This window comes from Streptomyces sp. NPDC028298, from assembly GCF_055565895.1.
This window is the reverse complement of the sequence record NZ_JBVHTL010000005.1, coordinates 532192-646142: the sequence shown is the minus strand read 5'-3', so window position 1 is coordinate 646142 and position 113951 is coordinate 532192. Positions and strand designations below refer to the sequence as shown.

General features: G+C 71.9%; 92 protein-coding genes, 1 tRNA gene and 1 pseudogene (1 of these 94 running past the window's edge). 41 read left to right on the top strand and 53 right to left on the bottom strand.

The window, feature by feature from the left end; all coding sequences use genetic code 11:
• Positions 1-205 precede the first annotated feature (205 nt).
• The gene (locus ACZ4TO_RS25525; protein WP_382784178.1) at positions 206-1138 is read right to left on the bottom strand and encodes a Ppx/GppA family phosphatase; all 933 of its coding nucleotides are present in this window, start codon (positions 1136-1138) and stop codon (positions 206-208) included.
• Between the two features lie 125 nt (positions 1139-1263).
• On the opposite strand from ACZ4TO_RS25525, the gene ACZ4TO_RS25520 reads away from it, so the two are divergent.
• The gene (locus tag ACZ4TO_RS25520) at positions 1264-2100 is read left to right on the top strand and encodes a DUF3109 family protein (protein WP_468025297.1); all 837 of its coding nucleotides are present in this window, start codon (positions 1264-1266) and stop codon (positions 2098-2100) included.
• Between the two features lie 33 nt (positions 2101-2133).
• Here ACZ4TO_RS25520 and ACZ4TO_RS25515 read toward each other — a convergent pair whose 3' ends face one another.
• Entirely contained in the window at positions 2134-3933 is a 1800-nt protein-coding gene (locus ACZ4TO_RS25515; RefSeq protein ID WP_468025296.1) for a BACON domain-containing protein, read from the bottom strand.
• Between the two features lie 466 nt (positions 3934-4399).
• On the opposite strand from ACZ4TO_RS25515, the gene radA reads away from it, so the two are divergent.
• Entirely contained in the window at positions 4400-5809 is a 1410-nt protein-coding gene (gene radA / locus ACZ4TO_RS25510) for a DNA repair protein RadA (RefSeq protein WP_382784168.1), read from the top strand.
• Positions 5810-5877: 68 nt separating this feature from the next.
• Positions 5878-7002 (top strand): DNA integrity scanning diadenylate cyclase DisA, encoded by a 1125-nt coding sequence (disA, locus tag ACZ4TO_RS25505; protein WP_103552408.1) that lies wholly within the window; start codon positions 5878-5880, stop codon positions 7000-7002.
• A gap of 197 nt (positions 7003-7199) precedes the next feature.
• Here the strand turns inward: disA and ACZ4TO_RS25500 are convergent, their stop codons facing one another.
• Entirely contained in the window at positions 7200-8039 is an 840-nt protein-coding gene (locus tag ACZ4TO_RS25500) for a hypothetical protein (protein ID WP_468025295.1), read from the bottom strand.
• 192 nt (positions 8040-8231) lie between these two features.
• On the opposite strand from ACZ4TO_RS25500, the gene ACZ4TO_RS25495 reads away from it, so the two are divergent.
• The 5 genes from ACZ4TO_RS25495 to cseC all read left to right on the top strand — a co-directional run bounded on the left by ACZ4TO_RS25495 (position 8232) and on the right by cseC (position 12842).
• Positions 8232-9149 carry an HhH-GPD family protein gene (locus ACZ4TO_RS25495; protein ID WP_382784161.1) on the top strand — a complete coding sequence of 306 codons (918 nt, stop codon included), beginning with the start codon at positions 8232-8234 and terminating at the stop codon, positions 9147-9149.
• A 247-nt stretch (positions 9150-9396) separates the two neighbouring features.
• Entirely contained in the window at positions 9397-9936 is a 540-nt protein-coding gene (locus ACZ4TO_RS25490) for a SigE family RNA polymerase sigma factor (protein WP_355766061.1), read from the top strand.
• Entirely contained in the window at positions 9924-10574 is a 651-nt protein-coding gene (locus ACZ4TO_RS25485; protein ID WP_382784157.1) for a hypothetical protein, read from the top strand. Before ACZ4TO_RS25490 ends, ACZ4TO_RS25485 begins: the two co-directional genes overlap by 13 nt.
• 17 nt (positions 10575-10591) lie before the next feature.
• Positions 10592-11296, top strand: coding sequence for a two-component system response regulator CseB (gene cseB, locus ACZ4TO_RS25480; RefSeq protein WP_382784154.1), 705 nt, complete (start codon positions 10592-10594; stop codon positions 11294-11296).
• A gap of 7 nt (positions 11297-11303) precedes the next feature.
• Positions 11304-12842, top strand: a complete 1539-nt coding sequence (cseC, locus tag ACZ4TO_RS25475; RefSeq protein ID WP_382784151.1) for a two-component system sensor histidine kinase CseC — start codon at positions 11304-11306, stop codon at positions 12840-12842.
• A gap of 167 nt (positions 12843-13009) precedes the next feature.
• Here cseC and ACZ4TO_RS25470 read toward each other — a convergent pair whose 3' ends face one another.
• Positions 13010-14623, bottom strand: a complete 1614-nt coding sequence (locus ACZ4TO_RS25470) for an MDR family MFS transporter (protein ID WP_382784148.1) — start codon at positions 14621-14623, stop codon at positions 13010-13012.
• A gap of 172 nt (positions 14624-14795) precedes the next feature.
• Between ACZ4TO_RS25470 and ACZ4TO_RS25465 the strand changes: the two genes are divergently transcribed.
• Entirely contained in the window at positions 14796-15389 is a 594-nt protein-coding gene (locus ACZ4TO_RS25465; protein WP_382784146.1) for a TetR/AcrR family transcriptional regulator, read from the top strand.
• A 52-nt stretch (positions 15390-15441) separates the two neighbouring features.
• Here the strand turns inward: ACZ4TO_RS25465 and ACZ4TO_RS25460 are convergent, their stop codons facing one another.
• Entirely contained in the window at positions 15442-16128 is a 687-nt protein-coding gene (locus tag ACZ4TO_RS25460; protein ID WP_382784143.1) for a M23 family metallopeptidase, read from the bottom strand.
• 558 nt (positions 16129-16686) lie between these two features.
• Between ACZ4TO_RS25460 and ACZ4TO_RS25455 the strand changes: the two genes are divergently transcribed.
• Positions 16687-19815, top strand: coding sequence for an NACHT domain-containing protein (locus tag ACZ4TO_RS25455; RefSeq protein WP_468025294.1), 3129 nt, complete (start codon positions 16687-16689; stop codon positions 19813-19815).
• A 116-nt stretch (positions 19816-19931) separates the two neighbouring features.
• Here ACZ4TO_RS25455 and ACZ4TO_RS25450 read toward each other — a convergent pair whose 3' ends face one another.
• Complete coding sequence (locus ACZ4TO_RS25450) at positions 19932-22457, bottom strand: ATP-dependent Clp protease ATP-binding subunit (protein WP_103552418.1); 2526 nt, start codon at positions 22455-22457, stop codon at positions 19932-19934.
• Between the two features lie 430 nt (positions 22458-22887).
• Here ACZ4TO_RS25450 and ACZ4TO_RS25445 point away from each other — a divergent pair, with 430 nt between their 5' ends.
• Positions 22888-23481, top strand: coding sequence for an SCO3374 family protein (locus tag ACZ4TO_RS25445; RefSeq protein WP_382784137.1), 594 nt, complete (start codon positions 22888-22890; stop codon positions 23479-23481).
• Here ACZ4TO_RS25445 and ACZ4TO_RS25440 read toward each other — a convergent pair.
• From ACZ4TO_RS25440 to ACZ4TO_RS25395, 10 genes are all read right to left on the bottom strand, one after another.
• Entirely contained in the window at positions 23460-23798 is a 339-nt protein-coding gene (locus ACZ4TO_RS25440; RefSeq protein ID WP_382784134.1) for a histone-like nucleoid-structuring protein Lsr2, read from the bottom strand. The genes ACZ4TO_RS25445 and ACZ4TO_RS25440 overlap by 22 nt on opposite strands.
• A gap of 228 nt (positions 23799-24026) precedes the next feature.
• A complete protein-coding gene (locus ACZ4TO_RS25435; RefSeq protein ID WP_382784131.1) occupies positions 24027-24596 on the bottom strand; it encodes an amino-acid N-acetyltransferase in 570 nt (189 codons plus the stop codon).
• 9 nt (positions 24597-24605) lie between these two features.
• Positions 24606-25058, bottom strand: a complete 453-nt coding sequence (locus ACZ4TO_RS25430; RefSeq protein WP_382784127.1) for a BlaI/MecI/CopY family transcriptional regulator — start codon at positions 25056-25058, stop codon at positions 24606-24608.
• A gap of 155 nt (positions 25059-25213) precedes the next feature.
• Positions 25214-25399: a hypothetical protein gene (locus ACZ4TO_RS25425; protein ID WP_328554209.1), complete on the bottom strand. Its 186-nt coding sequence runs from the start codon at positions 25397-25399 to the stop codon at positions 25214-25216.
• Positions 25400-25457: 58 nt separating this feature from the next.
• The gene (locus tag ACZ4TO_RS25420; protein WP_382784274.1) at positions 25458-26054 is read right to left on the bottom strand and encodes a hypothetical protein; all 597 of its coding nucleotides are present in this window, start codon (positions 26052-26054) and stop codon (positions 25458-25460) included.
• Between the two features lie 229 nt (positions 26055-26283).
• A complete protein-coding gene (locus tag ACZ4TO_RS25415; protein ID WP_339130709.1) occupies positions 26284-27081 on the bottom strand; it encodes a type III pantothenate kinase in 798 nt (265 codons plus the stop codon).
• Between the two features lie 7 nt (positions 27082-27088).
• A complete protein-coding gene (gene nadC, locus ACZ4TO_RS25410; RefSeq protein WP_382784120.1) occupies positions 27089-28066 on the bottom strand; it encodes a carboxylating nicotinate-nucleotide diphosphorylase in 978 nt (325 codons plus the stop codon).
• Between the two features lie 5 nt (positions 28067-28071).
• Positions 28072-29841 carry an L-aspartate oxidase gene (locus ACZ4TO_RS25405; protein WP_382784117.1) on the bottom strand — a complete coding sequence of 590 codons (1770 nt, stop codon included), beginning with the start codon at positions 29839-29841 and terminating at the stop codon, positions 28072-28074.
• Entirely contained in the window at positions 29838-30830 is a 993-nt protein-coding gene (gene panC, locus ACZ4TO_RS25400) for a pantoate--beta-alanine ligase (protein WP_382784115.1), read from the bottom strand. Before panC ends, ACZ4TO_RS25405 begins: the two co-directional genes overlap by 4 nt.
• Positions 30827-31765: a Rossmann-like and DUF2520 domain-containing protein gene (locus tag ACZ4TO_RS25395; protein ID WP_382784112.1), complete on the bottom strand. Its 939-nt coding sequence runs from the start codon at positions 31763-31765 to the stop codon at positions 30827-30829. Before ACZ4TO_RS25395 ends, panC begins: the two co-directional genes overlap by 4 nt.
• 306 nt (positions 31766-32071) lie before the next feature.
• On the opposite strand from ACZ4TO_RS25395, the gene ACZ4TO_RS25390 reads away from it, so the two are divergent.
• A complete protein-coding gene (locus ACZ4TO_RS25390; protein WP_468025293.1) occupies positions 32072-33217 on the top strand; it encodes a threonine aldolase family protein in 1146 nt (381 codons plus the stop codon).
• A gap of 134 nt (positions 33218-33351) precedes the next feature.
• On the opposite strand, the gene ACZ4TO_RS25385 is transcribed toward ACZ4TO_RS25390, so the two are convergent.
• A complete protein-coding gene (locus tag ACZ4TO_RS25385) occupies positions 33352-33570 on the bottom strand; it encodes a hypothetical protein (RefSeq protein ID WP_382784107.1) in 219 nt (72 codons plus the stop codon).
• 158 nt (positions 33571-33728) lie between these two features.
• Between ACZ4TO_RS25385 and ACZ4TO_RS25380 the strand changes: the two genes are divergently transcribed.
• Positions 33729-34838: a DUF5937 family protein gene (locus tag ACZ4TO_RS25380; RefSeq protein WP_467849520.1), complete on the top strand. Its 1110-nt coding sequence runs from the start codon at positions 33729-33731 to the stop codon at positions 34836-34838.
• A 253-nt stretch (positions 34839-35091) separates the two neighbouring features.
• Here the strand turns inward: ACZ4TO_RS25380 and ACZ4TO_RS25375 are convergent, their stop codons facing one another.
• The 3 genes from ACZ4TO_RS25375 to ACZ4TO_RS25365 all read right to left on the bottom strand — a co-directional run bounded on the left by ACZ4TO_RS25375 (position 35092) and on the right by ACZ4TO_RS25365 (position 37732).
• Positions 35092-35724: an AAA family ATPase gene (locus ACZ4TO_RS25375; protein ID WP_382784099.1), complete on the bottom strand. Its 633-nt coding sequence runs from the start codon at positions 35722-35724 to the stop codon at positions 35092-35094.
• 80 nt (positions 35725-35804) lie between these two features.
• On the bottom strand, positions 35805-36476 hold the full coding sequence (locus ACZ4TO_RS25370; protein WP_361684771.1) for a response regulator transcription factor: 672 nt from the start codon (positions 36474-36476) through the stop codon (positions 35805-35807).
• Positions 36477-36529: 53 nt separating this feature from the next.
• A complete protein-coding gene (locus tag ACZ4TO_RS25365) occupies positions 36530-37732 on the bottom strand; it encodes a sensor histidine kinase (protein ID WP_382784095.1) in 1203 nt (400 codons plus the stop codon).
• A gap of 151 nt (positions 37733-37883) precedes the next feature.
• Between ACZ4TO_RS25365 and ACZ4TO_RS25360 the strand changes: the two genes are divergently transcribed.
• Positions 37884-39038, top strand: a complete 1155-nt coding sequence (locus tag ACZ4TO_RS25360) for an SAM-dependent methyltransferase (RefSeq protein WP_468025292.1) — start codon at positions 37884-37886, stop codon at positions 39036-39038.
• Here the strand turns inward: ACZ4TO_RS25360 and ACZ4TO_RS25355 are convergent.
• Entirely contained in the window at positions 39003-40154 is a 1152-nt protein-coding gene (locus tag ACZ4TO_RS25355) for an NADH-quinone oxidoreductase subunit D (protein ID WP_468025291.1), read from the bottom strand. The two genes, ACZ4TO_RS25360 and ACZ4TO_RS25355, sit on opposite strands and share 36 nt — an antisense overlap.
• Before the next feature lie 31 nt (positions 40155-40185).
• On the opposite strand from ACZ4TO_RS25355, the gene ACZ4TO_RS25350 reads away from it, so the two are divergent.
• Entirely contained in the window at positions 40186-40689 is a 504-nt protein-coding gene (locus tag ACZ4TO_RS25350; RefSeq protein WP_468025290.1) for a PH domain-containing protein, read from the top strand.
• On the top strand, positions 40686-42077 hold the full coding sequence (locus tag ACZ4TO_RS25345; RefSeq protein ID WP_385043408.1) for a PH domain-containing protein: 1392 nt from the start codon (positions 40686-40688) through the stop codon (positions 42075-42077). The genes ACZ4TO_RS25350 and ACZ4TO_RS25345 overlap by 4 nt, the downstream gene beginning before the upstream one ends.
• Before the next feature lie 112 nt (positions 42078-42189).
• On the opposite strand, the gene ACZ4TO_RS25340 is transcribed toward ACZ4TO_RS25345, so the two are convergent.
• The gene (locus tag ACZ4TO_RS25340; RefSeq protein ID WP_468025289.1) at positions 42190-44034 is read right to left on the bottom strand and encodes a DNA polymerase III subunit gamma/tau domain-containing protein; all 1845 of its coding nucleotides are present in this window, start codon (positions 44032-44034) and stop codon (positions 42190-42192) included.
• A gap of 360 nt (positions 44035-44394) precedes the next feature.
• Entirely contained in the window at positions 44395-45525 is a 1131-nt protein-coding gene (locus tag ACZ4TO_RS25335; RefSeq protein WP_382784079.1) for an alpha/beta hydrolase, read from the bottom strand.
• Between the two features lie 199 nt (positions 45526-45724).
• On the opposite strand from ACZ4TO_RS25335, the gene ACZ4TO_RS25330 reads away from it, so the two are divergent.
• The 6 genes from ACZ4TO_RS25330 (at position 45725) to ACZ4TO_RS25305 (ending at position 50815) form a co-directional block, all read left to right on the top strand.
• On the top strand, positions 45725-47554 hold the full coding sequence (locus tag ACZ4TO_RS25330) for a phosphatidylglycerol lysyltransferase domain-containing protein (RefSeq protein ID WP_468025288.1): 1830 nt from the start codon (positions 45725-45727) through the stop codon (positions 47552-47554).
• Between the two features lie 81 nt (positions 47555-47635).
• Positions 47636-48547, top strand: a complete 912-nt coding sequence (folP, locus tag ACZ4TO_RS25325; protein WP_382784074.1) for a dihydropteroate synthase — start codon at positions 47636-47638, stop codon at positions 48545-48547.
• Positions 48544-49038 carry a nuclear transport factor 2 family protein gene (locus ACZ4TO_RS25320; protein ID WP_468025287.1) on the top strand — a complete coding sequence of 165 codons (495 nt, stop codon included), beginning with the start codon at positions 48544-48546 and terminating at the stop codon, positions 49036-49038. Before folP ends, ACZ4TO_RS25320 begins: the two co-directional genes overlap by 4 nt.
• A gap of 247 nt (positions 49039-49285) precedes the next feature.
• A complete protein-coding gene (gene folB / locus ACZ4TO_RS25315) occupies positions 49286-49645 on the top strand; it encodes a dihydroneopterin aldolase (RefSeq protein ID WP_382784069.1) in 360 nt (119 codons plus the stop codon).
• The gene (gene folK, locus ACZ4TO_RS25310; RefSeq protein ID WP_361684793.1) at positions 49642-50253 is read left to right on the top strand and encodes a 2-amino-4-hydroxy-6-hydroxymethyldihydropteridine diphosphokinase; all 612 of its coding nucleotides are present in this window, start codon (positions 49642-49644) and stop codon (positions 50251-50253) included. The genes folB and folK overlap by 4 nt, the downstream gene beginning before the upstream one ends.
• 73 nt (positions 50254-50326) lie before the next feature.
• Positions 50327-50815 (top strand): DUF3180 domain-containing protein, encoded by a 489-nt coding sequence (locus ACZ4TO_RS25305; RefSeq protein ID WP_103552701.1) that lies wholly within the window; start codon positions 50327-50329, stop codon positions 50813-50815.
• 96 nt (positions 50816-50911) lie between these two features.
• Here ACZ4TO_RS25305 and folE read toward each other — a convergent pair whose 3' ends face one another.
• From folE to dacB, 6 genes are all read right to left on the bottom strand, one after another.
• Complete coding sequence (gene folE / locus ACZ4TO_RS25300; RefSeq protein WP_382784064.1) at positions 50912-51517, bottom strand: GTP cyclohydrolase I FolE; 606 nt, start codon at positions 51515-51517, stop codon at positions 50912-50914.
• A gap of 145 nt (positions 51518-51662) precedes the next feature.
• Positions 51663-53690 (bottom strand): ATP-dependent zinc metalloprotease FtsH, encoded by a 2028-nt coding sequence (ftsH, locus tag ACZ4TO_RS25295; RefSeq protein ID WP_382784271.1) that lies wholly within the window; start codon positions 53688-53690, stop codon positions 51663-51665.
• Between the two features lie 199 nt (positions 53691-53889).
• Positions 53890-54450 (bottom strand): hypoxanthine phosphoribosyltransferase, encoded by a 561-nt coding sequence (hpt, locus tag ACZ4TO_RS25290; RefSeq protein WP_037625953.1) that lies wholly within the window; start codon positions 54448-54450, stop codon positions 53890-53892.
• Between the two features lie 165 nt (positions 54451-54615).
• Entirely contained in the window at positions 54616-55779 is a 1164-nt protein-coding gene (tilS, locus tag ACZ4TO_RS25285) for a tRNA lysidine(34) synthetase TilS (protein ID WP_382784060.1), read from the bottom strand.
• A gap of 193 nt (positions 55780-55972) precedes the next feature.
• A complete protein-coding gene (locus ACZ4TO_RS25280) occupies positions 55973-57121 on the bottom strand; it encodes a zinc-dependent metalloprotease (RefSeq protein ID WP_355766535.1) in 1149 nt (382 codons plus the stop codon).
• A 317-nt stretch (positions 57122-57438) separates the two neighbouring features.
• Positions 57439-58932: a D-alanyl-D-alanine carboxypeptidase/D-alanyl-D-alanine endopeptidase gene (dacB, locus tag ACZ4TO_RS25275; protein WP_468025286.1), complete on the bottom strand. Its 1494-nt coding sequence runs from the start codon at positions 58930-58932 to the stop codon at positions 57439-57441.
• 142 nt (positions 58933-59074) lie between these two features.
• On the opposite strand from dacB, the gene ACZ4TO_RS25270 reads away from it, so the two are divergent.
• Both ACZ4TO_RS25270 and ACZ4TO_RS25265 read left to right on the top strand, forming a co-directional pair.
• The gene (locus ACZ4TO_RS25270; RefSeq protein ID WP_037625961.1) at positions 59075-59566 is read left to right on the top strand and encodes an inorganic diphosphatase; all 492 of its coding nucleotides are present in this window, start codon (positions 59075-59077) and stop codon (positions 59564-59566) included.
• A gap of 175 nt (positions 59567-59741) precedes the next feature.
• Entirely contained in the window at positions 59742-61400 is a 1659-nt protein-coding gene (locus ACZ4TO_RS25265; RefSeq protein ID WP_382784053.1) for a threonine/serine exporter family protein, read from the top strand.
• A 62-nt stretch (positions 61401-61462) separates the two neighbouring features.
• On the opposite strand, the gene ACZ4TO_RS25260 is transcribed toward ACZ4TO_RS25265, so the two are convergent.
• Entirely contained in the window at positions 61463-62731 is a 1269-nt protein-coding gene (locus ACZ4TO_RS25260) for a DedA family protein (protein ID WP_468025285.1), read from the bottom strand.
• A 140-nt stretch (positions 62732-62871) separates the two neighbouring features.
• Between ACZ4TO_RS25260 and ACZ4TO_RS25255 the strand changes: the two genes are divergently transcribed.
• Complete coding sequence (locus ACZ4TO_RS25255) at positions 62872-63237, top strand: YbjQ family protein (protein ID WP_385043422.1); 366 nt, start codon at positions 62872-62874, stop codon at positions 63235-63237.
• Positions 63238-63381: 144 nt separating this feature from the next.
• On the opposite strand, the gene ACZ4TO_RS25250 is transcribed toward ACZ4TO_RS25255, so the two are convergent.
• Positions 63382-64149 carry a MerR family transcriptional regulator gene (locus tag ACZ4TO_RS25250; RefSeq protein ID WP_468025284.1) on the bottom strand — a complete coding sequence of 256 codons (768 nt, stop codon included), beginning with the start codon at positions 64147-64149 and terminating at the stop codon, positions 63382-63384.
• 136 nt (positions 64150-64285) lie between these two features.
• Between ACZ4TO_RS25250 and ACZ4TO_RS25245 the strand changes: the two genes are divergently transcribed.
• Positions 64286-65572, top strand: coding sequence for an ion channel protein (locus tag ACZ4TO_RS25245; RefSeq protein WP_468025283.1), 1287 nt, complete (start codon positions 64286-64288; stop codon positions 65570-65572).
• A gap of 67 nt (positions 65573-65639) precedes the next feature.
• A complete protein-coding gene (locus ACZ4TO_RS25240) occupies positions 65640-67046 on the top strand; it encodes a glutamate decarboxylase (RefSeq protein ID WP_468025282.1) in 1407 nt (468 codons plus the stop codon).
• Positions 67047-67147: 101 nt separating this feature from the next.
• On the opposite strand, the gene ACZ4TO_RS25235 is transcribed toward ACZ4TO_RS25240, so the two are convergent.
• The 6 genes from ACZ4TO_RS25235 to ACZ4TO_RS25210 form a co-directional block, all read right to left on the bottom strand.
• Positions 67148-67876 (bottom strand): ABC transporter permease, encoded by a 729-nt coding sequence (locus ACZ4TO_RS25235; protein ID WP_468025281.1) that lies wholly within the window; start codon positions 67874-67876, stop codon positions 67148-67150.
• Between the two features lie 113 nt (positions 67877-67989).
• Positions 67990-68943 carry an ATP-binding cassette domain-containing protein gene (locus tag ACZ4TO_RS25230; RefSeq protein WP_468025280.1) on the bottom strand — a complete coding sequence of 318 codons (954 nt, stop codon included), beginning with the start codon at positions 68941-68943 and terminating at the stop codon, positions 67990-67992.
• A 160-nt stretch (positions 68944-69103) separates the two neighbouring features.
• Entirely contained in the window at positions 69104-69745 is a 642-nt protein-coding gene (locus tag ACZ4TO_RS25225; RefSeq protein WP_468025279.1) for a PadR family transcriptional regulator, read from the bottom strand.
• 25 nt (positions 69746-69770) lie between these two features.
• On the bottom strand, positions 69771-70319 hold the full coding sequence (locus tag ACZ4TO_RS25220) for a DinB family protein (protein WP_468025278.1): 549 nt from the start codon (positions 70317-70319) through the stop codon (positions 69771-69773).
• A gap of 114 nt (positions 70320-70433) precedes the next feature.
• Positions 70434-71894, bottom strand: coding sequence for an aldehyde dehydrogenase family protein (locus tag ACZ4TO_RS25215; protein WP_468025277.1), 1461 nt, complete (start codon positions 71892-71894; stop codon positions 70434-70436).
• 144 nt (positions 71895-72038) lie between these two features.
• A complete protein-coding gene (locus tag ACZ4TO_RS25210; protein WP_468025319.1) occupies positions 72039-72863 on the bottom strand; it encodes a helix-turn-helix domain-containing protein in 825 nt (274 codons plus the stop codon).
• 338 nt (positions 72864-73201) lie between these two features.
• Here ACZ4TO_RS25210 and ACZ4TO_RS25205 point away from each other — a divergent pair, with 338 nt between their 5' ends.
• Positions 73202-73723 carry an ATP-binding protein gene (locus ACZ4TO_RS25205; RefSeq protein WP_468025276.1) on the top strand — a complete coding sequence of 174 codons (522 nt, stop codon included), beginning with the start codon at positions 73202-73204 and terminating at the stop codon, positions 73721-73723.
• A gap of 138 nt (positions 73724-73861) precedes the next feature.
• Here the strand turns inward: ACZ4TO_RS25205 and ACZ4TO_RS25200 are convergent, their stop codons facing one another.
• The 4 genes and pseudogenes from ACZ4TO_RS25200 to ACZ4TO_RS25185 form a co-directional block, all read right to left on the bottom strand.
• Positions 73862-74146, bottom strand: coding sequence for a DUF397 domain-containing protein (locus ACZ4TO_RS25200; RefSeq protein WP_037625978.1), 285 nt, complete (start codon positions 74144-74146; stop codon positions 73862-73864).
• 205 nt (positions 74147-74351) lie between these two features.
• Positions 74352-74906, bottom strand: coding sequence for an SRPBCC family protein (locus tag ACZ4TO_RS25195; protein WP_468025275.1), 555 nt, complete (start codon positions 74904-74906; stop codon positions 74352-74354).
• Positions 74903-75226 (bottom strand): annotated as a pseudogene (locus ACZ4TO_RS25190) (metalloregulator ArsR/SmtB family transcription factor); the annotation flags it as partial. The pseudogene ACZ4TO_RS25190 and the gene ACZ4TO_RS25195, both read right to left, overlap by 4 nt.
• A gap of 286 nt (positions 75227-75512) precedes the next feature.
• A complete protein-coding gene (locus ACZ4TO_RS25185) occupies positions 75513-75899 on the bottom strand; it encodes a VOC family protein (protein WP_468025274.1) in 387 nt (128 codons plus the stop codon).
• A gap of 146 nt (positions 75900-76045) precedes the next feature.
• Here ACZ4TO_RS25185 and ACZ4TO_RS25180 point away from each other — a divergent pair, with 146 nt between their 5' ends.
• Positions 76046-76552, top strand: coding sequence for a hypothetical protein (locus ACZ4TO_RS25180; protein ID WP_468025273.1), 507 nt, complete (start codon positions 76046-76048; stop codon positions 76550-76552).
• A gap of 217 nt (positions 76553-76769) precedes the next feature.
• Positions 76770-77327, top strand: coding sequence for a DUF4232 domain-containing protein (locus ACZ4TO_RS25175; RefSeq protein ID WP_468025272.1), 558 nt, complete (start codon positions 76770-76772; stop codon positions 77325-77327).
• Between the two features lie 168 nt (positions 77328-77495).
• Here the strand turns inward: ACZ4TO_RS25175 and ACZ4TO_RS25170 are convergent, their stop codons facing one another.
• Positions 77496-78629, bottom strand: coding sequence for a DUF2786 domain-containing protein (locus ACZ4TO_RS25170; RefSeq protein ID WP_468025271.1), 1134 nt, complete (start codon positions 78627-78629; stop codon positions 77496-77498).
• A gap of 188 nt (positions 78630-78817) precedes the next feature.
• Here ACZ4TO_RS25170 and ACZ4TO_RS25165 point away from each other — a divergent pair, with 188 nt between their 5' ends.
• Positions 78818-79591 carry a Clp protease N-terminal domain-containing protein gene (locus ACZ4TO_RS25165; protein ID WP_468025270.1) on the top strand — a complete coding sequence of 258 codons (774 nt, stop codon included), beginning with the start codon at positions 78818-78820 and terminating at the stop codon, positions 79589-79591.
• A 165-nt stretch (positions 79592-79756) separates the two neighbouring features.
• On the top strand, positions 79757-81448 hold the full coding sequence (locus ACZ4TO_RS25160) for a bifunctional 3'-5' exonuclease/DNA polymerase (RefSeq protein WP_468025269.1): 1692 nt from the start codon (positions 79757-79759) through the stop codon (positions 81446-81448).
• 61 nt (positions 81449-81509) lie between these two features.
• Here the strand turns inward: ACZ4TO_RS25160 and ACZ4TO_RS25155 are convergent, their stop codons facing one another.
• The 3 genes from ACZ4TO_RS25155 to ACZ4TO_RS25145 form a co-directional block, all read right to left on the bottom strand.
• Positions 81510-85499: an AfsR/SARP family transcriptional regulator gene (locus tag ACZ4TO_RS25155; protein ID WP_468025268.1), complete on the bottom strand. Its 3990-nt coding sequence runs from the start codon at positions 85497-85499 to the stop codon at positions 81510-81512.
• A gap of 650 nt (positions 85500-86149) precedes the next feature.
• Positions 86150-87007: a glycosyltransferase family 2 protein gene (locus ACZ4TO_RS25150; RefSeq protein WP_468025318.1), complete on the bottom strand. Its 858-nt coding sequence runs from the start codon at positions 87005-87007 to the stop codon at positions 86150-86152.
• Positions 87008-87177: 170 nt separating this feature from the next.
• Complete coding sequence (locus tag ACZ4TO_RS25145) at positions 87178-87603, bottom strand: DUF3052 domain-containing protein (RefSeq protein WP_382783996.1); 426 nt, start codon at positions 87601-87603, stop codon at positions 87178-87180.
• A gap of 324 nt (positions 87604-87927) precedes the next feature.
• Here ACZ4TO_RS25145 and ACZ4TO_RS25140 point away from each other — a divergent pair, with 324 nt between their 5' ends.
• Entirely contained in the window at positions 87928-89493 is a 1566-nt protein-coding gene (locus ACZ4TO_RS25140) for an APC family permease (protein ID WP_382783994.1), read from the top strand.
• A gap of 194 nt (positions 89494-89687) precedes the next feature.
• Here ACZ4TO_RS25140 and ACZ4TO_RS25135 read toward each other — a convergent pair whose 3' ends face one another.
• Both ACZ4TO_RS25135 and ACZ4TO_RS25130 read right to left on the bottom strand, forming a co-directional pair.
• Positions 89688-91301: an MFS transporter gene (locus ACZ4TO_RS25135; RefSeq protein WP_382783991.1), complete on the bottom strand. Its 1614-nt coding sequence runs from the start codon at positions 91299-91301 to the stop codon at positions 89688-89690.
• Between the two features lie 386 nt (positions 91302-91687).
• On the bottom strand, positions 91688-92179 hold the full coding sequence (locus ACZ4TO_RS25130) for a MarR family winged helix-turn-helix transcriptional regulator (RefSeq protein WP_382783989.1): 492 nt from the start codon (positions 92177-92179) through the stop codon (positions 91688-91690).
• An 837-nt stretch (positions 92180-93016) separates the two neighbouring features.
• Here ACZ4TO_RS25130 and ACZ4TO_RS25125 point away from each other — a divergent pair.
• From ACZ4TO_RS25125 to ACZ4TO_RS25090, 8 genes are all read left to right on the top strand, one after another.
• Complete coding sequence (locus ACZ4TO_RS25125; RefSeq protein ID WP_468025267.1) at positions 93017-94825, top strand: acyl-CoA dehydrogenase; 1809 nt, start codon at positions 93017-93019, stop codon at positions 94823-94825.
• Positions 94826-94868: 43 nt separating this feature from the next.
• The gene (locus ACZ4TO_RS25120) at positions 94869-95162 is read left to right on the top strand and encodes an acyl carrier protein (RefSeq protein WP_382783982.1); all 294 of its coding nucleotides are present in this window, start codon (positions 94869-94871) and stop codon (positions 95160-95162) included.
• Positions 95159-99295 carry a non-ribosomal peptide synthetase gene (locus ACZ4TO_RS25115; RefSeq protein ID WP_468025266.1) on the top strand — a complete coding sequence of 1379 codons (4137 nt, stop codon included), beginning with the start codon at positions 95159-95161 and terminating at the stop codon, positions 99293-99295. Before ACZ4TO_RS25120 ends, ACZ4TO_RS25115 begins: the two co-directional genes overlap by 4 nt.
• Entirely contained in the window at positions 99282-99746 is a 465-nt protein-coding gene (locus ACZ4TO_RS25110; protein WP_382783977.1) for an SRPBCC family protein, read from the top strand. The genes ACZ4TO_RS25115 and ACZ4TO_RS25110 overlap by 14 nt, the downstream gene beginning before the upstream one ends.
• The gene (locus ACZ4TO_RS25105) at positions 99743-101050 is read left to right on the top strand and encodes a beta-ketoacyl-[acyl-carrier-protein] synthase family protein (RefSeq protein ID WP_468025265.1); all 1308 of its coding nucleotides are present in this window, start codon (positions 99743-99745) and stop codon (positions 101048-101050) included. The genes ACZ4TO_RS25110 and ACZ4TO_RS25105 overlap by 4 nt, the downstream gene beginning before the upstream one ends.
• Positions 101047-102288: a beta-ketoacyl-[acyl-carrier-protein] synthase family protein gene (locus ACZ4TO_RS25100; protein WP_468025264.1), complete on the top strand. Its 1242-nt coding sequence runs from the start codon at positions 101047-101049 to the stop codon at positions 102286-102288. The genes ACZ4TO_RS25105 and ACZ4TO_RS25100 overlap by 4 nt, the downstream gene beginning before the upstream one ends.
• Positions 102289-102332: 44 nt before the next feature.
• A complete protein-coding gene (locus ACZ4TO_RS25095) occupies positions 102333-102935 on the top strand; it encodes an NADPH-dependent F420 reductase (protein WP_468025263.1) in 603 nt (200 codons plus the stop codon).
• 234 nt (positions 102936-103169) lie between these two features.
• The gene (locus ACZ4TO_RS25090) at positions 103170-103649 is read left to right on the top strand and encodes a hypothetical protein (RefSeq protein ID WP_468025262.1); all 480 of its coding nucleotides are present in this window, start codon (positions 103170-103172) and stop codon (positions 103647-103649) included.
• 127 nt (positions 103650-103776) lie between these two features.
• On the opposite strand, the gene ACZ4TO_RS25085 is transcribed toward ACZ4TO_RS25090, so the two are convergent.
• From ACZ4TO_RS25085 to topA, 6 genes are all read right to left on the bottom strand, one after another.
• Positions 103777-105144, bottom strand: coding sequence for a hypothetical protein (locus ACZ4TO_RS25085; protein ID WP_468025261.1), 1368 nt, complete (start codon positions 105142-105144; stop codon positions 103777-103779).
• Between the two features lie 264 nt (positions 105145-105408).
• A tRNA-Thr gene (locus tag ACZ4TO_RS25080) sits at positions 105409-105482 on the bottom strand.
• Positions 105483-105590: 108 nt separating this feature from the next.
• Positions 105591-107174 carry an alpha/beta hydrolase gene (locus ACZ4TO_RS25075; RefSeq protein WP_468025260.1) on the bottom strand — a complete coding sequence of 528 codons (1584 nt, stop codon included), beginning with the start codon at positions 107172-107174 and terminating at the stop codon, positions 105591-105593.
• A 227-nt stretch (positions 107175-107401) separates the two neighbouring features.
• Entirely contained in the window at positions 107402-108607 is a 1206-nt protein-coding gene (locus tag ACZ4TO_RS25070) for a DNA polymerase III subunit delta' (RefSeq protein WP_385043469.1), read from the bottom strand.
• Positions 108608-108925: 318 nt separating this feature from the next.
• Entirely contained in the window at positions 108926-112285 is a 3360-nt protein-coding gene (gene tmk / locus ACZ4TO_RS25065; protein ID WP_468025259.1) for a dTMP kinase, read from the bottom strand.
• A gap of 131 nt (positions 112286-112416) precedes the next feature.
• Positions 112417-113951, bottom strand: the 3' portion of a protein-coding gene (gene topA, locus ACZ4TO_RS25060) for a type I DNA topoisomerase (protein ID WP_468025258.1). 1282 nt of this gene lie beyond the right edge of the window; only the last 1535 of its 2817 coding nucleotides appear in the window; its start codon lies beyond the right edge, outside the window; its stop codon occupies positions 112417-112419.

Sequence of the window (113951 nt, the reverse complement as noted above, 5' to 3'; positions counted from 1 at the left end):
GTGGGCGGGCTTCCCTTGCTGGGGGCTGGGCGCGCCGTTCCCCGCGCCCCTTGCGGGGCCGTCTGCCCCTGGGGCGTTCCCAGGGGCCCTGCGGGTCGGGGCCCGTCGCCGTAGGGGCCGGGGTCTCGGCGGGCTTCCCTTGCTGGGGGCTGGGCGCGCCGTTCCCCGCGCCCCCTTCGGGGGTGCCTCCCCCGCCCCTCCCCCTCTACTCCGATGCCATCTGGTCCAGGCGGCGCAGGATGACGCCCTCTCTCAGGGCCCAGGGGCAGATTTCCAGGGTTTCCACGCCGAAGAGGTCCATGGCGGCCTCGGCGACCAGGGCGCCGGCGAGGAGCTGGCCGGAGCGGCCCGGGGAGACGCCCGGCAGTTCGGCGCGTTCGTCGGCCGTCATGGAGGCGAGGCGCGGGACCCAGTCCTCCAGCGAGCGGCGCTTGAGCTCGCGCTGGACATACAGGCCCTCGGTGGAGCGGGCGGCACCAGCCATCCGGGCGAGCTGCTTGAACGTCTTGGAGGTGGCGACCACGTGGTCCGGGGCGCCGAAGCGGCTGAACTCCCCGACCGTCCGCGCGATCTGGGCCCGCACATGCCGGCGCAGCGCCCGCACGGCCGCCGGGTCCGCGGGGTCGGTGGGCAGCCAGCCCGCGGTGAGCCGGCCGGCGCCGAGCGGCAGCGACACGGCCGCGTCCGGTTCCTCGTCCATGCCGTACGCGATCTCCAGCGAGCCGCCCCCGATGTCGAGGACGAGCAGCTTGCCGGCGGACCAGCCGAACCAGCGCCGGGCCGCCAGGAAGGTGAGCCGTGCCTCCTCGGCGCCGGTGAGGACCTGGAGGTCGACGTCGGTCTCGGCCTTGACCCGGGCGAGAACCTCGTCGGCGTTGCCGGCCTCGCGCACGGCGGACGTGGCGAACGGGAGCAGGGCCTCGACACCCTTGTCCTCGGCGGCCTCCAGGGCGTCCTGGACGGTCTCGATCAGCTTGTCGACGCCTTCGGGGTCGATCGCGCCGTTCTCGTCGAGCAGTTGGGCGAGCCGCAAATCGGCCTTGTGCGAGTGCGCGGGAAGCGGCCGGGCGCCGGGGTGGGCGTCCACCACCAGCAGATGCACCGTGTTCGAACCCACGTCGAGGACACCGAGTCTCATGTACGGAACGCTACTGCCAGCACCGCCGTTCACGTGGGGCGGGGCGAAAGCCCACGTCGAACGGTGACCTGCGGACGGGCACGGGAGCGTCCCCGGAGCGGTCCGAAGCGACTTACCCTGGACGCGTGTCAAAGACGAAAAAGGCGAAGTCAGACAAATCGGCCGCAAGCTCCGCGCAGGTGAAGGCCGCCAAGTCCAGGAAGCCCGAGAAGAGCGACGAGAAGGGGCTGGACTTCGCTCGCGCGTGGGTGGAGTTCCCCGATCCCGCCGACGACGAGCAGGTCTTCCGGTGCGATCTGACCTGGCTGACCTCCCGGTGGAACTGCATCTTCGGGAGCGGCTGCCAGGGCATCCAGGCGGGCCGTGCCGACGACGGCTGCTGCACGCTGGGCGCGCACTTCTCCGACGAGGACGACGAGAAGCGGGTGGCCGAGCACGTGGCCCGGCTCACGCCGGAGATCTGGCAGCACCACGACGTGGGCACGGAGACGGGCTGGGTGTCCAAGGACGAGGACGGCGAACGTCAGACCCGCCCGTACGAGGGCTCCTGCATCTTCCAGAACCGTCCCGGCTTCTCCGGTGGCGCGGGCTGCTCGCTGCACATCCTGGCCGTCAAGGAGGGACGCGAGCCCCTGGAGACCAAGCCGGACGTCTGCTGGCAGCTCCCGGTACGGCGCACGTACGAGTGGATCGACCGGCCCGACGACACCCGGGTGCTCCAGGTCTCCATCGGCGAGTACGACCGCCGCGGCTGGGGACCGGGCGGCCACGACCTGCACTGGTGGTGCACGTCGGCGACCTCGGCACACGGCGCCGGCGACCCGGTGTACGTCTCGTACCGTCCGGAGCTGGTCGAGCTGATGGGACAGGCGGGATACGACCGCCTGGCGCAGCTCTGCGAGGAGCGGCTGGCCTCGCAGCTCCCGCTGCTGGCCCCGCACCCCGCGGATCCGGTGGACTGAGCGGCCCGGCGCCACGCCCCGTGGGCGCGGGCGCTACTGCGTGCCCGTTCCCGGGTCGCCGCCGTCGCCCGGCGGCGGCGAGGAGGTTCCCGGGTCCGGGGAGGACGTGTCGGTGGCGGTGTCCGTCGGTGTCGGGTCGGTCGGAGTCGGTGACGGGTCCTGGCTGGGGGTGGCGGCGGGCGTGGAACCCGGCCCCGAGGGGGTCGGGGTGCTCGCCGCGGGGTCCGGTTTCCCGCCGGGATGGGACGCGCCCGCCTTGCCGTACCCGGTGATCGTGACCACCGCGCCCGCCGGGGCGATCGCCACCCGCGCGGTCCAGTGGCCCGCCGGTTCGCGGAGGTGGTCGACGTACACCTTGACCGTCAGCGACTCGCCCGGATCGAGGGTTCCCGAGGACTGGCTGAGGTAGAGCCAGGCCGCGCCGGTGCGCGCGGACCAGCGGACCGGCGAGCTGCCGGACGCGGTCAGCTTGACCAGGGTCGTGTCGCCGCTGGTCGCGGCCGCCACCGCCAGATGTCCCGGGGTCGTCCCGCGGGCGCTGACGACCTCGACGGACACGTCCGAGGACCCGCCGCCCGCGGCGGAGCGGGCGCCGGGTCCCGCGCTCGCGTTCCCGGCGTTCTCGTAGCCGCCGGACCGACCGCCGTCCATGCCCTCGGAGTCCTGGGCCTCGCTCGTGCTGGCCGGGCGGCCGTCCACGCCCTCGCCTGCCAGGGGCGCGCCGCGGTAGGCGGCCCAGAGGGCGAGAACGGGTGCGGCGACCACGGTGGCGACGATCGTCGTCGTGACCGCCCGCGCGCGCAGACGGTCTCTTCGGGCGGCGTGGTCCTTGGGGTCCATCGGAAAGCCGCGCCGGTCGAAGCGCGGCGCGCTGCTCCGCGCGCGGGGGGCGTGCGCCATCGCGGTGCACAGGGCCGCCTGCGGGGCCTGGAGCACGGGAAGCGCCGCGGGCGTGACGCTGGTGCCGGGCCAGGCGCCGGGGACCGCGCGTTCGGCGGTGCGGCGGCAGCGCGGGCAGTCGTCGACGTGCCGGACCAGTTCGCCGCGCAGGGTGGTGCTCAGCACGAGCCTGCTGTCGCCGGTGAGCCGGGCGACGCTGGGGCAGGCACCGGTCTCCACGACGGCGAGGGCCGCCCGGGTGCGTTCGACCTCGCAGGCCGCGGAGGCCAGCAGTTCGCGCGCCACGGTGAGGTCCATGCCGAGGACGGCGGCGACCTCGTGGGCGGCGAGCTGGTGGCGCACCGCGAGTTCGAGCGCCTCGCGCTGCTCCGGGGTGGTCCCGGCGGCCTCCGGCCAGGCCAGCAGGGACAGTTCGCGGCGGCGGTGGTCCTGGACCTCCTCGGGCACGGGAGCGGCGCTCAGCACCTCGGCCGCGCGCCGGTCGGCGGCGGCCTTGTGCGCCGCGTCCGGGGCGGCCCCTTCACGGGCCCCGCCCACCGCTCCTTGAGGGGTGCTCCGGCGGGGTGTGTGCCGCCCGGAGGCGTGTGCCGCCTGGCGCTTGCGCCGGGCTTCCGTGAGTTTGCGCAGACAGGACCAGCGGGCGAGCGCGTAGAGCCAGGCCCTGCGGTCGCCCGCGGCCTCGGGGCCGCGAGGGCCGCGCCGTTCGGCGAGCGCGAGGGCGTCCCCCAGGGCGGCGGTGGCCGCGTCGTGGTCGCACAGCACGGACAGGCAGTAGGTGAACAGGCCGTCCAGATAGGGCTCGTACCGCGCGGGGGGACGCTGGACCAGGGTGCGGGGGGTCGCGCCCCGGGGCACGGCCGTCCGCTTGCGCGCGGCTCCGTGCGCCCGGTGTGCGCCGGTGGTGTGCGTGGAGGTCTCCGGACTGCTGCTCATCACCCGTGCGACCGTAGGTGCCCGGGGCCGGGCCCTTCCTCCCCCTTGAGCACATTTAATCCGTACGGGTGAAACGATCCCTCATAAGGGGACAGGAACCCCCGACCCCTGGCCTGGGCCGTCACCGGCGGCGATGGCAGTCCATGGCAGATCGGACGGCGCGGGGCCCGGGCGAGGACCGGTCGCGCGGGGGTGGGACGGGGGCACGGGGGCTCGCGGCACGGGTCGCGCGAGCGGGCACCGGACGGGGCCGGAGGCGGGGGCGCGGCCGTGGCGGAGACCGGGGCAGGGCCAGGGCAGGGCAAGGGCGGGGCAGGGACAGAGGCCGGGAACAGGGGCCTGGGCCGGAAACGGCGGCAGGGGCCGGGACCGGGCGCAGGGGCAGGGCTGGGCCCCGGAACCGGGGGCCCGGTGGGTTCGTACCGGCGCGTGCCGGGTTGTCAGTGGCTACGGCTACGGTTCGGTCATGGCTGCCCGTACGAAAACCGCGAAGGACCGACCGTCCTACCGCTGCACCGAGTGCGGCTGGCAGACGGCCAAATGGCTCGGCCGTTGCGCCGAATGCCAGGCATGGGGGACGGTCGAGGAGTACGGCGCGCCCGCCGTCCGGACGACGGCACCCGGCCGCGTCACCACCTCCGCGGTGCCGATCGGGCAGGTCGACGGCCGTCAGGCCACCGCCCGCAGCACCGGCGTGCCCGAGCTGGACCGCGTCCTGGGCGGGGGTCTGGTGCCCGGAGCCGTCGTCCTCGTCGCGGGCGAGCCCGGCGTCGGCAAGTCGACGCTGCTGCTGGACGTGGCCGCGAAGTCGGCGAGTGACGAACACCGCACCCTGTACGTGACGGGCGAGGAGTCGGCGAGCCAGGTGCGGCTGCGCGCGGACCGCATCAAGGCGATCGACGACCACCTCTATCTCGCCGCGGAGACCGATCTGTCGGCCGTCCTCGGACACTTGGACGCGGTGAAGCCGTCGCTGCTCGTCCTGGACTCCGTGCAGACCGTCGCCTCCCCCGAGATCGACGGCGCGCCCGGCGGCATGGCCCAGGTCCGCGAGGTGGCGGGCGCGCTCATCCGCGCCTCCAAGGAGCGCGGCATGTCCACCCTGCTCGTGGGCCACGTCACCAAGGACGGCGCGATCGCCGGTCCGCGGCTGCTGGAACACCTCGTGGACGTCGTCCTGTCCTTCGAGGGCGACCGGCACGCCCGCCTCAGGCTCGTCCGAGGGGTCAAGAACCGCTACGGGACGACGGACGAGGTCGGCTGTTTCGAGCTGCACGACGAAGGCATCACGGGGCTCGCCGACCCGTCGGGGCTCTTCCTGACACGCCGCGCCGAGCCCGTCCCGGGCACCTGTCTGACCGTCACCCTCGAAGGCCGCCGTCCGCTGGTCGCCGAGGTCCAGGCGCTCACGGTGGACTCCCAGATCCCCTCCCCGCGCCGGACGACCTCGGGTCTGGAGACCTCCCGCGTCTCGATGATGCTCGCCGTCCTGGAGCAGCGGGGCCGGATCAGCGCCCTGGGCAAGCGGGACATCTACTCGGCGACGGTCGGCGGGGTGAAGCTCACCGAGCCCGCCGCGGACCTCGCCGTCGCGCTGGCGCTGGCGTCCGCCGCGAGTGACGTGCCTCTCCCCAAGAACCTCGTGGCGATCGGCGAGGTGGGGCTCGCGGGCGAGGTCAGGCGGGTCACGGGCGTCCAGCGCCGGCTGGCCGAAGCCCACCGTCTGGGCTTCACCCACGCCCTCGTACCGACCGATCCCGGCAAGGTCCCGGCCGGTATGAAGGTCCTGGAAGTGGCCGACATCGGCGCGGCTCTGAGTGTCCTTCCGCGCTCGCGTCGCAGAGAGGCCCCACGGGACGAGGAGCAGCGCCGGTAGACTTTGCCCTGGTCTCGCCCGTCCGTACGAAACGAGGGCGACCGAAAACCTGCGACCGGAGGAGTGCAGTGGCAGCCAACGACCGGGCAGCAGCTCCCGGAAAGTCCGGCGGGAGCTCCGGTGCCGATGGCCTGATGCGCGCCTCACTGAGCGCCGTGGCACCCGGCACGGCACTGCGCGACGGGCTGGAGCGGATCCTCCGGGGCAACACGGGCGGACTCATCGTGCTCGGCTCCGACAAGACCGTCGAAGCGATGTGCACGGGCGGATTCGTCCTGGACGTCGAGTTCACCGCGACCCGGCTGCGCGAGCTGTGCAAGCTCGACGGCGGCATCGTGCTCGACAAGGACATCACCAAAATCCTCCGGGCGGGCGTGCAGCTCGTGCCCGACCCGACGATCCCGACGGAGGAGACGGGCACCCGGCACCGCACCGCGGACCGGGTGAGCAAGCAGGTCGGCTTCCCCGTCGTCTCGGTCTCCCAGTCGATGCGGCTGATCGCCCTGTACGTGGACGGTCACCGCCGCGTGCTGGAGGACTCGGCCGCGATCCTCTCCCGCGCCAACCAGGCCCTGGCCACCCTGGAGCGGTACAAGCTCCGGCTGGACGAGGTCGCGGGGACGCTGTCGGCGCTGGAGATCGAGGACCTCGTCACGGTCCGGGACGTCTCCGCGGTCGCCCAGCGTCTGGAGATGGTGCGCCGCATCGCCACCGAGATCGCCGAGTACGTCGTGGAACTGGGCACGGACGGACGGCTGCTGACCCTCCAGCTCGACGAGCTGATCGCCGGCGTGGAGCCCGACCGCGAGCTGGTCGTCCGGGACTACGTGCCCGAGCCGACCGCCAAGCGTTCCCGCACGGTCGACGAGGCGCTGTCCGAGCTGGACGCGCTCAGTCACGCCGAGCTCCTCGAACTGTCCACGGTGGCGAAGGCGTTGGGTTACACCGGCTCCCCCGAGGCGCTCGACTCCGCGGTCTCCCCGCGCGGTTTCCGTCTCCTCGCCAAGGTGCCGCGGCTGCCCGGCGCGATCATCGACCGGCTCGTGGAGCACTTCGGCGGGCTCCAGAAGCTGCTCGCCGCCAGCGTGGACGACCTCCAGACGGTCGACGGCGTGGGCGAGGCGCGAGCCCGCAGCGTCCGCGAGGGCCTGTCCCGTCTCGCGGAGTCCTCGATCCTGGAGCGGTACGTCTAGATCGACGTCCGGATCCTTCAGCGAGGCTTCCAGGCCCTGGAGCGAGGCTTCCAGGCCCTGGAGCGGTCGTCTCCGGCGGTGTCGTCAGGGGATCCGGGCCCCGGTTCACCGGGGCCCGTTCTCGTCGGGGCCCACGCTCGCCGGGCCCGCTCCCGTCGGGGCCCTCCCGTCAGGGCCCTCCCGTCAGGCGGGAGTGCTCAGTCCTTGGACAGGACGAACGACGTCTGCGCCTTCCCCAGCCCGGGGGCCTTCGCCTCGACCAGGTAGGTGCCCGCGGGGGCCGACCCCGAAGGGGGCGTCGCGCACGCGGGGGCGCCGGGCCTGCGGTCCCACTTCACCGTGTGGACGGCCTGTCCGCCGGCCGGCACGCGCAGGAAGTAGCCGGCGGTGTCCTTGGGGCAGTCGTCCGAGGCCCAGATGTCCTTGTCGCTGCCCGCCTGAGTGATCGTCAGCACCGCGTTCTTCGGGCCGACATCGACCTTGCACTCGCTGCCCGAGCTGTTCCTGGCGACGATCTGGATCTCGGGCTGCTCGCCGGGCGCGTAGGTGTTGCGCACGCTCTTGAGCGTCAACTTGACGTTCGCCGGAGCGCAGTTGGGGACGGTGGAACCGGCCGGGAGCCGGTCGGCCGCCTCGCCGCCGTTCTTGGATCCGTCGTCGGAACCGCCGCCGGCGCTCCCGCCGGATCCGCCCGAGCCGTCGCCCGAACCGTCGCCCGAGCCGTCACCGGACCCGCCGCCGGACGCCCCGCCGCTGTCGCCGCCGCTCGCGCCGCCGTCACCGCCGCCGCTCGACTCGTCGCGGCCGCCCGGGTGTTGGCTGATCGCGGGGCCCGAACCGGAGGGACCCGGCGTGATCGAGGAGGCGGGGTTCTTGCCGTTCGAACCGCCGGCGCCGTTGTGGCCGCCACCGCCTCCGGTGCCGACGACCCAGACGGTGAGGATCGCCAACAGCCCTAGTACGGACAGCAGAACGGCCCTCCGACGCCAGTAGATGGTGGAGGGTAGCGGCCCGACCGGATTGCGCAGAGATCCCACGGCGCAAACTGTACGAGAGATCGGGGGCGCCGCAGGCCCCACCCGCCGCCCCCGCACCAACTTTTCCGGATCATCATCCCGGCGGACATCCGTTCCGGCGCCGCGACGGTGACCGGGTGCGGTGTTTCACCACCGCCCGCCCCCGGCGTCGTCCCCGCATCGTCACCGCCGCATGGCAGGATCGACATCGCCATGACTGCACCCATCAAGCCCACCGGGCCCATCCGCAACGCCCCCGGCGAGGACCTCCACACCCCCGTCATCGCCTGGTTCGACGAGCACGCCCGCGATCTGCCCTGGCGGCATCCCGATGCTGGCGCCTGGGCGGTGATGGTCAGCGAGTTCATGCTCCAGCAGACCCCGGTCAACCGCGTCCTGCCCGTGTACGAGCAGTGGCTGGCGCGCTGGCCCCGCCCCGCCGATCTGGCGAAGGACGCGCCCGGGGAGGCGGTCCGGGCCTGGGGGCGGCTCGGCTACCCGCGCCGCGCCCTGCGGCTGCACGGCGCCGCGGTGGCCATAACGGAACGGCACGGCGGCGACGTACCGACGGATCACGCGCAGTTGCTGGCGCTGCCCGGCATCGGGGAGTACACGGCGGCGGCGGTCGCGTCGTTCGCGTACGGCCAGCGCCATCCCGTCCTGGACACGAACGTCCGCAGGGTCTTCGCCCGGGCCGTCACCGGGGTGCAGTACCCGCCGAACGCCACCACGGCCGCCGAGCGCAGGCTCGCCCGCGCCCTGCTGCCCGAGAGCGAGAGCACCGCGGCGCGCTGGGCCGCCGCCTCGATGGAGCTCGGCGCGCTGGTCTGCACGGCGAAGAACGAGACGTGCCACCGCTGCCCGATCGCCGCGCAGTGCGCCTGGCGGCTGGCCGGCAAGCCCGAGCACGACGGGCCGCCGCGCAAGGGGCAGACGTACGCGGGCACGGACCGCCAGGTGCGCGGCAAGCTGCTGGCCGTCCTGCGGGAGGCGCATGTGCCGGTCCCGCAGACCGCGCTGGACCGGGTGTGGGACGAGCCGGTGCAGCGGGGCCGCGCCCTCGACGGGCTCGTCGCCGACGGACTGGTCGAACCGCTCCCCGGCGGTCTGTATCGGCTGCCCCTCACCTGAGACAGAGCCGATAACCGGACCAACCGGCGCAAAGAGCCCTCCTCCTTTACCCCGTACCTACAGCCGTTACACAACCGACGGACAGCCGAGTGCTGGCCGCAGGCTGTCTCGGACAACCCCGTGACAACGCCTCCGTAGCTTCAGTGCCGTACCGCAGCAGTGCCGCCGGACCAGAGGCGGCGGCGGTGCGCAGGCAACGGAGAACCGGCAGCGGGCAGGTCGGAAACGGGGACGGAGGCGGTTGATCATGGCGCAGGGCGAGGTGCTCGAATTCGAGGAGTACGTCCGAACCCGGCAGGACGCGCTGCTGCGCAGTGCCCGCCGCCTGGTCCCCGACCCGGTCGACGCCCAGGACCTGCTCCAGACGGCGCTCGTGCGGACGTACGGCCGCTGGGAGGGCATCGCGGACAAGCGTCTCGCCGACGCCTACCTGCGCCGCGTGATGATCAACACGCGGACCGAGTGGTGGCGAGCCCGCAAGCTCGAAGAGGTGCCCACGGAGCAACTGCCGGACGCGTCCGTGGAGGACGCCACCGAGCAGCACGCGGACCGCGCGCTGCTGATGGACATCATGAAGGTGCTGGCACCCAAGCAGCGCAGTGTCGTGGTGCTGCGACACTGGGAGCAGATGTCCACGGAGGAGACGGCCGCCGCGCTCGGCATGTCGGCCGGAACGGTCAAGAGCACACTGCACCGGGCGCTGGCCCGGCTCCGCGAGGAGCTGGAGAGCCGCGACCTGGACGCACGCGCGCTCGAACGTGAGGAGCGGGAGCGTTGCGCGGCCTAGGAGCCCGGGCCAGAACGGCCCTGAAGGCGGGGAGTTCGGCGGCGGCCGGGCTCGCCGCCCTCGGCCTTTTCATGACCGCGTGCGCCACGGGCGGCACCGGTGCCCGCGACGAGGGCCCGGCGGGCAGCGACGCGGTGGCCAAGGGCAGCATCAAGCCCGTCGTGTCCGGGACGCCGTCCAAGGCCCCCCAGCGTGTGGACGCGGTCAAGCTCGTCAAGAACGACCCGGTGGTCAGCGCGGCGGTCAAGCGTGATCTGAAGCCGTGCGTCGCCGACGAGTACCCGGTCGACGTGTCGTACGGCGACCTGACCGGCGGGGCCTCGAACGACATCGTGATCAACGTGATGACCTGTGCCGACGCCGTGGGTGTCGGCAGTTACGTCTATCGCGAGGAGAACGGCCGGTACGAGAACGTCTTCAAGGCGGAGGAGCCTCCGGTCTACGCCGAGATCGACCGGGGTGATCTCGTGGTCACCCAGCAGCTCTACGAGAAGGGCGACCCGGTGTCGTACCCGTCGAGCGAAGAAGTGATCACCTACCGCTGGACCTCGACACGCTTCGTCGAGCAGTCCAGGATCCACAACGACTACAGCAACGCGGTGGGCGGCTCCGGTTCGCCCGCCCCGGACGCGAACTGAGAACGCGGAGCAGCCGGATGGCAGAGCAGACCCACGTCCTGTTCGTCGAGGACGACGACGTCATCCGCGAGGCCACACAACTCGCCCTGGAGCGCGACGGCTTCGCGGTCACGGCCATGCCCGACGGGCTCTCGGGCCTGGAGGCGTTCCGCGCCGACCGTCCCGACATCGCCCTGCTGGACGTGATGGTCCCCGGGCTCGACGGTGTGTCGCTGTGCCGTCGTATCCGCGACGAGTCGACCGTGCCGGTCATCATGCTGTCCGCGCGCGCCGACTCGATCGACGTCGTGCTCGGCCTGGAGGCCGGCGCCGACGACTACGTGACCAAGCCCTTCGACGGCGCCGTGCTGGTCGCCCGGATCCGGGCGGTGCTGCGGCGGTTCGGGCACGCGAGCGGCGGCGCGGGCGCGGCGGCCGACGGGGCGCCGGTGGAGGGCGGGGTCCTCGTCTTCGGTGAGCTGGAGGTCGACACCGAGGGCATGGAGGTGACCCGGGGCGGTACGCCGGTGGCGCTGACGCCCACCGAGATGCGGCTGCTCCTGGAGTTCTCGTCCGCGCCGGGGACGGTGCTGAGCCGCGACAAGCTGCTGGAGCGGGTGTGGGACTACGGCTGGGGCGGGGACACCCGGGTGGTCGACGTCCATGTGCAGCGGCTGCGGACGAAGATCGGCCAGGACCGTATCGAGACGGTCCGCGGCTTCGGCTACAAGTTGAAGGCCTGAGCACGGCATGCGGGGGATGTTTCAGCGTTCCGCTCCGGGGCGGCCCTCGGCCGCTGGGCGGGTTCCGGTTCCGGGCGGGCGTACGGAAGCGGGGGGTGGCGTGGGCACGGGTTGGCGCGAGGGAGCGGGTGCCGGCGGGGGCGAGGTCCTCGGCGGGGGCACCGGTGGGCGCCGGGGACGGGGCAGGGCGGGTGGCCGGGGCATCGGCATAGGGATCGACCGGTGCGCGGATTCGGGTACGAGCATCCGTACGGGCATCCGCTGGAAGCTCAGCACGGCGATCGCCCTGGTCGGCGCGCTGGTCGCGGTCGCGCTGAGCCTGGTCGTGCACAACGCGGCCCGCGTCTCGATGCTGGACAACTCGCGCGACCTCGCGGATGAGCGCATCCAGCTCGCCGAGCGCATGTACGGGCCGGGCCGGCCGCCGCCGTTCGGCGCCAAGATAGACGATGCCGCGATTCCGGCGGATCTGCTGGCGAAGGTCTCGGAGGGGCGGCGGGCGACCTACGTCTCGGACAGCTCGAACGGCGTGCCGGACATCTGGGCCGCGGTCCCGCTCAGGAACGGCCAGGTGCTGTCCTGGCACGAGCGCTTCACGGACCGCAACGCGGACGTGATGAAGGACCTCGACCAGGCGCTGATCATCGGCTCGATCGCGGTCGTCCTCGGCGGCAGCGCGCTGGGCGTGCTGATCGGCGGGCAGCTCTCGCGCCGGCTGCGCAAGGCGGCGGCCGCGGCGAACCGGGTCGCCAAGGGTGAGCCGGACGTCCGGGTGCGGGACGCGATCGGCGGTGTCGTGCTCGACGAGACCGATGATCTGGCGCGGGCGGTGGACGCCATGGCCGACGCGCTCCAGCAGCGTCTGGAGGCCGAGCGCCGGGTGACCGCCGACATCGCCCATGAACTGCGCACTCCGGTGACCGGGCTGCTCACGGCGGCCGAGCTGCTGCCGCCCGGGCGGCCCACCGAGCTCGTACGGGACCGCGCGCAGGCCATGCGTACGCTCGTCGAGGACGTCCTGGAGGTCGCCCGGCTCGACGGGGCCTCCGAGCGGGCCGAGCTGCAGGACATCCTGCTCGGCGAGTTCGTGGCCCGGCGGATGGCCGCCAAGGGGGCGGATGTCGAGGTGCGGGTGGTGCACGAGTCGGAGGTCACGACGGACCCGCGCCGGCTGGAGCGCGTCCTGCTCAATCTGCTGGCGAACGCGGCCCGGCACGGCAGGCCGCCGATCGAGGTCACGGTCGAGGGGCGGGTCATCCGCGTCCGCGACCACGGCCCGGGTTTCCCCGAGAAGCTCCTGGCCGAGGGGCCGAGCCGGTTCCGTACCGGCAGTACCGACCGGGCGGGCGACGGCCACGGGCTGGGGCTCACCATCGCCGCGGGCCAGGCCCGGGTGCTCGGTGCGCGGCTGACGTTCCGCAACGTACGGCCCGCCGGGGCTCCGGAGGGTGTGCCCGCGGAGGGTGCCGTCGCGGTGCTGTGGCTGCCGGAGCACGCGCCGACGAGCACCGGGAGCTATCCGGTGCTGCCGATGTCCGGGAAGTAGGCGTCGCGGCCGGACGGCCTGCCGCGGCCTCGGCCTGCCGCGACTCGGCGGACGACCCTCCCCGGACGCCCCTCGCCGGGCACGGGAGAAGGCCCCCGGGGCGGACAGCGCCGGGGGCCTTCGGTGTGAGGAGTTCAGGAGCCGGGAGGGCCGGCCCCGCGTTCAGGTCAGACCGGCTCGGCGAGCTGGACCTGGGGTGCGTCCTCCGGCGTGCCGCCCTCGCCGGGCTTGGGCGCGCCCGCCCCCTTGAGGGCGACCTCCTTGACGAACACCGACGAGACCATCACGATCACGGCGACCGCCGCGCCCAGCAGGAAGGCCGAGTGCGTACCGGCCGACACCGCGTGCTGGTAGGCCTCGCGGACCGGAGCCGGCAGCTTCGCCAGGCTCGCCGCGTCGAGCTGTGCCGACTGCTCGGTGATCTTCGAGCCCAGGGCGCCGGCCTTCGCGGCCATGACGTCCTGCACGCGGTGGTTGAACAGCGCGCCCATGACGGCGACACCGAACGACGAGCCGAGCGTACGGAACAGGGTGGTGGAGGAGGACGCGACGCCCATGTCCTTCATCTCCACGCTGTTCTGCGCGACCAGCATGGTGACCTGCATCAGGCAGCCCATGCCCAGGCCGAGGACGGCCATGTCGACGCCGGACATGAAACGGGTGGTGTCCGTGTCCATCGTCGACAGCAGGTAGAGGCCGATCACCATCAGCACACCGCCGATGACGGGGAAGATCTTGTAGCGGCCGGTGGCGGTGGTGACCCGGCCGGCGACCATCGACGTCACGAGCATCGCGCCGAGCATGGGCAGCAGGAGCAGACCGGAGTTGGTCGCGGACGCGCCCTGCACCGCCTGCTGGTACAGCGGCAGGAACAGCGTGGCGCCGAACATGGCGAAGCCGGTGACGAAACCGATGATCGACATCAGGGTGAAGTTGCGGCTGCGGAAGATGTGCAGCGGCACGATCGGCTCGGCGGCCTTGGTCTGCCAGAAGACGAACCCGACCAGTGCGGCGACGCCGAGGCCGATGAGCTCCATGATCCGCGCGGACGACCAGGCGTACTCCGTGCCGCCCCAGGTGGTGACGAGGACGATGGAGGTGATGCCGATGGTGAGCAGCGCGGCGCCGAGGTAGTCGATGCGCGTCTCGGACCGCTTCTTCGGCAGGTGCAGGACGATGCTGATCGCGGCGAGCGCGACCGCGCCGAGCGGCAGGTTGATGTAGAAGGACCAGCGCCAGCCCCAGTTGTCGGTGATCGTGCCGCCGATCAGCGGACCGCCGATCATCGCCAGCGCCATGATGCCGGCCATCATGCCCTGGTACTTGCCGCGCTCACGGGGCGGGATCAGGTCACCGATGATCGCCATGACACCGACCATGAGACCGCCGGCGCCGAGACCCTGGATGGCCCGGAAGCCGATCAGCTCGCCCATGTTCTGGGCCATGCCGCTCAGCGCGGAGCCGATCAGGAAGATCACGATCGACGTCATGAAGGAGCCCTTGCGGCCGTACATGTCGCCGAGCTTGCCCCAGATCGGGGTGGAGGCCGCGGTGGCGAGGGTGTACGCCGTCACGACCCAGGAGAGGTGTTCGAGTCCGCCGAGCTCGCCCACGATGGTCGGCATGGCCGTGCCGACGATCATGTTGTCGAGCATCGCCAGCATCATGGTGAGCATCAGCGCGAGCAGGACCACGCGCACGCTGCGCTGTTGCTTCTCGCCCTCGGCCGGTTTCCCGGTCTGCTCGTCGGCCGGTTCGGCCGCCTTCGTCATGTCCGCCATCGTTCCCACTCCCCTGAGTACTTCCGCCGTCGGTCCGGCTACTTACTTGCCGACCGGCAAGCTCATCACATCCGGGAAAATAGCCCTCTAACTAGCCGGGCGTCAAGTAAGTTGGACTAGTTTTACCTGCCGGTCGACAGGTAAGTTTCCAAGCAGGGCGAGGGAGACGAGGATGGGCGGCACCATGGACGGCATCAAGCGGCAGCGCCGAGGCGACACCCGGCAGCGCATCCAGGACGTAGCCCTCGAACTCTTCTCCGAGCACGGCTACGAGAAGACCTCGCTGCGCGAGATCGCCGAGCACCTGGACGTCACGAAGGCGGCGCTCTACTACCACTTCAAGACCAAGGAAGAGATCCTGATCAGTATCTTCCAGGATCTGACGCGGCCGCTCGACGAGCTGATCGAATGGGGCAGGCAGCAGCCGCACAGCCTGGAGACCAAGCAGGAGGTGCTGCGCCGCTACAGCGAGGCCCTCGGCGGCGCGTCCCCGCTGTTCCGCTTCATGCAGGAGAACCAGGCGACGGTACGCGAGCTGAGCATCGGCGAGACCTTCAAGGACCGCATGATCAGCATGCTGGAGATCATCAAGGAGCCCGAGGCTCCGCTGACCGACCAGGTCCGCTGCATCAGCGCGCTCTTCACGATGCACGCCGGGATGTTCGTGCTCAAGGAAGTCGAAGGCGACCCCGAGGACAAGCGCAAGGCGGTCCTGGAGGTCGCTATCGATCTGGTGACACAGGCCCACGGGGGCGGGGCCTCCTAGGGCCTGTCGGACAGGCCCTGGCGCCGGGACGACCCGGCGCCCGTCAGGCGGGTCAGACCTTGACGCCCATGGTGTGCAGGAACGCCACGGGGTTGATCGCGGAACCGTAGTTCGGGGTCGTACGGATCTCGAAGTGCAGGTGCGGGCCGCTGGAGTTACCGGTGTTGCCGGACAGGGCTATGTGCTGGCCGGTGGAGACGACCTGGCCGATGCGCACGTCGATGCGCGACAGGTGGGCGTACTGCGAGTACGTGCCGTTGGCGTGCTTGATGACGATGGCGTTGCCGTACGCCGGACCGTCACCGGCGCCGTTGGGGCCCGCCTTGACGACGGTGCCGCCGTGGGCGGCCATGACGTTGGTGCCCTGCGGCACGGCGAAGTCCTGGCCGGAGTGCTTGTGGGCCCACATGCCGCCGGCCTGGTTGAAGCTGGCGGACAGGGAGTACTTCGCGACCGGGTCGACCCAGGAGGCGGCCTTCTTCTTCGCGGCGGCCTTCTTCGCGACGGCGGCCTTGGTGACGGCGGCCTTCTTCGCGGCGGCGGCCTTGGCCTGAGCGGCGGCCTGGGTGTGGACGGCGTTGGCCGCGGTGACGGTGGCGCTGCTGCTGACGCCCGCTTCGGCGGCGGTCGCGACCCCTGCGCCCAGTACGACCGAGGCGCCCAGGCCGACGGCCAGAACAGCCGTCCGAGTGCGAGCCAGGGACATAAGGGACTTGCGGGACGTGACGCGCTTCGACATGAAAACCTCGTGGAGACGGGGACAAGGGACTGAACAACAACTCCGGCGGACTGCTCGCTGCCGTGTTGGCCATTCATTGGTAACCCGCGCCCCCAGCCGCACTCAAACCCCCCATCTACGGTCCGAAGTAGTACTTCATCCCAAAACTTCCCGAACCTTGACACCTCGGACATCCGGCGAGGGATCTTGTCCCTTTGGCCCCGAAAACAGGGTTTAACCCCACTTCAGCCCTGCACATCCCTTGCCAAACCCGCCTGCGGCCCACCCCTCGGGGTGCCCTGCCGACAGTCCCGTCCACCCCGGGCCAAAGGTCCTTTTTGTCCGTTTTCGCATATCCACTATTCAACCTAGTACCGGACAAAACGCCTGTGCGCCATGTCACCGGGGCCCCGCCTCCGGACCCCCCGGAATGTGACGCGGGCTACCCCGCCTGCCCCTGTTTTCAAGGGTCTTGAGCCGTCGCCGGCCCCTCCACGGGCACCCCTCGGCAGTGCTGTGCCGATCGGCCGCCGGACCCTACGGTTGTCCTTCCGGCCCAACGCTCTCGGGGGGAACGTCATGGACCCAGTAACCGTCGGCACGCGCCTGGCCTCGAGCGTGGCCGCGCCGCTGGTCAGGAAGCTCTTCGTGGCCGAGGGGCCGGGAGCGGGGCTCGTGGACAAGCCCGTACGGATCTCGGCGCTGGTCTCCTTCAAGGGCGAGAAGCGGGCCGTCGGGGACAGGGAACTGGCCGCTCTCTCGGCCGCCCTGGTCGCCCGGGCGCTGCGCGGCGGCGAGCGGCCCTTCCCCGCCGACGAGGAACAGGCCGTCGTCCATGCCCTCGGCCGGACGCTGCACGCCCTGGGCGACCTCACCATGACGGACGTCCAGGCGGTGGAACTCGGCCACCGGGCGCTCGCCCTGCGGCTGCGCGCGGCAGCCGGGGACCCCGCACGGGACCTGTCCCTGGACGCGGCCCTGTTCCACGAGGGGCTGCTCGACACCGCCTGCCTCCACATCCTGCACTTCTTCACCCAGCGCTCGACGTTCGTCCCCCGCACGCTCGTGGAGCAGAGCCGCAGACAGCGCGAGCTCATCGCCAAAGTGGACGAACTGATCGCCCGAACCCCCCTCACGGGCGGCACCGACCAGGCCTTCGAGCAGCGCTATCTCGCCCATGTAGCCACCCGGCACGGCCACCTCACCATCTACGGCATCGACCTCGTCGACTCCCCGGAGCGCTGGCCGCTGGACGCCGCCTACCTCAGCCTCCAGGCCCTGCGCCCCCTGGAGGACGAGGAGTCCGCCGCCGCGGAGGGCGTCCACATCGCCGCCGGCGCCTCGCTGCCCGCCGAACAGGCCCTCGCGGAGCAGGACCTCGTCCTCCTGCGCGGTGTGGCCGGCTCCGGCAAGACCACGCTGGTGCAGTGGCTCGCGGTCACCGCGGCGCGCGGGGAGCGGGGCGACCGCATCCCCTTCGTCCTCCCGCTGCGCACCCTCGTCCGGCGTCCCGACGGCCTGCCGGCCCCCGACGCCTTCCTGTCCGCCGTCCGGATCCCCTTCCACGCGACCCAGCCGGACGGCTGGAGCGACAGGGTGCTCCGCCACGGCCGCGCCCTGCTCCTCGTCGACGGGCTCGACGAGATCCCCGAGCGTGACCGCGAACACACCCGCCGCTGGCTGCGCGAGCTCCTCGACGCCTACCCCGGCAACCAGTGGCTCGTGACGTCCCGCCCCTCGGCCGTACGCGAGGACTGGCTCACTCCCGACGGATTCACCGAACTCGTCCTCTCCCCCATGACCGGCGACGACGTGGCCGCCTTCATCCGCCGCTGGCACGCCGCGGCACGCCCGGACGCGCCCGACACGGACCGCCTCGACGGCTACGAGCTCTCCCTCCTCGACGCCGTGCGCACCAAGCCGGACCTCGGCCGCCTCGCCACCAATCCCCTGATGTGCGGTCTGATCTGCGCGCTGCACCGCGACCGGCGGGGCTATCTGCCGCACGGCAGACAGGAGTTGTACGACGCCGCGCTCTCCATGCTGCTCTCGCGCCGTGACGAGGAGCGCGACATGTTCGCCGCCGGAGGCGGTCACGACGGCGTCCATCTCACCGAACTCCCGCAGATCCAGCTTCTGCAGCGGCTCGCCTACTGGCTCATCCGCAACAACCGGTCGGAGATGGACCGGGACCGCGCCGAACGCATCGTCGCCGACGTCCTGCCCTCGCTCCCGGCCGCCGCCGGCCAGGGCGACGCCGCGCGGATCCTGCGCCATCTCGTCGTACGCAGCGGCCTGCTGCGTGAACCCGCCCCGGGGACCGTGGAGTTCGTCCACCGCACCTTCCAGGACTACCTGGGCGCCAAGGCCGCCGTGGAGGACGGGGACTTCGGACTCCTGGTGCGCAACGCCGGGGAGTCCCAGTGGGCCGACGTGGTCCGGATGGCCGTCGCCCACGCCCGGCCCCGGGAGCGGGCCGAACTGCTCGGCTCGATGACCGCCGCCGCGGCGGGGCTCGACGGCGCGGCGGCGACCCGTGTACGGCTGCTGGCCCTCGCCTCGCTGGAGCACGCCACGCAGCTCGCGCCCGAGGTACGGGCCGCCGTGGAGGGCGACGCGGCCACGCTCATCCCGCCGAGGACGGCGGCGGAGGCCCGCGCCCTGGCCGAGGCCGGCCCCCTCGTCCTGGAACTGCTGCCGGGACCGGAGGGACTGACCGACGACGAGGCCCGGGGAGTGGTGATCACCGCCTCCCTGATCGGCACCGACGCGGCCGTACCCGTCCTGGCGCGCTTCCGCTCCCATCCGGCGCTGTCGGTGCGGGCCCAGCTCACCTGGGCATGGCACCGGTTCGACGCCGAGCGGTACGGGGCCGAGGTCATCGCCGCCCTGGACCCGGCGGGCCTGTACTTCACCGCGCACTCGGCCGCCCAGCTCCATGTGCTGCGGGAACTGGGCGGGCGGCCCAGGCTTCAGGTCGTCGGGGACATCGGCTCGGCGGAGCTGCGCTCCTGCCTTCCGCCCGGCCGGGTGACCCATCTGGCGCTGCGGTACAACGACCGTCTGCGGGACCTGGACTTCCTGGCCGCCCAGCCGCTGCTGGAACAGCTCAGCCTCGACCAGTGCACGGAGGTCGACAGCGTCGCGCCCCTGCGGGAGCTGCCGCTGCGGACGCTGTCGATGCTGTCCCACCAGGGACGGACCCCGCCGCCGGACGGTCTGGCCGCGCTGACGTCGCTGCGGGAGCTGAACGTGGGACACCGGCTCGCGGGCCGGTCCCTGAGCGATGCGCTGCCCCTGGACTCGGCGCTGGAGGTCCTCTCCTTCGGACTGGACGTCCTGCGGGAGACCGGGCTGCGGGGGCTCGGCCACTGGCGGTCGCTGCACACGCTGTGGCTGAGCCGGGTGCCCGGAGAGCTCGGTCCGGACGACTGGGCCGAGGCCGCGGCGCTGCCGGGGCTCCGGGAGCTGCGGATCCACCGGGCCGCCCTGGAGTCCCTCGCCTCGGCGCCTCCGCTGCCCTCGGTGGAGCACCTGGAGCTGCGGAAGCCGGCGGGGAACGAGGACCTGTCCGGGCTGAGGGCCCTGCTGCCGAATCTGCGGACGGTCAATTTCGTCCTCAATTCGGACACCGGCACCGTTCCGGGACGGCTGGCGGAGCAGTTGCCGGGCCGGCACACGACGACCACGACCCACAACGTGCTGTGAGGCCTGCCCGCCGCGATCCGTTACTCCTCCCGGACGGGAAGGACGGGAAAGACGGGAAAAGGGGCTGCCCCGGGACCGAAGTCCCGGGGCAGCCCCTTCTCAGGCGGACCCGGAGGTCACGCCTCCTTGCTCAGGTTGGGACCGGCACCGCCGGCGGCCTGCTCGATCGGCGGGACGTCGGGGAGCGCCGACTTCTCCTCACCCCGGAAGGTGAAGGTCTTGGCCTCGCCCTCGCCCTCCGTGTCGACGACCACGATGTGGCCGGGACGCAGCTCGCCGAAGAGGATCTTCTCCGAGAGGACGTCCTCGATCTCGCGCTGGATGGTCCGGCGCAGCGGCCGGGCGCCCAGCACGGGGTCGTAGCCCTTCTTCGCGAGCAGCGACTTGGCGGTCGGGCTGAGCTCGATGCCCATGTCCCGGTCCTTCAGCCGCTCGTCCACCTTGGCGATCATGAGGTCGACGATCTGGATGATGTCTTCCTCGGTGAGCTGGTGGAAGACCACCGTGTCGTCGACACGGTTCAGGAACTCGGGGCGGAAGTGCTGCTTCAGCTCCTCGTTGACCTTGGCCTTCATCCGGTCGTAGTTCGTCTTGACGTCGCCCACGGCCGCGAAGCCGAGGTTGAAGCCCTTGGAGATGTCCCGGGTGCCGAGGTTGGTCGTCATGATGATGACCGTGTTCTTGAAGTCCACGACCCGGCCCTGGGAGTCGGTCAGACGACCGTCCTCCAGGATCTGCAGCAGCGAGTTGAAGATGTCCGGGTGGGCCTTCTCGACCTCGTCGAAGAGGACGACGGAGAACGGCTTGCGGCGGACCTTCTCGGTGAGCTGGCCGCCCTCTTCGTAGCCCACGTAGCCGGGGGGCGAACCGAAGAGACGCGAGACCGTGTGCTTCTCGCTGAACTCCGACATGTCGAGGGAGATCAGCGCGTCCTCGTCGCCGAAGAGGAACTCCGCGAGGGTCTTCGACAGCTCCGTCTTACCGACACCCGAGGGGCCGGCGAAGATGAAGGAACCACCGGGACGCTTCGGGTCCTTCAGACCCGCTCGCGTACGGCGGATCGCCTGCGAGAGCGCCTTGATGGCGTCCTTCTGGCCGATGACCCGCTTGTGGAGCTCGTCCTCCATGCGCAGCAGACGCGAGGACTCCTCCTCGGTCAGCTTGAAGACCGGGATGCCGGTGGCGGTGGCGAGGACCTCGGCGATGAGCTCGCCGTCGACCTCGGCCACGACGTCCATGTCGCCGGCCTTCCACTCCTTCTCGCGCTTGGCCTTCGCCGCCAGCAGCTGCTTCTCCTTGTCGCGGAGGGAGGCCGCCTTCTCGAAGTCCTGGGAGTCGATGGCCGACTCCTTGTCGCGGCGCACGCCCGCGATCTTCTCGTCGAACTCGCGGAGGTCCGGCGGTGCGGTCATCCGGCGGATGCGCATCCGGGAGCCCGCCTCGTCGATCAGGTCGATCGCCTTGTCGGGCAGGAAGCGGTCCGAGATGTACCGGTCGGCGAGCGTCGCCGCCTGCACCAGGGCCTCGTCCGTGATGGACACGCGGTGGTGGGCCTCGTACCGGTCGCGCAGGCCCTTGAGGATCTCGATCGTGTGGGGGAGGGAAGGCTCCGCCACCTGGATCGGCTGGAAGCGGCGCTCGAGGGCCGCGTCCTTCTCGAGGTGCTTGCGGTACTCGTCCAGCGTGGTGGCGCCGATGGTCTGGAGCTCACCGCGGGCCAGCATAGGCTTCAGGATCGAAGCGGCGTCGATGGCGCCCTCGGCGGCACCCGCACCGACCAGCGTGTGCAGCTCGTCGATGAACAGGATGATGTCGCCGCGGGTGCGGATCTCCTTGAGGACCTTCTTCAGGCGCTCCTCGAAGTCACCGCGGTAGCGGGAGCCGGCGACCAGCGCGCCGAGGTCCAGGGTGTAGAGGTGCTTGTCCTTGAGGGTCTCGGGCACCTCGCCCTTGACGATGGCCTGGGCGAGTCCCTCGACGACGGCGGTCTTGCCGACGCCGGGCTCGCCGATGAGCACCGGGTTGTTCTTCGTACGGCGGGACAGCACCTGCATGACCCGCTCGATCTCCTTCTCGCGCCCGATGACCGGGTCGAGCTTGGACTCACGAGCGGCCTGGGTGAGGTTCCGGCCGAACTGGTCGAGGACCAGGGACGTGGAGGGGGTGCCCTCGGCAGGACCGCCGGCGGTGGCGGTCTCCTTGCCCTGGTAACCGGACAGGAGCTGGATCACCTGCTGCCGCACCCGGTTGAGGTCTGCGCCCAGCTTGACCAGGACCTGGGCGGCGACGCCCTCGCCCTCACGGATCAGGCCGAGCAGGATGTGCTCCGTGCCGATGTAGTTGTGGCCCAGCTGAAGGGCCTCGCGGAGCGAGAGCTCCAGGACCTTCTTGGCACGGGGGGTGAAGGGGATGTGCCCGGACGGGGCCTGCTGCCCCTGCCCGATGATCTCCTCCACCTGCTGGCGGACCGCCTCGAGCGAAATCCCGAGGCTCTCCAGGGCCTTAGCGGCGACACCCTCACCCTCGTGGATCAGGCCCAGGAGGATGTGCTCGGTGCCGATGTAGTTGTGGTTGAGCATCCGGGCTTCTTCCTGAGCCAGGACGACAACCCGCCGCGCGCGGTCGGTGAACCTCTCGAACATCGTTAATCGCTCCTCAGAGCGGTCAGGCAGTAAGGGGACGCTCCCCTCCCTGTCCTTCCGCAGCTTAGTCCCGCAAGCGGGGACCGCTCATTCCAACTGCCGACACCGTCCTTGGCCTCCTGACCCCGAACGCCGACATCTGCTCCAACCTGATGGTGCGAGACGATGTTCCCGCAGGCCAGGCAGATACCCTCTCCCGCTGTACGCCGATGGCGAACGTGAGATGCCAAGGCCCTGCGTGTCGCCCCTCCCACTAGGCATGTCTTACCCGCGCGCACTGACAGTCCATGCCGCGCGCACCGGTTCCCTCCGCTACGGGCGAACACCCATGCCCGCCGGAACGCTCCCGCACGCCCCTTTTTCAGGAACTCTGCGCGTTCACGGAAATACCCAGCGTAACTCCGGAGGTCTTCCGGCTGTTGCTTCTTGCATGGTTCCCACCGTCCCTGTCCCCCGTCGGCCGTCCGATCCGGGTGGTCCCGTCGATCCGGTGTGCCAGTGGTACGAGAACGAACTGGGCTGGGCGGCAGTGCCCGGGGCGCCGGTACGGCTGGTCACGGGGCTGCGCTTCGACGTCCTGGAGGTGCCGGCGGAGGCGGGATTCCCGGCGCTGCGGCATCTGGAGCCGGCGTCCCCGGTGGTTCTGCACGGGGAGCGGATGCGGCTGCTGGTGGCCGCGGGGAGCGCGGAGGAGCTGCCGGGGCTGCTCGACTGGCTGGAGTGGGGCGCGCTCGCGCTGGATCTCACGGCGATCGGCGCGGGCGGAAGCGTCGAGGCTCCCCCGCCCACGGCCGGTCCGGAAACGGGGATCGGCCCGCGGGGGGCCGCCCGGTGGCTGCGGCCCCCGGAGCCCGGACGCGCGGTGGAACCGGCGTTGCCGACGCTGTCGGCGCTGGGCGGCGGGGCCGTCGGCGGGGGCGTTGGGGGCGCCCCCGATCTCGTACGACTGGTGCAGACGATGGCGACGCACTGCCACCGCTTGAGGCTGCGGCGAGCGTGCGCTCAGCCGTTGGCCTTCTCGTAGGCCTCGCGAATGGACGCGGGAACACGGCCGCGGTCGTTGACCTCGAGGCCGTTCTCCTTTGCCCAGGCGCGGATCTGCGCGGTGTCCTGGCTGCCGCCGGCGGCAGCGACGCGGGCCTTTCCGCGTCCGCCCGAAGCACGGCCTCCGGTACGACGGCCACCCTTGACGTAGGGGTCGAGAAGGCCACGGAGCTTGTCCGCATTGGCGGTCGTGAGATCGATTTCGTACGTCTTGCCGTCCAGCGCGAACGTCACGGTCTCGTCCGCCTCGCCACCGTCGAGGTCGTCGACAAGAAGGACCTGAACCTTCTGTGCCACCGGATTTCCTTTCATCGATAACTTCAGGGCAAGGAGGGCCTCGCGGCGTCCGCCGTTTCGCCGTCCCTTGTTATATGCAGTACTGCAGTACGTCGGAAAGCAAACCGCTTTTGCTGGAAAAACACAAACCCCTGGCGAAGACTCATGGGACTCCGCCCGCACGGAAACGTGCGCGTTTCGGACATAGGGAACGTGGGCAACGCACTCCGCCGGAATAGCCGGTCGCGATCACAGATGCAGAAGCATCCGGCTGTTGCCCAAGGTGTTCGGTTTCACTCGTTCGAGACCGAGGAACTCCGCGACGCCCTCGTCATAGGAACGAAGGAGCTCGGCGTACACATCGGTGTCGACGGGTGTCTCACCGATCTCCACGAAGCCGTGCTTCGCGAAGAAGCCGACTTCGAAGGTCAGACAGAAAACCCGTCGAACACCGAGCCAGCGGGCGGTCTGGAGCAACTTCTCCAGCAACTGATGACCGACGCCCAGGCCCTTGACCGTGGGGTTCACCGCGAGAGTGCGGACTTCCGCGAGGTCTTCCCACATCACGTGGAGGGCGCCGCAGCCGACCACCTCGGCGTTGTCGTCGCGTTCCGCGACCCAGAACTCCTGGATGTCCTCGTAAAGGGTGACCGTGGGTTTGTCGAGCAGGATACGGCGGCGCACGTTCGCGTCGAGGAGTCGGCGTACGGCCGCGACATCGCCGGTCCTGGCCCGGCGGACGGTGACGGCTTTTGCGCTGGCTTCGGGATGGTCCGCCGGAAGCTCTGCCGGAACCTCCGCGGGATGCTCTGCTGACATGAGCGGACGCTATCGCCCGGAGGCGTCCCCGTCAGCGGCGGGGTTCTCCTCGGAGGGCTCGGGTGCCGGTGGCCTTTCGGCGGCTTCGGGGGCCCGGGGTTCGGGTCCTTGCACCATGCGTACGGCATCACTGAGGGCCACGCGCTGTTCCTCGCTCATCATCCCGAAGAAGGCGACGAGAGCGGCCGCGGGGTTGTCGCTCTGCGACCAGGCGTCGTTCATCAGGGCCGCCGAGTAGGCGGCCCGGGTGGACACCGCCTCATATCGATAGGCCCGGCCTTCCGCCTCGCGGCGCACCCAGCCCTTCTGATGGAGATTGTCCAAAACGGTCATCACCGTGGTGTACGCGATGGACCGTTCCTGTTGAAGGTCTTCCAGGACTTCCCGAACGGTCACCGGGCGGTTCCACTTCCACACCCGCGTCATGACCGCGTCTTCGAGTTCTCCCAATGGGCGAGGCACAGTTCAGAACAATAGTGGGAGAGGGGCAACAAAAAGGGCGTACGACTCGAAGGACGCAGGAAACGTCCGAGTCGTACGCCGGTGACGCCGCGGCCCGCCGGGGTCGGGCCCGCTCCGAGGGGAGCCGGGCCGAGCCGCGCGGGGCCGCCCGGGGCTCAGGCCCCGGCGTCCTTGGGGGCCGAGGCCTGCTGAGCGGCCTCCACGCGCGCGAGGGCGGCGTCGACGACCCCGTCCTCCTTGGCCTTGTTGGCCCCGCCCTGACTCTTCACGATCGTCACGATGAGCCCGATGAAGAACACGGCCATCACTACCGGGGGCACGAGCGCGGAGACGTAGTCCATGCCCCCAGAGTAGCCAGGGGGCGCCGTTCCGGGCTCGGCCGGGGTCCGGTGGCCGCCGCTAGCCCGCCGCGAGCTGCTGCGGCGGGTCGGCCGGAGGGGGGCCGGGCTTGCGGCGGGGCGGGAAGACCTCGCCGGGGGTGGGGATCGGGCGGTCCGGGCGGGGGGAGCGGACCGGCGGCTGGGGCTGCGGTCTCGGCTCGGGCCTCCGGTCGGGCTCCTCGGCGGCGCGGCCGCCGGGAAGGGCCAGCAGACGGGTGCGGGACGGGGGCACCGAGGTGACCGCGCGGCCCGCGAGCCGGGCGCGCACGTCCTGCTCGGCGAGGACCCGGCAGCGCTCCAGGAGAGCCGCCGCGACGGGATTGCCGCGCAGTGCGCGGAGCGCGGCGAGGTCGTCGGGGTTCGGCCGGTATCCGGAGGCGAGGACCTCCTCCAGAAGGGCCAGATAGCCGGCGGCGGTGCCCGGCAGGGCGGCCCGGTAGCGGGCGAGGTCGGCCCGCAGGAAGGCCCGGAGCCTGGCCCCCTCGTGGGCCGCCTCGTCGAGGGACTCGGCGAGGCGGAGGAAGTCCTGGACGTCCTCGGCCGAGACGGGGCTGGGGTGCAGGGCGAGGGCGAGGGCACGACGGAGCACACGCAGCTCCTCCGCACCGAACGCCATGCCGCCGTGGGATCCGTAGGGCGTGGGCATGGGGCGACGATACGTGCTAATCAGACAAAATCCGCATAGCGGAAGAAATGTGGCGCGTCCTGCCTTCGCCGGTTAGCGGGGGTCGGGCCTCGGGCGTCCGGTGTCGGCCCGGGAACGCCCGAAGGGGCCCCGCGAACGCGGAGCCCCTTCGGTACCGACTGCCCGGCCGCCCGGCCGCCCACGGCGAGGCGGGCCGAGGTCACATGCGCGAGACGTTCCGCTCGTACACCAGACGCAGCCCGATCAGCGTCAGCCACGGCTCGTGCTCGTCGATCACCGAGGACTCGCCGAGGACCATCGGAGCCAGTCCGCCGGTCGCGATGACGGTGACGTCCTCGGGATCGTCGGCGAGCTCGCGCGCCATCCGGTTCACGACCCCGTCGACCTGGCCCGCGAACCCGTAGATGATGCCGGACTGCATCGCCTCGACGGTGTTCTTGCCGATCACCGCGCGCGGCCGGGCCACCTCGATCTTGCGGAGCTGCGCGCCCTTGACGCCGAGCGCCTCGACGGAGATCTCGATGCCGGGAGCGATGACGCCGCCGATGTACTCGCCGCGCGCGCTGACCGCGTCGAAGGTGGTCGCCGTACCGAAGTCGACGACGATCGCCGGGCCCCCGTACAGCTCGACGGCCGCCACGGCGTTGATGATCCGGTCGGCGCCGACCTCCTTCGGGTTGTCCGTGAGGATCGGCACGCCCGTCTTGACGCCGGGTTCGACCAGGACGGCGGGGACGTCGCCGTAGTAGCGCCGCGTCACCTCGCGCAGCTCGTGCAGCACGGACGGCACGGTCGCGCAGATCGCGATGCCGTCGATGCCGTCGCCGAGCTCCTCGCCGAGCAGCGGGTGCATGCCCATGAGGCCCTGCAGCAGCACGGCGAGTTCGTCGGCGGTGCGGCGCGAGTCGGTGGAGATGCGCCAGTGCTCGACGATCTCCTCCCCGTCGAAGAGGCCGAGGACCGTGTGGGTGTTGCCCACGTCGATGGTCAGCAGCATGCCGGGGTTACTCCGCCGCTCGCAGGTCGAGGCCGATGTCGAGGATCGGGGAGGAGTGCGTGAGCGCCCCCACCGCCAGGAAGTCGACGCCGGTCTTCGCGTACGCCTCGGCGTTGGCGAGGGTGAGCCGGCCGGACGCCTCCAGCAGGGCGCGGCCGGCGACGAGGGCGACCGCCTCCTCGCACTCGACCGGCGTGAAGTTGTCCAGCAGGATCAGGTCGGCGCCCGCGTCGACGACGTCGCGCAACTGGTGCAGGGTGTCGACCTCGACCTCGACGGGGACCTCCGGGAACATCTCCCGTACGGCCTTGAAGGCCTCGGCCACACCGCCCGCGGCGACCACGTGGTTGTCCTTGACCAGCGCCGCGTCGGACAGCGACATGCGGTGGTTGACGCCACCGCCGCAGCGCACCGCGAACTTCTCCAGGGAACGCAGGCCCGGCGTGGTCTTGCGGGTGTCCCGCACCCGCGTCTCGGTGCCCTCCAGCGCGTCCGCCCACGCGCGCGTGGCGGTCGCGATGCCGGACAGCCGGCACAGGAGGTTGAGGGCGCTGCGCTCGGCCGTCAGCAGGTCGCGGGTGCGCGTGGTGACGCTCAGCAGCTTCTGGCCGGCCTCGACGCTGTCGCCGTCGTCGACGTGCCGCTCGACCTCGAACTCGTCGGTGCAGACCACCGACAGGACGGCCTCGGCGACGCGCAGGCCCGCGACGACGCCCGCGTCCCGGGCCGTGAAGTCGGCGGTGGAGACGGCGTCCTCGGGGATGGTCGCGACGGTCGTCACGTCCACACCGTGGTCGAGGTCCTCCTGGATCGCCACGTTCGCGATGTCCTCGACCTCCAGCGGGTCGAGACCGGCGTCGGCCAGGAGCTGGGCCAGAGCGGGATCGAGGCCGCACTCCATGTACGCCTCGTCCATGTCTGCGCCGCAGCCGCAGCCGTCGCCGCAGCCGCCGCTCTCGGCGAGGGGAAGGTCGTGGGTGCTCACTTCGGTCACTGCTCCTGGGGACGGGACGGGGGCGCCGGGTGGGGCTGCCGGGATGTCGGGGGGAAGTCTGCGGTATCGGTGGTGCGGACGGCGAGGGTCCGGTCGGGATTCAGCCGTACGACGATGTGGCGGCGCCACTGGTCGTCGTCACGGTCGGCGTGGTCCTCCCGCCAGTGGCACCCTCGGGTCTCCTCGCGCAGCAGCGCGGCGGCGACCAGGACGCGGGCCACGCACAGCAGGTTGGTGGCCTCCCAGGTGTCGACGCCCGGCTCGGCGGTCTTGCCGTTCTCGTCCAGGGCGTCCCGCGCGTCGGTGTGCAGCCGCTGGAGCTGCTCGGCGGCGGCCGCGAGGGACTCGGCGGAGCGCAGCACACCGGCGCCGCCCGTCATGATCCGCTGGATCGCGAAGCGGGTCTCGGGGGCGAGCAACGGGTGCGCGGGCGTCTCGGGGTGCGGGACCGGCTGGGGCACGCGCGCGTGCAGACCGTCCTCGGCGTGGCTCGCCGCGATGTCCGCGGCGATCCGCTCGGCGTAGACGAGGCCCTCCAGCAGCGAGTTGGAGGCGAGCCGGTTCGCGCCGTGGACGCCCGTGCAGGCGACCTCGCCGCACGCGTACAGGCCGGGGACGGTGGTGCGGCCCCGGGCGTCGGTGCGGACGCCGCCGGAGGCGTAGTGGGCGGCCGGGGCGACCGGGACGGGCTCGGTCACCGGGTCGATGCCGTGGGCGCGGCAGGCGGCGAGGATCGTGGGGAAGCGGTGCTCCCACATGGCGGCGCCGAAGTGCCGGGCGTCGAGGAACATGTGCTCGGCGTCCTGCTCCAGCATGCGGCGCGTGATGCCCTTGGCGACGATGTCCCGGGGCGCCAGTTCGGCGAGCTCGTGCTGTCCCACCATGAAGCGCACGCCGTCGGCGTCGACCAGGTGCGCGCCCTCGCCGCGTACCGCCTCGGAGACCAGCGGCTGCTGGCCCTCCGCGTCGGCGCCGAGGAAGAGGACGGTCGGGTGGAACTGGACGAATTCGAGGTCGGAGACCTCGGCGCCCGCGCGCAGGGCGAGGGCCACTCCATCGCCCGTGGAGACGGACGGGTTGGTGGTCGCGGAGTACACCTGGCCCATGCCGCCGGTCGCGAGGACCACGGCGGGGGCGTGGACGGCACCCACGCCGTCGTGCTGGCCCTCTCCCATGACGTGCAGGGTCACGCCCGCGGTGCGGCCCTCGGCGTCCGTCAGGAGGTCGAGGACGAGCGCGTTCTCGACCGTGCGCAGACCGCGCGCGCGGACCGCCTCGACGAGGGCCCGGGAGATCTCGGCGCCGGTCGCGTCACCGCCCGCGTGCGCGATGCGGCGGCGGTGGTGGCCGCCCTCGCGGGTGAGTTCGAGGGCGCCCTCGGAGGACTCGTCGAAGTGGGCGCCGGTCGCGATGAGCCGGCGGACCGCGTCGGGACCCTCGGTGACGAGGATGCGCACGGCCTCCTCGTCGCACAGGCCCGCGCCCGCGACCAGGGTGTCGTCCAGGTGCTGCTCGGGGGTGTCGCCCTCGCCGAGAGCGGCGGCGATGCCGCCCTGTGCCCAGCGGGTCGAGCCGTCGTCCAGGCGGGCCTTGGTGACCACGACGGTCCGCAGCCCCGCGGCCTCGCAGCGCAGCGCGGCGGTGAGCCCGGCGACGCCGGAGCCGACGACCACGACGTCCGCGGTCAGGGCCCAGCCCGGGGCGGGCGCGTGCAGGCGTATGCCGGTGCCAGTGGCGGTGTCTGAACCTGTGCCTTTGCCGGTCACGAGGCGGCTCCGAAGGTGAGGGGGATGTTGTCGATCAGGCGGGTCGTCCCGACCCGGGCGGCGACGGCGAGGACCGCCTCGCCGGTGAAGTCGTCCGGGACCTCGGTGAAGTCGTCCGGGTCGACGAGCGCGAGATAGTCCAGGACCAGCGGCGGCCGCAGACGGGCCGCCTCGTCCAGGACGAGGCGGGCGGCCGAGCGGACACCGCCGGGCCAGCCGGGCACGGCCTTGGCGACCGCGTGCGCGTCGGCCGCCGCCCGGGACTCGCCTATGGCGCTGAGGGCCTCGGCGCGCTCGCGCGTGGCGGGCACCTCCAGGGCACGCGCGCGCAGTGCCTCCTGGGCTGCGTGCCGGTCGCGGCCGGCGAACAGGGCCTGCGAGAGGGCGAGCGCGGTGCGCCGCTCCTCGGCCGAGAGGTAGCGGTTGCGGCTGGAGAGGGCGAGCCCGTCCTCCTCGCGCACGGTGGGAACACCGGTGATCTCGACGCCGAAGTTCAGGTCGCGTGCCATGCGCCGGATCAGGGCGAGCTGCTGGGCGTCCTTCTGGCCGAACAGGGCCACGTCGGGCCGGGTCAGGTGCAGCAGTTTGGCGACGACGGTGAGCATGCCGTCGAAGTGGCCGGGCCGTACGGAGCCCTCCAGGCGTTCGCCCATGGGTCCCGCGGAGATCCGGACCTGGGGTTCGCCGCCGGGGTAGACCTCGTCGACGGAGGGGGCGAACACGACGTCCGCGCCCGCCTGTTCGGCGAGCTTCAGGTCGGCGTCGAGGGTGCGCGGGTAGCGGTCGAGGTCCTCGCCCTGCCCGAACTGGAGGGGGTTCACGAAGACGGTGACGACCACCTCGCCCGTCTCCCCCGCGATCTCGCGGGCGGTACGGATCAAGGTGGCGTGGCCCTCGTGGAGGGCGCCCATGGTCATCACGACGGCTCTGCGGCCGGTCCGGGCCCGCGCGGACAGTTCGCCGGCGGTGCGCAGCAGGGCGGTGGTCATCGGGTGTCTCCCTCGGTCCCCTGGGTCGCGTCCGTCCCGGCGGCGAGTACCCCCAGGAGGTCCTCGGCGAGTTCCGGCTTGAGCAGTCCGTGGGCGAGCGCGCGGTCGGCGGTCGCACGGGCCATCGCCAGATAGCCGGCGACGGTCCCCGGGGCGTGCCGGCGCAGTTCGGCGACGTGCGCGGCGACCGTGCCGGCGTCTCCGCGCGCGACGGGGCCGGTCAGGGCGGCGTCGCCCGACCTGAGCGCGTTGTCCAGGGCGGCGCCGAGGAGCGGGCCGAGCATGCGGTCGGGGGCTTCGACGCCCGCGGTGCGCAGGAGTTCCATCGACTCGGCGACCAGGGTCACCAGGTGGTTGGCGCCGAGCGCGAGGGCCGCGTGGTAGAGCGGGCGGGACTCCTCGGCGATCCACTCGGGCTCGCCGCCCATCTCGATCACGAGGGCCTCGGCGGCCAGCCGGAGCTGGTCGGGGGCGGTGACGCCGAAGGAGCATCCGGCGAGCCGCTGGACGTCCACCGCGGTGCCCGTGAACGTCATCGCGGGGTGCAGGGCGAGCGGCAGGGCGCCCGCCCTGAGGGCCGGGTCGAGCACGCGCGCGCCGTACCGTCCGGAGGTGTGCACCAGGAGCTGTCCCGGGCGCACGGCGCCCGTCTCGGCGAGTCCTTCGACGAGGCCGGGGAGCGCGTCGTCGGGGACGGTCAGCAGGACGAGGTCGGCGCGCTGGAGGACCTCGGCCGGGGACACCAGCGGGACGTCCGGCAGGAGCTGTGCAGCCCGCCGCCTGGAGGCGTCGGAGACGCCGGAGACGGCCACCGGGCGGTGTCCGGCGAGCTGGAGCGCGGCGGCGAGCGCGGGTCCGACGCGGCCGGCGCCGACGACGCCGACGGTCAGCCGCGCGGGGCGGTCCTTGGGCTCTGGCTGGGGATACGTACTCACGCGACGGCGGCCTTCCGTTCCAGTCCGCTCGGGGTACCGGACGATTTCTCGTCATGTTAACGCGATTGGTCCGACGGGAGTCCGGCCGTCCACAGGCTGTGGGTTTCCGCGCGCCGCGACACCGGTGCGGACCCTGACCGGGTGAACGGGATTTCCACAGGTCACCGGCGTGCGGAATTCGAGGTGACCGGCCGGGCCCGCGCGGGCCATGATCGTGGGATGAGCGATACGTCGGCACGAGGCGGTACGGACCCCGCGGAGCGGGGCGGGGCGGACCCTGCGGGACAGGGCGGGGAGGGGGCGGGGATGTCTCCCGAGGAGCGGTTCGAGCGGCGCGTGGCGGCCTGGAAGGCGGCCGGGCGGGTGCTCTGGCGGCCGGGCTACCAGTTGTCGCTCCGCGAGCGCCTGGCCTGGCTGAACGAGGGCGCCGGTGAGGTGTGCGACCTCGACGAGCGGGTCGACATGTACGGCGGCGGCCTCGTCGAGACCCTGGAGGAGCGGGTCGCCGAGCTGCTGGGCGCGGAGGCGGCGGTCTTCTTCCCGACCGGGACCATGGCCCAGCAGGTCGTGCTGCGCTGCTGGGCGGGCCGGACCGGGAACCCGACCGTGGCCCTGCACGGGCTCAGCCACCCGGAAGTCCATGAACGGCAGGCCTTCAGCCAGGTCAGCGGCCTGCGCCCGGTCCGTGTGACGAACGAGCCCCGGCTGCCGACCGCCGAGGAGGTTCGGGACTTCCCCGAGCCGTTCGGCGCGCTGCTGCTGGAACTGCCGCTCCGGGACGCCGGTTTCGTCCTGCCCACCTGGGAGGAGCTCACCGAGGTCGTGGAGGCGGCCCGGGAGCGGGACGCGGTGGTGCACATCGACGGGGCCCGGCTGTGGGAGTGCACCCCGCACTTCGGCCGCCCCCTGGCGGACATCGCCGGCCTCGCCGACAGCACGTACGTCTCGTTCTACAAGTCGCTCGGCGGTTTCGGCGGTGCCGCCGTCGCGGGGCCGAGGACGCTCGTGGACGAGGCGAAGACCTGGCGGCACCGGTACGGCGGCATGATCATCCAGCAGTTCCCGACCGTCCTGTCGGCGCTGATCGGCCTGGAGCGGGAGCTGCCCCGGCTGCCCGAGTACGTCGCCCACGCGCGCGTGGTGGCCGGAGCGCTGCGCGAGGGCTTCACGGAGGCGGGGGTCCCCTGGGTCCGTGTCCACCCGGAGGAGCCGCACACCCACCAGTTCCAGATCTGGCTGCCGTACGACCCCGACGTCCTCGGGGACGCGGCGCTGCGGCAGGTCGAGGAGACGAAGACCGGCCTGTTCGCCCAGGGCTGGAACCCGGGCGGCCCGGGACTGGCGTACACCGAGGTCACCGTGGCCGAACCGGCCCTGGAGTGGACGGCGGACGACGTGAAGGCGGCGGTCCGCACGTTCGTGGAGCGGCTGCCGGACCGGAACGGCTCGTAGTCCGGGAGCGGGCGGAGCGGGCGGGGCCTCTCGGGCTTCTCGGGCTCCTCGCGGGCCGGGACCTCTGGCGGTCACGGCTCCGGGGCCGGGAGGCCGGGCGGTCATGGCTCCGGGTGCGGGAGGCCGGGCGGGGCTCAGCGGGCCGGCCGGCCGTGTCCGCCGTGCAGCCAACGGCCCAGGGCTCCGCGCAGCCGCCCACGGGCCGGACGTCCGGCCATGACGGCCCGGAACCGGCGGTTCTCGCGCACCTCCCGCGCGGTCTCCCAGTCGTGGCTGCCGGGCGCCGGAGGCGGGGCGTCCCCGTGCTGTGAGGACCGGTAGCTGTCCAGGATGTACTGCTGGGTGATGCTCATGGCCGACCGCCTCTCGGGAGAGGGATGGGGTCCGAGGGCCCCGTGCTGACTGCCCCGGTCGTCCCAGGTTGCGCCTGATCACAGCGGCTGTCGCCTTGATTGACGGCCGTCGTCAATCGACGGCGGCCGCTGTCGGTGGCGGGGTGCACCATGGGGACATGAGCGTGCGCATCGACGTCGGCGGCCTGCGGCCGGAGCGGGTCGCCGTCGTGCCGTCGCCGCTGGCCGAGCTGGGGATGGCGCTGCACGCGCTGGCGGAGCCCGGGCACCACCCCGGGCTGCAGGGCTGGACGACGGGAGTGACCGCCGGGCTCGACGCCCACCTCGCGGACCGCATGTGCGAGGCGGACTTCCTGTGGCGCACGACGTTCTCGGACCTGTTCCTGCCGTGCGCGGGCGTCCCGGGCGGCGCCTCGGTGCCGGGCGGGACCCTGGCCGAGGACCTGGACCTGCTGGACAAGCTCACCGACGAGCAGTTCGTGGACGCGGCCCTGGAGTTCACCTGCGCGCTGGCGTACGGCACCGAGGGGCCGCACGCCCTCTCCGACCCCGAGGTGCAGCGCCGCGCCGTGGATCTGGCCGCCTCGCGGGGGCCGCAGCAGACCCGGTTCACGGAGCGGCTGCTGATGGACCCGCCGGGTGTGCGGGCCTGGCTGCGGCAGTTCCTGGAGGACTGCGACGAGGCGTTCTTCGCGGAGACCTGGGCCCGGCTGCGCCACCCGCTGGCCGCGGAGGCCCGGCACAAGACGGATCTGCTGCGGCACAAGGGCCTGTCCGAGGCGCTGGCCTCCGTCTCCTCCGCGCTGTCCCTGGACGAGGCGGCGCGGATCATCACCGTGGACAAGCTGACCGAGGGGAGCACCACGGTCACGGCGGACGGCGGTCTGCTGCTGGTCCCCACCAGCCTCGGGCGGCCGCACCTGATGGTGCTGCACCGCTATCAGTGGCAGCCGGTGCTGCACTACCCGGTCAGCTCCCCGGAGCTCGCCGCCCCGCCCTCCGTCGAGCAGCTCACCCTGCGGATGGCCGCCCTGTCGCACCCGGTCCGGATGCGCATCTGCCGGCATCTGGCCCGCAGCGCGTACACCACCGGCGAGCTCGCCCAGGTGCACGGCATGACCGCGCCGGAGATATCCCGGCACCTGAGCGTGCTCAAGAAGGCGGGTCTGATCACCACCCGGCGGCGCGGCCGCTATGTGCTGCACCAGCTCGACGTCGGCGTGGTGGCCCGGCTGGGGAGCGACTTCCTGGAGGGGATCCTGCGCTGAGGCGCGCCGCGGGGGCCGGCTGACACCGGTGCGTGGGTCGGGGCCGTGCCGATGCATCAGCCCGTCGCCGTTGGACGGAGACGTGGCCGTTAGTGGCGACGGGCAAAATCCAGCCCCTCCGGCGTTTGAGGAGCGGGGTCTGGGGCGGAGCCCCGGGTGCGATGGGGGTCCCCCTGGTCGAGCGAAGCCGAGACCTTGGGGGAGGGTAGGGGCGGAGGGGGCGAGAGACGAGGGTGGCGGGGCCCAGGGGCGGTCAGTCGAAGCGGATGTGGCGCACGCTCGTCCGCGCGCGGCGCAGGCGTCCGCGCAGGGCGCCGTCGCGGTTCGGAGCGAGGGTCAGCCCCGCCAGGACCGCGATGCGCTCGGCGGTCCTGGCGACCGACGTCTCGTCGGTCCACAGGTGCTCGGCGAACTCCGGCTCGCGCAGCCGCTCCAGGCAGTGGTCGAGCCGCCCCACCGCCCAGCTCTCGCGCCGCAACGGGGCGTCCTTCCCGGCGACTTGGCCCACGAAGTGCCCGAAGCCGCGTTCGCGCAGCCGCCGCAGGACGGTCTCGCGCTCGGCCAGCAGCGTGAAGTGCCGTACGTCGTGGCCCCGTTCACGCAGCCGCCCGACCGTCTCCGCGAAGTACCCGGGGTCCGTGACCGTCATGGGGGCGATGACCACACCGTCCCGTTGGCCGAGCGCGAGGTCGAGCACCTCGACCACACCCTGCCGCCAGGACACCAAGTCCTGGAAATCTCCCCGGAGTTCGGGCGGGAGCATCCGGTGCAGGCCGAAACCGGCGTGTTCCGGATCGCAGATGACGCTGCCGGGCAGCCGGCGCCGGATCTCGTGTGCGGTCTGTGTCTTGCCGCCCCCGAAGGGCCCGTTGATCCACAGAAGCATGGGCTGACCCTAGTGCGCGCCGGTCACGTCCCGGTCACGTCTCCGTGCCGCGCCCGGCCGGCAGGCCGCGGCTTCGCACGTCAGCCGAGGCCGCCCGCCCGGACGAGGCCCGTCTCGTAGGCGAGGACGACCACCTGGACCCGGTCCCGCAGTCCCAGCTTGGTGAGGATGCGCCCGACGTGGGTCTTCACGGTGGCCTCCGAGAGGACCAGGCGGGCCGCGATCTCCCCGTTGGACAGGCCCTGCGCGACGAGGATCATGACCTCGCGCTCGCGCTCGGTGAGCCGTTCAAGGCCCTTGTGCTGGGGCTCCTTGCCCGCGTTGGGCAGCAGCGGCGCGAACCGGTCGAGCAGCCGCCGGGTGGTGGACGGCGCGACCACGGCGTCGCCGCTGTGCACGGAACGGATGGCGGCGAGCAGCTCACCCGGGGGCACGTCCTTGAGCATGAAGCCGGAGGCGCCCGCCTTCAGTCCGGAGAACGCGTACTCGTCGAGGTCGAAGGTGGTCAGGATCAGGACCTTCGGCGGGTTCGGGTCCGAGCAGATGCGGCGGGTGGTCTCCACGCCGTCGAGCTTCGGCATGCGTACGTCCATGAGGACCACGTCGACCTCGGTGGCGGCCAGCACCTGCAGGGCCTCGACGCCGTCGCCCGCCTCGGCCACGACCTCCATGTCCGGCTGGGCGGCGAGCACCATCCGGAAGCCGGTGCGCAGCAGCACCTGGTCGTCGACGAGCATCACGCGGATCGCCATCGGGGGCCTTTCACTAAGTCGGGGCCGGTCCTCGGACCGGGTGTGTACAGGTGTCAGTGGGCCGCTTTGAGCGGCAGCAGGGCGCTGATGCGGAAGCCCCCGCCGGGGCGCGGCCCCGCGTCCAGGGTGCCGCCGACCATGCCGACGCGCTCCCTCATGCCGATCAGTCCGTGGCCCTGTCCGTCGGCGCCGCCCTCCTCGTACAGCTCGTGGGGCGCTCCCTTGCCGTCGTCCTCGACGAGCAGCCCGAGGCCGTCGTCGAAGTAGACCAGACGCACGCTGGCGCCCGCGTTCGGGCCTCCGTGCTTGCGGGTGTTGGTGAGCGCCTCCTGGACGATGCGGTACGCCGTGAGCTCCACCCCGCTGGGCAGCGGGCGCGGGGTGCCCTCCACCTTGAAGTCGACGGGCAGGCCCGAGGTGCGGCACTGCTCGATGAGGTCGTCGAGCTGCTCGACGTCGGGCTGGGGCACGTACTCGCCGACCTCCTGGTGCTCGCCCGTGCGCAGCACGCCGAGCAGTCGGCGCATCTCGGCGAGGGCCTGCCTGCCGGTCCCCGAGATGGTCTCCAGCGCCTTCCTGGCCTGCTCCGGGGCGGTGTCCATGACGTATGCGGCGCCGTCGGCCTGAACCACCATCACCGAGACGTTGTGCGCGACGACGTCGTGCAGCTCGCGTGCGATCCGGGCGCGTTCGGCGGCGACCGCGACCTTGGCCTGCGCCTCGCGCTCCTTCTCCAGCCGGGCGGCCCGCTCCTCCAGTTGCGCCAGGTAGGCGCGGCGGGTGCGGATCGAGTCGCCGAGCACCCAGGCGAGCGCGAACGGCACGGTCTGGAAGATGGCGATGAAGACGCCGCCCGGCCCGCTGGACTCGGTGGGCCAGCGGAGCTGCGCGAGCGTGCCCGCGCACAGGCCGCCGATCAGCGCGAGCCGGGAGGCCCAGCGGGCTCCGTTGGCGGCGACCGTGTAGATGATCACCAGCATCGCGAAGTCCTCGGGCGCCGAGGGGACGTCCAGGACGAGCTGGGCGAGGCCCGCGGCCACGGCCAGGAGCAGCATCTTCTCGGGCATGCGGCGGCGCAGCGCGACGACCGCGCTCAGCGCGAAGGCGATCGGGAGCGCCACGGCGGTCGACGACGGCCCTTCCGCGGCGCCGTTGACATTGCTGATGCTCACCCAGGAGATCCCGAGCAGGGCGACGGCCCAGAAGGTGTCGACCCATGTCGGGTACCTGCGGAGAAGGTCATAGAGGCGCTGCACGTAACCCAGAGTAGGGAGGCGTTCGGTGTGCCCGGGTCAACCGGAGGACCGATCCGGGACCGCTCCTCGTACTCCCCAAGGTGGATGCCCCCCGCTCCGGGGCACCGGGAAGCGGCCCGGGAGAGCCTGGGGCGTGGCCTAGCCTGGCCCGGTGGACGGTGCGGCTGCGGGTGAGTGGCGTGGGTGGCGCGAGGCGGCGGAGGAGGCCCTGTACGGGCCCCGCGGCTTCTATCGCCGCCCCGAGGGACCCGCGGGGCATTTCCGGACCTCGGTGCACGCCTCCCCGCTGTTCGCGGGCGCCGTGGCGCGGCTGCTGTGCCGCCTCGACGCGGCGCTCGGCCGCCCGGACCCGCTGGCCTTCGTGGACATGGCGGCCGGCCGCGGCGAGCTGGTGAGCGGCGTCCTCGCCGCGCTCCCCGCCGACGTGGCCGGCCGTGTGCGCGCGTACGCCGTCGAGCGGGCGGACCGGCCGGAGGGCCTCGACCGGCGGATCTCGTGGCTCGGCGAGCCGCCGCGGGGCGTCACCGGGCTGCTGTTCGCCAACGAGTGGCTCGACAACGTGCCCGTGGACGTCGCCGAGATCGGCCCGGACGGAGCGGCACGGCGGGTCCTGGTCCGCGCCGACGGGACCGAACGCCTCGGGGAGCCGGTCACCGGGGAGGACGCCCGCTGGCTGCGCACGTGGTGGTGGCCCGTTCCCGACGACGGGCCCGCCTCGGGGGCGGAACCGGCCCCCGAGCGCGTACGGGAAGCGCCGCACCCACCAGGGGCGGGAGCGGCTCCCGGGGCGCCCCTCGCGCCCGCCGAGGGCGCGCGTGCGGAGATCGGGCTCCCCCGGGATCTCGCCTGGGCCTCCGCCGTGGCGGCGCTCGACCGGGGACTCGCCGTCGCCGTCGACTACGCGCACTTCGCGAGCGGACGGCCGCCCTTCGGGACCCTCACCGGCTTCCGGGACGGACGGGAGACGGCACCGGTGCCGGACGGCTCGTGCGACCTCACCGCGCACGTGGCGCTCGATGCGTGCGCGGCGCCCGGGGGCCGCGTGGTGACCCAGCGCGCGGCGCTGCGCGCGCTGGGCGTGAGCGGCGCCCGCCCCCCGCTCGCCCTCGCGTCGACGGACCCCGCCGGCTATGTGCGCGCCCTCGCGGGCGCCGGGCAGGCGGCGGAACTCACCGCGCCGGGCGGGCTGGGCGACTTCGGCTGGCTGCTCCGGCCCGTCGGCTTCCCCGACGGGCTCCGGGACTCCCCCGACGCGGTCCTGCGCGAGGCCCTACTTGTCGATGTCCCCGACCACGAAGAACAGTGACCCGAGGATCGCCACCATGTCGGCGACGAGCGTCCCGGGCAGCAGTTCGGTGAGCGCCTGGATGTTGTTGAAGGACGCGGAGCGCAGCTTCAGCCGGTAGGGGGTCTTCTCGCCCTTGCTGACGAGGTAGTAGCCGTTGATGCCGAGGGGGTTCTCGGTCCAGGCGTAGGTGTGGCCCTCGGGCGCCTTCAGGACCTTCGGCAGGCGCTGGTTGACCGGGCCGGGCGGCAGCTCGGCCAGCCGGTCCAGACAGGCGTCCACGAGGTCCAGGGAGTTGTGCGTCTGTTCCAGGAGGCACTCGAAGCGGGCCAGGCAGTCGCCCTCCTCGCGCGTGACGACCTTCAGGGTGTCCTGGAGCTCCCCGTAGGCGAGGTAGGGCTCGTCGCGGCGCAGGTCGAAGTCGACGCCGGAGGCCCGCGCGATGGGGCCGCTCACCCCGTACGCGTGCACGGCCTCGGGCGCGAGGGCGCCCACCCCGCGGGTCCGACCCCGGAAGATCTCGTTGCCGAGCACCAGGTCGTCGTAGACGCCCATCCGCGTGCGCAGAGCGGCGACGCAGGCACGCGCGCGTGTCGTCCATCCGGCCGGGAGGTCCTCCTTGAGGCCGCCGACGCGGTTGAACATGTAGTGCATGCGCCCGCCGGAGATCTCCTCCATGACGTGCTGGAGCTCCTCGCGCTCCGTGAAGGCGTAGAAGATCGGGGTGATCCCGCCCAGCTCCAGCGGATAGGAGCCGAGGAACATCAGGTGGTTGAGGACCCGGTTGAGCTCCGCGAGCAGCGTGCGCATCCATACCGCGCGCGCGGGGACCTCCATGCCGAGCATCCGCTCCACGGCGAGGACGACGCCCAGCTCGTTCGAGAAGGCCGACAGCCAGTCGTGGCGGTTGGCGAGCATGATGATCTGGCGGTAGTCGCGCGCCTCGAAGAGCTTCTCGGCGCCGCGGTGCATGTAGCCGATGACCGGCTCCGCGTGCTGGATCCGCTCACCGTCGAGTACGAGCCGCAGTCGCAGCACGCCATGGGTCGAGGGGTGCTGGGGGCCGATGTTGAGCACCATGTCGGTGCTCTCGGCAGCGCCGCCGATGCCGACCACGGTCTCCGTCGTGGGAGTCATGGCCACAGTCTCTCGTACGTACGCTTGCCGCATGGAGACGGGGAGCGCGCGGACCGAGGAGAGCGCCCCGGGGGAGCCGGTCTGGACCGGACTGCCTCCGGGGCTGCTGCGGATGCGACGGCTGTTGCTTGTGGTGTGGCTGGGGCTCCTGGCGATCGCCGTCGGACTGCTCCTCGCCCTGTTCGCCGGTCCTGGCTGGGCGGCCTTCGCCCTGCTGCCGCTCGCCCTCGTCGCGTGGGGCTGGCGCATGCTGGGGCGCAACTGGCGCTCCTGGCGGTACGCGGAGCGCGCGGACGACCTGCTGATCAGCCGAGGCGTGCTGTGGCGTGAGGAGACCGTGGTGCCGTACGGGCGCATGCAGCTCGTCGAGGTGACCTCCGGGCCGCTGGAACGTCACTTCGGGCTCGCCAGCGTGCAGCTCCACACGGCCGCCGCGGCCACCGACGCGTGCATCCCGGGGCTGGACCCGGCCGAGGCCGAGCGGCTGCGGGACCGGCTCACCGAACTGGGCGAGGCACGATCGGCGGGCCTGTGAGCACGGCCTCCCCGGACTCCTCGGGGCCCCCGTCGGCCGCCTCCGGAGCACTCCCCGGCACGCCGGGCGCACCGGGCGACGGCGCGTCCGTACCGGAGGCGGAGCCGCTGTCCGAGCGGCGGCTGCACCCCGTGACCCCGTTCCGGCGGGCCTGGGCCCCGGTCGCGGTCCTCGCCGGCTGGGCCGTCCACGACCCGGGCCAGGCGCAGGAGCAGATCTCCCGGCTCACGACGACCGCGCTGCTCCTTGGGCTCGCGGTGGTCGTGCCGGGCGCCGCCCTGTACGGCTTCCTGAGCTGGTGGTTCACCCACTTCGCGGTGACCGGCACCGAACTGCGCATCCGCACCGGCCTGTTGTTCCGCCGCACCGCGCACATCCGGCTCGAACGGCTCCAGGCCGTCGACATCACCCAGCCGCTGCTGGCCCGGGTCGCGGGGGTCGCCAAGCTCAAGCTCGACGTCGTCGGAGCGGACAAGAAGGACGAACTCGCCTATCTGGGCGAGGGTGAGGCGCGGCGGCTGCGTGCCGAACTCCTCGCCCGCGCGGCCGGGTTCGCGCCGGAGTCCGCGCACGAGGTCGGCGAGGCGCCGGTCCGGCGGCTGCTGCACGTACCGCCCGCCGTCCTCGCCGCCTCCCTGCTGCTCACCGGCGCCACCTGGGCCTCCCTGGCCGCCGCGCTCGTCGTGCCGACGCTGCTGTGGCTCGCCACGCACAGCGCCTGGACGGTCCTCGCGACCGGACTGCCCCTGCTCGGCGCGGCGGGAGGCGTCAGCGTGGGACGGTTCGTCGGCGAGTACGACTGGACGGTGGGCGAGTCGCCCGACGGCCTGCGCATCGACCACGGCCTCCTGGACCGTACGCACGAGACCGTGCCGCCCGGACGCGTGCAGACCGTGCGGATCGTCGAACCCCTGCTGTGGCGCGGCCGATGGGTGCGTGTGGAGCTGGACGTGGCCGGGTCGTCGAACACGGTCCTCGTGCCCGTCGCTCCCCGCGAGGTCGCCGAGGCCGTGATCGCCGTCGTGCTGCCCGGAGTGACCGTGCCCGCGGCCCTGGACCGGCCGCCGCGGCGGGCCGGGTGGTGCGTGCCGTTCTGGTGGCGCGGGTACGGACTCGCCGTCACCGGCTCCGTGTTCGCGGCGCGCCGCGGGCTGCTGCGGCGCCGCCTGCACCTGGTCCCGCACGCCAAGGCGCAGAGCGTCCGGCTGACGCAGGGGCCCTGGGAGCGCTTCAAGGGGCTCGCCGACGTCCACATCGACGCCGGCGCCGGCAGGACGGTGACGGCGCGGCTGCGGGACGCCGACGAGGCGCGGGCCCTCCTCCAGGCGCAGGCCGACCGGTCCCGCACGGGACGCCGGGAGGCCCGGCCGGACCGCTGGATGGCCTGAGGCCCGCCGGGCCCAGGGAGCGGAATCGGGTGAGGGCGGTGGCTTCGTGCCACCGCCCTCACCCGCTCGTGCCTGCAATGCCCCGGTCACGCCCGCTCGGCGGCCCCGCCGGTCAGGAGGCCGCGCTCCGCAGCCCCGTCATGTCGATGTGCTCGGTCTCGTCGTGCTCGGTCAGGTCGATGACCTGGCGGTCGGCGCCCTCCGGAGTCTGGCCCGCGGACCGGGTCCCGGCCGCGCCGGCCTCGGCCTCGTGCTCGGCGAGCGCCTCCTGACCGACCACGTCGGCGAGGTCCTCGTTCTGCACGGCCTCCACGGCGGCGGCCTCGGACGCCTCCTTCTGCGTACCGAAGAAGTCGAACCCTCCCTCGACCGAGGGGCGCCGCACCGGCGCGGGCTGCGGGACGACGGCCACCGCGGTCGGCACGGTGAAGTGCCCGGAGCGCTGGGCCGACCTGGCGGGCGGAAGCGCCGCGCGCGCCGGAGGCGCCGTCACGGCCCGGCGGGCCCTGTCGGGCACGGTGGACGACGACTCGGCGTCGGCGGCCGCGCGCTGGTGCTCGCGGGCCGCCTCGGGCTTCCCCTGCGCCCCACCCGCTTCCGCGACGGAGTCCGCGGAGGGACCCGTCCCGGTGGCCGGAGCGCTCTTCGGGGCGGCCTCGCCGTTCGCGGCCGTGTCCCGCTCGGCCACCCGGTCCCTCGTCGCGACGAGGTCCTTCGTGGCGGCCGCGCCCTTCTGCATCGCAGCGCGCTTCGCCGCCGCGTCCCGCTTGACGGCCGCGTCGAGCGCGGAGCCGCCGGGAGCGGGCACGTCGTTCAGGGACCTGGCGGTCGCGGTGCGGGTCTCGGGGACCTCGGCCGAGGCGGTTCCGGGGGCGGCGGCTTCGCGGTCCGCGTCCGGCAGCGCGAGCGCCACGGACGTCGACGCCGTCCCGGTCCCGGTGCCCTCCGGGGCCTCGCCCACTGTCCGGTTCAAGGCCGCTCCGGCCCGCAGGAAGAGCGACGAACCGGCCGGGGAGAAGACCTCGGGAGACTCGTCGGCCCTGGCACCCGCCTCCGCCTTCGCGTCGTCCTCGTCGTCCTCCGTCTCGGAGACCGCGTCGTCGTCGGGCGCGATGAAGGCCTCGATGGCGTCCGACCCGCTCACCGGCGCGTCCGACCCGCTCGCGGCCACTCCGCCCCCGGAACCGTCGGACGGCGCCGGGTCCTCGGACGCCTCGCCCGATGCCGGGCCCTCGGACGCGTCCGGTTCGCCGGAGGCGTCGGGCGCCTCGGCCGTCCCGGTCGTGTCCGGCGCGTCCGCCGTTCCGGAGGAGTCAGCGGTGTCCGCGGTGTCTCCGGAGACCGGAGTGGCGTCCGGCGTGGCGCCCGGGTCCGGCGTGCCGGAGGGGTCCTGGGTCTCGGCGGACTCGATGGTGTCGGCGGCCTCGACGGTGTCGATGGCGTCGACGGCGTCGATCTCGTCCGGAGCCGTCCGCGCGGCAGGCAGGGCACGGGCGGGTACCGAAGCCTCTATGGCGAGCTGCCGGCGACCCTCCAGGGCGGTGGCCCGCTCGGTCTCGGCCGTGGCGTACCGCCGCAGCAGCGCCGCGTGCTCGTTGCGCAGGCCGGCCAGCTCGGTGCGCTTGGCGCGCAGCTTCTGCTCCAGCTTGGCGCGCAGTTCGCGCGACTCCTCGAGGTCCGTCTCCAGTTCGGCGACGCGCTCCTCGTGACGCCACTCGTCGCTCGCCCGCGCGCGCGTGAGGTCGGCGACACGTTTGCCCGCCGCGGTGTCCCATTGGCGCAGGACGACCGCGCTGACGACCGCCGTCGCCGCGGCACCGGCGGCCAGGACACGGAGCGCGAACGCGTCCGTGAACAGCCAGGGGCCTATGGCGCAGACGAGCGACACACCGGCGATCGCCGAAGAAGGCAGCACCCTGTGCAAGGGCGGGGAATGGCGGTGGCGTCCACGTGGCATGGCCAGAAACTTACCGCGCGTAGGCGAATCTTGGTGCCCCGCCCGGTAAAAACCCAGTGTCCCCGCAGGCTTTGTCCTGTACCAGGCACCTACAGGGCACACCGCTTGTCCCACAAAGCCCGTCCCGCCCCCCGATCGCACCGGCTCCGCGATCAATTCCACGGGCTCCGGACAGTTCCCGAATCGTCATCACCGGGAGGCGGCATTCCTCCGGGAACGGCATTTCCGGGTGCCGGACGACCCAATTGGTCCCGGGACGCCCCGGGGCGCGTCCCGGCCGGTCCGGCGGGGCCCGGCTGTCGCTGGGACGTCGTGTCCGGCGGGGCCCGCCGGTCGCTCGGACCTCGTGTCCGGCAGGGCTCAGCGGTCGCTCAGCCGTCCGCTGAGCCACTGGAGAGCACCCGGGATCTCCCTCCGCCAGGTGTTGAAGTTGTGGCCGCCGCTCTCGAGGATGATCGACGAGATCCTGGTGGGGTTCCTGGATTTCACGAGGTCTATGAAGTCGAGCGTCGCCTTGTAGTTGGATTCACCCGCCTTGCTGCTGGTGACGAGGAGCGAGGTGTCCGGGGCGGGCTTGTTCTTCAGGTACCAGCGCAGATCGGCGCTGTCGCGCAGGGCCTTGTCGCCCCGGAAGAGGTCACCCGTGGTCCGGTCGATCGGCGCCTTGTAGTACGGCGAGAGGCCGGCGCCCGCCGCGTACACCCCGGGGTGGTGGACGGCGAGTTTCAGCGCGCAGTACCCGCCCGTGGAGTCGCCGATGATGCCCCAGCTCCGGGGATTTCCGCCCACCCGGTAATGCGCCGACACCGCCTCGGGCAGGTCCTTGGCGAAGAAGGACTCGGTCTGCGGCCCGCCGGGGATGTCCACGCACTCGGTGTCCCGCGGCGGAGCGACGGTCGGCCGCAGCATCACGAGGATCATCGGCTGGGTCCTGCCCTCCTTGACCAAACGATTCGCCGTCTGCGGGAAGTGGAGCGCCTTGATGAGCGCCTTGGCCGTGCCGGGGTACCCGGTCAGCACGGTGACCGCCGGGAACGTACGGGTGCGGTAGCGCGGCTGGAAGTACTCCGGCGGCAGGTACACGTACGCCGGTGTGGCGATCCGGGTCGTACGGCCGACGATGTCGATCTTCTGGATCTGGCCGCCGGTCCGCGGCCGCGCGCCGCCCGAGACGGCCACCTGCTCGGTGTCCACGACCTGGAGGGGGCCGCCGCCCGGCCCGTTGGCACCGTCGTGGTCGACGACCACGCCCTCGCCCCTCTCGCGCCCGAGGAGATCCGCCCAGCTCGCGTAGAACCCGAACGCCTGGTTGACGGACAGTCCGACGGAGGCGAACAGCATCACCTGGGTGGCCAGCAACAGCCCGACACGCCCGCTGACGGACCGCCAGGTACGCCGGGAGAGGCGGGGCCACCACCACACCGTGCCGACGAAAAGCAGTACGGCGAGCACGACCACCAAAGCCAGCATCTTGTTGCTCGTGAGACCCATGGGGTGCACCGCCTGCGCTTTCCGTCCGGGTCCGTCCCGCCCATTGGCGAGGCCTTGCCCTGGACTTTCCTTGCCTTTTGAACCGGCTTTCCGGAAGGGAGTGAACCTGTCTCCCCAAGACACCGTCCTAGAGGGCGCAATGTCGCCGGATGCCGGAATGGCACCGGATTCAAGGTCTCTCGCGGAACCACGGGATGCGATGTCTGTCAGGGTAGATGGGGAATTGTCGGGTGGGGTTCCGGGCCGGAGCGGCCGGACGCGGCGCGTGTTGCGCGGTCCGAGCCCGGAGGCCGTCCCCGCCCTGATCGCCAGGGCCTGCACGCTCGTGGGTCTCCTGGACGTCGCCGCGGGCGTCTTCCCGCGCTTCCGTCACAGCCGTATGCACGCCCTCGCCGAGGTGCTGCCCGGCTCGTTCGGGCCCTTCGCCGCGGCGCTGTCGCTCAGCGCCGGCGTGCTCCTGCTGCTGCTCGCCCACGGGCTGCGGCGCCGCAAGCGCCGGGCGTGGCGCGCCGCGGTGCTGCTGCTGCCCGCGGGCGCCGCCGCGCAGTTCGCGTACCGCCACTCGGTGATCGGCGTCGTCATCTCGGCCGCGCTGCTCCTGCCGCTGCTGCGCCACCGCGACGAGTTCGCCGCGCTGCCCGATCCACGCAGCCGCTGGCGCGCGCTGGCCAACTTCGTTCTCATGGGCGCCGGTTCCCTCGTCCTCGGACTCGTCATCGTCAGCGTCCACGAAGACCGCATGATCGGCGACCCGAGCCTGGCCGACCGCATCAGTCACGTCCTGTACGGCCTGGTCGGCTTCGAGGGCCCCGTCGACTACGCGGGACCCACCTCCTGGACCGTCGCCTTCTCCCTCGGCGCGCTCGGCTGGCTCACCGCCGTCACCACCGTCTACCTCGCCTTCCGCCCCGAACACCCCGCCGCCCGCCTCACGGAGGACGACGAGGCCCGGCTGCGCGCCCTCCTGGAGCGGCACGGCGGCCGCGACTCCCTCGGCCACTTCGCGCTGCGCCGCGACAAGGGGGTCGTCTTCTCGCCCAGCGGCAAGGCGGCGGTCACCTACCGGGTCGTCTCCGGGGTGATGCTCGCCAGCGGCGACCCCATCGGCGACGTGGAGGCCTGGCCCGGCGCGATCGAGCGCTTCATGGACGAGGCGAGGGCGCACTCCTGGACGCCCGCCGTCATGGGCTGCTCCGAGACGGGCGGCGAGGTGTGGACGCGTGAGACCGGCCTCGACGCCCTCGAACTCGGGGACGAGGCGGTGGTGGACGTCGCGGATTTCTCCCTGTCCGGGCGCGCGATGCGCAACGTGCGCCAGATGGTCAAACGCATCGAACGCGCCGGCTACGAGACCCGGGTACGGCGCATCCGTGACCTCGGCGAAGGCGAGCTGGAACGGATACGGCGCGCGGCGGAGGACTGGCGCGGCACCGACACCGAACGCGGCTTCTCCATGGCGCTCGGCCGTATCGGTGACCCGTCCGACGGCGACTGCCTGATCGCCACCGCGCACAAGGCCGACGAGACCCCCGGCCCGTACGGCGACCTGAAGGCCGTCCTGCACTTCGTCCCGTGGGGCGCGGACGGCGTGTCCCTCGACCTCATGCGCCGCGACCGCTCCGCCGACCCCGGCATGAACGAGCTCCTCATCGTGGCGGCGCTCCAGGCCGCGCCCCGGCTCGGCATCGAGCGGATCTCGCTCAACTTCGCGATGTTCCGCTCGGCGCTCGCGCGCGGCGAGAAGATCGGCGCGGGGCCGGTGCTGCGTGCCTGGCGGGGACTGCTCGTGTTCCTGTCGCGCTGGTTCCAGATCGAGTCGCTGTACAAGTTCAACGCCAAGTTCCGTCCGCGCTGGGAGCCGCGCTTCGTGGTCTACGCCTCCTCCCGGGACCTCCCGCGCATCGGCTTCGCCGCCATGCAGGCCGAGGGCTTCGTGAATCTCGCCCTGCCCCGCCTCCTGCGCCGCCGGCCGCCGGCCCCGCGCCCCTGCGCCCACGCGGTGCCGGAACGAGGGGTCAGGGCGGTGTAGCCGTCCGCACCGGGACCGGCGGAGGCGACGGGTCACATCACAGGGCGATGACGCCTCCGCCGGGAGGCCTAGGCTGGACGTATGAGTATTGAGCGCGGGCGCGGCCGAGTCGCGGGACTGCCGACGTGGGACCGCTGCGCGGTCATGGGGGTCGTGAACGTCACCCCCGATTCCTTCTCCGACGGCGGCCGCTGGTTCGACACGACGGCCGCGGTCAAGCACGGCCTCGGCCTGGTCGCCGAGGGCGCCGACCTCGTGGACGTGGGCGGCGAGTCCACCCGCCCCGGAGCCACGCGCGTGGACGAGGCCGAGGAGCTCAAGCGGGTCATCCCCGTCGTGCGCGGCCTCGCCTCCGAGGGCGTCACCGTCTCGGTGGACACGATGCGCGCCTCCGTCGCCGAGCAATCGCTCGCCGCGGGCGCCGCCCTCGTGAACGACGTGAGCGGCGGTCTCGCCGACCCCGCGATGATCCCGGCCGTGGCGGCCGCGGGCGCCCCCTTCGTGGTCATGCACTGGCGCGGCTTCCTGGCCGGCGGGAACGTCCAGGGCACGTACGGGAACGTCGTCACCGAAGTCCTCGACGAACTCCACGCGCGCGTGGAGGCCGTCCTGGCGGGCGGCATCGCCCCCGACCGCGTCGTCGTCGACCCCGGACTCGGCTTCTCCAAGGACCCCGAGCACGACCTGGCCCTCCTGGCCCACCTCGACCGTCTCCGCGCGCTCGGCCACCCCCTGCTGGTCGCCGCCTCCCGCAAGCGTTTCCTCGGCCGTGTCCTGGCCGGCCCCGAGGGCGCCCCGCCGCCCGCGCGCGAGCGCGACGCCGCCACCGCCGCCGTCTCGGCGATAGCCGCCCAGCAGGGCGCGTGGGCGGTCCGTGTGCACGAGGTACGGGCCACCGCCGACGCCGTTCGGGTCGCCCGCGCCGTCGAGGGCGCGCGGACCGGCGCCGGCACGGACACCGCGGACTCTCCGGCCGCAGAGGGAGCCCGGTGAGCACACCCCGTACCGACGTCGAACAGGTCGAACTCGCCAACACGGCGTACTACGAGGCGATGGAACGGGGCGACTTCGAGGAACTGACCTCGCTGTGGCTCGCCCCGCTGGACACCTCCGACGACGACTTCGAGGGCGAGGGCGCGGTCGTGTCCTGCGTCCACCCGGGCTGGCCCGTCCTGAACGGCCGCGGCGAGGTGCTCCGCTCGTACGCGCTGATCATGGCGAACACGGAGTACATCCAGTTCTTCCTCACCGACGTGCGCGTGTCCGTGTCCGGCGACACGGCCCTGGTGACCTGTACCGAGAACATCCTCAGCGGCGGTCCCGCACCCGACGAGGGCGGTGAGCTCGGCCCGCTGGTGGGCCAGCTCGTCGTCGCCACGAACGTGTTCCGCCGCACGGCCGAAGGCTGGAAACTCTGGTCCCACCACGCCTCCCCCGTACTGGCCGAGTCCGGGGAGGAAGAGGACGAGGAATCCGCCGGTTGAGTGGGATGGGGCGCTCCCGGGACGGAGAGGTGATTGGAATCCCCGGTCCGGGGTAGGGGCGGCTACCAACCCGTGAGCCGCCGCGTTCCCCAGGGGAAACGCCCGGTGAAGCCTCGTGGCCTTCACCGGGACGCCCGCCCCGATGGGTGAGCGTTGTCGGTGCCCGCAGGTAGATTCGTTCGAGGCCGGTGTGCCGATCCCACTCGGCGTACGACGGCCCTCACCGACAATTGCAGGAGTGATTCGCGTGGATCGTGTCGCGCTGCGCGGCCTCAAGGCTCGCGGGCACCACGGCGTCTTCGAGAAGGAGCGCGAGGAGGGCCAGACCTTCATCGTGGACCTGACGCTGGGCCTGGACACCCGCCCGGCCGCGGCCGACGACGACCTGGCGAAGACCGTGCACTACGGCGTCGTGGCGGAGGAGGTCGTCGCCGTCGTCGAGGGCGATCCGGTCGACCTCATCGAGACGCTCGCCGAGCGCATCGCCCAGACGTGTCTCAAGCACGAAGGCGTCCAGGAGGTCGAGGTCTGCGTCCACAAACCGGACGCGCCGATCACGGTCCCCTTCGACGACGTGACCGTCACGATCATCCGGAGCCGAGTATGACCACGTCCTTCACCGAGGGTCAGAGCGACCCGACCGTCCAGCCGGTGCCCGCCTCCGTGGTCGAACAGGTCGACGCCGCCGACACCACGCTGAGCAACCCCAAGCGCGCGGTGATCTCCCTCGGCTCGAACCTGGGCAACCGTCTGGAGAACCTCCAGGGCGCCGTCGACGCCCTGGAGGACACCCCCGGCGTCCGGGTCAAGGCCGTCTCCCCGGTCTACGAGACCGAGCCGTGGGGTGTCGAGCCGGGCAGCCAGCCCTCGTACTTCAACGCGGTCGTGGTGCTCAGGACCACCCTCCCGCCGTCCTCGCTCCTGGAGCGGGCGCACGCCGTCGAGGAGGCCTTCCACCGCGTACGGGACGAGCGCTGGGGCCCGCGCACGATCGACGTGGACATCGTCGCGTACGCCGATGTCGTCTCCGACGACCCGGTCCTGACCCTCCCTCACCCCCGCGCGCACGAGCGGGCCTTCGTCCTCGCCCCCTGGCACGACGTGGATCCCGAGGCGCAGCTCCCCGGCCGCGGCGCCGTCGCCGGGCTCCTCGACTCCCTCACCCGCGAGGGCGTCGCCGCCCGCGGCGACCTGGAACTCCGGCTGCCCGAGTAGTCGTTAAGGTCAAGACGACCACTGGCCGGCCCGACACGGGGCCCCGGCCGTACGCGGCTATCGAAGGGGCAACGTGAAAGAGCTGCGGATCAGGACACTGGCTGCCGTTTTCGTGGTGGCCGGAGTGCTGTCCTGGGCGGGCGCCCGCCTGTGGAACGCGGTGGGCACGCTGCCCCGGGTCCCGCTGGCCGCCCCCATCGTCCTCGCCCTGATCGCGATCGTCCTCCTCGCGACGGCCCTGTCGCTGCGCTCCCGGCTCAAGGCCCAGCGCGAGCGCCGCCCCGGCGCCAAGGGCGTCGACCCGCTGATGGCCGCCCGCGCGGTCGTCTTCGGCCAGGCGAGCGCCCTGGTGGCCGCCCTGGTCGCGGGCATGTACGGCGGCACCGGCGTGTTCCTCCTGGAATCCCTGGAGGTCCCCGCCCGCCGCGACCAGGCCATCTACGCCGGCTTCTCCGTCCTCGCCGGAATCGGAGTGATAGCGGCCGCCTTCTTCCTGGAGCGCGTCTGCAAGCTCCCGGAGGACGACGACGAACACCACGGCGGCACCGCCCCGGTGGCGTAGCCGGGCGATGCCGCCCCAGGGTGGCTCCAGCGGGATCCAGCCAGATCCAGCGGGATCTAGCGGGATCTAGCGGGATCTAGCGGGATCTAGCGGGATCTAGCGGGCCATGATGAGGCTCATCGCCTCGTTGCGGGTCGCGGCGTCCCGCAGTTGTCCGCGCACGGCCGACGTGATGGTCTTCGCGCCGGGCTTGCGGATGCCCCGCATGGACATGCACATGTGCTCGCACTCGACGACCACGATCACACCGCGCGGCTCCAGGATCTCCATCAGGGAGTCGGCGATCTGCGTCGTCAGCCGCTCCTGGACCTGGGGGCGCCGGGCGTAGACGTCGACGAGACGGGCCAGCTTCGACAGGCCGGTGATCTTGCCGCTCGTGGACGGGATGTAGCCCACGTGAGCGACCCCCCTGAACGGGACGAGATGGTGTTCACACGTGCTGAACACCTCGATGTCCTTCACCAGGACCATCTCGTCGTGGCCCAGGTCGAACGTCGTCGTCAGCACGTCCTCGGGTCGCTGGACCAGGCCCGCGAATATCTCCTTGTACGCCCGCGCTACCCGCGCCGGCGTCTCCCGCAGGCCCTCGCGGTCCGGGTCCTCGCCGACCGCGATCAGCAGCTCGCGTACGGCGTTCTCCGCGCGCTTCTCGTCGAACTCACCGATCACGCCCTCGCCGTCCAGCGTCACGGGGTCGGTCATCTGGTCCTCGTTCCTGTGGAGCCTGTGCGTGCCTCGACGCGTCCAAAAGGTGCGGGCACACGAAAATGCCGCGCCCCCCAGGCTAGAACCTGGGGGGCGCGGCATCCATTCCGGGCCTGGTGAGGCCGCCCGGAGCCGAGCGGGCTCAGCTCTCCGTGCGGTCCTCCGGGGCCGTCTCCGTGGCCGGGACGGACTCCGTGGCGGTGGCGATGGCCGCCGTCGAACCGTTCGCCCCGTTCGTCAGCGACAGCTCCTTGGGGGAGAGCACCGGCGGGCGGGTGGACGGGGTGCGACGGGAGGAGCCGGTCCACGCGGGGCGGGCCGGGCGCTTCACGATGGGAGCGAAGACCTCGGCGATCTGCTCCTTGCTCAGCGTCTCCTTCTCCAGCAACTGCAGCACGAGCTGGTCGAGCACGTCACGGTTCTCGACCAGGATCTCCCAGGCCTCGTTGTGCGCGTTCTCGATGAGCTTCTTGACCTCTTCGTCGACGAGCGCGGCGACCTCTTCCGAGTAGTCGCGCGGGTGCGACATCTCCCGGCCCAGGAAGGGCTCGGTGTTGTCGCCGCCGAACTTGATCGCGCCGAGGCGCTCGGTCATGCCGTACTGCGTGACCATCGCGCGAGCGGTGGCCGTGGCCTTCTCGATGTCGTTCGCGGCACCGGTGGTCGGGTCGTGGAAGACGAGCTCCTCGGCAGCGCGGCCGCCCAGCATGTACGCGAGCTGGTCCAGCATCTCGTTGCGCGTGGTGGAGTACTTGTCCTCGTCCGGCAGGACCATCGTGTAGCCGAGGGCACGGCCGCGCGACAGGATCGTGATCTTGTGGACCGGGTCGGAGTTCGGGGAAGCCGCCGCGACCAGGGCGTGTCCGCCCTCGTGGTACGCGGTGATCTTCTTCTCCTTGTCCGACATGATCCGGGTCCGCTTCTGCGGGCCCGCGACCACACGGTCGATCGCCTCGTCCAGCATGCCGTTGTCGATGAGCTTCTGGTTGCTGCGCGCGGTGAGCAGCGCAGCTTCGTTCAGCACGTTCGCCAGGTCGGCACCGGTGAAGCCCGGAGTCCGGCGGGCCACCGCGGACAGGTCGACGTTCGGAGCGACCGGCTTGCCCTTCTGGTGGACCTTGAGGATCTCCAGACGGCCCTGCATGTCCGGGCGGTCGACCGCGATCTGGCGGTCGAAGCGGCCGGGGCGCAGGAGGGCCGGGTCGAGGATGTCGGGCCGGTTCGTGGCGGCGATCAGGATGACGCCGCCCTTCACGTCGAAGCCGTCCATCTCGACGAGGAGCTGGTTCAGCGTCTGCTCGCGCTCGTCGTGACCGCCGCCGAGGCCGGCGCCGCGGTGGCGGCCGACCGCGTCGATCTCGTCGACGAAGACGATCGCCGGAGCGTTCGCCTTGGCCTGCTCGAACAGGTCACGGACTCGGGAGGCACCGACACCGACGAACATCTCGACGAAGTCGGAACCCGAGATCGAGTAGAAGGGAACGCCCGCTTCGCCCGCGACGGCGCGTGCGAGGAGGGTCTTGCCCGTACCGGGAGGCCCGTAGAGCAGGACGCCCTTGGGGATCTTCGCGCCGACGGCCTGGAACTTCGCCGGCTCCTGGAGGAACTCCTTGATCTCCTGGAGCTCCTCGACGGCCTCGTCCGAGCCCGCGACGTCCGAGAACGTCGTCTTCGGGGTGTCCTTGGTGATGAGCTTCGCCTTGGACTTCCCGAAGTTCATGACCCGGGAGCCGCCGCCCTGCATCTGGTTCATCAGGAACAGGAAGACGACGACGATGAGGACGAAGGGGAGCAGGGAGAGCAGGATCCCGACGAAGGCGTTCTGCTTGGTCGGCGAGACCGTGTAGCCGTCGGGGATCTGCTTGTTCTGGTACTTGTCCTGCAGGGTGTTGGCCAGGGCCACGCCCTGGTCGCCGATGTAGCTCGCCTGGATCTTCGAGCTGCCGTCAACCTTCTCGCCGTCCTTCAGCGAGACCTTGATGACCTGCTCGTCGCCAGTGGTGATCTTGGCTGACTCGACCTTGTTGTCATTGATCGCCTGGACGACCTGGCCGGTGTCCACCGTCTTGTAGCCGCCGGACGAACCGACGACCTGCATCAACACGACCACGGCAAGGACGGCCAGCACGATCCACATGACCGGCCCACGGAAGTATCGCTTCACGTCCATCCATACGGAGCGGTGCCGCCCCGTCCCTCCTGCCATAGTGAGTTTGATAAAGACTGTTCTTCGGACGGTACCCCAGCATTGTCACCCGAAGCCGCAGGGGACTGCTGGCAATCCTGTCCACGCATGCTCCAACGGCGGGAAACCCGCTGGGGTTCCCGATCGTCCTACCAGGACTGAGCGGCCCTCAGGGAGAGGACGCTCAGCCGCCGTAGACGTGAGGCGCGAGCGTACCGACGAACGGGAGGTTGCGGTACTTCTCGGCATAGTCCAGGCCGTAGCCGATGACGAACTCGTTCGGGATGTCGAAGCCGACCCACTCGACGTCGATCGCGACCTTGGCCGCGTCCGGCTTGCGCAGCAGCGTGCACACCTTGAGCGAGGCGGGCTCGCGCGAGCCGAGGTTGGAGATCAGCCAGGACAGGGTCAGCCCGGAGTCGATGATGTCCTCGACGATCAGGACGTGCTTGCCCTTGATGTCGGTGTCGAGGTCCTTGAGGATCCGCACCACGCCGGAGGACTGGGTGCCGGCGCCGTACGACGACACGGCCATCCAGTCCATGGTGACGGGGGTGGACAGCGCACGCGCGAGGTCCGCCATGACCATCACGGCACCCTTGAGCACTCCGACGATCAGCAGGTCCTTGCCCGCGTACTCCGCGTCGATCTTCGCGGCCAGCTCAGCCAGCTTCGCGTCGATCTCTTCCTTGGTGATGAGCACCGACTTGAGGTCGGTGCCCATGTCTTTCGCGTCCACCCGCATCACTTTCGGTCGTCCGTCCCACTTTTTTGGGCTCGTCACCTACAGGGCGCCATGTAACCGGCGACGGTCCCCTTCGGCACGCCCGCGCGGCCGTTCGGACCGACCGCGCCCCGAGTCGAGGGGTCCCGGGGAGCCGCGTGAGCGGCCCCGGTGCGGGGTCCGGATTCAGCCTTGCCGAATCACCAGTCTGCCACCCTGGCGCTGGGCGACGACTTTGCCCGGGAGATTGATGGCCCCCTGGCCGCGCCATCCGGTGATCAGCCGGTCGATCTCCTCGATGTGCCGGGCGAACAGCGAACCGGCCGGAGCGCCCGCCTCGATGGCCGCGCGGCGCAGGATCCGGCGGCGTACGGCGGGCGGCAGGGCGTAGAGCTTGGCGCACTCCAGGAGGCCTGCCGCGTCCCGTACGGACGCCTCCGCCTGACTGGCCCAGGCGTCGAGCGCGTCGGCGTCGTCCCGGGAGAGCTGGGCCGTACGGGCGAGGGCCTCGACGACTCCTTTGCCGAGCGCCTTCTCGAGGGCGGGCAGACCCTCGTGGCGGAGCCGGGAGCGGGTGTAGGCCGGATCGGCGTTGTGCGGGTCGTCCCAGACGGGCAGCGACTGGACCATGCACGCCTTGCGGGCGGTCTGCCGGTCCAGGTGCAGGAAGGGACGGCGGTAGCGGCCGTCGGCCCCCGAGACCGCGGCCATACCGGAGAGGGAGCGGATGCCGGAGCCGCGGGCGAGGCCGAGCAGGACCGTCTCGGCCTGGTCGTCGCGGGTGTGGCCGAGGAGGATCGCGGTGGCGCCGTGGCGCTCCGCGGCCGAGTCCAGGGCGGCGTAGCGGGCGTCGCGGGCGGCGGCCTCGGGGCCTCCGTCGCGGCCGACGGTGACGGCGATCGACTCGGCCGGGGCGAGCCCGAGCTCGGTGAGCCGCAGCACGACCTCGTCGGCGCGCAGCCCGGAGCCGGGCTGCAGACCGTGGTCGACGGTGATGCCACCGGCGCGGATGCCGAGTTTGGGGGCTTCGAAGGCGAGGGCGGAGGCGAGCGCCATGGAGTCGGCGCCGCCGGAGCAGGCGACGAGCACGAGCGGCGCCGGGGGGACGTCCTCGCCCGGCCGGGGCCGGGAGCTCGTGTGGGCCTGGTCGTGCGCGGCGCGCGCGGGCACGGCGACGCTGCGCCGCGTCCCGGGGGCGGGGACGCGTTCCGCGTCGGGCGCGCAGGGGCGCGCGGCACCGCGCGCGGGCGTGCGCCGGGTGTCGTGGGCGGGCGGTTGCTCGGTCAGGATGTCGTGGAGTACGCGGCGGACCGCCAGGCGTATCGCTGCGACCGCAGGATGGGGACCCATGTCCGGTTCCCTTCATGAAGTTTTCGGGGGGTGAGCCCGGGGATCTGTCACTCAGAGTGTGTAGATGGTGACAGAACCGGGGCGTTCCCCGAGCATTGCACGCCTACCCATGCTCCACGGTCCCTCGGACGGGTGATAGCAGGAGCGTTTGCCTGCCATCGGCCGGATTCGTTTCACGACCGTCCCGTAGGGTTCACGACTCCGCCTTGCGGTGCACCCGCGCGACCCAGTCCGCCGGTTTGGCGATCTCCGCCTTGGTCGGGAGCGTGTTCGGAGAGGTCCACACACGGTTGAAGCCGTCCATGCCGACCTCCTCGACAACGGCCCGTACGAACCGCTCGCCGTCCCGGTACTGCCTGAGCTTGGCGTCCAGGCCCAGCAGTTTGCGCAGGGCCATGTCGAGGCGGGAGGCCCCCTTGGCGCGGCGCTGCTGGAACTTCTCGCGGATCTCGGCGACGGAGGGGACCACGGCGGGCCCGACGCCGTCCATCACGAAGTCGGCGTGTCCTTCCAGGAGGGACATCACGGCGGTGAGCCGGCCGAGGATCTCGCGCTGGGCGGGCGTCTGCACGATTTCCACGAGGGAACGCCCGCCGTCGTCCTCCTCGGTGTCGGGGCGGGAGCCGGAGAGCGACTGGGCGGCCTCCCTGATGCGCTCCAGGACGGTCATGGGGTCGACCTCGGTCTCCGCCAAGAACGACTGGATTTCGCCCTCCAGGTGGTCGCGCAGCCAGGGCACGGCCGAGAACTGGGTGCGGTGCGTCTCCTCGTGGAGGCACACCCACAGGCGGAAGTCGTGGGGCTGGACGTCGAGTTCGCGCTCCACGTGCACGATGTTCGGGGCGACCAGAAGGAGCCGGCCGCCGCCCTTGCCGGAGGCGGAGGGCGCCCCCGCGGGCAGGTCCCGGGTCGCGGGCGCGAACGTCTCGTACTGGCCGAGGACCCTCGACGACAGGAAGGACAGCAGCATGCCCAGTTCGACGCCGGTGACCTTGCCGCCGACGGCGCCGAGGACGGCTCCGCCCGGGCTGCTCCCGCGCCGCTCCTGCATCTTGTCCAGCAGGGGCTTGAGGATCTCCCGGAACCCGGCGACGTTCGCCCGGACCCAGCCGGGGCGGTCGACGACGAGGACGGGGGTGTCGTGAAGGACGTCATCACCCATGCGGGTGAAGCCCCTGACGTGTTCCTCCGAGGCCTTGGCGTGTCGGCGCAGCTCGGCCACGATGGCCCGGGCCTCGTCGCGGCTCACCTCGGGGCCCGGCCGTACGAGCCGGGTCGCGGTCGCCACCGCGAGATTCCAGTCGACCATCCCAGTAGATGCAGCACCACCGATGCTCGTCATGCGTCAACCGTACGTGAGCGGGTCCCGCTGCGGTGAGGGTCCGGCGCCGTCCGCGTCCCGGCCGAGGGGCCGGTGGTGCCTCTGGTTCGCCAGGGGCCGGGAGGGGCCCGATTCCCGGGCCCTGAGGGCGGGAAGGGGCCGCGTCCCGGTCCGGGCCCGCGTCTCGGGCGGGTCGGCCGGGTTCCGCTGCGGCCGGGTTCCGGTGCGGTCGGCCGGATCCCGGTGCGGTCGGATCCCGCTGCGACCGGGTTCCGGTGCGGTCGAGTTCCGGTGCGGTCGGCCGGTCTCGGTGCGGTCGGGTCCCGGTCCGGTCGGCGCTACCGGCAGCCGCACGCCACCAGTGCCGTCGCCGCGTGGTCCAACGCGGCCCGCGCCTCCAGGGTGTTCGGGGGGTTGACGGCGTCGGAGGTCAGGAACGCGAAGGCCAGCAGACGGCCGTCCTTGTCGACGACGGTGCCGGCGAGGGTGTTGACCCCGGTCAGCGTGCCCGTCTTCGCGCGGACGACCCCGGTGGCGGTGGGGGCGTCGGTGTACCGGGTGCTGAGGGTGCCCGTGAAGCCGGCGACGGGCAGGCCGGTGAGGACCGGACGGAGCTCGGGGTGGGCCGGGTCGCCGGCCTTGGCCAGCAGGGCCGCGAGCAGGTCGGCGGAGAGCCGGTCGGCGCGGTTCAGGCCGCTGCCGTCCGCGAACCGCGCCCCGGCCAGCGGGAGTCCGGCCTTCTGGAGCTGGGTGCGGATCGCCTTCGCGTCGCCGTCGAAGCTGGCCTTCTCGCCGGAGGCGAGGGCGACCTGGCGGGCCAGGGCCTCGGCGATGTCGTTGTCACTGTTGGTCAGCATCCGCTCGACCAGGGCGGACAGCGGCGGCGAGGAGACGGAGGCGAGGGCCTGGGAGCGGCTCGTCGCCTTCGAGGGGCCGGGCGCGGTCGCGGTGACACCGTGGTCGTGCAGCAGGTCGGCGAACGTCCGCGCGGCGTCCGCGGCCGGGTCCGGGGCACGCCTGGCCGTCCCGCTGGTCGAGCGGTCGAGGCGGCCCTCGTCGACCATCAGCGGGGTGACCTTCGCGATGTTGTCGTTGACCCCGATGGGGTGAAGGTCGGGGCCCGAGTACAGCGAGGTGTCGTAGGAGAGCGTCACGTGGTCCATGTGACGGGCCTTCAGGGCGGTGGCCGTCTTCTCCGCGAGGGTGCTCAGGTCGGCCCAGCCGTCCGTGGGCTTGCGGGCGGTCAGGGTGGGGTCGCCGCCGCCGACGAGCACGACCTCCTTGGTGTCGGGCTCCAGCACCGCACGCGTCTGGATGCGGTGGTCGGGCCCCAGCGCCGTGAGGGCGGCGACGGCGGTGGCGATCTTCGTGGTGGAGGCCGGCGTCTGGACCTGCTCGGCGCCCTTGCCGTACAGCCGCTCGCCCGTCGCCACGTCGATCACGACGGCGGTGCGTACCGAGCCGAGGACGGGGTTGGACAGCAGCGGGTCGAGGACGCCCGCGAGGGCCTTCCCGGTGGGCGCGGGCCCGGTGCCCGCCCGGCCGCCGAGCCCGGCGAGGACGGAGGCGGCGCTGGGAGCGGGCCGGGGGGACGTCCGGTGCGTACCGGACGTACGTGCGTGATGTGTGCCACCCTCCGGCGCCCGCGATGCGGCCCAGTCCCGCTCGGCCGTACGCTGACCGGTGGAGTCCCAGGGACCGGCCACGGTCACCGCCCCGGCCGCGAGTGCCAGGCCGGCGGTCGCGGCAACGGCTGTGAGCTGCGGTGTCGTCAGTCGCCCGGCACGCGGCCGGACGGCTTGGGTGACCCGCGCCACATGCGGTCTCACCATCCGCGCGACCCGCACCACATGCGGTCTCGCGGCCCGCCAAGCCCTCAGCTCTGGCACGACCACCAGCCCCTTTCGCGATCACCCACCTGCGTGAGGGACACTTAATCACCAGAACTATGTGCTGATCATGGAGGAGCCACCGGTGGAGTTCGACGTCACGATCGAGATTCCGAAGGGTTCACGGAACAAGTACGAGGTGGACCACGAGACCGGTCGGATCCGTCTGGACCGTCGACTCTTCACCTCGACCAGCTACCCGGCCGACTACGGCTTCGTCGAGAACACCCTCGGCGAGGACGGCGACCCGCTGGACGCGCTGGTCATCCTGGACGAGCCGACCTTCCCGGGCTGCCTCATCCAGTGCCGCGCGATCGGCATGTTCCGTATGACGGACGAGGCCGGCGGCGACGACAAGCTGCTGTGCGTCCCCGCGCACGACCCGCGCGTGGAGCACCTGCGCGACATCCACCACGTGTCGGAGTTCGACCGCCTGGAGATCCAGCACTTCTTCGAGGTCTACAAGGACCTGGAGCCCGGCAAGTCCGTCGAGGGCGCCGACTGGGTCGGCCGCGCGGACGCCGAGGCCGAGATCGAGCGGTCCTACAAGCGCTTCAAGGACCAGGGCGGTCACTGACCCCCGAGGGCGGGGTCACCGCCCTTCGCGGGCGGTCTCCGACCTCCGCGCTCTTCCGAACGGGCCGCGTCACCCCCAGGGGTCACGCGGCCCGTTCGTGTGTCCGTACGCATACTGAGGCATACGGAAGGCAAGAAGAACAGCCACACAGACGGGAAAGGCGAGGCTGGAGTTGGTGGCGGACCCGGAAGCGGAAGACCGCAAGCCGCACTCGGACGAGGCGAGGAGTGCTTTCAGCCCGCCCGCGGGTGTGGCGTCGCCGGGACCGGTGGCGGCCGAGGACGAATCCTCGACGACATCGGAGTTCGCGCTCCCCCAGGGCCTCGACGCGCCGCAGTCCGCCGGGCCCGGGCACGAGGGCTCGGCGTTCAGCACACCGCGCACCTACAGCGCCCGGCAGGCACCTCCCGCGTTCACGCCCGCGACCGGGATCCCCATGGTCAGCCTGACCAAGGACGCGCCCTGGCAGGACCGCATGCGCACGATGCTGCGCATGCCGGTGACCGAGCGGCCCGCGCCCGAGCCCGTGCACAAGGAGGACGAGTCGGGGCCCGCCGTCCCGCGCGTCCTCGACCTGACCCTGCGCATCGGCGAGCTGCTCCTGGCGGGCGGCGAGGGCGCCGAGGACGTGGAGACGGCGATGTTCGCCGTGTGCCGCTCCTACGGCCTCGACCGCTGCGAGCCGAACGTCACCTTCACCCTGCTGTCGATCTCGCACCAGCCGTCCCTGGTGGACGACCCGGTGACCGCGTCACGGACCGTACGCCGCCGGGGCACCGACTACACCCGCCTGGCGGCCGTCTACCGGCTCGTCGACGACCTCAGCGACCCGGAGACCGCGATCCCGCTGGAGGAGGCCTACAGGCGCCTCGCGGAGATGCGGCGCAACCGGCACCCCTATCCAGGCTGGGTGCTGACGGCCTCCGGAGGGCTGCTGGCCGGCGCGGCCTCGGTGCTCGTCGGCGGTGACGCGATCGTGTTCGTCGCCGCCGCGCTCGGCGCGATGCTCGGCGACCGGCTGGCCTGGCTGTGCGCGGGACGCGGACTGCCGGAGTTCTACCAGTTCACGGCCGCCGCGATGCCGCCCGCCGCGATAGGGGTGGCGCTCACAGTGGCGCACGTCGACGTGAAGGCGTCCGCCGTCATCACCGGTGGTCTCTTCGCGCTGCTGCCGGGACGGGCGCTCGTCGCCGGGGTGCAGGACGGGCTGACCGGCTTCTACATCACCGCGTCCGCGCGCCTGCTCGAAGTCATGTACTTCTTCGTGGGCATCGTCGTCGGCGTCCTGGTGGTGCTCTATTTCGGCGTGAAGCTGGGCGCGCAGCTCAACCCGGACGCGGCGCTGAACATCTCGGAGCGGCCGCTGCTCCAGATCGCCGCGTCGATGCTGCTGTCGCTCACCTTCGCGATCCTGCTCCAGCAGGAACGTTCCACTGTCCTGGCGGTGACCCTCAACGGGGGCGTGGCCTGGTCGGTGTACGGGGCGATGCACTACGCGGGCGGGATATCGCCGGTGGCCTCCACGGCCGTCGCCGCGGGCCTGGTGGGCCTCTTCGGGCAGTTGCTCTCGCGCTACCGGTTCGCTTCGGCGCTGCCCTACACGACGGCCGCCATCGGGCCGCTGCTGCCCGGTTCGGCGACCTACTTCGGACTGCTGTCGATCGCGCAGAACAACGTCGACAAGGGACTGGTGTCGCTCACCAAGGCCGCGGCCCTCGCCATGGCCATCGCGATCGGCGTGAACCTGGGGTCGGAGATCTCGCGGCTGTTCCTGCGTCTGCCGGGCGGCTCCGCCGGCGGCCGGCGGGCCGCCAAGCGGACACGCGGGTTCTGAGGGCGCGTCCCGGCGGCCCGCGCCGGGCGGAGGCCCGGTCCGGGGAGGACCGGGCGGGTGCCTCAGTTCTGCGCGGGGCCCTGGCCGTAGGGGTACTGGTCGGCGTCGTACGGACGGCGGGGGTGGCCCTGGGGGTGTTGCTGGGGGTTGGCCTGGCCCTGGTCGTAGCCCTGCTGGTAGCCCTGGTCGTACTGCTGCTGGTCGTAGCCGTAGCCCTGGTCCGAGCCGTACGGCTGCTGGGGCTGGGGCTGGTACTGCTGGGGCGGCCGGGGCTGGTGCTGGGACGGCTGCGGGTGCTGGGGCTGCTGGTACTGCTGCTGGGCCGGGTACGGGTCGCCCTGCCGGCCGTAGCCCTGCCCCGGGTTCCCATAGGGGCGGCCCTGGCCCTGGTCGCCGTACGACTGGCCCTGGTTCCCGTACGACGACTGGCCCTGACCCTGGTTCCCGTACGACTGGTCCTGACCCTGATGGCCGTACGACTGGTCCTGGCCCTGGTGGCCGTACGACCGGCCGTGGCCCTCGTCGCCGTAGGGACGGGCCTGGTGGCCGCCGCCGTACGGCGAGTCCTGGCCCTCGTGGACCGGCGGGACGCGCAGCGGCCTGGTCGCGTCGTCCATGACGGGCGCGGCGGGGCGGGTGCGGGCGGCCTCGGAGGGGGCCGGGAAGGGCTCCTGGAAGTCCTGCGGCTCCTCGGCCTGCGGCGGGTTCTTCTTGGCCTGGGAGCGGGCGCGCAGGAACTCGATGATGATCGGGACCACCGAGACGAACACGATCAGGATCAGGATCAGTTCGATGTGCTTGTTGACGAACTCGATCTTGCCGAGCCAGGAACCGAGCAGCGTGACGCCCGCGCCCCACAGGACGCCGCCGATGACGTTGAAGGTGAGGAACGGGCGGTACCGCATGCCGCTGACGCCCGCGATGATCGGCGTGAACGTGCGCACGACGGGCACGAAGCGGGCCAGCACCAGGGACTTGGGACCGTACTTCTCGAAGAACTCGTTGGCCTTGACCACGTTCTCCTGCTTGAACAGGCGGGAGTCCGGGCGGGTGAACAGCGAGGGGCCGACCTTCTTGCCGAAGAGGTAGCCCGCCTGGTCGCCGAGGATCGCGGCGAGACAGATCAGCGGGACCGCCGCCCACAGCGGGAAGTCCATGGCGTCCGTGGCGATCAGCAGACCGCAGGTGAACAGCAGCGAGTCACCCGGCAGGAAGAAGCCGATGAGCAGGCCGGACTCCGCGAACACCACCAGCAGCAGGCCCCAGATGCCGAAATTGTCCAGGAGCGTGTTCGGATCAAGCCAACTGGGACCGAGGGCAAGCGTCATCACGGGTCCGGGCTCCTGAGGGGTGAAGGGAGGTACGGCGGTCCTGTACGGCCGGCCAAAGCTATCAACGCAATGTGTCGACGCCAGGTTCCACCCGTGACTCCAGGATGCACTGTGCGACGACTGGGACAAAGCTGTGGACCATGGGCATCGATGAATACGGCGGCGGCCAGGGTCCCCACGCGGACGTCATGGTCGTGACGACGAACGACGTTCCCGGCCACCGCGTCGAGCAGGTCATCGGCGAGGTCTTCGGACTCACGGTCCGCTCACGGCATCTGGGCAGCCAGATCGGCGCGGGCCTGAAGTCGATGATCGGCGGTGAGCTCAAGGGGCTCACCAAGACGCTGGTGGAGACCCGCAACCAGGCCATGGAACGGCTCGTCGAGCAGGCACGCGCGCGTGGCGCCAACGGCGTGCTCATGTTCCGCTTCGACGTCTCCGAGGCGGCGGACGTGGGCACGGAGGTCTGCGCCTACGGCACGGCCGTGGTCCTGGTGAAGGAGTAGGCGCAGCGCGCGACGCCCGGCATCGGCACGGGCCGCCCACCGGTCAGGGGGCGGCAGGCCCACCCGGTCAGGGGCACGTCTCGGTGAGAGGCACGCGACGCGCGCGCGTAAGGGGCGCCCGCAGTGGCGGACGCCCCTTACCGGTCAGGCCTCCCCGGGGTGCCGGGCCGCGTTCGCCGTGATCGCGTCCCTCAGGTGCTCGGCCAGCCCCGGCCGCATGGAGTCGTAGAACGCCTTGAACCGTTCGTCCGCGACGTGCATCTCGCCGAGACCCCGGTGGATCTCGTACGTGCAGGTGTAGAACCACTTGGTGATGTGCTGCCGGTGTTCCTCGGCCATGTCCATGGCCCGCGTGCCGTCCGGCCGCTCCCCGTCCGCCATCAGGGCGTCGTAGCGCTCACCCCAGGAGGCCACCTCGGCCTGCATGCGCTTCCAGTCGTCCTTGGTGTAGCGGGCGGTGCGGCGCTGCGACTCGGCGTACGTCTCCGTGCCGCCCCAGCGGCGTTCGGCCTCCTCGGCGTGCTCCTCGGGGTCCTTGTCGCCGAAGACCTCGAACTTCTCCTCGGGGGTGAGGTTGATGCCCATCGTGCGTGCCTCCATGGCGTGCTCCACGGCCGCGGCCATCTTCTGCAGCTTCTCGATCCGGGCGGTCAGCAGCTCGTGCTGGCGGCGCAGGTGCGCGCGCGGGTCCGCCTCCGGGTCGTCGAGCAGGGCGGCGACCTCGTCGAGCGGGAAGCCGAGCTCCCGGTAGAACAGGATCTGCTGCAGCCGGTCGAGATCGGCGTCGCTGTAGCGCCGGTGGCCCGCGTGACTGCGTTCCCCCGGCGCGAGCAGACCGATCTCGTCGTAGTGGTGCAGCGTGCGCACCGTGACTCCGGCGAATCCGGCGACCTGGCCCACTGAGTAACCCACTTCCGCTCCTTCCTCGGTACGCCCTTCACGATGGGGCCTGACGTGACGTGAGGTGCAAGCCCGAAGTGCCGGGCCCGGCCGGGTCGGTGGCGACGCTCGGGATGTTATGTCCGATTCGCGCGCTTAGGGTGAGCCCGTGACCCACGAAGCGGCTCCCCCGGGACCGGCCCCCGCCCGGGCGACGCCCGCACGGACGCTGCTGCCGCTGTTCCTTCCGGCCGTGGTCGTCGGCGCGATCTCGAGCCTCCTCTACGTCGGGGTGAGCAAGCTCGCCGACCGGCTCAAGGACGTGCTCTGGACCGACCTGCCGGACGCTCTCGGCATCGGCGGATACTCCTCGCTCTGGATGATCGTCATGCTCACCACCACCGGCATCCTGGTCGGTCTGGTGGTGTGGAAGGCCCCGGGGCACGCGGGCCCCGATCCGGCCACGGTGGGGCTCCAGGCGGAACCGATGGCCCTCTACATCCTTCCCGGGCTGCTGGTGGCGACCATGCTGATGCTGGCGGGCGGTCCGAGCCTCGGTCCCGAGAACCCGATCATCGCCACCAACGTCGCGCTGGCGTTCTGGGCGGGCCGCCGGTTCGCGCCCGCGGCCCCCGGGGAGCTGTGGATGATGCTGGCCGAGGCGGGGACCATCGGCGCCCTGTTCGGCACCCCCGTCGCCGCGGCGCTCGTCATCTCCGAGGCGCTCGCCGGACGGCAGGTCAGGGGCATGCTGTGGGACAACCTCTTCGCGCCGCTGACGGCCGCCTCGGTGGGCTCGATCACGACGGCGCTGCTGGGACACGCGAGTTTCGACCTGGGTCTGCCCCCGCTCGGCAGCCCTGGCTGGGCCGATGTGCTGTCCGCGGTGGTCGTCGCCTCGGCCGCGGCCGTGCTCGGCCTGGCCGGGGTCTACGCCTTCCCCTACGTGCACAAGGCCTTCTCCCTCCTGCGCCATCCCATGGCCGCCCTGCCCGTCGGCGGGCTCGTCCTCGGCCTGCTGGGCTGCCTGGGCGGGCCGCTGACGCTGTTCAAGGGCCTGGACCAGGTCGCCGAGATCGCCCACGACCCGGACGGCTGGTCGGCGGGCCGGTTCGCCCTCATGGCCGTGGTGAAGCTGGCCGCGCTCGTCGTCGCGGCGTCCTGCGGATTCCGTGGCGGCCGGATCTTCCCCGCCGTCTTCATCGGCGCCTCGTTCGGCCTGTGCGCCCACGCGCTGGTGCCGGCGGTCGAGCCGTCGCTGGGACTGGCCGCGGGGGTCCTGGGCACGCTTCTCGCGACCACCCGGCAGGGCTGGGTGAGCCTGTTCACGGCCGCGGTCCTGGTGTCCTCGCCGTCGATCATCGCCCTCCTCTGCATCGCCTCCCTGCCCGCCTGGCTGCTGGTGACCGGGCGGCCGCAGATGCAACTGCGCAAGGACGGAAGCGCGGTCCGGTGAACCGCCGGGGCGCCCTCATCCGATGAACAAATGGGACGCCCGTCCCGCAGACCGTTGGGAGAAGCCCGTGCCGCTCCACCAGGGCCAGCAGAAGCCCGATGCCCACCCCCACTCCGTCAACCCCTTCTACGGCGAGGCCAACCCGGTCAGCGGCATGGTCCAGGCGCCGCCCAAGCACCGCCTCCCGGACGGCCCGCTGCCGCCGACGACCGCGCTCCAGCTCGTCCACGACGAGCTCATGCTGGACGGGAACTCCCGGCTGAACCTCGCCACCTTCGTCACCACCTGGATGGAACCGCAGGCGGGCGTCCTGATGGCGGAGTGCCGGGACAAGAACATGATCGACAAGGACGAGTACCCCCGGACGGCCGAACTGGAGCGGCGCTGTGTGTCGATGCTCGCCGACCTGTGGAACGCGCCGGATCCGTCGGCCACGGTGGGCTGCTCCACGACCGGGTCGAGCGAGGCGTGCATGCTCGCCGGCATGGCGCTGAAGCGGCGCTGGACCCAGCGCAACGCGGACCGCTACCCGGGCGCCCGGCCCAACCTCGTCATGGGCGTGAACGTCCAGGTGTGCTGGGAGAAGTTCTGCAACTTCTGGGAGGTCGAGGCCCGCCAGATCCCCATGGAGGGCGACCGGTTCCACCTCGACCCGGAAGCGGCGGCCGCGCTGTGCGACGAGAACACGATCGGGGTGGTCGGCATCCTCGGCTCCACCTTCGACGGGTCCTACGAACCGATCGAGGAGCTGTGCGCGGCCCTGGACCGGCTCCAGGAGCGCACCGGACTCGACATCCCGGTCCACGTCGACGGCGCGTCCGGCGCGATGATCGCGCCGTTCCTGGACGAGGACCTGGTCTGGGACTTCCGGCTGCCGAGGGTCTCGTCGATCAACACCTCGGGCCACAAGTACGGCCTGGTCTACCCCGGCGTCGGCTGGGCGCTGTGGCGGACGGCGGCCGAGCTGCCGGAGGAACTGGTCTTCCGGGTGAACTACCTGGGCGGTGACATGCCGACCTTCGCGCTCAACTTCTCCCGCCCCGGCGCGCAGGTCGTCGCGCAGTACTACACGTTCCTGCGGCTGGGCCGGGAGGGCTACAGAGCCGTGCAGCAGACGACCCGGGACGTGGCACGCGCCCTCGCCGAACGCGTGGACTGCCTGGGCGACTTCCGGCTCATCACCCGAGGGGACGAACTGCCGGTCTTCGCCTTCACGACGGCGCCCGAGGTCACGGCGTTCGACGTGTTCGACGTGTCCCGCAGAATGCGGGAGACCGGCTGGCTGCTGCCCGCGTACACCTTCCCCGAGAACCGCGAGGACCTGTCCGTGCTGCGCGTGGTGTGCCGCAACGGCTTCTCGTCCGACCTCGCCGACCTCTTCATCGAGGACCTGACCCGGCTGCTCCCCGAACTGCGCCGCCAGCCCCACCCCCTGACCCACGACAAGGAGGCGGCGACGGCCTTCCACCACTGAGGGCCGGCCCGGCCCACCTTCCCCGGCCGCCGGCTCCGGGCCGGGCCACCCGGGACCGGTGGGTCCCAGGCAGCCCGGCGGCCCCGCCCCGGGTCGTTCCGTCAGCGGCTCAGGCGGGCGAAGCGCCGTACCGCCAGCGGGAAGAAGACGGCGAGCAGGGCCAGTGGCCACAGGATCGCGGCGCCGATGTGGCTCGGTTCGCCGCCCGGTCCGCCGAACAGATCGCGGACGGCCGTGGCCGTCTGGGACATGGGGTTCCAGCCGACCACCGTGCCCAGCCAGCCCGGCATGGAGTCGGGGGAGGCGAAGACGTTGGACAGGAAGCCGACGGGCCACACCAGAATCTGCACGGCCTGCACCAGCTCCGGCTTGCCGGCCACCATCGCCAGGTGGATACCGATCCACAGCATGGCGAAGCGGAGGAGCAGAAGCAGCCCCATCGCTCCGAGGAACGCCCCGGGGGTGCTGTCGGGACGCCAGCCGAGCGCGTACCCGACCCCGGTCAGCACGGCCAGGCTCACCGCGGACTGAACCATGTCGGCGGCCGAACGGCCCACGAGGACGGCCCCGTTCGCCATCGGCAGGGAACGGAAGCGGTCGATGACGCCCTTGCCGAGGTCCTGGGTGACGGCCAGCATCGTGCCCTCAAGGCCGAACGCCATGGTCAGGGTGAGCATGCCCGGCACCAGGTACCCGACGTAGTCGCCCTCGACGTCCCGGCCGCCACCGACCAGGTAACCGAACATCAGGAGCAGCATCACGGGGAACACCAGGCCGACCGCCGCCTGGACGGGCTGCCGTGCCCAGCGGGCGAATTCGCGGCGGGTCATCGTCCAGCAGTCGGAGAACAACCCTGCTACCGCGCCGGGTTCGCGCAGCCCGCCAGGGCCCGCCGGCCGCCTGGATGTCCGATTCCCTGCGCGGAAGGTGTCGTACGTCGTGTTCACACGGCCTCCTTGGTACGCGATGTCTCCCCGGTGAGGTGCAGGAACACCTCGTCCAGCGTCGGGCGCCGCAGCGCGATGTCCTCCGCCTCGATCCCGGCCTCCTCAAGGGCGCGCACGACCGCGGCGAGGGCCGCCATGCGGTCGGCGACCGGAGCGCTGAGCAGCCGGCGGTCCGCGTCGACCGAGACCCCCTCGCCCGCGAACGGCAACAGGGTCACGGCGGCGCCCAGCAGGCCCGCGTCACGCAGCACCACGTCGATGCGGTCGCCGCCCGTCCGGGACTTCAGTTCGTCGGCCGTGCCGTCCGCGATGACCCGCCCGCGGTCGACGACCGAGATACGGTCGGCGAGCTGATCGGCCTCCTCCAGGTATTGCGTGGTGAGCAGCACCGTCGTGCCGCCGCCGACCAGGGAGCGCACCGCCGCCCACACCTCCGCCCGGCCGCGCGGGTCGAGCCCGGTCGTCGGCTCGTCCAGGAACAGGACCTCGGGGTCGGTGATGAGCGACGCGGCCAGGTCCAGGCGGCGCCGCATGCCGCCGCTGTACGTGCGGACGGCCTTGCGGCCGGTGGCGCCCAGGCCGAAGCGCTCCATGAGTTCGCCGGCCCGCGTCCGAGCGGCGCGGGAGCCCAGATGATGAAGGCGTCCGAACATCTCCAGGTTCTGCCCGCCACCGAGCTCCTCGTCGAGCGCGGCGTGCTGGCCGAGCAGGCCGATGCGCGACCGCACCCGGCGGGCCTCGCGCACCACGTCGTACCCGGCGACCTCCACCCGGCCACCGTCCGGGCGCAGCAGCGTCGACAGGACCCGGACCAGAGTCGTCTTGCCCGCCCCGTTGGGGCCGAGCAGCGCGTGCACCGTGCCGTGCCCCGCGCACAGGTCCAGTCCGTCCAGCGCGTGATGGTCCCCGTACCGCTTGCGTACGCCTTCGACGACGATCGCTTCGGTCATCCCGCTCCCTCCGTTCCGGCCCGCTTCCGAGCCGGTCCACAGCCGGTCCCCGATTCGGTAATCAAACTTGACTACCAGTCCACGAGAAGGGAGGTTAAGCCCGGCCCAGGCGTTAGTCAAACTTGATTAGCGGCCCGGTGGAGTCACGGAGCCGGCGGGGTCAGGACGCGTCCTCCGGATGCCTCTCCCCCGTCGCGTACGGGTTCTCCTGGTCGTCGCGGAGAACCCCGACGAACGGTTCGCCCTCCCCGGCGAAGGTGTAGGCGCCGCCCTCGACGCGGGCGATCAGGCCGCGGGTCCACGCCGCGTCGGCGTCGGCCGAGTGGACCCAGAGGTCCATGATCTCGCCGATGTGCCCGAGCTGGGCGGGGCCGTCCTCGGGCACGTAGTGCTCGGTGACGGCCGTACGCCACTGCTCGATCCCGCGGATCCGCTCCTTCAGCAGGGCCACCGCCTCGTCCCTCGGCAGGTCGACGATGAAGCCGATGCCCGCCGAGCGGACGTCCATCTTCTGGTCGTAGGACGTCAGGGACTCGCGCAGCAGCGCCAGGTACTCCTCGGTCCCCGCGGGCGTGATCTCGTACTCGGTGCGCGGCGGCCCGCCGGCGGTGGACGGCGCGATCTCGTGGGCGCGCAGCAGTCCTTGCTTGGCCATCTGCTTGAGCGCGTGATAGATCGAGCCGGGCTTGGCGTTGGACCACTCGTGCGCGCCCCAGTACTCCAGGTCGTTGCGCACCTGATAGCCGTGGGCCCGCCCGTGCTGGCGGACCGCGCCGAGCACGAGGAGACGGATCGCTGACATGCCGTCCAGCCTAGGGGTGGTGCGGTCAGCCCCAGGTGGAGCCCTGCTCCAGTGCCACGAGTTCGAAGGCCGTCTTGCCGTCCAGGGACTCGCGGATGATGTCCGCGTGCCCGGCGTGCCGGGCCGTCTCGCGGATCAGGTGGAGGGCCAGCCAGCGCATCGACACGCGGCCCTCGGGCGGGAACCAGGGGTCCGGCGGGAGGGCGAAGGTGTCGTCGAGGCTCGGCACCGAGCGCAGGAAGGCCTCCGTCTCGGCGGCGACCTTCTCCCAGTACGCGAGCTGCGAGGCGACCGTCTCGCCGTCGGCGAGGACGAAGCACTCGTGCCAGTTCGACTCGTCCCGCCGGACGGCCGGCGGCTCGCCCTTAGCCCGGGCGATCCAGCCCTGCTCGACCTCGACAACATGCTTGAGCAGCCCGCCCAGGGACAGTTCGCTGGCGCTCGGCCGGCTCGCGGCCTGCTCCTCCGTCAGCCCGAGAAGCGACCGGCGGATGCCGCCGCGCTGCTCCTCGATGAACGCGAGCAGCGCCCCGCGCTCGTCGCCCCGCTCTTCCGCTCGCACATGCGTGACCATGACCGGCCGCCTTTCATCGGGTCCTTCCGACTGACACCGACGACGCTACGGACCCTTGCGGTCAGTTCCTGTCCGCAAGGGTCCGGGCACGCTGGAGGATCACGCGAAGGCGGCTCAGAAGGGGAAGCGGCTCCGCCCGTGCTGCACCGAGATCCACTTCGTCGTGGTGAAGGAGTCAACCGTCGTCTCGCCGTTCAGGCGGCCGATGCCGGAGTGCTTCTCGCCGCCGAAGGGGACGAGGGGTTCGTCGTGGACGGTGCCGTCGTTGACGTGGAACATGCCGGTGTCGATCTGCTTGGCGAAGTTCACGCCGCGCTCGATGTCAGCCGTGTGGACGGCGCCCGAGAGGCCGTACGGGGTGTCGTTGACGATCCGCACCGCGTCCTCCTCCCCGTCGAACGGGACGAGGAAGACGACCGGGCCGAAGACCTCCTGGCGCAGCAGGTCCGAGCCGGCGGGGACACCGGTCAGGACGGAGGGCTCGACCAGGTTGTCCGTGGTGGTGCCGTGCACCAGGGCGGTGGCGCCCTCGGCGAGCGCCTGCTCGACGACGTTCGCCAGCGCGTCGGCCTGGGAGGAGTTGATGACCGGGCCGATGACCGTCTGCGGGTCCCTCGGGTCACCGGCCTTCAGCGTCCTGACCTTGGCGACGAACTTCTCGGTGAACTCGGCCTCGATCGAGCGGTCCACGAGCACGCGGTTGGCGGCCATGCAGACCTGACCCTGGTGGACGTAACGGCTGAAGACCGCCGCGTCGACCGCGTAGTCGATGTCCGCGTCCTCCAGGACCACCAGGGCGCTGTTGCCGCCCAGTTCGAGCACCGAGCGCTTGAAGTTCGCGGCGCAGACCGTGGCGACGTGCCGGCCGACCTTGTCGGAGCCGGTGAAGGAGATGACCTTCGGGACCGGGTGCTCGATGAAGGCGTCGCCGATCTCGGCGATGTCGGTGATGACGACGTTGAGGAGGCCGCCGGGCAGGCCCGCGTCCTCGAAGATCTTCGCAACCAGCGAGCCGCCGACGATCGGGGTGTTCTGGTGCGGCTTCAGGACCACGCCGTTGCCGAGCGCGAGCGCGGGGGCGACGGACTTCACCGACAGCAGGAAGGGGAAGTTGAAGGGGCTGATGACGCCGACGACACCGACGGGGACGCGGTAGAGGCGGTTCTCCTTGCCGTCGACCGGCGAGGGGATGATCTTCCCCTCGGGGCGCAGCGCGAGCTGGACCGACTCCCGCAGGAACTCCCGCACGAGGTGCAGCTCGAAGGCCGCCTTGAGGCGGGTGCCACCGAGCTCGGCGATGATCACATCGGTGATCTCCTCCTCGCGCTCGTCGATGATCGCGAGCGCCTTCTCGAAGACCGCGCGGCGCGCGTACGCGTTGGTCGCGCCCCACTTCTTCTGGGCGCGCTCGGCCGCGCGATAGGCGTCATCGACCTCTTCGACCGTGGCTATCGTGATCGACGCCAGCTTCTCGCCGTCGTACGGGTTGAAATCGATGATGTCCCAGGAGCCTGTGCCCGGGCGCCACTCGCCGTCGATGTACTGCTGGGCCAGGTCGGTGAAGTAGGACGACATGTGCTCCCTCAATCCCTGTGCTGCCGAGACAGTCCTTGGCCCGGGTCAGCAGACATCCGATCACGGTCTGATCACATGTCATCGTACTTGTGTTTCAAGGGAGTTGAAGGAGACCAGAGAAGTCCGCGGCTGCTCCTGGGAAGGTCAGGAGAGCTGGAGCAGCCCGCGCAGCAGATCACGGCTCTCGGCCGGCCCGGGGCTGTCCTGCTGGAGCTGCTTGAGCGCGCCCTCGTACTGGTTGACGTCCTCGCGCTTGTCCAGATAGAGCGCGCTGGTGAGCTGCTCCAGATAGACGACGTCCGACAGATCGGACTCGGGGAAGCTCAGGATGGTGAACGCGCCGCTCTCGCCCGAGTGGCCGCCGAAGCTGAACGGCATGACCTGGAGCCGCACATTGGGCCGCTCGGAGACGTCGATCAGGTGCTGGAGCTGTCCGCGCATCACCTCGCGGTCGCCGTAAGGGCGGCGCAGCGCGGCCTCGTCGAGGACGATGTGGAACTCGGGGGCGTTCTCGGAGACGAGGTACTTCTGGCGCTCCAGGCGCAGGGCCACACGCCGGTCGACGTCGGCGGCGGAGGCGCCCTTCATCCCGCGCCGGACGACGGCGTGCGCGTACGCCTCGGTCTGGAGCAGGCCGTGCACGAACTGCACCTCGTACACCCGGATCAGGTGGGCCGCGCCTTCCAGACCGACATAGGTGGGGAACCAGCTCGGCAGGACGTCGGAGTAACTGTGCCACCAGCCCGCGACGTTGGCCTCCTTGGCGAGCGAGACCAGGGAGGTGCGCTCGGCCTCGTCCGCGATGCCGTAGAGCGTCAGCAGATCCTCGACGTCGCGGGTCTTGAAGCTCACCCTTCCCAACTCCATACGGCTGATCTTCGATTCGGAGGCGCGGATCGAGTAGCCGGCCGCTTCACGGGTGATGCCACGCGCCTCACGCAGGCGCCGCAGATGTGACCCCAGCAGCATGCGCCGCACCACCGAGCCGCTCGACTCACCAGCGCTCACGTTCGTCAGCCTCCCCAACCGTCTTCCAGACGCCGCAGTCTGCCACTAAAACACTTCAAGCAGTACTCGTTCAGTTACGGAAACGGAAAGCAGCCAAAGCAGAAGCACAGAAAAGGATCAGTGAAGCGTCGACTGCTGAGAATAAGGTGAAGGAAGAAATGACCAAGAAGTAGCAGAGGAAGGCCCAATTCGGGCGCGTGCACGTGCATCTGCCCTTGCATCTGCTGTACGCATTCGGAACCATGGTCCCCGCGCCACCGCTGCATCGCAACGACCGCGAACACCCGGGAGTGCCTCGCATGGGGACGAATGGATCGACCATGCTCGAACCCTTACGGCAGGGACTTCCGCCTCTCGATCCCGCGGCCGTGTCCAGCGCCGCCTCGTGCGCCTTGCCCGCCCGCTACGAAGCGGTGCGCGAGGCCCGGCAGTTCACCCGCGGCACGTTGGACCAGTGGGAGATCGGCGACCGTTTCGACGATGTCTGCCTCGTGGTCTCCGAGCTCGTCACCAACGCCCTGCGGCACGCGCTGCCCGCGGACACGCCCCGCAAGGACGACCAAGGGCCGCCCGTACGGCTGCACTTGATGAGGTGGACCTCACGACTGGTGTGCGCGGTGCGCGACCCCAGCCACGAGAGTCCGGTCGCCGGCGACTCGGAAGACTTCGCGGCGGAGTCGGGGCGCGGCCTCTTCCTGGTCGACTCGTTCTCCGACAGCTGGGGCTGGCACCCGCTCGCCGGAACGCTCAGCGGCAAGGTCGTCTGGGCGCTGTTCCGGCTGGGAGCACAGCCGGACACGGCCGCGCTCTCCCCCGAATAGCAACCGCGGCGCCTTTTGGCGCCGCGGTTCTACGCGCGTTACTGAACGCAGAGTGAGGTTCACCCTCGGTTTACGCCGCCCGTACCCTCGCCGGCTCTCGGCGACCCATCGGTTCGGGACGGTTCGGGATCACGGCTGTCAGCCCGCGATCAGGTGGTCGAACTCGCCGTCCTTGATGCCCAGGAGCATGGCTTCGATCTCGGCGCGCGTGTAGACGAGCGCGGGCCCCTCGGGGAACCGCGAGTTCCGCACGGCCACGTCACCGCCGGGCAGCCGCGCGAACTCCACGCAGGAACCCTGTGAGTTGCTGTGCCGGCTCTTCTGCCAGGCGACGCCGTCGAGCTCGGTCGCGGCCATGCCGTTGTACACGAATTCAGCCATACCGTCGTACACGTCATCCACGTCGAACACGTCGTGGTCCACAGGTCGCTCCCCGGTCGTGCAGTGGCTGAGGTGGCCATAGATGCAGTAGTCAACTGACTCGGATCATAGCTCTGTTCATGTGCAGATGCATGGGCAGATGCACGTGCACGCGGGGTGGTCCTGCGGTTACAGCTTTTACCGGCCCTTGACTACCGGTTGTCGTACGCCTGACTACGGTCCGCACCTCACCGGAGTGGGTGCGGGCCTACATCCGGTCCAGCGCATTCCCCAGAGATCGCATCACATGCGACCTCCAGCCCCCGTCCATGATCTTCCGCGCCATCATCTGGGCGGGATCGTCCGGATCGAATCCCGCGTGTACTAGGAAGAGACGCGTACCGCGCCCTTCCTGTTCCAGTGTCCAGGTAATGGTCCAGTCCGCCGGCCGCCGGGCGTGCGCGTCGGCCCAGCCGACGCTCAGCATCCGCTCGGGCTCGAAGGCGAGAACGCGCACGTCGACGGTGCCGGAGAAGTTCGCGTTGGGCCGCGGGACGGCGGTCAGCGTGTACCGGTGGCCGACCTCGAGCCGGAAGTTCTCGGAACCCGGCATCTGCCACTGCGCGAGCAGCCCGGGCTCGGTGAGGGCCCGCCAGACCTTGGCCGGCGGATGCGGCAGGAACTGGGCGACGCGGATGGTCGTGAGGTCGTCATCACCGGGGGCGGGATCGGCGCCGGCGCCCTGCGGGTCGGGGTTCGGGTCGTGCGGGTCGGGGTTCGGGTCGTGCGGGTCGGGGTTCGGGTCGTGCGGGTCGGAGGTCATGTCTCGGCATCGTCGGGCATGCGGTCCAGGAGGGCTCCGAGGCCCTTCAGCCTGTCGCGCCAGAACCGCTCGTACGGATGGAGCCAGCCCTGGACGTCGGCGAGCGGGGCCGCCTCCAGGCGGTAGATGCGCTGCCGGCCGGCGCGTTCCTCGGACACGAGTCCGGCCTCCCGGAGCACCTTGAGGTGTTCCGAGAGGCTGGGGCGCCGCATGGCGAAATGATCGGCCAGGGCCTGGACGGGCTGGGGGCCCCGCTCACGCAGCAGCCGGAGCACCTCACGACGGGTGGAGTTGGCGAGCGCCGCGAAGAGCTGGTCCTCACGTGCGGCGTGCGAGTCGGCTCCGGCGCGATCACCGGCTCCGACCGGAGCATCGGCTCCGGTGGGTCGGCCGGTCCCGGCAGGCGAGTCGGCTCCGGCGGGTCGGCCGGTCCCGACAGGCGAGTCGGCTCCGGCGGAGACACCGGCCGCGGCGGACGAGTCGGTGCCGGTGGTCGGATCGGCTCCGGCGGGGGCACCAGGGGACTCCCCCGGTTCGGCGCGCACTCCGGCCGTGGCCCCCGGTCCGACCCCGATCCCCGTCATGGCGCGTTCAGTGTCCTTCCCTCTACTCCGAGGCCGACTCCAGGGCCTTCTCCGTGATCAGCATCAGACCGTTGCCGTCGGGGTCCCGGAACGAGGCCATACGGCCCCAGGGAAGGTCGTCGGGACCCTCCACCGTGACACCGGCGGCGGCGAGCCGCGCGCTGTCGGCGTCGACATCGGTCGTCACCAACATGATCCCCCGGGCCTCGCCGGGCGTGAAACCCCCCATCCCGGGGCCCGAGAGCGTGAAGACGGTCTGCGCTCCCTTCGGCGCGACCTGGAGCCACCGGCCGGGCGGCATGTCCAGGTCGGCGGTGACCTCGAATCCGAGAACGTCCCGATAGAAGCGAAGGGCCCGGTCCTGGTCGGCGACGGGAAGCGTGACGAAGGAGGCGTGAATGATGTTCATGGCCACAGAATAGGTAGGAGATTCCCTACGAGTCAATCGTAGGGAATCTCCTACCTATCGCGTCCTCGGAGGGGCCCTCCGGACCTCCTGATAGCTTGCTGCGATCGTCCGGGCGACCCGCATCCATCCCACCCTTGGGGGCTTCAGTGACTACGGCGACCTTCCCGTCCCGCCACGCGCGTCTCGCGGCAGCGGCCGTGGGGCTGGCGGCGGCGGCCGTGCTGACCGGCTGCAGCAGCGGGGGCGACGACTCCGGAGACCCGTCGGCGACCCCGAGCGCGTCCGCGACGGACGGCGCCGGTACGGGCGGCGGCTCCGGGAGCACGTCCACGGCGGGCGGCAAGCTCCAGGGGAGCTGGCTCACGACCGCGGACGGCAAGGCCGTCGTTCTCATGATCAACGGCAAGCAGGCCGGCCTCTTCGCGACGGGCGGCACGGTGTGCAGCGGCACCTCGTCCGACGAGGCGAGCATGCAGATGATCCGCCTGGCCTGCACGGACGGCAGCAAGAAGCGTGCCGTCGGCATGGTCGACTCCGTCACCGGTACGACCCTGACGGTCACCTGGGAGGGCGCCGTCGGCAAGGAGACGTACACCAAGAGCCAGGGCGGAAAGCTGCCCACGGGCCTGCCGACGGCGAGCCTGGGCTCCTGATCCCCGGGCGGTCGACGGCATCGCCGTGAGCCCCAGGGGATCGCGGCGGCCGCCCTCGGCGACACAGGAACGTCAGCGGACCCGACATGGCGGGAACGTCCGCGGACAATATCGGGCGATACCGTTCCCTTGCGGGTGAACAGTGAGGGGTGCGCAACCTCGGTGGACCCGGGTGCGTGATGATCCATGCACATCGTCACGACTTCCAGGGGAACCCATGCGCGCTCTGCCCATCGCCGTCACCGTCCTCGCGGCGGCCCTCGCCCTGACCTCATGCGACGGCGGCGGCTCCGGCAGCACCGGCAGTTCCGAGAAGTCCGGTGCCACGGCCGGCTCGGCGAAGCAGTCGACCGCCGCGGCCTGTGCCATCGGTGACACCGCGATCCAGGTCGGCCCCGCGAACGCCGCCACGGCCGCCGGGGACACGGGCAACATCCCCGTCACCCTCACCAACAAGGGCGGCCGGTGCACCCTGAAGGGCTTCCCCGGACTCGGCGTGGAAGCGGGCGGGACCTCCGCGGACATCGCGGCGGACAAGTCCGCGGCGCCGGAGGCGCTGACCCTCGCCAAGGGCGACACCGCGACCTTCACGATCACCTACGTACGGGGCGCGGAGGGCGACGCCAAGACCCTCGCCGCGAAGACGCTGAAGATCAGCCTGCCCGGCGCCGACACCACGCAGAGCTTCCCGTGGTCGTACGGACCGCTCGCCGGGAAGGGATCGGCGAGCGAGCCGAACGCCTCCGTGACACCGTTCCAGCACGCGGGCGACTGACGCACGCACCGTAGGGCTGCTGCATTCCTAAGCAAGGACGCACCGCTGGACTGCTTCGCGGGGCGCGCGAGCCCGTCAGCGGGCTCGGCCCACCGCGTGAGCGCACGGCCTCCGTCGGCGGCCCCGGCCCGACCCCAAGGGAACGGGCGCCCTAAGGGAACGGGCGCCCTAAGGGAGCGGGCGCCGGCCCCTGACCTGGGCGCGGTCCGCCGCAGCGGCGCCCTCGTGCCAGCCGGCCTCGTCGGTGATCCCGCGCATCCTGGTCGTCACCGTCTCCGGGAACATGTGGTCCAGGTGGTCGGCGACGGCCACGTCACGGGCCGCCAGGACCGGCAGCAGCTCCCCCTCCGTCCCCGTGGCGTTCACCTGCTCCTCGGCGACCGACGCGAGCCGGTCGCCGATCCGGTGCGCGTACGCGGCCAGGAACGACTGCCGGAACGTCTTCGTGCGCTTGCGGCCGCCCGCCCGCTGCGCCGCCTCCGCCTTCGTCATCGCCGCCGTGGCCTGCACGAGGAGCGAGGTGTAGAGGAGCTCGACGGCTTCCAGGTCGGGTTCGAAGCCGACGACGGTCGAGAAGCACAGGGCGTCGTTCCACACGGCCCGGCAGCGGTTCGCCCCCGCGACCGCGTCCAGGAGCACCGCCTTGGCCGTCTCGTACGGGGGCTCGACGCCGACACGGCAGGCGCCCGGCGCATCCTTCGCGTGGGTCCGGGCCGCCAGGAGCGCCTCGTCGATGGTGTGCCGCGCCATCAGCTCCTGCGCCTTCGCGCTCAGCGCCTCGGCCTCCTCCGGGAACCCGGTCGCCTCCGCCTTCGCCAGCAGGGCGCGGATGCGGGTGAGCATGCGCGTCTCCTGCGGGGCGGCGGCCGTCCCCGGCGCCCGGGGCGGGTCCAGGGGCTCGATGGTGGGCAGGCGCAGGAGCAGGCGGTAGAGCTCCAGGATCGCGGTGGCACGTGAGAAACGGTCGGTCCGGAGGTCGTGGGGTTCGGCCCCCAGCTCGTCGAGCTGGGCCGCCCAGCGTGCGCCCCGGGGCTCGCGGTCGCCCTCCCGCTGCCCGAGGATCGAGGAGATCACCAGGCGTACGTGTACGTCGTCCAGGTCGCGCCGCACGATCCGTACGACGTCGGCGGGCTGCCAGCCGCGCCGCCAGGCCGCCGCCACGAACTCCTCGCCGCGCCGGGCGAGTTCGGCGTCGGAGGCGGGGTCGGCCGCGAGCGCGGAGGCTCCCGTGTCGAGCGCCGTGTCGGTGTCGGCGTAGAGGGCGGCCGCGAAGGCGCGCTCCACGGTGCTGGACGTACTCATCCCACGATCGTGTCACGGGCGGACCGGGGGCCGGTGTCCGCCTCGGCACCGCGGCCGGGGACTCGTCCACACCCTGTGGACAGAGCGTCGGCCGTCCGCATCGGAGTGCCGGAAACGGCACGAGCGCCGCACCCATCGACTGTCAACTTCGGGTTGACACCTCAGGACTGTCAACCTACCGTTGACACATGACGACGAATCCTCCCGGCAAGGCATCCGTGCGTCTCGACGACCTGATCGAGGCCATCAAGAAGGTGCACAGCGACGCACTCGACCAGCTCCAGGACGCGGTGATCGCGGCGGATCACCTGGGCGAGGTGGCCGACCATCTCATCGGGCACTTCGTGGACCAGGCACGACGTTCCGGGGCCTCCTGGACGGACATCGGCCGGAGCATGGGCGTCACCCGTCAGGCCGCGCAGAAGCGGTTCGTGCCCAAGGCGGAGGCGGACCTCGACCCCAGCCAGGGTTTCGGCCGCTACACCGAACGGGCCAGGAAGGCCGTCATGGTCGCGCACGAGCGGTGCAAGGCCCTGGGCGGGACCGAGGGGCTGCCCGAGCACCTCGTCCTCGGCCTCCTCAGCGAACCCGACGCGCTCGGCGCCCGGGCCATCACCGCGCAGGGGGTCTCCCTGGACGCCGTCCACGAGGCGGCCCTGGCCGCGCTGCCGCCGGCGGCCGACGAGGTCCCCGAACTGGTCCCGTACGGACCGGCCGCCAAGAAGGTCCTGGAGCTCACGTTCCGCGAGGCCCTCCGCCTCGGCCACAACTACGTCGGCACCGAACACATCCTGCTCGCCCTGCTGGAGTTCGAGAACGGCGAGGGCGTGCTCAGCGGCGCGGGCGTCGACAAGACGGCGACCGAGGCGCACATCGGACGCATGATCACCGAGCTGGTGAAGGAGAAGACGGAGGCGGAGGCGAGGTCGGCGGCAGAGGCGGAGGCGGAGGGCGCGTCCTAGCGGCAGCCGTCGCGTATGGGCATCCCCTTCGGAGCGCCGCCCGGCGGGGATGCCCGAAGGGCAGCCTCGGCAACGCCGGCAGACGGCCGGTCGGTACAGCCTGGTCGGAGTCGATACAGCCTGGTCGGAGGGGCGTTGTCAGACCCTCCTGCGAGACTCGGAGGCATGACCGAGCGCTGGGCTCTCGCGCCGGCCGAGGACGGTGGCGTGGAGCTCGCCGCCCTCGGCCCGGACGGGCTGCCCGCGGGAGAGGTCCGCCGGGAGGCGGACCTCGCGGAGGCCGTACGGACCCGGCCGGACGTGAGCCGGTGGGTGTGGCGGTCGACGGCCGATGTCTATCCGCGTCTGCTCGCCACGGGGGTGCGAGTGGAGCGGTGCTACGACATGGAGGCCGCCGAGACCCTGCTGCTCGGACACGAGGGGCGGCTCGGTGAGCCCCGGTCGGCGGCCGCCGCGCTGGCGAGACTGCGCGGCGGCCCCGTGCCGCCCGACCCGCCGCAGCGCTCCGCCGAACCCGGTTCGCAGTCCTCCCTCTTCGAACCCCGCCCGGTGCACGTGCCGCTGACCGATCTCCTCGCGGTCTACGCCGACCAGCAGCGCCGGCACGACGCGGCCGCGCACCCGGACCGGATGCGGCTGCTGACGGCCGCCGAGTCCGCGGGGATGCTGGTCGCCGCCGAGATGAACCAGGCCGGGCTGCCGTGGAGCGCGGACGTCCACCGGGACGTGCTGCACGAACTGCTCGGCGAGCGGTACACCGGCGGCGGTGAGCCCCGGCGCCTGGCCGAGCTCACCGACGAGGTGTCCGCCGCGTTCGGACGACGGGTCAGACCCGACCTGCCGGCCGATGTCGTCAAGGCGTTCGCGCAGGCAGGGATCAAGGTCAAGTCCACCCGGCGGTGGGAGATCGAGTCGATCGACCATCCGGCCGTGAAGCCGCTCCTCGAGTACAAGAAGCTGTATCGGATCTGGGTCGCCCACGGCTGGTCCTGGCTCCAGGACTGGGTGCGCGACGGACGGTTCCGGCCCGAGTACCTGCCGGGCGGGACGGTCACCGGACGCTGGGTGACCAACGGCGGCGGCGCGCTCCAGATCCCCAAGGTGATCCGGCGTGCCGTCGTCGCCGACCCCGGCTGGCGGCTGGTCGTCGCCGACGCCGACCAGATGGAGCCGCGCGTCCTCGCCGCCATCTCCCGCGATCCCGGCCTGATGGAGGTGGCGGGCCGGGAGAGCGACCTCTATCAGTCGGTGTCGGACCGGGCGTTCTCCGGCGACCGGGAGCAGGCCAAACTCGCCGTGCTCGGCGCCGTCTACGGCCAGACCTCCGGCGACGGCCTGAAGAACCTCGCCCTGCTCCGCCGCCGTTTCCCCAAGGCGGTCGCGTACGTGGACGACGCGGCCCGCGCGGGCGAGGAGGGGCGGCTGGTGCGGACCTGGCTGGGGCGGACCTGCCCTCCGGCCGCCGGGTCGGGCGACGGCGGCGGGGACGAGGCGGGCATCCCGCAGGACGAACCCGTGGAGTCCCCCTCCGAGGAGGGCTGGGTGCCGGGGTACGCGTCCTCCAACTCCCGTGCCCGCGGGCGGTTCGCCCGCAACTTCGTCGTGCAGGGCAGCGCGGCCGACTGGGCCCTGCTGATGCTGGCGGCACTGCGCCGCACCTGCTCCGGGCTCGCCGCCGAACTGGTCTTCTTCCAGCACGACGAGGTGATGGTGCACTGCCCGGCCGAGGAGGCCGACACCGTGGTGGCCGCCATCCGTGAGGCGGCCGAACTGGCGGGCCGCCTCACGTTCGGGCAGACGCCGGTGCGCTTCCCGTTCACGACGGCGGTCGTACGGTGCTACGCGGACGCGAAGTGACGCGGTCCGCCCGTCGCCGGACGGTCCAGGACGCCTGAGCCTGCCGAGACACCGGCCGACCTCACGCCCCGCCCGCCACCACCACGCCGCCCATCGCTCGGTCCACTCCGGCCCCACTGCCTGCTCCGGCGACTCCGCCTGCTCTGCCGGTTCCGGAAGCTCCGACAGATTCGGCCGCTCCGGCCGCTCCGGCCGCCAGCAGGTTCCGCAGTTCGCCCGTCACCGGGCTGTCCGTCTCCGCCAGGGCCTCCAGAGCCGACGTCCACTCCGCGTAGGCCGCCTCGGCGTCGCCGCGTTCCCACAGCAGCAGTCCCGCCTGGTGACGGGCGAGGCCTCCGGTGTACCGGTCGGCACGGCGGTCGGCGCGGCACCGCAGCAGATCGCACTCGCGCGCGGCGCGTTCCCCGTGGCCGACACCGCGCAGGGCCCGCACCAGGCCGAGCCTGGTCTGTGACTCGCCGTGCCAGTCGCCGTGACCGCCGAGGATGCGCAGACTCTCCTCGAAGTGCGGTACGGCGGCGGCCGGTTCGCCGAGCGTGAGGTGGGCATAGCCGATGTTGCAGTGCGCCGAGTGCCGGATGATCACGTCCTGCACGGCGTCGCCGATCGCGAGACTGCGCTTGTGGTGGTCGATGGCGGCCCGCGGGTCGGTGTGCTCGTACAGGTTGCCGAGGTGGCTGTAGGTGATGGCCTCCATGTGCGGGTCGCCCAGCTCCCGCGAGAACTGAAGACTCTGGAGCAGTGCCTCACCGGACTCGGCGTGACGGCCCAGGGATTCGAGGAGCATGCCCCGGTTGTTCAGGGCCCGCCGCTGGCAGGAACGCACGCCGAGGCGGCTCCAGATCGCGAGCGCCTCGTCGTTCAGGGTGAGGGCCTCGCCCACGCGGCCCGTCATGAAGTGCAGGCCACCGAGGTCGCCGAGCGCGTACGCCTCGGCGGCCTCGTCGCCGAGCAGGCGCGCCGCGTCCAGCGCGGCCCGCTGCAGGACCTCCAACTCGGCGACCCGGCCGCTGCGTTGCACGTACGGGTTGAGCAGGCGGGCCAGCAGGGGGAAGTACGGCGAGGCGTGCGCGTGCCGCTCGGCGAGCGCGACCACGTTCGCCAGTTCCGTGTCGCCCCAGGCGAAGGCCTCCCGCCCGGAACAGAACGGGGGTGTGGCCGCCACGTCGGCCGCGTGCCCGGCCGGCTGCGAGGCGGTCGGCCTGCTCCGGTCCTCCCTGTCGAGGCCGGGTTCCAGAATCGCCTCCAGGGCGCGGGCGGCGACACCGGCGTACCAGCGCAGGGCACGCTCGGCGACGACGGTGTCGTGGCCGAGCGGTTCGGTCCCGGTCGTCACGGGATCCGGGCCGGTGGTGGCGTGGGTCTCGGCGCCGGCGTCGTCGGCCATGGGTGCCGCGGCTGCGGCCGTCGCTGTCGCGAGGACGCACTCCGCCGCGCCCGCGATCTCCCGGGCGAAGTCCCGTACGAGATCGTGCGGCGCGTACCGCCCGTACGCGGTCTCCTCGAGGAGGGCCACGTCCACGAGGCGGTCGAGCGCCGCCTCGGCCCGGCGTTCGTCGGTTCCGGTGAGGCGGGCGACGAGGGCGGCTCCGTACGCGGGCAGGTCGAGCGCGCCGATACGGCACAGGGCGAGCGCCGCGTCCCGGTCGGCCTCGCGCTCGGAGGCGCGCAGCGCGTCGTGCGCCACGGCGAGCGAACGGCGCACGCTCAGGTCGTCGTACTCCAGATGGTGCAACCGGCCTTCCGTGGCGGCCAGTTGACCGGCCAGGACATCGGGGGTCAGCGCTCGGCGGGCCGCGAGACGGGCCGCCACGACCCGGAGGGCCAACGGCAGCCGGCCGGTGAGTTCGACGAGAGGGTGGCCTCCGTCGAGCCCGTCCTGGCGGCCGGAGACCGCGCGGAGCAGGGCCGCGCTGTCCTCGTCGGTCAGGGGTGCGAGCGGGAAACGGTCGGCGCCGTCCAGGGCGGTGAGCGGCGAGCGGCTCGTCACGATCACCGCGCAGCCGGTGCCGGCCGGCAGCAGCGGGCGCACCTGGGCGGCGTGCGCCGCGTCGTCCAGCACCATGAGGGTGCGGGTGGGCGCGAGCATCGACCGGAGCAACGCCGCCGCGGCGTCCGGGTGTTCGGGGATGCGGCGGGGTTCCGTGCCGAGGTCGCGGAGGAGCGCGGCCAGCGCCTGACCTGCGGTGAGCGGGGTCATGCCGGGGGTGGCGCCGTGCAGGTTGACGTACAACTGGCCGTCGGCGAATCGTTCCCGCAGTCCGTGCGCGACGTGCAGCGCGAGCGCGCTCTTGCCGACGCCCGCCATGCCGCTGATCACCGCGACGCGCGGGCGGCCCTGTGCGCCGGCGGTCTCCGTGGCCCCGGGGTGTCCGGACGCACGGGCGGATGCACCGGCGAACGCGTCTGCGGATGCTTCGGCGCCGGGTGCGCCCCCGGGTGCGCCGGGGTGGCCGACCGGGTGTGCCGGGTCCTCGGCCTCGGGGTGCGTGCGACGGGGGAAGTTCTCCGGGTCCAGGACCCGGAACAGGCGGTCGCGGACGTCTTCGCGTCCGGTGAAGTGAGCCGGGGGCGGCGGGAGTTGAGCGGGCCGGGGCGGCGCGGCCACGCCCCGCTCACCCCGGACGGAGCCACTCCCGGGCTCCGCACCGCCACCGTCTCCATCGGTGGCGGCAACCCGGCCGACGCCGGTATCCCGGTCGAAGCTCCCGGCGGCGTCGGCGCCGCCGTCCCGCCCCGCGGCCCGCTCGCGGACCACGGTCGCGGAGCGGTCGGCGTCACCGTCCCGGCCGCCGTCGCCGCCCCGGTCGGTGCTCCGGTTCCGGCCACTGTCGTCGCCCACACCGATGTTCCGGTCGGTGCTCGGATTCCGGCCACCGTCATCGCCGACACCGCCGTTCCGGCCGCCGCTCCGATTCCGGCCACCGTCGTCGCCGACACCGCCGTTCCGGCCGGCACTTCCATCGCCTCCGACGTTCCCGTCCCCTCCGACGTTCCCGTCGCGGCCGGCGCCCTCGCGGCGACCGTCGTTCCGCTCTCGGCCGGCGCTCCCGCCGTCGTGGCCGTCGTCAGCCCTGCCCCTGCCCTCGTCGCCGCCGTTCTCGGCCCGATCGCGGCTCCGGTCGGCCGTGCCGGCCGCCCGGCGGTCCCGGTCCCGGTCGTCGCCCCGTCGTCGGTCGCCGCCCCTTCTCCGGTCCGCTCCCACGCCCGGGATCCAGGCGTTGCCCTCCCCGCCGCTCCCGATCCCGGACGGACCCCCGGCACCCTCCCGGGGCCCGTCCGGAACCCGGTCGTAGTCCCGCAGGATCTCCAGGTGGGCCCTGCGCACGGCCGGCCCGGGCTCGATGCCGAGCTCGTCGAGCAGGCGGGCCCGCAGGTCACGGTGGACGGCGAGGGCCTCGGCCTGGCGCCCGGTGCGGTGCAGCACCAGCATCAGCAGCCGGTGGAACGACTCGCGGAGCGGATGCTCGGCCGTGCGGGCGGCCAGCTCCGGGGCCAGCCGGTCGAGCCGGGACGCCGTCGGATCGAGGCACAGCTCCGCCTCGTACCCCCACTCCAGGACGAGCAGCCGGCCCTCCTCCAGCCGCTGCGCGAAGGCGCGTCCGCCGGTCTCGGGCGGCAGGCCGCCCAGCGGGGTGCCACGCCACAGCGCGAGCGCGTCGGTGGCGTGCCGCAGCGCCCGCTCCCAGTCGCGCTCGGCGTGCGCGTCCCGCGCGGCGGTGGCGTTCCGCTCGAAGACGCGGACGTCCAACTCGCCCTCGCCGACGCGCAGGACGTACCCGGGCGACACCGAGCGCAGCCGTTCCGGATCGTCGAGGAGGCGGCGCAGCCGGGTCACGTGGTTCTGGAGGGACGCCTGGGCGGAGGCGGGCGGCGCCCCGCCCCACAGCGCGTCCTTGAGCGCGCCCACGGAGACGACCCGGCCCGGTTCGAGGAGCAGCGCGGCCAGCAGGGCACGCATCTTCCGGCTGCCGATCGAGACGACCTCGCCATCGGCGTCGTACAGGACCGGCGGCCCCAGCAGCCCGAACCGCAGCCCGTTCCGCATCACGCCGCCCATTGCCTTTCCGCCCGGCCGCGCCGGCCGCGCACCACGGCGGTTTCGCGCCCTCCCAGGACGAGTTCGCGCCGGTCAAGTGATCGTCCCCGAGGGAACCGTTGGCCATATGTTAGCGATCCGTTGGCGCAGGCTGATGTGATCAAGCCATCGGATCTGGCCCGACGGTGCGCGCGTACTACGCGTAACTCGGGGGAGTGTCGCCGCCGCGGCCGGATCCGGGGACGTCAGAGGCCCCGGTCGTCGAGGTGATCGACCGGGGCCTCCGTCCGTACCCGTCCGGTGAACCGCCCGGACGACAGGCCGCGCCGATCCGGCCGACAAACCATGCCTCCGGACGGCGGGCCGTGCCACTCCGGCGGACAAGCCGTGCCACCGGACGGCGGCGCGGACAAGCCGTGCCACCGGACGGCGGGCCGAACCACCCCGAACACCACACCGCCCCACTCCGAACGCCACACCGCCCCACCCGGGACGGCAAGCGGTGCCACCCCGGCCGACGAGCGGCCCGGGACGGCGACGGCCGGCTCCTGTGACGAACCGGCCGTCGACCCCGAGCTCAGAGGCCCCTCGGCCTCAGAGGCCCCTCTGGCTCAGAAGACCCGCAGGCTCAGACGACCGGCATGTTCAGACGACCCGCGGACTCAGATGACCGGCGGGCGCCCCAGGCGGGTGAGGCGCCAGACCGTCCTCCATCGCATCGGGCGCCGCTCTCCGCCGGGCCGCCGCAGCCCCTCCGCGAAGCCGCCGAACCAGGCCCGCAGCCCGCCGACCGACCGGGTCCGCAGGAGCGTGAGCACGATCCAGATGCCCAGGTGCACGGGGATCAGCGCCAGGGGCAGCCGGCGGCGGGTCAGCCAGACCCGGTTGCGGGCGGTCACGCGGTAGTAGATGGCGTGCCGGGCGGGCGAGGTCTTGGGGTGCTGGAGCAGCAGTTCGGGCTCGTACAGCACGGTCCAGCCCGCGTCGATGGCCCGCCAGGCGAGGTCGGTCTCCTCGTGCGCGAAGAAGAACTCGGCCGGCCAGTCCCCGGTCTCGGCGAGCATCGGCATGGACAGCGCGTGGCCGCCGCCGAGGAAGCCGGTGACCGGTCCGCCGCGCATCGGGTCCTTGGCGCCGACCCTCGGCACGTGGCGGCGCTGCGTCTCCCCGTTCTCGTCGGCGATGCGGAAGCCGACGATGCCGAGCCGCGGCCGGGCGGCGTACAGGTCGCGCACCTTGCGCAGCACGTCGCCGTCGACGAGGAGCCCGTCGTCGTCGAGTTCGACGACCACGTCCACGTCCCCGAACTCACGCAGCCTGCCCAGTCCGACGTTCCGGCCGCCGGGGCAGCCGAGGTTGTCGTCCAGCTCGACGGTGGTCACCTCGCCCGGCAGACCGAGGCGTTCGGCGAACTCGGGCAGCGGGCAGCCGTTGCCGACGATCACGATCCGGGTGGGGGCCACGTCCTGCTTGGCCACGGAGGTGAGCAGCGCGTCGACCTCGACGGGCCGGTTGCCCATGGTCACCACGGCAACGGCGATCCGTGGCCCCTCCTCCGCCTGCGACACGACACCCACCCCATCCCGGCCGACAACTGTGCCGCGATGCTAGTCGTTCACCGGGATGACCCCTCAAGTACGCCGTCAGGTCCGCCGTACGTACGTCCTGATCTACGCCCATAAGTACGTGATCAGGAACGCCGGTTCTCCTTGCGGCGGACGAATTTCAGTCCCGACCAGTCCTCCCCCAGGGCCGCCACCTTCACGTCGACGAGTCCGAGCGGCAGGAAGAGGTCCCGCAGATCGTTCTCCGCGATGTCGCTGCGGTGTCCGGCAGCGCGGCGGGGCCAGGCGATCCACAGCATGGACTCGTCCGCGAGGTCGCCGGCCAGTCCGGCCGCCCGCGCCGCCAGTCCGGCGTGCTCCCGGAAGAAGGCGAGGGTGACGTCCGCCCCTTCCGGGCCGCTCTCCGCGACCTCGCAGTCCTCCGGCAGCCCGGGAATCTCCCAGCCGGGCGGAGCATGGACCAGCCGCACCCGGTGGCCCGCCTTGATGCCGATCTTCCGGGCGAGCGGCGTACCGGAGTACCCGCCGCCCGCCGCGCTGGATCCCGTCATCCCCGCAGGATGACACCGCCCGGCCCGGCCGGCCCGCGTTCCCGGGCCCACCCGCGCACGCGGCGCCGCCGACCTCCGACGTACGCGATGACGCACGGGAGCGCGAAGGGGGCGGCGCAGGCGCGACGAACGGGGCGGCGCGGGGGTGACAGCCGTCCGGGGCACGCTCGACTACCGGTTGTCGGCGAGCGGGTTCATGCTGGTGAGAGCGGCCCGGTCCCCCGGACGTCCCCGGTGATTCCCGGGATGCCCAGAGCTCGCGGGCCGGGGACAGCGTGCGCCCGGTCCACCCCCGGCGGGCGCCACCAGGTTCCGGAGGGCGCCATGAGCTCACCATCCGTCCCGCCGCCGCCCGCGCCCCTGCCACCGCTGGGCCCGGGCTCCACGGACAAGGGCCTCAAGGGCGGCGCCCTGGGTCTGTTCTCCAGCACGGTGATCGGGCTGGCCTCCACGGCCCCCGCCTACAGCCTCGCGGCGACCCTCGGCGTCATCGTCGGGATCGTGGGCTTCCAGTCGCCGATCGTGGTCATCCTCGCGTTCGTCCCGATGTTCCTGATCGCCTACGGCTACAAGGAGCTGAACCGGGCCGACCCCGACTGCGGCACCACGTTCACCTGGGCGGCCCGCGCCTTCGGCCCCCGTACCGGCTGGCTGGGCGGCTGGGGCATCGTCGCGGCCGACATCATCGTGATGGCCAATCTGGCGCAGATCGCCGGCGCGTACGGCTTCCAGCTCATCGGCGCGGACGGGCTGGCGCAGGACACCTTCTGGGTCACCTTCGTCGGCGTCCTGTGGATCGCCCTGATGACCCTGATCTGCTACATCGGCATCGAACTCTCGGCCAACCTGCAGAAGGCGCTGCTCACGATCGAGATCGTGGTGCTGTTCCTGCTGTCGATCACCGCGCTGGTCAAGGTGTACGGCGGGACGGCGCCGAACGTCTCGTCGGAGATCTCGTGGTCGTGGTTCAACCCCTTCGAGATCAACTCGTTCGACGACCTGACCAAGAGCATCCTCGCCGGCGTGTTCATCTACTGGGGCTGGGACACCGCGGTGTCCGTGAACGAGGAGACCGTCGACCGCGACCGCACCCCCGGCCGCGCGGCCGTCATCTCGACCGTCATCCTGCTGCTCGTCTACGTCCTGGTCACCACGTCCGCGCAGGCCTTCGCCGGGGTCGGCGACAAGGGCATCGGGCTGGGCAACCCGGACAACTCCGGAGACGTCCTCTCCAGTCTCGGCGCCGAGGTCTTCGGCTCCGGGGGCTGGGGCACGGTCGCCACCAAACTCCTGATCGTCATGGTCCTCACCTCGGCGGCGGCCTCGACCCAGACGACCATCCTGCCGACCGCGCGCACGACGCTGTCCATGGCCGCGTTCAAGGCCATCCCGCAGCGCTTCTCCCGCATCCACCCCCGGTTCCTCACCCCGACCTGGTCCACCGTGGGCATGGGGATCGCCTCGATCGTCTTCTACGTGATGCTGACGCGGGTGAGCGAGAACGTCCTGGCCGACTCCATCGGCTCGGTCGGGCTGATGATCGCCTTCTACTACGGGCTCACGGGCTTCGCCTGTGTCTGGTACTACCGCAAGGTCCTCACGCGCAGCGCGCACGACCTGTGGACCCGCGGGATCATGCCGGGCCTCGGCGGTCTGATGCTGCTGTACTTCTTCATCAACGCCTGCATCGTGTACGCGGCCGCCGACTACGGCAGCACCTCGTGGACCCTGCCCTTCCCGCCGCACCGGCAGCTCGGCGGCGTGTTCGTCACCGGCGTCGGCGCGCTGCTCCTCGGAGCGATCCTGATGTTCGCGTACAGCGCGTTCCGCCCCGCCTACTTCCGCAAGGAGACGATCCCGGTCTCGTCCCACGACCGGGACTCCCACTGACCCACGGGCGACCGGGACGCCCGCTCCCGCCCGCGACCGGAACGGCGTGTGACCGACGGCGACCGGAACGGCGTGTGACCGACGGCGACCGGAACGGCGACCGACCCGCGCGGGGGCGCGGGTCGGGAGAACGGTGAGCCGCCCCGGTGGCGCGGGGGAAGTGACCACCGGGGCGGTGCTGAGGGGCGGTGGCGTCAGGCCGACGCGCCCACCGCGACGTCCGTCGAACCGTCGGAGAGGACTTCGCCGTCCTCGTCGACGTCCGGCGGGATGGTCGACAGCGCGCTGGCGTGGAGGTCCTTCGTACGCAGCATCGTGAAGCCGATGACCGCGGCGACGAACCCGAGGATCGCGCTCAGGGTCATGGCGCCGTGGAAGGCGCTCATGAACGCGTCCTGCCCGGTGGCCAGCACCTTGTCGCGCAGCGGTCCCGCGGCCTGGGCGACGGCGTCGAGCGAGCCGGCGCTGATGCCGTGCGCGGCCTCCTCGGCGGCGCCATCGCCCATCTGCTTGCCGACCGCCGAGGACGTGAAGTCGTCGGCCACGCTGTGCTGGAAGTACGCGCCGACGCCGGCGATACCGACCGCGATACCGACCTGCTGGAACGTCTCGTTGATGCCGGAGGCGACACCGGCCTTGGCCGGTTCGGTGACGCCGATGGCCAGCGCCGCACGGGCCGGGTTGAAGGCGCCCATGCCGAAGCCGGAGATGACCAGCGCCGGGACGAGCACGGTCCAGGACGAGTCGGCCTTGGTGAGGTTCAGGAACAGGATGCCGACGGCCATGACCGCGGTGGAGCCGCCCAGCAGGATCCGGAAGGGGACCTTGCCGATGAGCCCGCCGCCGAGCGCTCCGGCGACGAACATCGCGCCGGTCAGCGGCAGGAACCTGAGGCCCGTGCCCCAGGCGTCCACGTGCAGCATGTTCTCCAGGTAGCTGGTCTCGAAGAACACCGACGGCAGCGCTCCGGCGTTGCCGATCATGGCGACGAGGGAGATGCCCACGAAGGTGGGGCTGCGGAAGAACGCCGGGTCGATCAGGGCGCGCTCGCCCAGGCGGCGCTCGATGACCACGAAGAGGACCAGGAAGAGCGCGCTGGCGGCGTACAGACCGAGCGTGGTGCCGCTGGTCCAGCCCTCCACGGGCCCGCGGATGGTGGCGAAGACCAGTGCTCCGAGCGCGACGCTGAAGGTGGCCAGACCGGTCCAGTCGGTGGGGTGGGCCCGCTTGTTGAGCGACTCACGGACGCGCAGCGCGCCGACGAGCAGGGCGAGCACGCCGACCGGCACGTTGATGTAGAAGATCCAGCGCCAGGACAGCGCGTTGATCAGCGAGCCGCCGATGAGCGGGCCGGTGGCGACGGCGAGACCGACGGCGGCACCGAACGCGGTGAAGGCGGTCGCCCGCTCCTTGCCGTGGAACTCGTGGCTGAGCATGGCGGGACCGACCGCGAACATGATGGCGGCGCCGACACCCTGGACGGCACGGAACCAGCTCAACTGGCCGGATCCGTCGGCCAGTCCACAGGCCAGGGAGGCGATGGTGAAGATGGCGAAGCCGACCTGGAAGACCTTCTTGCGGCCGATCCGGTCGGCGAGCGATCCCGCCGCCACCAGGAAGATCGCCAGCGTGAGGGCGTAGGCGTCGAACACCCACTGGAGGTCGGCGAAGCTGCCGCCCAGGGAGCGATGGATCTGCGGAAGCGCGATGGAGACCACGCTCAGATCGAGCATCAGCATGAACGAGCCCAACGCGACGATCCCGAGTGTCCACCACCTCGTGGGCGACGGAGCGCGTTCTGCGGACATGGGAGAACCTTCCAATCAGCAGGATCCTTAGATGATGGAAATCTAGATGATTGGAAAGCCATACGTCAACGTTCGTGACGTTCGGTAGCGGCGGGCGCGTCCGCCGAGGACCGACCAGCCCTTCACCGGAGTGCGGTCACCCGCGGTGACGGCCGCCGGTGCGCGACGGGAGCCCGAGGCGGCGGCGAAACGGCACACCGGGCGAAACGGAAGCCGACGTGGGCGCCGCCGATCCCGTGGACGTGGCCGGTGCCGCCGCCACCGTCGCGTCGCCCGATACGGCAGAAGCCCGCGGCGCCGTCGAAACGGCGCCGCGGGCTTCCTGGGGCTCTGTGGGCTTCGCGGGCTCCCGCGGGGAGAAAGCGCGGGCGAGTGGAAAACGGGTGTCAGTCGGAGCAGACCGAGGCGGGCCAGCGGCCCGCCATGAGGATGCCCAGCGTCTTGCGCAGCGCCTCGCGCTCGTCCTCCGCGAGTGCGCCGAAGAAGCCCGACTCGACCTCCGTGGCCACCCGGTCCGCGGTCGCGAGCGCCGCACGGCCGGAATCCGTGAGGATCAGGTTGTAGCGCCGCCGGTCGGCCGGATTGCGCCGGCGCTCGACGTGCCCGTTGCGCTCCATCTCGTCGATCACCGTCACGACGGTGGTCGGATCGAGGTTGAGCAGCCGGCTGAGGTCCTGCTGCGAGAGCTCGGGCCCGCCCGCCAGCGCGGCCAGCACGAAGAAATCGCGGATGCGCATGCCGACCCCGGCCAGCGCCTTCTCCACATCCTCCACCAGCACCAGCCCTGCCTTGTGGAGCAGATAGCCGGGCCGCTCGGCGATGAGGAAGTCCTTCCGGGGGGACGCCCCGTGCTGCTCGGCGTTACCGCTGCGCACCATGAGCCGACTCCTTCGATCGTGGCAGTCTCCACCATCGAAGATACAACGATTCTTCCGCGGGTAACCCCTCCCCCTGGCGGGATCCCGGCGACCGGGGCCCCGCGCCCCTCGGCGGCGGCCACGGGAAGGACAGATTCCGGAGCGGGAGGAATTCATCCGTCCGCAATCGGCCCCGCGATGCCGCACGTTACGTCGATGCAAAATCGAACGGACCATCACGGTCCGGGTCCCCGAAATGGAATCAGCCATTCTCCGGGAATGGACGAGGTCAGACAATTGATGATCACGTGCGGAGTCGGCCATTCGATCGAGGCGGCCGGGTGTCGCCTGTGTCTCGCATCACATAGGGCGTTGTGGCGCGCCTGCTAGGCTCCTGAATTGCCTGGCCAGAACATCGCTCACAGCGACTCGAGCCAGACACGAGGAAAACAAGAGCGCTTCGCGCGACGGGGGAAAATAGAAATGGTTAATTTTTCGATCAGATGCTGTAGCGGACAACGCTGACGCCGGGGAACGCGCGCCTCTACGCGCCGATCCCGCACCACTGGTGCCACAGTGCCGGTCTGACACAACCGGCCTGAAATCACTGGTCCGGCGTCCCACACCGGCCTGTTCGGCCGGTTCGGCGTCCTTCACCCGCCTGCCGGCACCGGCACGGCATCCATCACTGATCCGACCTCATCCGACTTCAAAGGTCTGACACCGCGCACTGCGCCGCGCTACGCGCGTCGCGCCCTGTGCCGCTTTGTCACGCACCTCTCCATCACCACGGCCGTTTTTCGGACAGGGCTGCCTTTCGACGCCGCTGTCCTCTCCAGCATGGAATGGAAAAGCTCGATGAAACAATCAAGCACCGCCCTCGCCGAAGCCCTGGAGGACTGGCTCGGCGACCCCGCGGTGGAGCGGAACTCCTTATCTTTCGCGGGGGCACTGGAGCTCGACGAACGCGACGAACTTCCGTCCGCGGGAATCGAACGGGTCCGTGCTTTCGGATTCAACCGTTATTTCGTTCCGGAACGACTGGGCGGCGATCTCCGGGCCGCCGAGGACATCCTCATGCTGACCAGGGTCATCGCCCGCCGGGACATGAACGTCGCGGTGAGCGAGAGCACCCAGGTCTGGATGATGCTCGCCTGGGTCGGCGGGGACGCCGAACAGCAGGAGAAGCACGCGGCCACGGTCCTCGCCGGCGGGGTCGTGCCCTGTCTGGCCTACTCCGAGCCGGAGCACGGCGCCGACCTGGCCGCCAACCGGTTCACGGCCACCCCGGACGGCGGACAGTACGTCCTGACCGGCGAGAAGTGGCCGATCAACCGGGGCCGGACCTCCACCCACGTGGTGCTGCTCGGCATCACCGGCGACGAGACCACGCCGGCCAAGCGGCAGCAGTCCATGTTCCTCGTGGACCGGTCACAGATCGTCTCCGGCGAGGTGTCCGGCGTCCCCCGCGTCCCGACCTACGGTCTGCGCGGCTGCGACATCAGCGGAATCGCCTTCGACGGCGCCCGGGTGGACGCCTCGGCCCGGCTGGGCGCCGAGGGCGAGGGACTCGAACTGGCCCTGCGCGGCCTCCTGATCACCCGGACCTTCTGCACCGGCCTGTCGCTCGGCACGGGCGACACCATGCTGCGGACCGTGACCGGGTTCCTGTCGGAGCGGATCCTCTACGACGGACCCGCCACCGAGATCCCGTACGTCACCGAATCCCTCGCCAACGCCTACCTGAACCTGCTCGTCGCGGAGTGCGAGAGCCTCGTCGCGATGCGCGGACTGCACCTGTACACCGAGCAGTTCAGCATCTGGGCGAACCTGGCCAAGGTGCAGGTGGCCCGCCTGGTCGACTTCAACAGCAAGGCCCTGGCCCGCACCCTGGGCGCCCGGTACTTCATGCGCGCCGCCGAACACGTGGGCACCTTCCAGAAGATGCTCCGCGACGGCGCCGTCGTATCGGTCTTCGACGGCAGCGAGCCGGTCTGCCTGGACAGCCTCGCGCTCCAACTGCCCGCCCTGGCCAAGGCGCAGGGGCACACCCCGGACGAGGACTGGCGGGCGCTGTACGACCTGCGGGCCGAACTGCCCGCCTTCGAGCCGCACCGGGTGAGCGTGTTCGGGCGCGGCAGGGACGCCACGTTCGCGAGCCTGCCCGCGCTGATCACCCGCCTCGGCGAGCTGTCGCCGTCCGCCGGCTGCGACGCGGACCGGCTCGCCGACCTGCGCGGCCGGGCCGGGGAACTGAGCCGGGAACTCGACGCGCTGCTCGCACGGGTCCAGGAGGTACGGCAGTCGGGCGCCGCACTGCCCGCCCAGCCGACGGCCTCCGCCAAGTCCACCCCGCCCCGGCTGATCAGGATCGCGGAGGAACTGAGCGCCCTGCACGCCAAGGTCGCCGCTCTCGGCGTGTGGCTCTTCAACCGGGACCACCTCGACGAGTTCTTCGCCGGCGGCGAATGGCTCCAGGCCGCGCTGGCCCGCCGCCAGATCCACCAGTACGAGACCGGCGAACTCGACCCCGAGACCGCCCACCGGCTCTTCGCCCAGCTCAACTCCCAGTACGCCACCGACGAGTTCTTCTCGATCCGCCGCATGCGCATGGCCTCGCCCGGCGCGCGCGAGGCCGGCCGGGGCGACGAGTCGAACGCCGCCTGACAACCCCCCACCACCACCGAACACCGGAAGGTACCGATCTGCGATGAGCACGACCGACATGACGATCGAAGAAGTGAAGAGGGTCCTCCTCGAGGCCGTGGCCACCGAGGCGGGAGTCCCGGCCGCCGAGCTGGAGACCGACCGGCCCTTCACCGACTACGGCCTGGACTCCATGGCGGCGCTGACCGTCGGCATGGAGATCGAGGACGTCTGCGGCCTCTCCGACCTGCCCGTGGACCTGCTCTGGGACCACCCGACGGTGGACACCCTGTCCGAGGCCCTGTGGAAGCTGATGAACAACCAGCCCGTCTCCGCCGCCATGGACGGCACGCGATGACGACAGCGCCTCCGACGACTACGGCCGACACGACGGCCGACACGACGGCTCCGGCAGGCTCCACGGCTCCGGCGGATCCGGTCGACTCCGTGCGTCCCGTCAACGCCCAGCAGGCCGGCCTGTGGTTCATCCACGAGACCGACCCGGGGTGCTCCGCGTACCACATCGTGTTCGGCGCCGAGGTCACCGCCGACGCCGAACTCGGCGTCCGGGCCCGGGACATCCTCGACGGCCTGACCCGTGATCACGACGCCCTCCGGACCGGCTTCCGGGCCGGCCCGGAGGGCCCCGAGCAGTTCGTGCGGGACGCCGTGCCGCTCGACATCCGCCTCACCGACGCACGGGGGACGGACCCGCAGGAGCTGCGGGACCTCGTCCGGACCGACAGCCGGACCCCGTTCGACCTGTCCCGGCCGCCGCTGTGGCGCGTGCACCTCTACCGCACCGGCGAGCACACCTGGGTGTTCACCCTCGTGATGCATCACATCGCGGCCGACTTCTGGTCACTGGCCCTGCTCCTCTCCGAGGTCCGCAGCCGCCTGGAGGGGACGCCGGGCCGGTTCGCCCTCGACGGCGCCGCCTTCGCCGCGTACGCCGACCAGCAGCAGTCCTTCCTGGCCGGCGAGAAGGCGCGGACGCTGCGCGACGGCGAGGAGAAGCGGCTGGGCGACGCGCCGACCCATCTGGACCTGTACGGCGACCGGCCGCGCCCGCCCGCGCCGTCCTACGACGGCGGCTCGGCCCCGTTCGCGCTGTCCGCCGCCACGACCGAAGCGGTACGCCGACTGGCGCGGGAGACCTCCGCGACGCCGTACACCGTGCTGCTGTCGGCGTACTTCGTGCTGCTGAGCCGGCTGAGCGGCCAGTCGGACATCGTCGTCGGCACCCCGACCTCGGGCCGGCTGCACCGCAGGTTCCGCGACGCCCTCGGCAACTTCGTCAACACCGTCGTCGTACGGGGCGAGGTCGACGAGGAGTCGACGTACCGCCGGCTGCTCACGGCCTCGCGCGAGCGCGTGCTCGAAGCCATGCGGGCGCAGGAACTGCCCTTCCCCTGGCTGGTACGGGAGCTCGCCCCGCCGCGGGACCCGAGCCGCACCCCGCTGTACCAGGCGGGCTTCGCCTGGGACCGGCTGCCGTTCCTCTCCGACATGGACGCGTTCTTCCTGCTGGAGCCGGGCCCCGGCGGCGAGCTGGACGTCGCCGGCGCCACCCTGCGGCCCTACCCGCTGCCGCAGCAGGAGGGCCAGACCGATCTGTGGATCGAGATGGGCGCGGAACGCGAGGGGGCCTTCGCGGGCGTCCTGCGCTACAACACGGACATCTTCGGCGCGGGCACCGCCCGGGAACTCGCCGCCACCTTCGTCACCACGGTGGAGAGCCTGGTCACCCGCCCGGACGAGCCCCTGCGCGACCTGGTGCGCGGCGACGAGCGGCAGCGGGCCCGGCTCGCCGCCTGGGGCACCGGACCCGAGCGGGAGATCCCGGAGGCCCGGCTGCCGGAGCTCTTCCGGGACCGGGCCGCGCGGACGCCCGACGCGGCCGCGCTGACCGCCGACGGCGAGGAGTGGAGCTACGCGCGGCTCCTGGACGAGGTCGAGCGGACCGCGACCGCCCTGCGGACGGCCGGCGTCGCGCCGGGCGACCGGATCGCGGTCATGGCAGAGCGCGGCGCACCGCTCGTGGCCTCGCTGCTCGCGGTGCTGGAGGTAGGCGCCGCGTACGTCCCGCTCGACCCGAAGCTCCCCGTCGAGCGGCTGACGTACATGGCCGAGGACTCCCGTGCCCGGCTCCTGATCAGCCAGAGCGACCTGCGCGACAGCCGCCTGCCCGGCCTGCCGGTACTGGAACTGGACGACCTGGCCGCGGGGGTGCACGGCGTCGGCACGGACGGGGCCGGTGCGGACGGGGCCGGGGCGGACGGGGCCGGTGCGGGACAAGCGGCGGCGGAGGCCGACGGCGGGGCCGCGGCGGTCGCCACCGCCTCCGATCCCGCGGCCGGTCCCTCCGACCTGGCGTACATCCTCTACACCTCGGGCTCCACCGGACGCCCCAAGGGTGTGGCGATCCCCCATCGCGCTCTGACGAACCTGCTCCTCGCGATGCGGGACGACACCGGATTCACCGCGTCGGACAGCCTCCTCGCCGTCACCACGATCTCCTTCGACATCGCCGGCCTGGAGCTGTACATGCCCCTGGTCGCCGGTGGCCGGGTCATCGTGTGCGACAGCACGACCGCCGGCGACGGTGCCGCCCTCGCGGCCCGCATCGAGGACTCCGGCGCCACCTGGATGCAGGCCACCCCCACCTCCTGGCGCATGCTGCGCGACGCCGGCTGGAAGGGCGAAGCCCGCCTCAACGTCCTGTGCGGCGGAGAGGAACTCCCGCTGGACCTGGCCGAGTTCCTGGCCGAGCGGGTCGCGAGCCTGCGCAACGTGTACGGGCCGACCGAGACGACCGTGTGGTCAACCTCGGGCCGGGTGGAACCCTCCTCCGGCATCGACATCGGCGCGCCCCTCGCCAACACCCAGCTCCACGTCCTCGACCCGCAGGGCCGTGGCGTCGAGCCGGGGGTCCCCGGTGAACTGTGGATCGGCGGCGACGGCCTCGCCCTCGGCTACTGGGACCGCCCGGAGCTGACCGCGGAGCGGTTCGTCACCGGACTGCCCGCCGCCCCCGACCGGCGTCTCTACCGCACCGGTGACCGGGCCCGCTGGACGAGCGACGGCCGGCTGCTGCACCACGGCCGCCTGGACAACCAGGTCAAGCTGCGCGGCTACCGCATCGAGCTCTCCGAGGTCGAGGCCGTCCTCGGAGCGGTGGACGGCGTCTCCGCGGCCGTCGTCGTGGTCCGCGACGACCGGCTCGTCGCCTATCTGGTCGCCGAGCCCGGGACCGAGCTGCGGACGGCGGACGTCAAGTCGGCCGCCTCGGTGTCGCTCCCGCCGTACATGGTGCCCGGCATCGTCATGGTCCTCGACGAACTGCCCCTGACCGCCAACAAGAAGATCGACCGGAACCGGCTGCCGGAGCCCGTCGTCACTCCGGGCGCCGGATTCGAGCAGCCGCGCGACGCCACGGAGATCGTCCTGGCGCGGATGTGGACCGAGATCCTCGGGATCTCCCAGGTCGGCATCCACGACAACTTCTTCGACGTGGGGGGCCACTCGCTGCTCGCCGTCCGGCTCAGCGCGGCCATCCGCACCGAGTGGGACGTGGACGTCCCGATCTCCGACATGCTGCGCCAGGGCACCATCGCCGAACTGGCCGCCATCGTGCGGTCCGGCGGCCAGGGGACCTCGCGCACCCCGGTCGTCACCCTGCGCGAGGGAACGGCGGGCGAGCGGCCCGTCTTCCTGTTCCACCCCTTCGGCGGCACCGTGTTCTGCTACGTCGAGCTGACCCACCACCTCCCGCCGGGCAGGCCGGTCCTGGCCATCGAGGCCCCCGGCATCCAGAACGAGGGCGAGGCGGAGATCAGCGTGGAGGCCATGGCCACCCGCTACATCGAGTACCTCAGGGAGATCCAGCCGGCCGGCCCGTACGCCCTCGGCGGCTGGTGCTTCGGCGGAGTCATCGGCTACGAGGTGGCCTGCCAACTCCGTGCCGAGGGCGAGGAGATCGAGTTCCTGATCGGCATCGACAGCCGGGCGCCGATCGAGGAGAACATCCCGGAGTCCGCGGACGACTCGACGATCCTCTCCTGGTTCGCCCGGGACCTCGCCGTGCCCGCCGGGAAGACGCTCGACATCCCCGCGGACCATCTGCGGGCCCTCGGCGGTGACGCCGCGTTCGACCACATCCTCGAACGGGCCGCCGCCATCGGCGTCCTCGCCGAGGACGCCGACCGCGCGCAGATCCTGCGCTACTTCGAGGCCTACCTCGCCAACGGCATCGCCCTGCAGACCTACCTGCCCGAGCCCGCCGAGCTGGACCTGGTCCTGCTGCGCGCGGCCGACGAGCCCGCCGAGTACGGGCCCAAGCTCGGCTGGGAGGCCCTGATCAAGGGATCACTGAACGTCATGGACGTCCCCGGGGACCACAACTCGGTGATGTATCCGCCGCACGCCGAGACCGCCGCACGGGCGATCGCACCCCACATGGAAGGAGCCACCGACGATGGCGACCACTGAAACGGTCAAGGCCGAGTACGCGTTCCGCCTCCCGGTGACGCCCAAGGAGGCGTTCGCGCAGATCTCCGACCCCGCGCAGGACCCCGTCTGGCAGGCGGCGTGCGTGGACGTGAAGCTGCTCGACGGGGAGCCGCGGCCCGGCGGCCGCTACGAGATCACCTTCCAGCTCATCGGCAAGCGGATGGAATTCACCGTCGAGATAAGCGAGTTCGAGCCGGGCCGGCGCTCGAAGTTCCACACCCTCGACGGTCCGTTCCACTACGTCGGCACCTACGACTACGAAGAGAACGAGGACGGGACCACCACCGTGCACTGGACGTTCGAGGTGGAACCCGGGGACTACTTCGGGATCATGCCGAAGACCCTGCTCCGGAAGGTGCTCGTCAACTCGGTGAAGAAGGACTCCGGAAAGCTCGCGGCACAGCTCGGACAGGGAGCACGCAACCGATGAACACACATCACGAAAAGGCCCGTCAGGACGAGCCCACGAAGGTCGTCGTCACCGGGCTCGGGGAGATCACCGCGCTCGGCGAGGACGTGGCCGGCACCTGGGACGCCATGCTGCGCGGCGAGAGCGGCTTAGGTCTGCTGGACGAGGAGTCCTGGGCCAAGGACCTTCCGCCGCTGCTCGGCGGCCGGTCGAAGGCGGACCCCGGTCTCGGTCTGGAGCACCAGCAGCGCCGGCGGCTGAGCCGGTCCGCCCAGTTCGCGGTGAAGGCCGCGGCGGAGGCGTGGGCCGACGCCGGACTCGACGACGCGCCCACGGCCCCGCACCGGGTGGCCGTGGTGGTCTCGGCCGCGCTCGGCGACATGACGTCGATCATCGACGGCTGGGAGGCGCTGAAGACGCGGGGCTGGCGACGCGTACCCCCCATGACCGTGCCGATGTCCATGGGCAACGGCTCCGCGGCGGCCGTCGCCCTGCTGGTGAACGCGCGCCTCGGCGTGCACGCGACGGTGAACGCCTGCTCCTCCGGCACCCAGGCGCTGGTCACGGCGGCCGAACTGATCCGGGCCGGGGACGCGGACATCGTGGTGGCGGGCGGCGCGGAGGCCCCGCTGCACCCGCTGGTCCTGTCCTCGTTCGCGGCCATGCGGGCGCTGTCGCAGCGGGTCGACGACGCCGCGTCCGCCTGCCGCCCGTTCGACGCGGACCGCGACGGGATGGTCCTGGGCGAGGGTGCCGGCATCCTCGTCCTCGAGTCCGAGCGGCACGCCCGTGAGCGTGGCGCCCGGATCTACGCCGAGCTCGCCGGCGTGGGCATATCGTCGGACGCGTACCACATCGTGCAGCCGGAGCCGAACGGCACCGGCACCGTCGCCGCCGTCCGCTCCTCGCTGAAGGACGCGGGTGTGACACCCGCGGACGTCGCGCTCTTCAACGCCAACGGCACGGCGACCGGGCCCGGCGACTCGTCCGAGGCCCGCGCGGTGCGGGCGGTGTTCGGGGACGCGGAGCAGGGTCCCGCGCTGACCGCGAACAAGTCGATGACCGGGCACAGCCTCGGCGCGGCGGGCGCGATCGAGTCGATCACCACGATCCTCTCGCTCTACCACGGCCTGGTGCCGCCGACCCGCAACTTCACCCGCCTCGACGAGGGCCTCTCGGTCGACGTCGTGCACGGCAGTCCGCTCAAGCTGGGCCCCGAGCAGAACGTCGCGGTGAAGAACTCCGCCGGGTTCGGCGGCCACAACGTGGCCCTGACCTTCCGGGGCCCGGTCGACCGCGCCGACGCAGAGGCGGACGTGACGTGACGTCGGCCGGAGGCCGGGAGCACGGCGCGGTCGTGACCGGGCTGGGCGCCCTGACACCGCTCGGCGCGAACGCGCCCGACGCGTGGCAGGCCCTGCTCGACGGGCGGTCCGGAGTACGGCGCCTGGACGAGGAGCGCGAGGACTGGCCCGAGGATCTGCCGGTGCGGATCGCCGGGACGGTGACCGCGGACCCGGTCGAGATACTCGGCCGGGTCCAGGCCCGCAAGCTCGACCGCGGGGAGCAACTGGCCGTGGCGGCGGCCCGCGAGGCCTTCCAGGACGCGGGCCGGCCCCCGGTGGAACCGGAACGCCTCGCCGTGGTCGTCGGCACCGGGATCGGGGGCATCCTGAGCGCGCTCGGACAGGACGACCTGTACGAGCGGGCGGGCATGCGGAAACTGTCCTCGTTCGCCGTCCCCATGCTGATGCCGAACGGACCGGCGGCCTGGGTCAGCATCGATCTGGGGGCGCGGGCGGGGGCCCGCGCCCCGGTCAGCGCCTGTGCCTCGGGCGCCGAGGCGATCGCGCTGGCCCTGGACCTGATCCGGCTGGACCGCGCCGACGTCGTGGTGGCCGGGGGCACCGAGGCCAGTCTGCATCCCTTCATCACGGCGGCGTTCGCGCAGATGAAGGCGCTGTCGCGGCAGGAGGGGGACCCGGCCGCGGTGTCCCGGCCGTTCGACGCGGCCCGCTCGGGCTTCGTGATGGCCGAGGGCGCCGCGGTCATGGTCCTCGAACGCGCCGAGTTCGCCCGCGCCCGGAGCGCCCGGGTCTACGGCACGGTGGCCGGCGCGGCCGTGGGCTCCAGCGCCCGGCACATCTCGGCGTCCGACACCGAGGGGCAGGTCCTCGCGATGCGGGCGGCCCTGCGGGACGCGGGACTGGAAGCCCGCGACGTCGGCCATGTGCACGCCCACGCCACCTCGACCCCCGGCGGCGACCTCGCCGAGGCCGAGGCGGTGGCCAAGGCGCTGGGCGAACATCCCGTGGTGACCGCGACGAAGTCGATGACCGGTCACATGCTCGGCGCCTCGGGCGCGTTCGGCGCGATGTCCGCGCTGCTCGCGCTCCACCACGGGGTGGTCCCCGCCACCCGCAACCTGGACGACCCCGACCCGGCCGTCCGGCTGGACGTGGTCAACGGCACCAACCGCACGGGCCGGTGGGACGCGGCACTCGCCAACTCCTTCGGCTTCGGCGGACACAACGTCAGCCTGGTGCTGACACGCACGACATGACCCGCGTCCGGGGGGACGCGTACGGGGGAAGGGGGAGCAAGGCCATGAAGATCGGAGTGCTGGGAACGGGCACGATCGCCGCCACCCTGGCGACGATGTTCGCCCGGGCGGGACACGAGGTACACGTGGGCCCGGGCGCCGACGGAAGCCGCGCGACAGTGAGCGGCGGGGGCGGGGGCGGGGCGATCGTGTCCGGCGGGAGTTGCGAGGAGGTGGTCGCGCGGTCCTCGGTGATCGTCCCCGCCTTCCTCGGCGTTCAGGGAGCGGTGCAGCAGCTCAGGCCCTGGCGGGCGGGGCTGTGGGGGAAGATCCTGGTGGACGTCACCAACCCGTTCACCGGCGGGCACATCGACTTCGTGGGCCCCTGGGCGGTCGGCGGCACCGAGGATCTCGCCGCGGCGTTCCCCGGGGCGCGGCTGGTCGGCGCCTTCAAGAACGTGTGGTGGGAGGCGTTCGACGGATGCCCGGACCCGGCCGCCCCCGACATCCAGGTGATCTCCGACGACACGGAGGCGAAACGCACGTTCCTGCGCCTGTGCTCCGCCACCCCCTTCACCTACGTCGACGCCGGCGGCCTGAACCAGGCCCGCCGGGTGGAACGGATGGCACTGTCGGGGGTGAGCTGGACGGGGATGTCGGCGGCCTGAGACGAGAACGATGCGTCCGAGGCCCAGGGGCAGCACGCCCTGGGCCCACCCGTCGACCATGGGTCATAGGCAACGCGCGGCCAAGCCGACCAGCCAGGCTGGGCAGCGCCCGTCACAACATCGCACGACCGCCGGCCGGCCATCGCGATCCGCTCCGATTGGAGGGCTCAAGTGGGGTGACGCAGCTCGCAGTCGGGTAAGGCTGCGTAGCAGGCGGCACACCTTGGGGGCGCGGTGAGTGCAGAGTCGGTGACCGCTGCGGCAGCTACCTTGATCGCGTTGGGTTCGCTCTATGTATCCATAGTCCAGTCGAGACTGAGCGTGATACACAACAAGCACTCGGTGCGTCCGCTTCTCCAGCAGCGGCAGATCAAGGACGGCGTCGCTCACCAAGCGGGGATCGAACTCATCAATGCCGGGCTTGGACCAGCCATCGTGACCCACACGTTGGTCTACCTCGATGGCGAGCACATCGGAGCTTGGACCCGGCCGATCTTCGATCGCGTTCTGGATCGGACGCGAGACGGTGTGCAGAAGTACGCGCTGCCCGGCGGAACCGTGCTCCTCACGGGGCAGAGCGTCTTCCTGCTGAGACTCGCGCCCTTCGACCGCGATCACGACGATGACTTCGGCGATCTCGTTGTGCGACGGCTCCGCATCGAGATCCACTACGAGTCTCTGTACGGCGGCGAGGACTACGTCCTGCATTCCTAGTTCGCCCAAGAACTGATCCGCAGCCGGACGCGAGGCGGAGCGGGACCGACACTCCCGCCATGCGCCGCACGCGAGACGCCCCTTGCCCCGCACGATCCACCGGTGCCGGAAAGGGAGGGCTCGGCTGTCAGCGCCGGGGCGCTCGTCGGCGGGTCAGCACGACCGTGCCCGCACCGGCGGCCAGGGCCGCGGCGGCCACGCCCGCGAGGGGGAGCGTGGAGCCGGCGCCGGTGTTCGCCAGGCCGCCACCGGTACCCGAGGAGCTCTCCGAGCCTGCCGCCACGGAACCGCCCACGGACCCCGAGCCGCCCGTGGACGCGGTGCCGGAGCCGGCCGTTGAGGAGCCCCCGGTGGAGGATGTCGAGCCGGAGTCACCTGTGGAACCGGTGCCGCCCGCGGAGCCGCCGCCCGTGGAACCGGTGCCGCCCGTCGAACCGGTGCCGCCCGTCGAACCGTTGCCGGCGGTCCCGAGGAGGAACACGGCCGTGTCGTTCTTCTTGTTCTTGTCGAACGGGCGCTCCTTCGCCTCCAGGGCCACCGAACCCTTGGCCCCGACAACTGCCTTCACGATGCGCAGGTGGAACGGGAAGGTGTAAGTGCTGTTCTCGTTGGCCCAGTAGTAGCTGCTCGGAACGCAGCTGTAACTGCCTGCGTCGACCTTCTTGCAGCCATCGGCCTTCAGGGTCACGGTCGTTCCCGCGGGCATCTTGACCAGGACATGGGTCACCGCGCCGCTCTCGCCGTTGTCAGGCATCACCCAGGCCGGTCCCGCGTTGGTGAACTTCGCCTCCAGCGTGACGAACTGCCTGTCGCGGTCCGTCACTTGCGCCGCCACCTGGAAGTCCGCCGTGTTCACCGCCGTCACCGGCACACCGGCATAGTCGTAGGCGGGGTTCTTGGCCGGCCCGATCCCGCCCAGCGGAGTGGTCGAGGGCAGCTCGACCAGATTCACGGCGGGTCCGGTCCCGGACACGTCGTCGACAGGGCCGTTCTCGGACATGACCGGGTCATAGTCGCTGATCGTCACCGCAAGGTGCTCGTACAGCGCGTGGCCGAGGACATCCAGCGACAACGGCTTCTCCGGCGCGTAGACGGCACCGGGCTTCACCTCCTGATCGAACTCGCAGGCCACGAAGTACTTGCCCGGGAGCCCTTCTTCGTCGACGGGGACCGCGGGGGCTCCCGGCTTCTCCCCACGAGAGCGTTCACAGTTGGAAGGCAGTTCCTGGTGGGTCAGTCCGCGGCTGAAGTCGTAGGTCAGCCAGACCTTGTCGAGTGTCTCGGTGCCCTTGTTCGCGAAGGCGCCCGGCAGCTCGAAGCTGCCGCCGGGCTTCACGCCCGTGACCGGCTTCAAGAGACCCAGCACCAGACCGGGCCGGGTGTTGTCGGCCGAGGCGGGCGCCGCGGCCAGGGCCAGGGCGGTCAGGGCGACGGCACCGACCATGGCGGAGGTCCTGCGGAGCGGGCGGGCGCGGTCGGCAACGGATCGAGGCACGGGGAGTCCCTTGCGGTGAAGCGACGGAGGCGTACGGGCGAACAACTGGGAACAGCGGTTCCGCCGCGTCAGACACCACGTGGCACCAGACGGTTGTACGACGCTCCCGACGAACGTGATCACGCGGGCGCCACGCCGGAGAAAGGAGAAAGGGAAACGCCCTGAGGGATTCAGGAACCCTCTCCAGCTAACCGGGCCCCGTCGCCGGATCCGAAAAAAGCAAAAGCCCCAGGTCACGGCGAGTGAGTCCTGGGGCTTCCACAGAGCCGCCTTCGGGATTCGAACCCGAGACCTACGCATTACGAGTGCGTTGCTCTGGCCATCTGAGCTAAGGCGGCGCGCTGTCCACACCTATGGTGCGATCAGCAACGTCGGTAAGTCTACACAGTTTCCGGGGGTGCTCCGTACACGGCCCGGTGTGGGGGTTCCGCAGGGGCTCGGAGGGGCTATGAGCAGCGCTTTCCCTTCTCGGGAGGGGTGCCCTGGAGGAGGTAGCGGTTGACCGCGGAGTCGATGCAGGTGCTGCCGCGCCCGTAGGCGGTGTGGCCGTCGCCGACGTAGGTCAGGAGCTTGCCGGAGGAGAGCTGGGAGGCGAGGGACTGCGCCCAGGGGTACGGGGTCGCCGGGTCCCGGGTGGTGCCGACGACGAGAATCGGCGCCGCCCCCTTCGCCTCGATGCGGTGCGGCTCGCCGGTGTTCTTGACCGGCCAGTACGCACAGTTCAGCGAGGCCCAGGCCAGACCCTCGCCGAAGACCGGGGACGCCTTCTCGAAGGCGGGCAGCGACTGCTCGACCTGGTCCGGGCCGGAGAAGGCCGCCGGCAGGTCGAGACAGTTCACGGCGGCGTTGGCGGACATCAGGTTCGCGTACCGGCCGTCGGCGTCCCGCTCGTAGTAGCTGTCGGAAAGGGCCAGCAGACCCGCGCCGTCGTCGTTCTTCATCGCGGACGTGAGCGCGTCACGGAGCTGCGGCCAGGCCGTCTCGTCGTACATCGCCGCGATCACACCGGTCGTCGCCAGCGCCTCCCCGAGCTTGCGGCCGTCCGGGTCCCCCGTCGGGATGGGCTGCTTGTCCAGTTGCCGGAAGAACGCCTTCAGGTTCCGGCCCACCTCGTCCGGGCTCGTACCCGCGTCACCGAGCGGACAGTCGCTGTGCCGCACGCAGTCCTTCGCGAAGGACTGGAACGCCGTCTCGAACCCGGCCGTCTGCTCCTCGTTGAGCTTGCGCGCGTCCAGGGAGGGATCCAGCGCGCCGTCCAGCACCAGCCGGCCCACCCGGTCCGGGTACAGGCCCGCGTACGTCGCCCCCAGAAGCGTCCCGTACGACGCCCCCACGTACGTCAGCTTCTCGTCGCCCAGCACGGCCCGCAGAATGTCCATGTCACGGGCCGCCTCGACCGTGGAGACGTGCCGCAGCAGCTCGGGCGAGTGCGCCCCGCAGCCCTCGGCGAACTTCTTGAAGGCCTCGACGAGCTGATCCGTCTCCCGGCGGTCGTCCGGTGTCGTGTCCGTCTGGGTGTACGCGTCCATCGCGCGCCCGTTGAGGCATTCGACCGGCTCGCTGCGGGCCACTCCCCGCGGGTCGACCGCCACCATGTCGTAGCGGGCACGGACGTCCGCCGGATAGCCGATCCCGGCGTACGACTGGAGGTAGCCGACGGCCGATCCTCCCGGCCCTCCCGGATTGACCAGCAGCGAACCGAGCCGCTTGCCCGGCCCCGTGGCCTTCTTGCGGGAGACCGCCAGCCGCACGTCGCCGGAGCCGGGCTTCGCGTAGTCGAGCGGCGCCTTCATCGTGGCGCACTCGAATCCGGGAACCCCGCAACTGCGCCAGTTCAGCTTCTGCCCGTAGTACGGCGCCAGCGCCGACGGTGTGGCGCTCGGCAGCGCGGTGAGCACCGCCTGGGTCGTCGCGGCGGTCGTCGTGGAACTTCCCGAGGAGCAGGCGGAGAGCATCAGCGCCGCGGCGGCCAGCAGCACGCCGCTCGCACGGAGGGGTCGGGTCGGCCGTGTGGTGCGCCTCATGTGCATCTCGCGAGCGTAACCGTGTGCGATCACAGGATCACCTCCAGTCGCGGAAGCGGCTCGTACGAGTGACCCGGTCAACCAGCCACCGGTTACGTTCACCGGTCGCCCGACACGAGCCAGGCAGGTCGCTTTCCTACCCAGGTCTACACCGAGCGGATCGCTCCCCGCCCACCGCGACGGCCGGACCCGGACGGATCTCCCCCGTCTCGAGTCGGGTCGGCGCGCCGGGATCAGCCCGCGCGGAGCGCCAGCGTCATCGCCTCCACCGCCAGCAGCGGAGCGACGTTCCGGTCGAGTGCCTCGCGGCACGCGGCGATCGCGTCGATGCGGCGCAGCGTCGACTCCGGCGAGCTGCCGCGGGCCAACCGCTCCAGCGCGTCCTCCGACTCCACGTTGGCGATGGCCAGGCGGGAGCCGAGCTGAAGGGCCAGGACGTCGCGGTAGAAGCCGGTGAGGTCGATCAGGGCGAGGTCCAGGCTGTCGCGCTGCGTACGGGTTCTTCGACGCTTCTGCCGGTCCTCCAGCTCCTTCATCACGCCCGCCGTGCCCCTGGGCATCCGTCCGCCCTGCGCCGCGCCGAGCGCCGCCTTCAGGTCCTCGGTCTCCTTGACGTCGACCTCCTCGGCGAGCTGCTTCGCGTCCTCCGCCGCCGTGTCGATCAGTTCCTGGGCCGCCTTGAGACAGCCGCCGACGTCGTCGACCCGCAGCGGGAGCTTGAGGACGGCGGCCCGGCGCTGACGGGCGCTCGGGTCCGTCGCCAGGCGGCGGGCCCGCCCGATGTGGCCCTGCGTCGCGCGCGCGGCGGCCGCCGCCACGGCGGGCTCGATGCCGTCACGGCGGACGAGGATGTCGGCGACGGCATCGACCGGCGGGGTACGCAGCGTGAGCAGCCTGCAGCGGGAGCGGATGGTGGGCAGCACGTCCTCGATGGACGGCGCGCACAGCAGCCAGACCGTGCGGGGAGCGGGCTCCTCGACGGCCTTGAGCAGGACGTTGCCCGCACCCTCCGTGAGACGGTCCGCGTCCTCGAGGACGATGACCTGCCAGCGCCCGCCGGCCGGGGAGAGCTGGGCGCGGCGGACCAGGTCGCGGGTCTCCTTGACGCCGATGGAGAGCAGGTCGGTACGGACGATCTGCACGTCGGCGTGGGTGCCGACCAGGCTCGTATGACAGCCGTCGCAGAACCCGCAGCCGGGGATCCCGCCGAGCGCGCGGTCAGGGCTCACGCACTGCAACGCGGCCGCGAAGGCGCGCGCGGCCGTGGAGCGGCCCGAGCCGGGCGGGCCCGTGAACAGCCAGGCGTGCGTCATCTTGGACGCCTCGGGGAGCGTGGCTTGCGCGGCGACGGCCGTGACGAGGGCGTCGGCGTCCCGGGCCGCGGCGGCGAGCTGCTCGCTCACCTTCTCCTGGCCCACCAGGTCGTCCCACACAGGCATGGGCTCCGCCCCTTCCGTCGCACTTTGCCTCGCGTCGTCCATTGTGCGGGTCGCCACTGACAACGGGGACCACCCACCGGACCACCGGCCCCACCGAGGCCACCCGCCGGACCACCGGCCCGCCGGGGCCACACACCGAAGCACCAGGGCCGCGGACGAAACCCGCCGGACCCGCCGACGGCCGACCACCGGACTCACCGGCGGGCGGACCGAAGGACCCATCGGACCGACCGGACCAGCCAGACCCGCCGAACGCAGACCCGGCGACCGGCAGACCGCCCACCGGCGACCCGCCTGATCACAGACCCGCCGACCCGCCTAGCGTCGCCGCCCGCCCCGCCCGCGGCCCGGGCCCTCGTCCCAGTCGTCCTCCTCGTCGCGCGGGCCCAGCAGTTCGTCCGCCAGGGTCGGGAGGTCGTCGAGCGGGGTCTCCTCGGCCCAGTCGGGGCGGGGCCTGCGGCGCGGAGCGCCCGTCTCGTCCACCTGCGGCAGTTCCCGCGTGCGGTCGGAGGGACCCTCGGGCCCCGCCGCCGGCCGCTCGTCGCGGAAGAAGCCCCGGGGCATCCGGTCCGTCGGGTTCCCGGACGGCGCGTCGCCCCGGCTCCCCGCACCCCTGTCCCGTACCGGCGGAAGAACGGCCGTCTCGTCGGCCGCACCCGGGTCGGGGGAGACGGCCGGCAGCACCGCCGTCTCGTCCGCCGCACCGCCGGGAATTGGCGGCTTGGGCAGCGTGGCCGTGTCCTCGACGTCCGAGCCGGACCCCGGACGACCGCCCGAGCGGCTCTCACCACCGGGTCGTACGGGCGGAAGCACGGCGGTCTCGTCGGCCGCCCTCGGGTCGGTCACGACCGGCGTCGGCACCGTCGGCTGGTTGTCCGGCGCGGAAAGCGCCGCGGCCCCGGACGACACCGCGGCCCAGGAAGGCTTCGAGGGAGCGGCGGGGGACGCCGGCGGAGTCGCCGAGCGCGTCGGGGCCTCACCGGCCTCGGCCACCTTCCCGGATGTGGACTGCGAACCCGTCGGACCGGCCGGCTTCGGGGCCGTCCCGGCACTCGACACCGCGGCCTCGGTCGAAGCCGCCGCGGCCGCCGAAGCGGCGGCGGCCTCCGCGGCGAGCCGCCGGGCCTCCTCGGCCCGCAGCAGCGCCTCCTCGGCCTTCCGCTGCTTCTCCAGACGGCGTTCCTCGGCCTCGGCGCGCAGCCGCGCCTCCTCCTCGGCCTGCCTGCGGGCCCGCTCCTGCTCCGCGGCGCGCGCCTCCTCCTCGGCGAGAAGCCGGAGCCGCTCCTCCTCGGCGCGGCGGCGGGCCTCCTCGGCGCGCTGCCGGGCCTCCTCCGCCTGGCGCTCGGCCTCCCGCCGCTGGGCCTCCTCCAGCTCGCGCTGCTTGCGCTCCTCCTCCTCGGCGCGCAGCTTCGCGAGCTGGGCCTGGCGCTCACGCTCCAGGCGTTCCTCCTCCGCCTTGCGGGCGGCCTCTTCCTCGGCCTTGCGCCGGGCCTCCTCCTCGGCAGCCCTGCGCGCCTCCTCCTGGGCCTTCACCTCGGCCTCGGAGAGGGGCAGCATCACGTCGAGCCGGTGCCGTACGACGGTGGTGACGGCCTCGGGCTCCTGCGCGGCGTCGACGACCAGGTAGCGCCCCGGGTCGGCGGCGGCGAGCGTCAGGAAACCGGACCGCACGCGCGCGTGGAACTCGACCGGCTCCGACTCCAGCCGGTCGGGCGCCTCGGTGAACCGCTCGCGGGCGGCTTCCGGCGACACGTCCAGCAGGACGGTCAGATGCGGTACGAGCCCGTCCGTCGCCCAGCGGTTGATCCGGGCGATCTCCGTGGGGGACAGATCGCGGCCCGCGCCCTGGTAGGCCACGGACGAGTCGATGTAGCGGTCGGAGATGACGATGGCGCCCCGCTCCAGCGCGGGACGTACGACCGTGTCGACGTGCTCCGCGCGGTCGGCGGCGTACAGCAGGGCCTCGGCGCGGTGCGAGAGGCCCGCGGACGACACGTCGAGGAGGATCGAGCGCAGCCGCTTGCCGACGGGCGTGGCGCCCGGCTCACGGGTCACGACGACCTCGTGGCCCTTGGCGCGGATCCAGTCGGCGAGGGCCTGGGCCTGGGTGGACTTGCCGGCTCCGTCGCCGCCCTCCAGGGCGATGAAGAAGCCGCTGGTGGCGGGCACCTGCGCCGGGTCGTCGCCACCGCGCAGGGCGTCGAGCAGGTCCTTGCGCAGCGGCACGCCGGAACGGTCGTCGACCTTGGCGAGCACGAGGGCCGCGACCGGCAGCAGGAGCGCGCCGACCAGCATCAGGGTGAAGGCGGCGCCGCCGTGCGCGAACACGAACTTGCCGCTTTCCAGCCGGTGCGGGCCGATCGCCGCGGCCACCAGGGGCGCCACGATCGCGCCGACCGCGACGAAGACCCGTACGACCGCGTGCAGGTGCTCGGTGGTGCGGGCCCGCCGGTGGTCCTCGGTCTCCTGGTCGAGCAGCGCGTGTCCGGTGTTGGCGGCGACACCGGCGCCCACGCCGGCGAAGGCGAGGATCAGCAGCACGGTGGTGACGTCCGGGACGAGGCCCGCGGCCAGCAGCGTGATGCCGGTGAAGGCGATCGCGAGGGCGAGCAGCCGGCGCCGCGACAGCGACGGGAGCAGGGAGGGGGCCGTGCGGATACCGGCGACGACGCCGCCGGTCAGCGCCAGCACCAGCAGTCCGTACGTCACCGGTCCGCCGCCCAGGTCGATGGCGTCCAGCACGGCGACGGCGACGGCGGCCGCGATCGCCCCGGCGACGGCGGCGCAGGCCGGCACGAGGAGCGGGATCGCGCCCGTGCGGCCCTTGTCGCCCGCGGTGCCCGTCTTCGGGCGGCGCAGTCCTTCGAGCGGCGACCGCGCGCGCGGGGTGCGCGCGTCGGGCAGTTCGAGGAAGGTGATCACGGACAGCGAGGCCGCGAACAGTCCGGCCGCCACGTACGAGGCGAGCGCCACCTGGTGCAGGTGGAACCAGTCGATCCCGGCGCCCAGCATGTTGCTGACGAGGGAGACGGCGACCAGGGCGAGGGCCGCGATCGGCACCGCGACGAACGCGGTGCGCAGGGACAGCCGCCGCAGGGCGTCCATGTGGTCCGGCAGCGGGCGCACGGTGGCGCCCTCCAGCGGCGGCGCGGGCAGCAGCGCGGGTGCCGCGCTCTCCCGGCACACCGTCCAGAACCGCTCGGCGACCCCGGACACGAAGACGATGACCAGGAGCACCGCGAGCGCGTTGTCCGGGGTCCAGTCGATGAACAGGGGCGCGACGATCAGGAGCGCGGCCCGCAGGCCGTCGGCCACGAGCATGGTCCAGCGCCGGTCGAGCGGTCCCTCGTGCGACGTGAGCGATGTGAGGGGTCCAAGGAGCACGGCTCCGAAGAGCAGCGTCGCGAGGACGCGCGCCCCGAAGACGGCCGCCACGGCGAGGGCGGCCCCGCGGGCGCCGCCACCGAAGGAGCCCTCGGAGATCGCCGCCTGGAGCGCGAGGACGACCAGGACAAGCAGGGACAGGACGTCCGCGACACCTCCCACGAGGTGTGCGCTCCACAACCGCTTCAACTGCGGTTGCCTCAGCAGTGCGCGGACGGCACGCTCGCGCGAATCCGCGACCAGGGCTTCGTCGGGGGCCCAATTGTGGGCCGTTGGCTGCTCGGCTCGCGTCATCCTGCAAGCCTATCCGGACCCACTGACTCCCCGAGGTGCTGCCCGAACATACGGACGCCCCTACACGAAATGGTGTAGGGGCGTCCGCTTTTCCGTCACGTCACCTGGACCGACGGATCGGCCCCGTCGGCTCAGCCTTCCGAGGCAGCCGTCTTCTTCGCGGCGGTCTTCTTGGCGGGCGCCTTCTTGGCCGCCGTCGTCTTCGAAGCCGTCGTCTTCTTGGCGGCGGTCTTCTTGGCCGGCGCCTTCTTCGCGGGCGCCTTCTTGGCCGCCGTCTTCTTCGCGGTCTTCTTGGCCGGACCCTTGGCACGCTTCTCGGCGAGCAGCTCGTAGCCGCGCTCCGGCGTGATGTCCTCGACGCTGTCGCCGGAGCGCAGGGTCGCGTTCGTCTCGCCGTCGGTGACGTACGGACCGAAGCGGCCGTCCTTGACCACGACGGGCTTCTCGCTGACCGGGTCGGTGCCCAGTTCCTTCAGCGGCGGCTTGGCGGCCGCGCGGCCCCGCTGCTTGGGCTGGGAGTAGATCTCCAGCGCCTCTTCCAGCGTGATGGTGAAGAGCTGGTCCTCGGCGGTGAGCGAGCGCGAGTCCGTGCCCTTCTTCAGGTACGGACCGTAGCGGCCGTTCTGCGCGGTGATCTCGACACCTTCGGCGTCCGTGCCGACGACGCGCGGCAGGGACATCAGCTTGAGGGCGTCGTCCAGGGTCACCGTGTCCAGCGCCATCGACTTGAACAGCGACGCCGTACGCGGCTTGACGGCGTTCTTGCCCGTCTTCGGGGTCCCCTCGGGGAGCACCTCGGTGACGTACGGGCCGTAGCGGCCGTCCCTGGCGATGATCTGGTGACCCGTCTGCGGGTCGGCGCCGAGCTCGAAGTCACCGCTCGGCTTGGCGAGCAGTTCCTCGGCGAGTTCGACGGTCAGCTCGTCCGGGGCCAGGTCCTCGGGGACGTCGGCGCGCTGGTGGTTCTCGTCGTCCTTCTCCCCGCGCTCGACGTACGGGCCGTAGCGGCCGACGCGCAGCACGATGGAGTTGCCGACCGGGAACGAGGAGACCTCGCGGGCGTCGATGGCGCCCAGGTCGGTGACGAGCTCCTTGAGACCGCCCAGGTGGTCGCCGTCGCCGTTGCCGGCCTCGGCGGCGCCGGCCGCGTCGCCCTCGCCGAAGTAGAAGCGCCTGAGCCACGGCACGGCCTGCGCCTCACCGCGGGCGATGCGGTCGAGGTCGTCCTCCATCTTGGCGGTGAAGTCGTAGTCGACGAGCCGCCCGAAGTGCTTCTCCAGGAGGTTGACCACGGCGAACGACAGGAAGGAGGGCACCAGGGCCGTCCCCTTCTTGAAGACGTAGCCGCGGTCGAGGATCGTGCCGATGATCGACGCGTACGTCGACGGACGGCCGATCTCGCGCTCTTCGAGCTCCTTGACCAGGGAGGCCTCGGTGTAGCGGGCCGGCGGCTTGGTGGCGTGGCCGTCCACCGTGATCTGCTCGGCGGACAGCGGGTCGCCCTCGCCGACCTGCGGCAGACGGCGCTCACGGTCGTCGAGCTCGGCGTTCGGGTCGTCCGCGCCCTCGACGTACGCCTTCAGGAAGCCGTGGAAGGTGATCGTCTTGCCGGACGCGCTGAACTCGGCGTCCCGGCCGTCGGCGGACGTGCCCGCGATCTTCACGG

What these genes read in the sequence shown, in the direction of transcription:
- ACZ4TO_RS25370 (WP_361684771.1), bottom strand. Translation starts at nt 36,476, where the DNA reads ATGGCGATCCGCGTGATGCTCGTCGACGACCAGGTGCTGCTGCGCACC.
- ACZ4TO_RS25115 (WP_468025266.1), top strand. Translation starts at nt 95,159, where the DNA reads ATGACGACAGCGCCTCCGACGACTACGGCCGACACGACGGCCGACACG.
- ACZ4TO_RS25125 (WP_468025267.1), top strand. Translation starts at nt 93,017, where the DNA reads ATGAAACAATCAAGCACCGCCCTCGCCGAAGCCCTGGAGGACTGGCTC.
- ACZ4TO_RS25095 (WP_468025263.1), top strand. Translation starts at nt 102,333, where the DNA reads ATGAAGATCGGAGTGCTGGGAACGGGCACGATCGCCGCCACCCTGGCG.
- ACZ4TO_RS25495 (WP_382784161.1), top strand. Translation starts at nt 8,232, where the DNA reads ATGACTGCACCCATCAAGCCCACCGGGCCCATCCGCAACGCCCCCGGC.
- ACZ4TO_RS25350 (WP_468025290.1), top strand. Translation starts at nt 40,186, where the DNA reads ATGGAGACGGGGAGCGCGCGGACCGAGGAGAGCGCCCCGGGGGAGCCG.
- ACZ4TO_RS25425 (WP_328554209.1), bottom strand. Translation starts at nt 25,399, where the DNA reads ATGGACTACGTCTCCGCGCTCGTGCCCCCGGTAGTGATGGCCGTGTTC.
- ACZ4TO_RS25470 (WP_382784148.1), bottom strand. Translation starts at nt 14,623, where the DNA reads ATGGCGGACATGACGAAGGCGGCCGAACCGGCCGACGAGCAGACCGGG.
- radA (WP_382784168.1), top strand. Translation starts at nt 4,400, where the DNA reads ATGGCTGCCCGTACGAAAACCGCGAAGGACCGACCGTCCTACCGCTGC.
- ACZ4TO_RS25165 (WP_468025270.1), top strand. Translation starts at nt 78,818, where the DNA reads ATGACGACGAATCCTCCCGGCAAGGCATCCGTGCGTCTCGACGACCTG.
- hpt (WP_037625953.1), bottom strand. Translation starts at nt 54,450, where the DNA reads ATGCGGGTGGACGCGAAAGACATGGGCACCGACCTCAAGTCGGTGCTC.
- ACZ4TO_RS25490 (WP_355766061.1), top strand. Translation starts at nt 9,397, where the DNA reads ATGGCGCAGGGCGAGGTGCTCGAATTCGAGGAGTACGTCCGAACCCGG.
- folK (WP_361684793.1), top strand. Translation starts at nt 49,642, where the DNA reads ATGACCACGTCCTTCACCGAGGGTCAGAGCGACCCGACCGTCCAGCCG.
- ACZ4TO_RS25455 (WP_468025294.1), top strand. Translation starts at nt 16,687, where the DNA reads ATGGACCCAGTAACCGTCGGCACGCGCCTGGCCTCGAGCGTGGCCGCG.
- ACZ4TO_RS25335 (WP_382784079.1), bottom strand. Translation starts at nt 45,525, where the DNA reads ATGGGTCTCACGAGCAACAAGATGCTGGCTTTGGTGGTCGTGCTCGCC.
- ACZ4TO_RS25525 (WP_382784178.1), bottom strand. Translation starts at nt 1,138, where the DNA reads ATGAGACTCGGTGTCCTCGACGTGGGTTCGAACACGGTGCATCTGCTG.
- ACZ4TO_RS25375 (WP_382784099.1), bottom strand. Translation starts at nt 35,724, where the DNA reads ATGCTTCTGTGGATCAACGGGCCCTTCGGGGGCGGCAAGACACAGACC.
- ACZ4TO_RS25515 (WP_468025296.1), bottom strand. Translation starts at nt 3,933, where the DNA reads ATGAGCAGCAGTCCGGAGACCTCCACGCACACCACCGGCGCACACCGG.
- cseC (WP_382784151.1), top strand. Translation starts at nt 11,304, where the DNA reads ATGCGGGGGATGTTTCAGCGTTCCGCTCCGGGGCGGCCCTCGGCCGCT.
- dacB (WP_468025286.1), bottom strand. Translation starts at nt 58,932, where the DNA reads ATGGTGAGACCGCATGTGGCGCGGGTCACCCAAGCCGTCCGGCCGCGT.
- ftsH (WP_382784271.1), bottom strand. Translation starts at nt 53,690, where the DNA reads ATGGACGTGAAGCGATACTTCCGTGGGCCGGTCATGTGGATCGTGCTG.
- cseB (WP_382784154.1), top strand. Translation starts at nt 10,592, where the DNA reads ATGGCAGAGCAGACCCACGTCCTGTTCGTCGAGGACGACGACGTCATC.
- ACZ4TO_RS25225 (WP_468025279.1), bottom strand. Translation starts at nt 69,745, where the DNA reads ATGTCAGCGATCCGTCTCCTCGTGCTCGGCGCGGTCCGCCAGCACGGG.
- ACZ4TO_RS25110 (WP_382783977.1), top strand. Translation starts at nt 99,282, where the DNA reads ATGGCGACCACTGAAACGGTCAAGGCCGAGTACGCGTTCCGCCTCCCG.
- ACZ4TO_RS25160 (WP_468025269.1), top strand. Translation starts at nt 79,757, where the DNA reads ATGACCGAGCGCTGGGCTCTCGCGCCGGCCGAGGACGGTGGCGTGGAG.
- ACZ4TO_RS25195 (WP_468025275.1), bottom strand. Translation starts at nt 74,906, where the DNA reads ATGACCTCCGACCCGCACGACCCGAACCCCGACCCGCACGACCCGAAC.
- ACZ4TO_RS25130 (WP_382783989.1), bottom strand. Translation starts at nt 92,179, where the DNA reads ATGGTGCGCAGCGGTAACGCCGAGCAGCACGGGGCGTCCCCCCGGAAG.
- ACZ4TO_RS25170 (WP_468025271.1), bottom strand. Translation starts at nt 78,629, where the DNA reads ATGAGTACGTCCAGCACCGTGGAGCGCGCCTTCGCGGCCGCCCTCTAC.
- ACZ4TO_RS25385 (WP_382784107.1), bottom strand. Translation starts at nt 33,570, where the DNA reads ATGAGCATCACCCAGCAGTACATCCTGGACAGCTACCGGTCCTCACAG.
- ACZ4TO_RS25210 (WP_468025319.1), bottom strand. Translation starts at nt 72,863, where the DNA reads ATGCTGCTGGGGTCACATCTGCGGCGCCTGCGTGAGGCGCGTGGCATC.
- ACZ4TO_RS25075 (WP_468025260.1), bottom strand. Translation starts at nt 107,174, where the DNA reads ATGCACATGAGGCGCACCACACGGCCGACCCGACCCCTCCGTGCGAGC.
- ACZ4TO_RS25070 (WP_385043469.1), bottom strand. Translation starts at nt 108,607, where the DNA reads ATGCCTGTGTGGGACGACCTGGTGGGCCAGGAGAAGGTGAGCGAGCAG.
- ACZ4TO_RS25185 (WP_468025274.1), bottom strand. Translation starts at nt 75,899, where the DNA reads ATGAACATCATTCACGCCTCCTTCGTCACGCTTCCCGTCGCCGACCAG.
- ACZ4TO_RS25105 (WP_468025265.1), top strand. Translation starts at nt 99,743, where the DNA reads ATGAACACACATCACGAAAAGGCCCGTCAGGACGAGCCCACGAAGGTC.
- panC (WP_382784115.1), bottom strand. Translation starts at nt 30,830, where the DNA reads ATGACCACCGCCCTGCTGCGCACCGCCGGCGAACTGTCCGCGCGGGCC.
- ACZ4TO_RS25460 (WP_382784143.1), bottom strand. Translation starts at nt 16,128, where the DNA reads ATGTCGAAGCGCGTCACGTCCCGCAAGTCCCTTATGTCCCTGGCTCGC.
- ACZ4TO_RS25445 (WP_382784137.1), top strand. Translation starts at nt 22,888, where the DNA reads ATGGTTCCCACCGTCCCTGTCCCCCGTCGGCCGTCCGATCCGGGTGGT.
- ACZ4TO_RS25255 (WP_385043422.1), top strand. Translation starts at nt 62,872, where the DNA reads ATGGGCATCGATGAATACGGCGGCGGCCAGGGTCCCCACGCGGACGTC.
- folE (WP_382784064.1), bottom strand. Translation starts at nt 51,517, where the DNA reads ATGACCGACCCCGTGACGCTGGACGGCGAGGGCGTGATCGGTGAGTTC.
- ACZ4TO_RS25450 (WP_103552418.1), bottom strand. Translation starts at nt 22,457, where the DNA reads ATGTTCGAGAGGTTCACCGACCGCGCGCGGCGGGTTGTCGTCCTGGCT.
- folP (WP_382784074.1), top strand. Translation starts at nt 47,636, where the DNA reads ATGAGTATTGAGCGCGGGCGCGGCCGAGTCGCGGGACTGCCGACGTGG.
- ACZ4TO_RS25340 (WP_468025289.1), bottom strand. Translation starts at nt 44,034, where the DNA reads ATGCCACGTGGACGCCACCGCCATTCCCCGCCCTTGCACAGGGTGCTG.
- ACZ4TO_RS25435 (WP_382784131.1), bottom strand. Translation starts at nt 24,596, where the DNA reads ATGTCAGCAGAGCATCCCGCGGAGGTTCCGGCAGAGCTTCCGGCGGAC.
- ACZ4TO_RS25150 (WP_468025318.1), bottom strand. Translation starts at nt 87,007, where the DNA reads ATGGGCAACCGGCCCGTCGAGGTCGACGCGCTGCTCACCTCCGTGGCC.
- ACZ4TO_RS25330 (WP_468025288.1), top strand. Translation starts at nt 45,725, where the DNA reads ATGTCTGTCAGGGTAGATGGGGAATTGTCGGGTGGGGTTCCGGGCCGG.
- ACZ4TO_RS25135 (WP_382783991.1), bottom strand. Translation starts at nt 91,301, where the DNA reads ATGTCCGCAGAACGCGCTCCGTCGCCCACGAGGTGGTGGACACTCGGG.
- ACZ4TO_RS25235 (WP_468025281.1), bottom strand. Translation starts at nt 67,876, where the DNA reads ATGACCCGCCGCGAATTCGCCCGCTGGGCACGGCAGCCCGTCCAGGCG.
- ACZ4TO_RS25380 (WP_467849520.1), top strand. Translation starts at nt 33,729, where the DNA reads ATGAGCGTGCGCATCGACGTCGGCGGCCTGCGGCCGGAGCGGGTCGCC.
- ACZ4TO_RS25145 (WP_382783996.1), bottom strand. Translation starts at nt 87,603, where the DNA reads ATGACGGGATCCAGCGCGGCGGGCGGCGGGTACTCCGGTACGCCGCTC.
- ACZ4TO_RS25175 (WP_468025272.1), top strand. Translation starts at nt 76,770, where the DNA reads ATGCGCGCTCTGCCCATCGCCGTCACCGTCCTCGCGGCGGCCCTCGCC.
- tmk (WP_468025259.1), bottom strand. Translation starts at nt 112,285, where the DNA reads ATGACGCGAGCCGAGCAGCCAACGGCCCACAATTGGGCCCCCGACGAA.
- ACZ4TO_RS25355 (WP_468025291.1), bottom strand. Translation starts at nt 40,154, where the DNA reads ATGACTCCCACGACGGAGACCGTGGTCGGCATCGGCGGCGCTGCCGAG.
- ACZ4TO_RS25390 (WP_468025293.1), top strand. Translation starts at nt 32,072, where the DNA reads ATGTCTCCCGAGGAGCGGTTCGAGCGGCGCGTGGCGGCCTGGAAGGCG.
- ACZ4TO_RS25280 (WP_355766535.1), bottom strand. Translation starts at nt 57,121, where the DNA reads ATGACGAGCATCGGTGGTGCTGCATCTACTGGGATGGTCGACTGGAAT.
- ACZ4TO_RS25205 (WP_468025276.1), top strand. Translation starts at nt 73,202, where the DNA reads ATGGGGACGAATGGATCGACCATGCTCGAACCCTTACGGCAGGGACTT.
- ACZ4TO_RS25420 (WP_382784274.1), bottom strand. Translation starts at nt 26,054, where the DNA reads ATGGCGTTCGGTGCGGAGGAGCTGCGTGTGCTCCGTCGTGCCCTCGCC.
- ACZ4TO_RS25220 (WP_468025278.1), bottom strand. Translation starts at nt 70,319, where the DNA reads ATGGTCACGCATGTGCGAGCGGAAGAGCGGGGCGACGAGCGCGGGGCG.
- ACZ4TO_RS25465 (WP_382784146.1), top strand. Translation starts at nt 14,796, where the DNA reads ATGGGCGGCACCATGGACGGCATCAAGCGGCAGCGCCGAGGCGACACC.
- tilS (WP_382784060.1), bottom strand. Translation starts at nt 55,779, where the DNA reads ATGGGTCCCCATCCTGCGGTCGCAGCGATACGCCTGGCGGTCCGCCGC.
- ACZ4TO_RS25230 (WP_468025280.1), bottom strand. Translation starts at nt 68,943, where the DNA reads ATGACCGAAGCGATCGTCGTCGAAGGCGTACGCAAGCGGTACGGGGAC.
- ACZ4TO_RS25415 (WP_339130709.1), bottom strand. Translation starts at nt 27,081, where the DNA reads ATGCTGCTGACCATCGACGTGGGCAACACCCACACGGTCCTCGGCCTC.
- ACZ4TO_RS25120 (WP_382783982.1), top strand. Translation starts at nt 94,869, where the DNA reads ATGAGCACGACCGACATGACGATCGAAGAAGTGAAGAGGGTCCTCCTC.
- ACZ4TO_RS25215 (WP_468025277.1), bottom strand. Translation starts at nt 71,894, where the DNA reads ATGTCGTCCTACTTCACCGACCTGGCCCAGCAGTACATCGACGGCGAG.
- ACZ4TO_RS25140 (WP_382783994.1), top strand. Translation starts at nt 87,928, where the DNA reads ATGAGCTCACCATCCGTCCCGCCGCCGCCCGCGCCCCTGCCACCGCTG.